Origin of the sequence: Devosia sp. (assembly GCF_028290435.1) — a bacterium.
GTDB lineage: Bacteria > Pseudomonadota > Alphaproteobacteria > Rhizobiales > Devosiaceae > Devosia.
Genome location: NZ_JAQGJV010000009.1, coordinates 113,829 through 225,968 on the forward strand (window position 1 = coordinate 113,829; position 112,140 = coordinate 225,968).

Below are 112,140 nucleotides of genomic sequence, written 5' to 3' on the forward strand. Positions count from 1 at the left end.
AAGTGGTCTGGGGCAGCGCGGTCTTGCCGGCGCGGTGAGCCTTGGTGATCGCGGCGCGGGCATTCACACCCTCGCCGCGCTGGATCACCATGTCGGAATAGCCACCGGCGTATTCAGTCCACACGCCCTCGCCTTCGGCGATGATGATCGAGGTCGCCACCCGATCGAGGAAGTCACGGTCATGACTGACGATGATGGCGGTGCCGGTATAATCGGACACCATCTCTTCGAGCAGGTCGAGGGTTTCCAGATCCAGGTCGTTGGTCGGCTCGTCCAGCACCAGGAAGTTGGATGGCAATGACAGCGCGCGGGCCAGGGCCACGCGGGCGCGTTCGCCGCCGGACAACTTGCCGATCGGCGTATTGGCCTGTTCGGGGGTGAACAGGAAGTCCTTCATATAGCCCACGACATGGCGCGGTTCGCCATTGATGTGGATGGTGTCGCTGCCGCCGCCCGTCAGGGCGTCCTTGAGACGGGTTTCGGGCAAGAGCTTAGCACGGCCCTGGTCGAGCATGGCCAGCTCCAGCGCCGAGCCGAGCTTGATCTTGCCGCTATCGGGCGCGAGCAGGCCGGTCAGCATCTTGATCAGCGTAGTCTTGCCAGCGCCGTTGGGGCCCACAATGCCGATCCGGTCGCCGCGCAGCACCCGCGTCGAAAAATCGCCGACGATGACGCGGTTGCCATAGGATTTGTGGATGTTCTCCGCTTCCACCACGAGGGCCCCAGAGGTGCGACCCTCGGAAACCTGCATATTGACTGAGCCGGTGACGCGGCGCTGTTCGCGGCGGTCCTGCCGCAAATCGCCCAGCCGTTCGAGGCGGCCGACGTTGCGCTTGCGGCGTGCGGTCACGCCATAGCGCAACCAATGCTCTTCACGCACAATCTGGCGGTCGAGCTTGTGGCGGTCGCGCTCTTCTTCTTCCAGCACGGTATCGCGCCAGGCTTCAAAGGCCGAAAAACCCTTGTCGAGGCGGCGGGTGAGGCCACGATCGAGCCAGACGGTGGCGCGAGTGAGATCGCTCAGGAAGCGCCGATCGTGGCTGATCAGCACCATGGCCGAGCGCATCGAGGAGAGTTCGGACTGCAGCCATTCGATAGCAGGCAGGTCGAGATGGTTGGTGGGCTCGTCAAGCAGCAGAATATCGGGCTGTGGCGCCAGCACCCGGGCCAAAGCGGCGCGGCGGTTCTCGCCACCGGACAGGCTCTTGGGGTTTTCCTCGCCGGTCAGGCCCAGCGAATTGAGCAGATATTGCGCACGATAAAGATCGTCGCCCGGCCCGAGGCCGCCTTCGACATATTCCAGCGTCGACTTGAACGCCGACAGGTCCGGCTCCTGCGGCAGGTAGCGCACGGTGGCGCTGGGCTCGAGGAAGCGCAGGCCGCCGTCGTGGCCGACCTCGCCCGAGGCGATCTTGAGCAGCGTGGACTTGCCCGAGCCGTTGCGGCCGACCAGCGCGATGCGCTGCCCGGGCGAGACGATCAGCTCGGCGCTTTCGAGCAGGCGGGTGCCGCCGAAGGTCAGCGAAATATTCTGGAGCGAGAGGAGGGGTGCAGCGGCCATAAGGTTTCCGGTGGTTTGGCCGGGATAGAGCATAGTGGGGAGTTCAGATCAATGCGCCCTGGCGATGGCCGGGCATGCAGCGGGTTTCCCACCGGCGCTCGGTGTCGGCTTAGCCAGCAAATGGGGAGATGGAAAAGGCTGGTCAAGGTGTTGAGGACCTTGACCAGCCCGGGGAGACGGCAGCAGCAAGCCCCGTCATTCCGCAATCGCCACCAGCGGAGGTCAGCCCGTCGCGATTTGTACGGCGAAATAATCATGATTTAACATGACTGTCAAACTCATATTTTTACCGAACGCCGGAAATTCGCGTCCATAGCTTGAGGCCCAAAACCCGACTTTTGACCGGCTCGGCCGCGCATGTCTGCCTTGAGCTGTGCGGGCAGCACAGCTTGCGGGGCGTAAAATCCATAGGAAATCCGGGGCTTACCGGGTCTCTTGGCGATCACGAAACCGCGAAATGAGATGGGCCGCTGCCCCATTGAGGGCATCATCTGCGTCGACCATTGTGGAGAGCACAGTAGCGAGGACACGCCATGCGAGACGATCCGATGCGAACGCAGCGATCAGTACGACAGTTTGGATGTCTTGCTGCCATCAGCCTGATCCTGGTGGGTAGCGCCGCCGCCAGCGAACCCTATCTGCTGTCCGTCTCCGACAAGCTGACGGTCAAGGTGGTGGAATGGAATGCCGGCCAGTCCACGTTCGAGGACCTGACGGCACTAGGCGGCGAATACGTCATTGGCGCCGATGGCCAGGCGTCGTTCCCCTTCGTGGGCGCGACCCCAAGCGCCGGCAAGAGCACCACCGAACTGGCCGCGACACTGGGCAGCGAGTTGCAGCAGGTGCTTGGCCTGACGGTTGCCCCCAACGTGACCATCGAAATCGCCACCTATGGGCCGGTCTATGTCAGCGGCGATGTCAGCACCCCCGGCGCCTATCCGTTTGCTCCCGGCCTGACGGTGATCAAGGCGCTGACCCTAGCGGGCGGCGAACGCCGCGCGGCCAGCGCCACCAGCCGCCCCGAACGCGAATTGCTGACCAATTCGGGCGCGCTCGACCTGCTGGTGGACGAACATATGCGCCTGCAAGTGCGGCTGGCGCGGCTCGATGCCGAACTGGCCGGGGCGCAGACCGTGACCCTGCCGCCGGAGCTGGCCAAGGTCGAGGGCACGCAGCCACTGGTCGCGGCCGAACAATCGATCCTGCTGGCCCGGCAACGCCAGATGACGGCGCAAACCACCTCGCTCGACGAAGAAGTGGCCTTGCTCAACCGCGAGATCGACACCTTCGAGCAAAAGCGCACTGCCATGGAGCAACAGCTCGAACAGGCCCGCGAGCAGCTCAACAAGATCAACGAATTGTCCGATAACGGGCTGGCTCTGGCCTCGCGCGTCACCGCGCTCCAGACCAGCGTGGCGGACCTGCAGAGCCGCCTGCTCGATCTCGATACATCGAGCCTGCAAGCCAAGCAGGATATCGGCACCGCCGAGCGCGAACGCGCCGAACTGGGCGATGCGCGGATTTCGGATCTGTCGCTGGAGCGCCAGACCGTGGATGGCCAGATCGCCGCCCTGGCGCTCAAAATAGGCAACCAGCAGGCGCTGTTGCAGGAAGCCGCGGTCTATTCGGGCACTGCCATCGCCGGCAATGCAGCGCTGCCGAGCTACGCCTATTCGATCGTTCGCGACGGTGCGGAAGTCGCCGCCGACATGAGTACCGCGGTTCACGCCGGCGACGTCATCGTCGCCCGGCTGACGCTGCCCCAAGGCACAACTACCGCTCCAGACGAGGCCACAGCCGCACCAACCAACTGACCAGCGTAAAGGCGTTTTTTCATGACCAAGACGATGCAGAACCGAATGCGGGCCCTTGTCCCCATGCTGATGATCCTGGCACCGACAGCCGCCATGGCGCAGGGCACCAGCTTTCACGACGACTTCGACACGCTCGATACCAAGCGCTGGTATGTTTCGGACGGCTGGGCCAATGGCGCGCACCAGAACTGCACCTGGTCAACCAGCCAGGTCAAAAGCGTTGATGGCATGCTCAATGTCGGGCTGGCGCCGCTGCCCAAGGGCGACCGCCAATACAGCTGCGGCGAGCTCCAGACCAAGCAAGCCTATGGCTATGGCACCTACGAGGCCCGCCTCAAGACACCCAAGGGCTCTGGCCTGAACGCGGCCTTCTTCACCTATATCGGCGCCGAGCAGAAACAGCCACATGACGAGATCGACTTCGAAATCCTGCTCAAGGACACGTCGAGCGTCCAGACCACAACCTTCGTCAACGGCAAGAGCGGCGATGGCAAAGTCGGCTCCGGGCAGACCCATGCCCTGCCCCATCCCTCCGACAGCGACTTCACCACCTTCGCCATGACCTGGGAGCCCGGCAAAATCCTCTACTACATCGATGGCAAGCTGGTCCGCACCATGGACGATCCCACCACCATCCCGGCCAATCCGCAGCGCGTGTTCTTCAGCCTGTGGGGCACCGATACGCTGACCGACTGGATGGGCAAGATGGACCCGCAGACCGAGCCGATCGCCATGCAGGTCGATTGGGTCGCCTTCACCGCGCAAGGCGAGACCTGCGCATTTCCCGAATCCGTGCTGTGCGCACAGTGAATCCGAACCAATCTGGGGGCTCGTAAATGAAGCTGGTATTTTTCCGGGGCACCGTGCCCAATTTCGGCGATGAGCTGAACCTGCATGTGTGGCCGGCTTTGCTGCCCAAGGGGTTCCTCGACGAGGACGAGAGCGAGCTGTTCGTCGGCATCGGCTCGATCATCGGCACGCAGATGGACGCCAAAGCGCGCAAATTCGTCATGGGGTCGGGTTATGCGGGCTATATGGGCCTGCCCGATGTGCATGACGGCACCTGGGACATCCGCTTCGTGCGTGGCCCGCAGACCGCCAGCAAGCTCAAGATTTCGCCGGAGCTCGCGATCTGCGACAGCGCCGTGCTGCTGCGCGCCATGGACCTGCCGGAGCCGGCCAAAAATGTCGGCGTGGCCTTCATGCCGCATTACGAGAGTCTGGAGCGCGGCAACTGGGCTGAGGCCTGCCGGCTGGCCGGGATCACGCTGATCGATGCCACCGACCCGGTGGACAAGGTGCTGAGCCAGTTGCGCGGCGCCAAGCTTTTGATCACCGAGGCCATGCACGGCGCCATCGTCGCCGATGCCCTGCGCACGCCCTGGATCGGCGCCAAGCCGATCTATGGCGGCCATCACATGAAATGGCTCGATTGGGCCGGCGCGCTCGATATCGACCTGCGCATGAACCTGCTCAAGCCCACCAGCGTGCTCGAATATTACATCGGGCGCACGGGTCGCGGCGGCAGCCATGGCAAGGTCGGCAAGCTCAGCCAATCCCCGCTGGCCGGCATTCCCAACACCATGCTCACCCACTCCGCCACCCGCCATTTGCAGACGATGGCCAAGCTCGAACCCCAGCTCAGCGCCGACAGCGCTATCGCCCGCGCCACCGAACGCGCGCAGGCGGCTGTAGCAGACTTCGTTCAGAGCCGTGGTTCGGTAAGCTAGTTCTTCACCTCTCCCTGCGGGGGAGAGGTCGACCCTCTTGGGTCGGGTGAGGGGGCCTTTACTGGGTGAAGTGCCTGGGAAAGGCCCCCTCACCCGTCGCTACGCGCCGACCTCTCCACCAAAAGGGAGAGGTGAAAAGTTACCGCCGCCGCCGCATCGTCGCCGTGATCTCCAGCATCTTGCGGCGGCCGAGCAATATCACCACCGCCCCATAGACCAGCCCGGACGCCCCAATGGTCGCGCCCAGCCGGATCAGCGGCGTGCTCCCCGCCAGCTCATGCTGCACCAGCATCCCTGCCCCCAGCATGACCAGCGTGGCGAACACCGGCAGGGCAAAGCTGCCCAGATACGCCCAAGGAGAAATCCGTAACAGCCGCACCACCATGTGCACGGTGGGCAGCCACATGATGAAGTTCTGGATTACCAGCGCATTGGTCAGCGCGCTGACGCCCCAGCCGCTGAACAGGAACACGTAAAGCACCGTGATCGCCATCTTGCTGGCCATGTAATAGAACCACAGATCGGCCTGGCCCTGGCTTTTCACGAGCGAGGCCTGCAACACACCGATGGCCGAGAGCAGGCCCAGCGCGCAGAAGGCCTGCACCACCGGCACGGCTTCCACCCATTGCGGCCCAAAGGCGAAGGGGATGAAATCGGGCGCGATTAGTGCCAGCCCGACAAAGACCGGAAAGGCGATGATCGAGGAGGCGAAGGTGCCGAACAGATAGGCCTCGCGCAGTTTGTCCTGCTCCTGCTGCATTGAGGACAGCAGCGAATAGGACACGAGGTTCAGTGCGCCAGTGATCAGGTCAGTCAAAATCTGGAAGATGCGCCGGGCAAAGCCGTAAATGCCCAGCCCCGCCGGCCCCAGCAGCACGCCGATCAGCAATTGATCGATGCTGACCGTGGTGATGAAATTATTGCCGGTGGCGAACAGCCCGAAGCTGCGCAATTCCTTGAGCGCCTTGAGATCGAAACTGAACCCCGGCCGCCAGCGCGACGCCACAAGCGCGCCGACGCAGGTGACGATCGAAGTCGCCAGCTGCGAGAAGGCCAGCGCCCACAGGCCAAAGCCCAGCCACAGCAGGACCAGGCACCCGATCGCCGCGACCAGCGAAGCCGCCGCCGTGCGCAAAGCCAGCTTCTTGAACGACATGCCCCGCACCAGCAGCCCATTGGGCACGGTGGCGGCCATGTCGAACACCACACGCAGGCCGATGAACGGGATCAGCAGCGCCAGTTCCGGCTCGCCATAGGCGGTGGCAATCGGATGCGCCGCGGCGACGATAACGCCATAGATCACCACGGCCGAAACGACGCTCAGCCAAAACACCGCATCGAGATGCCGCGCGGTGATGGTTGCCCGCTGGATCAGAGCATCGCGGAAACCCGCAGGCGCCACCGCCATGCCGAAGGTGGCGATGCTGGCGGCGAAGGCCACGATGCCGAATTCGGACGGACCCAGCACTCGCGAGGTGGCCATGAACACCACGATGCCAAAGGCCGCGGGCGCAAAGCTCGATAGCATGGACCACAGCGCGCCGCGCATCGCTGCGCCGGCCCGTCCGGTCTTGACGTGGTTGAGATCGGGGCCCGAGCCCAAAACGTCTATCGCCGCCATGGGCGCACCAAGTGGGGGAACTGGCTCAGGAATGGGACAACGGCACGGCGCCGCGCTCCCGCACAAACGTGTTGAACTCAGGCGTCACGCGACCCAGCAGCCGAATGGCCAGCCCCCGTCCGCGCAGCCGCCAAGCGTCCTTCGATAGCAGATAATCACCAATAGGCTGCGTGAGCAGCGCCTTGGCCATGCCCAGCGCCCGCCCCTTGGGCGAGGCAGCAAACCTTGGATTGGTCATGAAGCCAGCGCGTTGCGCCGGCGTCGCCTCATGCCACACCTGACGTTGCAGGGCCTGGATCGAGCGTTTGAGGTCCAGTTCGCGACGCATGTAGGATGCCTTCAACTCCGCATTGCGTGTGGTCTGCTCGGCATTCTCCGCCCACACAGCCAGTGGCGTCATCGCCACGTAGACCGGCTCGGCAATTGCGAAGGTTCGCAGATATTCCTGCAAGGTCGCGGTGCAGCCATACTGGATTTCCAACTGGCTGCGCGCATGGCGCGACCAGAACAGCCCGCCATTGGACACCCCGATCCCGATCAACAGCGACAGCCGGAAGTCCGGCGCATCGTAAAGCCCTTCGACGAACAGCTCATCAAGCACGCCGCCTTCGCTCAACTTGGCCGCGTCCGTGCCGCTGGCATGTTCGACAACCTGGTTTCGGAGGACAATCTCGACGCCCTGCTCCTGGCAGAGCGCGATGTTCTCGGCGCAGAAGGTGGGCAGGATGAAATTGTCGTCCTCGACCACGCAGAAATAATCGGCGCCGCGCGGATTGTCCGCCGTAAAGCACCCATCGATATTGCGCGAGGCAAAAAGCTGCGGGACGTTATGCGTGTAGTGAATTCGCGGATCGCCAAGGGACTCGCAAACGTCACGCCCGGAAGCCGCCGGATCATCATCATAAACATCGCAGACCCAGTTTTCCCAGGTCTGGGCAATCATCGACTCCAGCGCCCGCTTGAGCGCGGCAGGGCGCTTATAGGTGGGGGTCCGTATCTGGACCAGGCCGCCGGTGGCTTCACGCATCGATCAGTCCTTTTCGCTGGTAGGGATAGATACGGCCGGCCCGCTCGCGCGCCTTCGCTTCGGCACGCAGCGTCAGCAGGCCCTGGGCGGCATAGATAAAGGTGCAGACAGCCAGCATCGAGCGGATGGAAAACTCGAAGAACACCTCGACCTCGATGAAGCTGCGCAGGATCATCAACACCTGCATCCCCAGCAGCAGCGCATTGGCAGCGTTGGGCCGCGCCATCGCATAGGCCCCGATCATGGCGGCCCCGCCATACATGATCATCATTTGCAGCAGCAGCCCGATCAGGCCGATCTCCACCGCGTTGGAAATATAGGTGTTGTGGAAATTAAAGCCCGCGCCCGAGGGCACGAGGAACATGGCCCATAGCTCTTCGGCGGGGGCAAAGCCGCTCACCCAAAAAGCGCGATAGCCAAGCCCCTGCAATGGCCGCTCAGCGATGAAGCTGAACCCCGTCGCCCACAGTTCGGTGCGCCCGGTCAGCGTCGGGTCCTTGCCCGAGCCCTCCAGCGCATCGGCCAGAAGCGTATCGCCCATGGTGACGACGATCAGGGTCAATGCGGCCAGTACGATAGCCATGAAAATGCCGAGGAACAGTTTTTGCTGCGGGCTCAGCCGCCCGGTCAGCAGCACCAGAACGATGATGACGATGCAGGGCACCACCATCATGATCGCCCCGGCCGATTGCGCCAAAATGAGCAGCGGCCCCGAAATCAGCGCACCGCCAATGGCCCCGATCCGCAGCAGTGGGTGGGCGCCCTTGTCGGCGATCATGGCCACGGCAATGAGGGCAAAGACGGCGATGTGCGCCGCGAAGGCGTTCTTGCTGCCGAAAATGCCGAGCCAAGCCCCCCCGCCATTGCGCCCGATCACGAGGCTGAGAACCACGCCGATGGCATAAACCACGAACAGCCCGCGCATCAGCGTCGTCGTCGACATGCGCCCGGTAATGACCACCGCCACCACCAGCGTGAAGGTCAGTTGCAGCCCGTAGCGCAGCGTATTGTCGGGATATTGCGACCACAGCGCGCTGAGCAGGCAATAGGCCGGCAGCAGCAGCACGATCCACCAGCGCATGACGCTGTCCAGACTCTGCGGGATATTGGTGACGATCAGCAGCGCGCCGCAGACCATGAAGACCAGCGCCGCCATCGAGCCCAGCATGGCGTTGAGCACCAGAGCCGCGAGGGCCATAAAGGTCAGCACGGCGGCGAAATTGACCGTGAGATAGTGGCGTTGGCCGGGCTGGCGCAGCATCATTTGACCAGCTCCCGCTCAGCGTGCACGACCGCTTCGCGAATACGCGCCATGGGGATAAAGCCGGCGGCATAATGGGCCGATTGGTCCGGGCAGGTCACATCAATCGGCTGGCCACGGCCGAGATCGGCTAGTTCCAGCCAAGCCTGGCGCTGACGCGGAGCGGTCCAATCTTCGGCCTCTACCGGGATATAGTCGGGCACATGCCGCGCGGACGCTCCAAGCGTCACCGCCCCGGCCACTTGTTTTGCGCGCGGCGCCTGTGCCTTGCGGCGACGGCCTTCGCTGAATGACTGCCATAGTCGTCGGCCCAAGCGTGGTTCGCTCAGCAACAGTGACGCCACCTGCCCCAGCCGCCGGTCTTTGATGGCGGCCACCAGCTCTTCGAAGGCGAGGCCATTGGCCAATTGCTCCTGTCGGCAATCGAAGGCCTGCGCCAGTTCCGACGGCACAGCGCCCAGCCAGGCCCGCATGACGGTCTGGCTGATGATCATGGCCTCAAGATCCGCAACCGACAGGCGATGTGAGATCGAGCCGCTGTGGCGGCGATAGAGATAATAAGGCTCGGGGAGAATGCTCATGGCGGCGCCCGCCAGCAGCAGGCGCAGCACCAGGTCATAGTCTTCCCCGATGCGCAGGCTCTCGTCATAGCGCAAGTCGCCCAGCACCTCGGCGCGGATCATCGGTTTGAGATAGCCGAGTGGGGCCGAACCATCGAAACCCGCCCCGACCCACTGTGCAGCATCGACTGAAAACAGCGTGTCCTGCCGCGCGCCCAGCAGCAGGCTGGCGGGCGCGCCGTCCTCGTAAAAGTGCAACAAATCATCAGCGATGAGATCGGCGCCCGCATGGTTCACGGCGGCCAGCAGTCGCTCAAACCGTTCGGGATGGATGATGTCGTCGGAATCCACGATCGCGATCCATTGTCCGCGCGCCGCATCCAGCCCGCGATTGCGGCTGCGCGCTGGCCCGCCATTGGCGTCAGCCCGGATCAGGCTGATGCGCGGATCGTCGCGCATGAAGCGTTCGACAATGGCCACACTGTCATCGCCCGAAGCATCGTCGCAGACGATCAGTTCGAGATCGGCCACGCTTTGCCGCAATACCGACTGCATGGCCGGGACGAGCTTGTCGCCCGCCTGAAAATTGGCCATGACCACTGAAATCAATGGCGTGGCGATACGTGCCGCTTGCGGGCCGATCGATCGCATAGTCTCACCATTTTGTTTGTCGGCCCAGCGTCCGCTAAGCCGCGGTATCGCTCATGATGCGGTCGAACTCGATCAGCATAGTGCCGAGTTTGACGATCTGGGCGTCGATCTGGCCAATCCGGACAGTGGCGACGGCGGCCTGCGCCTCGGCGTCGCGGATCGACTGCTCGTCCTCCTGGCTGCGCTGGCCATAGTCGCCCGAATTGTCGAGCAGGTTGGTGGCCTGGGCGTAGTAGACGTCCACGCGGAGCTGCAGGCCCTGCCGTTCCTGCTCGGCATCCGCAATGGCGGCGGCGAAGGCTCGGCGCACAGTCATCAGCCGATCGAGGTCCGTATTGCTGTCACGGGCGGGATTGCGGGTGCGGAACAGCTTGGGTCTCAGTGAAAGCATGGATGCCATATTGGGCTCCTCAGCGGCTGCCTGTTCGTGCGATCACGACTTTGACGGTCTTGACCAGAATGAGCAGATCGCCGGCAAAAGTCCATTCCCGCACATATTGGCTGTCGAGCCGGACGCGATGGTCATAATCGACATCGCTGCGACCGCCGACTTGCCAGAGGCCGGTAATCCCCGGGCGCGTCGCCGTATAGTGCTCGATCTCGGCGGCGTAGCGAATGACTTCGTCCTGCACGATGGGGCGTGGCCCAACCAGGCTCATCTCGCCGCGGATGACGTTGATCAGCTGCGGCAGCTCATCAAGGCTGGTAACCCGCAGGAAATTGCCGATACCGGTGATGCGCGGATCGTCGCGCAGTTTCTGGCTGGCTTCCCACTCAGCGCGCGCCAGGGGAAACAATTCGAGATGCCGCGCCAGCGCTGCCTGGGAGTCCACCACCATGGAGCGGAATTTCAGGCAGCGGAAACGCTTGCCGTTGTGGCCGATGCGTTCGTGGCCGAACAGGATCGGACCGCGATCGGTGGAGAACATGATGACGGCGATGAAGAACATCGCCGGCAAGGCAAACAGGAGCATGGTCGATGCGACAAGCACATCGAAGACCCGTTTGGACACCCCCCCTTTGGGCACTTTCGTCTTGGATGACTGGCTCGATAGATCAAGTTCAGCATTTACGATCGACATGGCGCTATCTCGCTAAATGGAAGGTAGAGTGGCCGGCGGATTAGGCCTTCGAACCGTTCTTTCTTGGCGCTTCAGTACAGTTTACCGAGAATTTTACCTCTCGCGCACAACACCAGTAACAGACGCAATTGTTCGACGTATTTTGATCAATACGTCTTGACGAATACCGGGATTGGTCTTGCTCCAGTGCGCCGCAAGGCGAAGCAAAACGAGGTGGTGTTCCGTCATCACCCGAATGGGACCATGATTGCCGATGAGTGGCAACCCTTAGGCTGCATAGCTGCAATGCACTGTAGCTGCCGCAAAATTGGCCAAATTGGCACCGGCAGCGAACATGTGGCGCCTCGCTTACGGATCGCGACGGGCGAGAAACAGTCGATCTTCAATAGACCAAACGGGCTATGAGACTAAGGAGCCACAGTTGCAGTCAACCGGGCAAGACTGTAATTATTCTTTGCGAGAGCCAACTATAGCTGTGACAGGAACACAAAGCCGTTCCACAGCAGATAGACCCCCACCCAGGCCAGCGCGAGCACACCCAGGGCGATGATCCCCCAGGGCCAGCGTATGGCTGCGCGTTCGATCGGCAAAGGCTTGCTGGCCTTGTCCACGACCGGCTCGTCTGGCCCGTCCTTCTGCATGTCTGGCCTCCCCGGAGGCTTCTGCCTCGTTGCTGCAATAGGCGTAGACTGTCGTCCTAAAAGCTTAATTCGAGGTCACGCCAAAGGCGCGATTTTCAATCCGCTGCGGTCCCCAACGGAGATGCGCCCCATATAGTCACGAAACTGTGAAAACCATTCCGTCGATAAATTTCAAGTGTCCAAAGCGGACAAGCATTGCCTGTTGGAGCGTCAATACAGTGTTGAGGGCACTGGCACAATGCGCCAACTATCACGGTTTTTTGCGAACCGCCTCAATCGGCTAAAAGGCGAAGTAGAATTCGAAGATACACTCGACCATATGACCCCATGAAATTGAAGGACAAGCAAAGTAGAAATAAAAACCCTGGGCAATCGCGTCAATAGATAGCTTCAAATTGGGCGGGTTTATGACGGTTTTATAGGCCTTTAGCCTAATTAAAACTCTGCCCTGAGCGCAACATAGCCATGCGTTTCGTTTGGGCATTTTGGGTGGACTTGTGGGGCCTGCCTGTGTTGCCCTTTGGGTGTTTCCAATGCTCAATCAGGAGTTTGCCGTGGTTAAGCGCGTTAGAACAGCAGTGTTTCCGGTAGCGGGGCTCGGAACGAGGTTCCTGCCGGCAACCAAGGCCATGCCCAAGGAGATGCTGACGGTCGTGGACCGTCCTCTCATCCAATATGCGGTCGATGAGGCCCGCGAGGCGGGTATCGACCATTTCGTCTTCGTCACCGGACGCAACAAGGGTGTCATCGAAGACCATTTCGACCGTCAGTTCGAACTGGAGACGACGCTCGAGGCGCGAGGCAAGGACAAGGCCTTGTCCGAATTGCGCCGCGACCTGCCCTCAGCGGGCCGAACCAGCTTCACGCGCCAGCAGGAGCCGCTGGGGCTGGGGCACGCCGTATGGTGCGCCCGCGAGATCGTGGGCAACGAACCATTCGCCCTGTTGCTCCCCGATATGCTGTTCCAGGCCCGCCGCGGCGTGCTCAAGCAGATGATGGAGACCTATGAGGAGACCGGCGGCAATGTGATTGCCGTGGAGCAGGTGCCGCCTGCGGAGGTCTCCTCCTATGGGGTCATCGCGCGGGGCGAGGGCCCCGATGCGGGCTTCCGCGTCACCGGCATGGTGGAAAAGCCAAAGCGGGACGAAGCCCCCTCCAACCTGATCATTTCGGGCCGCTACATTCTGCAGCCGGAAATCTTCAATCTCCTGGCCGACCAGCCCAAGGGCGCAGGCGGGGAAATCCAGCTCACCGACGCCATGCAGACGCTGATGCACGAGCAGCCCTTCGTGGGCGTGCAATATGAGGGCCAGTCCTTCGATTGCGGCTCCAAGATCGGCTTCCTGACCGCCAACGTGGCCTATGCGCTCGACCGCGAGGACATTGCCGACGATTTCCTCGTCGCCCTGACCAAGCTGCAGCTTGATTCGGCGCTGTCGGAAGGTTTTCGCAACGCCGCCGAATAGGCACTAATCGCACCAACACAAACGGCGCGCTCCGATCCTGGAGCGCGCCGTTGTGCTGTCTGGGGTTTGGGGGCCGGCTGGTCTTGAACCGCGGGGTCCGCGTGTATCCAAACCCAAATCCACCGTCATTGCCGGGCTTGTCCCGGCAATCCACCTGCGGGTGGACAAGATGGACCACCGGGACAAGCCCGGTGGTGACGGCACGGAGGGAACTGGGTTCGGTTAGAACTCCGATGCTCTAACGCGTCGCCGGCTCCACCTCGGTCTCGACCTGATAATAGCGCTGATACACGTCGACGAACCGCTCGACGCCGCCCGCTTCGCTGTAGCGCGGCAGTTTCTTGAAATCGACCTTGTTGAGCACGACGCCCAGCAGTTCTCCCGATAGCTCGGGCTCCCGCCCAATAATGGCGCGCACCAGCCGGCGCGGGGTCTTGCCCCATTCGGTGACGAGGATGAAGCCGTCCGTCCAGGGCAGGACCGACATGGCATCGACCACCGGGCCGAGCGGCGGCAGGTCGATCACCACGTAGTCGAATTCGCGGCGCGCTTCGGCAAGGAAAGTCTGCATCGCCGGCGAAGACAGGAAGTCATTGGTACGCCCGACCACGCCCGACGTATTGGCCGGCACGCTGACGAGGCCGGTCTCGGCATCGGTTTGCGCAATCTGGCGCCAGCTCTTGCCTTCGGCCAGATCCATCAGGCCAAATTCGGCTTCACTGGAAATCAGGCGGCTAGCGCCGGGCTGGCGCAGATCGGCGTCGACCAGCAACACCTTGCTGCCACTGCCCACCAGCATTTCGGCAAACGCCACGGCGAACGTGGTCTTGCCCTCGCCCGGCAGGGCCGACACCACGCCGACCACGCCGCCGCCATCCTTGCGGGCTGAGCGCAGGGCCAGCTTGCCCGACTTCAGCGTTTCGAGGAACGGCGTCGTCGGCGTATTGCTGCCGCGACGGACCACCTGATTGCGCAGGAAGCGGTGAATGAGATTGGCCCGCTGCTTGGGATCGCGGCTGGCCTTGCCCAGTTCGAGCTGCGGCAGGTAGCCGAGGAACCGCACGCCCAGCTCGTTGCTGACCTGCGCTCCGGTGCGGAAGGCCCGCTCGCGCAACTCGTTGAACGTGCCAAAGGCCAGGCCCATGAACAGGCCGGCGATGAAGGCCGCCGCCAGCACAATCAGTGTCCGCGGGCTCGACGGGCTATCCGGCAGCAGCGCCTCGGTGATTACCCGGACGGCGGGGATCGGGAAGGATTGCTGCTGGATGGCCTCCTCATAGCGGCCAAGGAAGGTATTGTAGAGCAGGCCCAAAGCCGTCGAGCGCTGCTGCAGTTCGTTGAGCTGAATCTGCGCCTGGTTGGCGTCGTTATCCGCAGTGCCCTCAGTGTCGATATCCCGACGCAGGCCCACTTCCTGCTGTTCGGCGATCTGCAACTGGGTCAGGTATTGCTCGTTGAGGCCCTGGAGCTGGGCGAAAATCTGTCCGTTCAGCGCCGCCTTCTGCGCATTGAGCGCCACCAGTTGCGGATGATCGGGCCCAAAGGCGCTGGTCACCTCGGCAATCCGGCTGACCAGATTGGCATATTGGGTGCGCACGGTGGCGATTTGCGGATTGGTGGTTGTGTTCTCCGACTGCGCCAGCAGACCCACATTATTGGCAGCCGCCTCGGGGCCGGCGGCGATCACCGCCTGCACCTGATTGGACAGGGCGCGCATGCGGCCGGTTTCGGCCTGGGCGGTCGCCAACTGCTCCGACAGCGCCTCGACACGCTTGTCGCTCAGGGTGCGGTCCTGGTCCACCGACAGTCCACTATCCTGGCGGAACTTCTGGATCGCCAGATTGGCCTCGCGCTGGCTGGCGCCGATTTCGGTCAGGCGCTGCTGCATCCAGTCGCCCGCCGCCTTGGTGGCGTCGAGATCGGCATTGAGCTGGTCCTGCACCACCGCATTGCCATAGGCGCGGGCGATGCGTTGCGCCAATTCGGGGGAGGCGGCTTCATAGCTGACGCGAATGATGGCGCTGCGCCCCATGCGGTCGATCTGCACGTTGGAGCGCAACATGCCCGCCACATCGTCGATACTGGCCTGAGGGGGCGCCGCGTCAACCACCGCGCCATGACCCAGGAAGGGCGACAGCAGGCTGCTGAAAGCCCCGCGTATCCGGCCGGTAAAGGACGGCGGCGGGCTCAGGAATTTGCGGTCGGTAGTGAGGTGTTCGGCTTCGGCGACAGCCATGGCGATCCGGCTCGAGCGCAGCACTTCGATCTGGTTGAGCACCTGGGCTTCCAGATCGACAGCGCTGACGGACACCGTTGTGCCATCCGCCACCTGTTCGAGATTCTTGTCGATCAGGATTTGTCCCGCCGATACATAGCTGCGCGGGGCGAGCATCAGGTAGATCAATCCCAGCGCCAGCATGATGGCGACGCATAGTCCGATGACCCGCATTTGCCGCCGCAGGACGGAAAAGATCCGATCGAGGTCGATGAATTTCAAATCCATCGGCTGCGGCGCCAGGGTTTCTGGATAATTGCCTCGTTCAAGCATGTTTGCCTCCGGGGGCAGGTCTAGTGAGTGGGGTTGTGTGCGCTGGGCGCAGCGCCGTCGCCATAATGGACGGCAGGGCGAATGCCCAAAATGCCGCCGATCACCCCCATGTGGAGCACGGCGCGCAAAAAGTTCTTGCGCCGCGCAATGGGCGAAAATGCGGTCAAGCCGGTCATCGCGACGCAAAAGCTGGCTTTTGCGCTGGCCACGGCGGCGGCCGTAACTCGCGAGCCGCCGAGCAGCTTGCCATGGGTCTGGCCCATGCGCAGCCGCCGGCGGACCAGCCAAGCCATAGCGGCGCGATCGGCAGGAACCGGCTCATAGACCAGTGCCTCGGGGGCCTCGGCGATGGTGCCGCCCAAAGAGGTCAGGCGGTAAAAATAGTCGGTGTCCTCGCCGCCCGACTTGCCCAGCGACAGATCGAAACGCAAGGCCGCGAAGGGTTCGGCGCGCCGAATCAGGACGTTACAGGTGTAGCCCGTGCGAATGGCGCCGTTGACGGTGACGGGCAGTGTCGAATGGAAATCGCCCTGCACCATCCAGTCGGGTGTTTGGGGATCGTAGACGGCGCGGACGGGTCCGAGCACCGCATCGGCTTGGGTTTCCTGTGCGGTAGCCAGCAGCGCGCCGAGCCATTGTGGTGCGACGGTTTCGTCGTCGTCGATGAAGGCAACGTAGTCGGCCGAAGCCGCATCGAGGCAAGCATTGCGCGCGATGCAGATATTGGCCGAAGGCGCATGCACATAGGTGATGGCGTGGGGAAAGCCGTCCCGCAGGGCGTCAACGAGCCTTTGAGCGGACGGAACGGTGTCATTGTCGGCGATGATGACGCGTACATCGACGTTCTCGATCGCCAGTGCCGCAACCGAGGCCAGCGTTTCGGCCAGGAATGGGCGGCGGAACGTACAGATGCAGATATCAACGGAAACCATGGCGCCCTCCTATGCTGTGCCGGGACGCGCAGTGGCGGTGCGGACCAGATGCAGCCAAAAGCCCGACGACCAGGCAAAATGCATGATCATGGCCGCCACGCCGACCAGCGGCACCTGGACCAGGCGCAGCCCATATTCCTTCACATGCTGCCGCGCCGCCACGGCGCCCAGCGCGAAACAGGCCAGTCCCCAGGCCAGCAGCGGGATCAGAAAGCCCCAATGGACGATGGACAGCACCGCCAGCAGCACCGTCGGCAGGATCACCAACGGCACCATCTGGCGGATGCGCGGCTTCATGCGGTGTTTGACGATATTGCGCGCCCTGCCCCCACCATAGCCGAAATACTGCTTGAACAGGCCCGAGGCCGTGGAGCGTGGGAAATAAGTCATCGATGTCGCATCGGTCAGCCAGACGCGATAACCGGCCTGGCCCAGCCGATAGTCGAGTTCGGCATCCTCGTTGAAACGAAAACTCTCGTCATAGCCGCCAACCGCACGATAGGCAGGAATGCTCATCAGGGCATGATGGCCATGATCGACCTGTTGCGCGCTCTTGCCGGTGCGATGCGCCGAACCGCCGGTGCCGACCAGCGAATTCTGCGCCGTCGCCACCGCGCGCTGGAACGTGCTGCGCCCCACCGTAGTCATCGGCACCACGATGCTATCGACACCAAGCCGTTCAGCCTCCGCCAGCAGCTTGCGGCAATAGTCAGCCGGATATTTGCCATGCGCATCGATGCGGATGACGAAATCGGTATCGTCACCAAATTCCGCCACCGCCAGGTTCATCGCCGCGCTCTGGATGCGCTTGGGATTGTGGATCAGCGTTACCCGCTTCTGGGTCGCGGCTATGTCGGTCACGATGGCAGGCGTCCCATCGGTGCTGCCACCGTCGGCGACGACGATCCGCGCATCCATCGCTTCGGCTTCGACCAAAAGGTCATGCAACAGCGGTCCGATATGACGCGCTTCGTTGAGGGTGGGCACGACGATCAGGCAGGATTGGCTCATGCGGCCTCCGTCAGTCTGGTTGGAGCAGCAAGAAGTCCAGCAAGCTTGTTCACCAAGGCCACGCAATCGGTCGCGTTGACGGCAAAGCGGGCCGTGTCCTGCGCCGCCACCGCCGCCGCCAATTGCACCAACCGCTCCCGTGTCAGCCCACCAATCATAGTGCGCAAAGTCTGCGGCTCGATGTCCGGCAGGACGATGCCAATGCCGTTGCGCTCAAGAAAAGCCCCGGTTTCCGTGCCTTTCAGCGCCACCGGCACGGCGCCGTGCAGGCATCCCTCGTAAAGCCGGTTGGGCAGCAGCCACTTGGAATTCTGGCCCTCTTCGAAGAAGTCGATGGCCCATGCCAGGTGCACATCCGAGTAGATCGCCGCGAGATCATCCGGATTGCGATAGGGCCCGGCAAAGCGCAGATGCTCCTGACCGGCCACTATCGCATTGAAATCATTGAACTCCGTCAGCGCCGGCCGGCCGCGAAGCACCACTTCGACATCGCCATCCATGGCATCGGCAAGGCCGCTCAGAGCCTCAAGCGAGCGCGCACACCGCAGCGCGCCGAACCAGCCGATGCGCAGCGGACCATTGGTCTCGGCCGCAAGTGCCGGATTGCGCCCGCGCTCGCCGCCGTCCCAAATGACTTTGTTTTCAACGACTTCCGTCGGCAACGAACCGTGCACATCGAAATAATTGCGCGAAAACGCCGGCGAACTGGTCAGCAGCAACGCCGCCTGCTTGCTCCAATGCCGCTCGGCCCCCCGCATGGCGCGGCCAATCGCATCCTCGCGCAGCATCAGCCGATGAATGTCGAGGCACTCATAAACCACCGACGGCCGACTGGGCCAAAACCCTTGTAACCTATTGGCCAGCCCCAACATTTCCAGATTGCGCGCGATGATCAGATCAGGCTGCGGCAGGCCGCCCGCCCATTTCCTCGCGCCCGACATGGCCTTGGCGGTCGCCAGCAGCCGCTGGGCAAAGCGCGCATCGAAGGTTTGGTCGAGTTCCAGATAGGTGTCGACATCGAGACTAGGCACTGCGGTGCCGGCGCGGCGAAAGCCAGCGACGTGGATTTGCGCGCCGCCAAGGCGCAGCATATCCACGCGCCGCGCGACGGCCGGATCTGCAAGATTGGGGACGAGATAGAGAATCTTCAGCAACGACGCGTCTCCTGTCGCAAGCGGTGGCCGGGCTTGTGGCGGTGTGGGCGGTTGCTCGCAATTTCTCGCGAACAGAGGCAGCCAGCGGGCTGTTGAATATCGCGGCACTCCCATTCAGGAGCCCCGCTAGATCATTTGATGGAGTAGGAACCGATGCCGCCGCAGGGTCAATGAGGGCAGGCGGGCAACTGAAATGCGGTCAGCGCATGCCTGAAAAAGGGCTCATTCGTCTGCAGACCGGGGGTTACGGCAAGGCAAACAGCCGCCGTAATGAGGGCTTGAGGCGCGTCATGGAACGCGGCGCTGCCAGCGGGATGGTATTGGCAATGCTAGATAAAGTCGTCGCGCAGCGGGGCCGCGCGAGCATACTGGCGTCAGGCGAAGGATTGCGGCATCAATGAGCGACGGCGAGTTCCGGCTCGGGCAGGAGCAAGCCCAGGCGTTCGCGCAACGAGCGCTTTTTCTGCGCAAGGTCGGCAATGGTGTAGCCTTCGAGCACCGAGAAGAAGGCGCCGAGCGCCTCGCGCAGGGCCGAGTTCAGATCGCATTCGCCGATCAGCGGGCAATCAGCACCGCCATCCTCGAAGCACTCCGCCAGGGCAAAATTTTCTTCGGTCAGCATGATGGTTTCGAGCAGGGTGATCTCATTGGCCGGCTTGCCGAGGCGCACGCCGCCATGGCGGCCGCGCACGGTTTCCAGCAGGCCGTTTTCGACCAAAGGCTTGATCAGCTTGAACAGGAACAGTTCGGAAATGGCGTAAGCCTTGGCGATATCGGCCACGCGGCTCAGGCCGGGCTGGTTGACAGCGCAATAAACCAGGGCCCGAATTGCGTAATTGGACTGGCGCGTGAGTCTCACTGGGGACCTTTTCTCGGGGCTTGCCCGCCGATTCGTCTGCTTGAGCGGAGCCGACAGCTCCAGCAATTCCAGGGCTTTGGCCCTTGGAACGCCTTATAGAATGCTCGCCAGCTTATAACCATTCTAAAATATGTCAACTTAACTTGAACAGATTCGTCATGTTTTTAAAAGTGATCGGCGCGCCGATAGACACGTTTTTAAATTCCTCGTATGAACTTAACTGAATGAGGAGGTAAGATCGTGACTGAAACGATCACCAAGGCGATGTTGTGCGCAGCCGTCGCTCGGCGGACGGGCTTGCCCAAGGCCGATGTAGCGGCCATCAGCGACGCCATGTTCGCCGCCATGAGCACGGCTCTGACGGCGGGCGACTATGTGAAATTAAGTGCCTTCGGGACGCTTGCGGTACGGCCCCGTGCCGAGCGCGTGGGCCGCAATCCCCGCACCGGCGAACAACACCGGATCGCCCCGCGTCATACCGTGACGTTCATCCCCAGCGGGCAACTGCGCGAGGCCCTGTGCGAGCTGACCGAGACCAAAACGCTGGTTTCAGCGGAAGTCTAGGCGGCGTGGCGAGCAAGAGGATCGCCCGATCCAGCCTTTGCCGAGGCCACGGCGGCGGTGCCCTTTTTATGCCGGGCTGATTTTCCTCGAGGCGCGGGCGCGACGCCATCAATGGATGCCGAACTTGCGAGCTGTTCAGCTAAGCGTCGCGCCAGAGGTTAGTCCAGCGCCTTGACCAGTTCGGGAACCAGCGTGAACAGGTCCCCAACGAGGCCGAAATCGGCGACCTGGAAAATCGGCGCGTCGGCGTCCTTGTTGATGGCGACGACGATCCGGGAATCCTTCATGCCGGCCAGATGCTGGATGGCGCCGGAAATGCCGATGGCGATGTAAAGCTCGGGCGCGACCACCTTGCCGGTCTGGCCGACCTGCATGTCGTTGGCAGCGTAGCCGGCATCGACCGCGGCGCGCGAAGCGCCGATGGCAGCATTAAGCTTGTCGGCCAGCGGGGCCAATACAGCCTCGAATTGTTCGGCCGAGCCGAGAGCGCGGCCACCCGACACGACGACGCGCGCGCCGGCCAGTTCAGGACGGACCGAGGCCGAGAGCTCAGCACCGAGCCATTGCGACGTGCCCGGGTCGGCAGGAACGCTCACAGTTTCGACCTGGGCATTGGCGCCTTCGCCGGTGGCGGTGAAGGCCGAAATGCGGATGGTGAGCACCAGCTTGCCGGTTGCCTGTACGGTTTCGATGGCGTTTCCGGCGTAGATCGGGCGCTCGAAGGTGTCGGGCGCGAGGACCTTGCTGACTTCGGAAACCTGCATCACGTCAAGCAGCGCCGCAACACGCGGCAGCGTGTTCTTGCCGGTCGAGGTGGCGGCCGCGACAATGGCGTCATAGCCACCGGCCAGCGAGACCACCAGGGCAGCCAGCGGCTCGGCCAGTTGATGGGCCAGGCTTTCGGCGTCGGCGCTCAGCACCTTGGCGACGCCGTCCAGCCTGGTGGCGGCGGCAGCCACGGCACTGATACTGTGGCCGGCGACGAGGATATGCACCGGCGCGCCTAGCGCTTTGGCAGCGGTCAGGGCCTTGGCGGTGGCTTCGTTGAGGGTTTTGCCATCGTGTTCGGCCAGGATCAGGGTTGTCATGTCAGAGCACTCCCGCCTGCTTGAGCTTGGCCGCCAATTCTTCGGCGGAGGCGACGATGATGCCGGCGGTGCGACCGGCGGGCTCGGTGGTTTTGAGTACGGTCAGGCGCGGCGCGATGTCGACACCCAGGGTTTCGGGGCTGGTTTCGTCAAGCGGTTTCTTCTTGGCCTTCATGATATTGGGCAGGGAGGCATAGCGCGGCTCGTTGAGGCGCAGGTCGGCGGTGACGAGGGCCGGGAGCGCCAGGCGCAGGGTTTCGTGACCACCGTCCACTTCGCGGGTCACGTCGATAGTGCCGGCACCGATAACGATTTTGGAGGCAAACGTTGCCTGGGGCCAACCCAGAAGAGCGGAGAGCATCTGACCGGTCTGGTTGTTGTCGTCGTCGATGGCCTGCTTGCCCAGGATCACCAGGTCCGGCGCTTCGCTGGCGATCACGGCCTTGAGCACTTTGGCGACGGCCAGCGGCTCGATGCGCGGGGCCTCGGTCTTTACATGGATGGCGCGGTCGGCGCCCATGGCAAGGCCAGCGCGCAGGGTTTCGGCGGACTTTTCAGAGCCCACGGTGACGATGACAACCTCGGTGGCCGTGCCGGCTTCCCTGAGGCGCAAAGCCTCTTCTAGGGCGTTTTCATCGAAGGGATTCATCGACATTTTGACATTGGCGGTGTCGACGCCCGACCCGTCGGGTTTGACGCGAATCTTGACGTTGGCGTCGACGACCCGTTTGACGGGCACGAGAATCTTCATGTCGAAAAGTCCTCCGCAAGCGTTGCGCGCTTAAAGCAGGACGAGGCGGGGCGCGCAAGTTTTTGCGCCTTTTGCGCCGCTACATATTGATGTAGTTCGGCCCGCCACCGCCTTCGGGGGGGACCCAATCGATGTTCTGGTTAGGGTCCTTGATGTCGCAGGTCTTGCAGTGGACGCAATTTTGCGCGTTGATGACGTAGCTGCCGTCCACCCATTCGTAGACGCCGGCGGGGCAATAGCGGGTCGATGGACCGGCGAAAATGTCCAGCTCGCTGGATTTCTGCAAGGCCAGATCGGCGACATGCAGGTGGGGCGGCTGGTTTTCCTCGTGATTGGTGCCGGAGATGAACACCGAGGAGAGGCGATCGAAGGTGAGGACGCCATCGCGCTTGGGGTAGTCGATGGGTTGATGCTGGGCGGCGGGTTCGAGCGTGGCGTAATCGGGTTTGCCATGGCGGAGCGTACCGAAGAGCGAGGCGCCGAGCAGAGTGTTGCACCACATATCGAAGCCGGCGAGGCCCATGCCGAGCAGCGTGCCGAAGCGCGACAGCAGCGGCTTGACGTTGCGGACCTTGTGCAGGTCCTTGCCGATGGGGCCGGCGCGCAGGGCGGCGTCGAGATCGGCCAGGGTATCGCCGGAGCGACCGGCGGCGAGGGCCGCAGCGACGTGCTCGGCGGTGACGATGCCCGAGAGCACGGCGTTGTGGCTACCCTTGATGCGCGGCAGATTGACGAAGCCGGCTGCATCACCAACCAGCGCGCCACCGGGGAAGGCCAACTGGGGGATGGACTGGTAGCCGCCCTCGGAAATGGCGCGGGCACCGTAGGACAGGCGCTTGGCGCCTTCGAAGGTTCCCTTGATGGCGGGATGGGTCTTGAGGCGCTGAAATTCGTCGAAGGGGGAGAGGTAGGGATTTTTGTAGTTGAGGTGGACGACGAAGCCGATGGCGACCTGGTTGTCTTCGAGGTGGTAGATGTAGGAGCCGCCGCCCACTGAATCCTGCAAGGGCCAGCCGAGCGTATGCTGCACGAGGCCGGGCTTGTGGTTGGCGTCGGTGACCTGCCAGATTTCCTTGAAGCCGATGCCGTATTTCTGGAAATCGGACTCTTTGGCCAAGCCGAATTCGGCAATGGCGCGCTTGGTGAGCGAACCCCGCACGCCTTCGGCGAGGAGCACATATTTGCCCTTGAGGGCCATGCCGCGGGCGAAATTGGGGCCAGGCTCGCCGGATTTTTCGATGCCCATGTCGCCGGTGGCGACGCCGACGACCTTGCCGTCCTCGATCAACAGTTCGGCGCCGGCAAAGCCGGGATAAATGTCGACGCCCAAAGCCTCAGCCTCGGTGGCGAGCCATTTGCAGACGTTGGCGAGCGAGACGATGTAATTGCCGTGATTGCTCATCAGCGGCGGCATGATGAAGCCGGGCAACGGGAAGGCGGATTTTTCCGTTAGCCAGAGGAAGCGGTCATCGGTGACGGCAGTTTTGATAGGGGTTTCGCGCTCACGCCAGTCAGGGACAAGCGCATCGAGGCCGCTCGGATCGATGACGGCCCCGGAAATGACGTGCGAGCCGACTTCGGCGCCTTTTTCGACGATGAGGACGCTGAGGTCAGGTGAAATCTGTTTGAGGCGAATGGCGGCGGACAGGCCGGCCGGGCCGGCGCCGACGATGACGACGTCGAATTCCATCTCTTCGCGCGGTTCGGTCATGATCTGTCTCGCTGGGAACGCGAGGTGGCCTTAGCACCGGCGTTTCGGCCACCGCAAGCGCCCATTTGGTGCGGCGAAACACTTTTCGCCCTATGGGGCGGGCCAAAGGACGCCTGTGCTTGATTATCCGCGCACGAAGGCCAGCGGTACGGTGAAGGCCCAGCTGTTGCGATTGGCGCCTGCGGGGATCGGCGGAAACGGGGCGGCGCGGGTCACGGTATCGATGCCGGCCTGGTCGATGGCGGCGTTGCCCGACGACTGGACGACGCGGATGCCCGAGGGCTGGCCGCCGGCCGAGACTGTGAACTGCACATGCACCTCGCCCGCAGTGCCGCCACCCCCGCGGGGATAGCGCAAGGCGCGGCGCAGTTTTGAGACGACCTGGGTGGGATAGCGCGCCACCTCGGCATCGCCACCCGAACCGGAATTGCCCTGCTGGCCAGCCGAGGGCTTGGCGGCGACGGTGTCGGCTTGGTTCTGGCCGCCATTGCCGGCGGGAGCGGAGGGACGCGGCTGCGCCTGTTGCTGCACTGGCGGCTTGGGTGTAGCGCGGGGTGGCGGGGCAGCGGCCACCTGCTGGCGGGGCCGCTGCGCCGGCTCGGATGGACGGGGACGGCTGAGGGTGTGCGGAACCGGCGCGACCTTGAGGTCGGTGACCTCGATGGGCTGCAAGCTTTCCTGCTGTACCGGCTGGATCGGGGTTGCGGTTTCGGCTGGCGCTGCGGTCGGGATGACCGGCGCGACCGCTTCGGCTTCCAGCGGCTCGGGCGAGATGGCACTCAATAGGGCCACCTCCATGCGGTCGGGTTCGGCTTCGGTCACCTCGACCGGCTCCTCCGGGGTCACCGGGGTGGCGCTGGTGGCTTCGACCGGCTCGATCTCGGTGGGCTCAAGGGGCTTGGCCTCAGTGGGCTTGATCGGCTCGGGTGGTGGCGGTTCGGCGGATTCGTGCTCCACCGGCGGCTCAAGCGTTTCCCGCTCGATGGCCTCGATGGTCTCGGGCACGGTCGGCGGCAGCGCTTCCGCACCGGCGGATACCAGGGTTTCGGTGGCGTCGCTTTCGATGGTGATGGTCTGGTTGGCGGAGACCGAGGCGATGGAGATGACCTCGACCGACACCGACTGGGCGGCGGGCGCGTCGTCGGGCTCGGGCCAGGCGAACATCAGGAGGCCCATGCCCAGCACGGCCGCATGCACCAGCGCTGATCCGGGCAGAGCAAAGTGCATTTCAGGGCGCCTGCTGCTGTTCGGTGATGAGGCCGATCTTGTCGAAACCGGCGCCGGACAGCGCGCCCATGACCTGCATGATCATGCCGTATTGGGCGGTGGAATCGCCGCGCACGTAGAGGCGTTCGTCGGTGCCCTGGGTGGCCAGGGACTGCACCGTTGAGACAAGCGCGTCGATGGCGACCGGCTCGTTGTCGATGGAAATGGCGCCATCGGGGGTGACGGTGACGGTGATCGGCTTTGCATCGACCGGCATGGCCTTGGCGCGGGTCTGGGGCAGATCGACCGGCACGCCCATGGTCATCAGCGGGGCGGCCACCATGAAGACGATCAGCAACACCAGCATGACGTCGACCAATGGGGTAACGTTGATCTCGCTGATCGGGCTATTGCCACGACCGCGGCGGCCGCGCCGGCCGCCGGATTTGGCGCTGCCTGCCGACATGCCCATCAGAGAGCCCTGCCCGCATCGATCTGGCGCGACAGCAGCGCGACGAGGCGATCGGCGAAGCCTTCCAGCCGCGAGATCAGCTTGCCGGCATCGGCGCTGAGCTTGTTATAGGCAATGACGGCGGGGATGGCGGCGAGCAGGCCAAGGGCGGTGGCCAACAGGGCCTCGGCAATACCGGGCGCGACGACGGCGAGGCTCGTGTTCTCGGCATTGGCGATGGCGGTGAAGGCATTCATGATGCCCCAGACGGTGCCGAACAGGCCGACGAACGGACCGGCGCTGCCGATGGTGGCGAGGAAGCCGAGGCGCTGTTCGAGCTTGGCGCTTTGTTCGGTGACGGCCAGATCCAACGCGATTTCGAGGCGGCTTTGCAGGCCACCGGCAGCGGCCTGGGCGGCATGGCTTTTATCCCATTCATCCATAGCGGCGACGAATACGGCGGAGAGGCCGCTTTGGGTCTTGCCGGCATAATCCTGGCGCAGATCGGCCAGGGGGCGGCCGGCGGCAAAGGCCTTGTCGAAGGCGGCCATATCGCGGCGCGCCTTGGCATAGGCGGCGATGCGGTTGGCAATGATGGCCCAGCACCAGATGGAGGCGACCAGGAGGCCGATCATGACGCCCTTGACCACCCAATCGGCCTGCAGGAACAGGGCCAGCATGGAGAAATCATGGGCGGGGGCGGCGGCGGTTTCCATCAAAGCTATCCTTAGAGGCCGAAGGTGATGCTTGGTCTTGTCGTGGTCTTGAGATTGTCGAGGCAGGCGGCGGGTGCGAGCCCGGTGCCCTCGCAGGCCGAGACAGTGTTGATCAGCACGCGGCCGATACCGTCACAGGGCAGGTCGGCGAGTTCGAATTGCAGGACCTTGGTCTTGCCTTCGGTCAGGCCCTTGAAATCCAAGTTGACGATGCGGTCGATGGCGCCATCGGCATCGAAGAGAGCGGTCTCGATGGCGGCTCGATCAAGGGGAGCGCCCAGCTTATTGGTCGCGAGGAAGGTGACCTTGCACCCCTTCTCGGTGGGCTGGAGCGCGTTCAGTTCCAGATCGAGCGAGAGGGGCGCGCTCGCCTGTGCGAAGGCGGGAGCGGAGAAGGCGAGGACCAGCGCGATGGCTTTGAACAATGGGGACATCAGGCGACCTTGGTTTGAATTGCGTCGCGACGGGCGGCGGATTGGGGGAGGACGAAGGGCATGCCGGGGGCCGGGGTATGATTGACCTGCATGGGGCAATCGAAGACGTCAGCCAGGAGGCTATCGGTCAGCACTTCGGAGGGCGTGCCGAAGCCGGCGACGCGGCCCTGGCGCAGGGCCAGGATCTGGTCGGCATACATGGCGGCCAGGTTGAGATCGTGCAGGATGGCGATGACGCCACCGCCCGCATTGGCGAAGGAACGGGCCACATCCATGATCATCAACTGATGCTTGATATCGAGGCTGGAGACCGGCTCGTCGAGGAACAGGTAGCGCGGGACGCCATCGAGCACCGGAATCCAGACCTGGCAGAGCACGCGGGCGAGCTGGACGCGCTGCTGTTCGCCGCCGGAGAGTTCGCCATAGAAGCGACCGGCGAAACCATCGAGATCGACGCGGGCCAGAGCCAGTTCGGGCAGGCGCTTGCGGGCGGAAAGAGGCACGCCTGAGAGGCCGGCAGTCAGGCCGAGCGCAACCACTTCGCGCACGGTGAAGGGAAAGGGCAGAGCGCTTTGCTGCGGCAGCACGGCGCGCAGGGTGGCGGCTTCGATGGGGCGCAGCAATTGCAGGTCGCGACCATTGATCGAGATCAGGCCATCATAGGCGTAATCGCGGCAGAGCGCCTTCATCAGCGTGGTCTTGCCCGAGCCGTTGGGGCCGATGACGGCGGTCAGTTGGCCCGGTTTGGCGGTGAGGCTAACGCCTTCGAGGATGCGGCGGCCGGATATTGCCACGCTGACATCGTAAGCTTCGATCATGGCATCACCAGGCGATGGCATTGCGGCGGCGCAGCAATATCCAGAGGAAGAAGGGGCCGCCGACGGCCGCCGTTACGATGCCGATGGGCAGTTCGGCCGGGGCGACGACGAGGCGGCTGACGGCATCGGCCATCAAGAGGAACGAGGCGCCGAGCAGGGCCGAAGCCGGCAGCAGGTAGCGGTGATCGGGCCCGATGACGAGACGCAGCAGATGGGGCACGACGATGCCGACGAAACCGATGCCGCCCGAGACGGCAACAGAAGCGCCGGTTGCAGCAGCGACGGCCACGATGGCGGCGAGCTTGAAGCGCTGCACCGGTAGGCCGAGGTGACCGGCGGTCGCCTCGCCCAGGGTCAGGGCATTGAGGCCCTTGGCGAGGAAGGCCGAGGCGGTCAGCGCCACGACAATGATCGGGCCGGAGGCCATGATCTTGGTCCAGTTGGCGCCCGAGAGTGAGCCGAGGCCCCAGAACGTCAGGTCGCGGAGCTGGCTGTCAGTGGCGACATAGACCAGCACGCCGGTGATGGCGCCAGCCAGCGCGCCAATGGCGATGCCGGCGAGCAGCATCGTGGCGATGGCGGTCTGGCCGGCCTTGGTGGCGACGCGGTAAAGAATGAAGGTGGTGATCAGGCCGCCGATGAAGGAGGCGATCTGGAGGGCGTAGATGCCGAGGAAGGCGGTCAGCGGCGCCAGCATGGTGGTGCCCAGCACGATGATCCCGACGGCGCCAAGACCCGCGCCGGCCGAGACGCCGACGAGGCCCGGATCGGCCAGGGGATTGCGGAACAGGCCTTGCATGAGCAGGCCCGAGGTGGCGAGCGCGGCGCCGACCAGGACGCCCAGGATCATGCGTGGCAGGCGGATATTATAGATGACGGTCTGGTCGCGCAGCAGCGCGGCCGGATCGGCGGTGGTCCCGCCGAACCAGGAGCCGACCAGATTGAGCGCGGAAGCGCCCGAGGCGCCGGTGGTCATCGAGATGACCATGGTGACCAGAAGCAGGATGACCAGGACGGCGATGGCCAGCCGGCCGAGCGCTGAGCGGTCACCCGCCAGGCGCTCGGCGCGGCGGGGCGCGTCGGACATGGAGAGTGCCGCGGTCATGGTGCCTTGCCGTAAAGGGCATCGACAAGTTCACCCACAGCGCTGGCGGTGCGGGGGCCGAAGCCGAGCAAGTAGGCGCCGTCGAGACGGACGATGGCGTGGTTCTTGCCCGCATTGGTGAGGGCGATGGCGGGGTGGGCGAGCAGTTCGGCATCGGTGCCGCCATGGTCGCCGCCGCGGTCCATCATCAGGATGACGTCGGGATTGGCGTCGATGATTGCTTCTTCGGTCAGCGCCTTATAGCCGGAATAATCGGTGATGGCGTTGAGCGCGCCGGCCAGTTCGATGATGCCGTTTGCGGCTGTATCGGTGCCCGAAGCCTGGATCTTGCCGCCCTGTGTGGAGAGGATGAAGAGGATTTTCTTGCGCTCGGGAATGGCGGCGGTGCGGGCTTCGACGGCCTTGAGGGCGGCGTCCAACTCGGTGGCGAGCGCCTCGGCCTTCTCGGGCACGCCGAGAGCCTGACCGACCGCGCGGACCTTGGTGAGGATGCCTTCGTGGGAGAAGCCTTCGGGCACGGTCTGGTAGTCGACGCCAGCATGGGCAAGGACGTCGAGCGCTTCGGGCGGGCCGCTGCCGTCGATGACGAGGAGCGCGGTCGGGGTGACCGACAGCACGCCTTCGGGGGCGAGGGCGCGCATGTAGCCGACATCGGGGAGGGCCAGCGCCGCCTCGGGGAAAGTGGCGGTCTGGTCGCGGGCGACGAGGCGCTTTTCTTCGCCAAGGGCGTAGATGATCTCGGTCAGCGAACCGCCGATGGAGACGAGGCGCGAGGTATCGGCGAAGGGTTTGAGGTCCTGCGCAAACGAGGCCGTCGAGAGGGCCAGCGCAATGCTAATCGCGGCGATGACTTTAGGGACGAAACGCATCACAAATCCTCAGGCGGCGTTGGTCTGGGCGTAAAGCGGCAGGTTTTGCACCAGATCGCGCCAGGCGCTGCGCTCGTCGGAGCCTTCGATGCGCTTGCCGAAGAACTGGATGATCAGTTCGCGGTTTTCGTCATAGACCTCGACCGAGGTGACGTGGCCATCGGAAGTGGGCTTGCGCACGCCCCAGACGGACGCAATCTGATCGAGCCGCAGGTGCAGGTGGAAGGTGTCATCGAGCACGTTGAGCCAGGGGCCCATGGTCTTGATGTTCTGGATCGGGCCGGAATGGATCTGGATGCAGCCGTGATTGCCGACGAACGCCATGACAGGGAGGGTCTGATCGGCGGCGGCGGCGTTGAACAGGCCGGCGACGGCGCTGTGGTCGAGCTGCCAGGCGTAGTCCTCGCCAACCGTTTCGAGCGCGGTCAGGCGAGGGTAGTTGAGCTTCTTGAGCAGGCCGAAGAACTGGTGCGTATCGGTCAGGGCCGACCAGCCGGCGCGCAATTCGTCGAGCGGTGCGGGCGTGCCGAGCGGCTCGGGCGCCGGCTTGGGCTGGGTGGCGATGGGCGCCTGTTCGGGCGAGCGCAGATTGGCGACGAGGACAGCCCAGGCCTCCATATTGGTGGCCGGGCGGGCGTGGACCTTGAACACGGCGTCGCCCTGGGCATCGAAGAACTGCACCGAATGGCGGATGGTGCCGTCGTCATTGGCTTTTTCGACGGCGAAGCCGAACGCCCATTTGGACGGGAAAATGCGCAGGTCGATCTGCTCGCCCAGAACCATTGAGGCATGGGGGCCGATGACGACTTTTTCCACCGGGCCGATCTTTTCGTGCACGGCGCTTTCGTTGCGGGTCAGGGCCATGACTTCGCCGCAGGCGGTGAGGCCATTGAGCAGCAGGTCCAGATTGGGCTCGATGCGGGTGACGTTGAGGCCCACATAGGCGGCGACCAATTCGGCTTCGGAAATGGCGTGGATGCGGGCGAAATCGCGCTCGCGCATCTCGGGGTGCAGGGCGCGCAGGTCGCGGATTTCGACGGGGGTCTTGGTCTTGGAATTGGTCACTGGATCGGGCCCTATTTGGTCAGAATGAGTTTGTCCTGGCGCGTGATGCGCAGGCGGTACGGGCTGCCATTGTGAATGATGATCAATTCATTGCCGCCAGTGAACAAGGCGGCTGAATCGATCGAACGTGGCGCAATCTGGGCGCTCTGTGCGGTCTTGTCGCTGTCGTCCATCGCTGTTGCTTCCATCCACATAGGCACAAGAGTCTCGTCTTTTCAGGACGTTACCGCGTGGCGGATGGCTGGCGGGTCATGTCGTTATTAGTTGACTCTCATAATCAGCTTATTTACCAAGCGCAATAGGTGATTTTCTGGGTCATGTTTCATGACCCATCACAGCCAGCCAGCCTCCGCCAGCCAGCGCACACAAGAACAATCAGGAGTTTTGAATGGGGCTGGTAAAGTCGAGCGCGGCTGTGCTGATGTGCGGCGTGGCTTTGAGCGCGATCGGGTTGCAGGGGGCTGCTGGCCAATCAACGAAGCCGACGAATGTGAATACCACCAATATCACGCTGCTGGAGCGGCTGGTAATCGGCGCCGGCGCGCCCAAGGTGGCGATCAACACGCCGCAGGCCGTGACGGTGATCAACCAGGCCGATATCGACCAGGTGCAGGCATCAACGACGGGCGAACTGTTCGAAAGCGTGCCGGGCGTAACCATGGTGGGCAGCGAGCGCCAGTTTGGCGAGGCGTTCAACATTCGCGGTATCGGTACGACGGAAAATTCTTCGGACGGCTCCCGCGTCATCGTCAATATCGATGGCACGCCCAAGTTCAACGAACAGTACCGCATGGGCTCGTTCTTCTCCGACCCCGAACTCTACAAGCAGGTCGAAGTGCTGCGCGGGCCGGCCTCGTCGACGCTCTATGGCGCGGGCGCGCTGGGCGGCGTGATCAACTTCACCACCAAGGATGCTTCGGACTTCATCCAGGACGGCTATTCGGGCGCGGCGCGCCTCAAGACCAGCTTCTCCAGCAATGGCCTGCAGACGTTGACCTCGGCGCTGGTGGCCCAGCAAGTCACCGACAGTTTTGAAGTGCTGGCGACGGCGAATTGGCGCCGGTCGGAAAATCTGGACCTGGCTAAGGGCGCAGAACTGGCCGGTTCGGGCTTTGACACCCTGTCGGGCCTGGTCAAGGGCACCTACCACTTTGGCGACAACAATGAGCAGACGCTGCGCGCGTCCTATCAGCGCTGGTATAGCGACGCCAAGGACCAGCCTTATGCGCAGACCTCGACGCAGGCCGCGTTCGGCGTGACCGACCGCACCGTGGTCGACCAGACGGCGGTGCTGACCTGGGAAAATCCGGCGACGGACAATCCCTGGGTCGATCTGAAGGTGTCGCTGAGCTATTCGGACACCACCAACGAGCAGACCAACCATCGATATGCGTTGGGTGCGCCGCGCACGGTCGTCGGCCCGGTCTTGCCGGCTTTTCCGCAGAACGTGACGGCCGACAGCATCCTGCTCGACACCACCTATGGCTACAAGACCTGGCAGCTCAAGGCCGACAATACGGTCGAGTGGATCGGCGACGACTTCGAGAATTACTTCACCTTCGGTTTCCAGGGCAGCACGCTGGAGCGCACGGCAACGCGGCCGGGCGGCACGCCATTGCCGGCCCATCCGCAGGGCACCGAGGACAAGCTGGGGATTTTCGCCCAGAACGAATATATCTGGGATGAGAAGCTGACGCTGATCGCCGGCGCCCGCGCCGACTTCCATTGGGTCGATCCGACCACCACCGGCGTGCCGGATATCGATGGCGCGGCCGTCTCGCCCAAGCTGGCGGCGCTCTATGAAATCAACGACAATGTCGGCGTGTTCGGCTCGATTGCCCATACGGAACGGCTGCCTACGATCGACGAGCTTTATTCGGTGGCAGCGCCGGCACGCGGCGCGACCGCCAAGGTGGCGAGCCTCGACTTGCGCAAGGAGCAGGCCAATACAATCGAGGGCGGCTTCACCCTCAGCAATGACGACATCTTCCAGCCGGGCGACACTGCCAGCATCAAGACCACGGCGTTTTATAGCGACCTGACCGACCTGATCGCCTCCAACACGGCGCCGCGGCTGCCGGCGGCACCGGTGCCGTATTATGGCAATATCGGCAAGGCGCGGATCTACGGCCTGGAAGTGGAAGGCGCCTATGACAGCGAGGTCTTCTTTGCCAGCCTGGCCTATTCGATCACGGTGGGGGATAACCTCGTGACCAATACCCCGCTGACCACAGTGCCGCAGAGCCGGCTGGTAGCGACGCTGGGCGCCCATCAGTCCGAATGGGACCTGGATTACGGCGCGCGGGTGACGCTGGCGCAAGTGGGCCGCTATGTGGCTCCGGCGATCCAGCAGGGCCAGGTCGTCGCCGACGGCGAGGCCGAGGCCTTTGCCACGGTTGATCTGTTTGCCAGCTGGAAGCCCAAGCATGGGCAGTTCAAGGGGCTGGAACTCACAGGCGGCATCGATAATCTGTTCGATGCGGACTATCGCGAGAACCTGTCGGGCGACCGCTCGATCGGCCGCACCTTCAAGGTCACGCTGGCCAAGCAGTTCGACTACTAGATCAAGCTGGATCGTTTAGAGTGAGCGCGGTGGGGAAACCTGCCGCGCCGCTTGTTATCAAAGGCGATCTGTCTGGCATCGTACGAGGAACCGAAGCGCGCCTGGGCCGTTGTGCTGGGGCTACAGTTTTTTGACGCTAAAAGCTGGAGCTGCCCTGGTCCTCTCACGAGGGTCAGGGCTTTTTCGTCCTATGGCGAGGGCGCGACATGACCGATACGAGCCTCTTCACTAAATTTTCCCACCATGTGGCCCATGCGGCGGGACGGCCGCAGACATTTGCGTTGGCTTGCGCGGGGATCGTCGTCTGGGCGGTCAGCGGCCCGGTCTTCGGGTATTCCGAGACCTGGCAACTCGTGGTCAATACAGCGACGACGATCATCACCTTCCTGATGGTGTTCGTGGTGCAGAATACCCAGAACCGTGACGGCGAGGCGATTCAGGCCAAGCTGGACGAGCTGATTAGGGCCAGCCAAGCGGAAAACCGGTTTATCGGCGCCGAGCAGTTGACCGAAAAAGAACTGCATCAGTTGCGTGAGATCTGCGTCGATCATGCGAGCCGAAAGGCCGCTGCGAAACACTAGGCCCAGGACAGGTCCTCACCGTCCAGCTTGTCATCGTGGATGACAGGCCACCCGCCTGCCTCAGTTCTGTTCGAGCTCATCAGCCAAGGTTGCCGCCAGGAGCGGGCGGCGGGGGCGTTGACGGAAATCCTGGCCAAGCAGGCGGGCATATTCGACCTCGGCCAGGCCATAGGAGCCGTTGGCCGCCTGTTCCAGGCCCTCGCGGTCCAGAATGATGATGTGACCGCGATTGGAGCGTATCAGGCCCTTTCCCTCGATCAGATGAAGCGTGACGGTGACGCCAGGACGCCGGCAGGCCAGCATGGTGGCCAGCAATTCGTGGGTCACGTCGAGCCGGTCGCCGGTGAGGCGATCATGAGTCATCAGCAGCCAGCGGGCCAGACGCTCTTCGAGCTTGGCGCGGCCATTGGCCGAGGCGGTGGAGGCGGTCTGGATTTCGGCGGCGCGCACGAAGCGCAGCAGATGATCGTGCAGTCCTCGGCTGGTGCGTAGAGCCTGTTTCAGCACATCGGCCGGCAGGCGCTGGGCGTAGCCTGCGACCTGGACATTGGTGGCATAGGTGGACCGGCCGTCATTGAGCAGCAGGGGCGTGCCTGACATTCCCTCGCGGCCGATGACACCCACCTCGACATCGCGGCTGGTTTCGAAGCGGGAAATAACCGAGAGCATGCCTTCATCGGGGAAATAAACGAAATCGATGGGCTCGCCGGGGCGTTCGAGAACGGTTTTGGCTTCGAGTTGCACCGGCTCCAGCAGGGAGCCGATCAGCGCGAAGTCTTCAGGGTCCATACCGTTCAGGAGCAAGTTTCGCGATCGGTCGCCAAGTGATGCGGACACAGCTCTTCCCTTGGGCAAGAGCAATTATCTCCCAGCCGTCCGCGCCCGAAAAGACGTGCAGACGATGGGGTTAAGGGTATGCGCCATTCGGCTCAATAGACAGTAAAATATGTACATTTGGGTGAGATCGCCGAAACCAATTGTACAATTTGGACAATTGGTCTGATATTTCTATATTGAGCGATCTTCTTGGTTGCGGCGTCGGCTTGTGTCCAGTTGCATGGCGACGGCGGATGGGTTGCCAAGCGGGCGGGCTTGGGCGAGCTTGCGGCAAAGCTTGGAGGAGCGCGCATGAAGCATCTGATCACCACATTGGGACCCTACCGCAAGGATCAGCTCGGCATGATCCTGCCGCATGAGCATGTGTTCGTGGATTTGCGGACGCCCGACCAGCCAGGCTATGCGCAGGGGACTGCCGAAGACGTGGTGGCGTTGATGGCGCCGCAGATTTCCGCGATCCAGAAGCAGGGCATTACTGCGCTGGTGGAATGCACCACGGGCGGGGTCGGGCGGCGCGCCGATATCGACAAGGCGGTGTCGGTGGCGACAGGGCTGCCGATCGTAGTGCCAACGGGGAACTATCGCGAGCCGTGGATTCCCGATTGGGTGGGCAAGGCCAGCGGCGCCGAACTGGAAGACTGGATGGTGGGCGAACTCACCGGGCAGATCGAGGACAGCGGCGTCATGGCGGCGTGGATCAAGGTCAGTGCCGGCGACGATGGGATCACGCCAATGGAGGAACGGATTTTGCGCGCGGCGGCCCGGGCGGGGATACGGACCGACGCGGTGATTGGCTCGCATACGATCCGTGGGCGCGTGGTGATGGACCAGCTCGATATCATCGAAAACGAGGGCTATCGGGCCGAGCGGTTTATCTCGATCCACACGCAGGCTGAGCCGGATTTCGAGTTGCACAAGGCCGTGGCGGCGCGGGGGGCTTGGATCGAATACGACCATATCGGGCGCGAGCCGGACGACGAAGTCTGCGGGTTGATCCTGCGGGCGCTGGAGGCGGGGCTGGGGCCGCAATTGCTGCTGAGCCACGATCTTGGGTGGTTCGATCCCGCTTTGCCGGGTGGCGGCACCCCGCGGCCCTATACGCATCTGGTGGATGTGATGCTGCCGATGCTGCGGGCAGCGGGGGTGAGCGAGGAGACGATCGTGCGATTGACGCAAGACAATCCGTTTGAGGCGTTTGCGCGGTAGGGACAGCCCTACCGGTCCACGTCCGTCACATTGCCGCGCTCGGTGATGGCGAAGTTGTGCAGCGCCATGCTGGCCTCGATATCCTTGTCGGCGGCGGTGATCAGGGACGAGAAGGCGGCGCGGATGATGTCCTTCTTGGACGCCTTGGGGTGCAACTTCTTGGCCTGGCGCAGCATGTCCTTGGGGGAAATGTTGGGTGTCGCCAGCTTGAGCAGAGTGGTTTCGAGAGTGTCGGAATTTTCAAGATTGTGCATCATTCGCTCCTGACGTTTTGCGACAAAATGCACAGTCGACTGTCACAAACCAGAATAATCTCTGAGTCAGGACTGCTGCGGTTTGGCAATGTATCGGCTTTCAGTGCTGCGCCTTGCCGATCAGGCGAGTGCGTAGAGCGTTGGAAATATTATCGAAAATGAACACTACTGCCAAGATCAGCAGCACCATGTAGAACACGTTCGACCAGTTGGAATTGGTGCGCATGGATTCCCACAGCTTGAGGCCAATACCGCCGGCCCCGACCGCTCCGATAATGCTGGCGGAGCGGGTGTTGGACTCCCACTGATAGAGTGTCTGCGAGATCATTACCGGCAGCACCTGTGGCAACACGCCATAACGCTGGGTGGTGATGACGCCGGCACCGGTCGAGGCAATGCCCTCGCGCTGCTTGTCGTCGATATTTTCCAGGCCCTCGGAATAGAGCTTGCCCAAGGTGCCGGTTTCGGTGAGGGCGATGGCGCCGATGCCCGCGAGCGGGCCGGGGCCGAAAGCGCGGGTGAAGAACAGCGCCCAGATCAGCATATCCACCGAACGGAAGAAGTCGAACAGGCGCTTGATGACCTGGTTGACGGGCTTATTGGGCGTGATGTTGCGGGCGGCAAAGAAGGCCAGCGGGAACGACACCATGGCGCCGATCAGCGTGCCCGCAAATGCCATGACGATGGTCTGCAGCAACTTGGTCCAGACGTCGCCATGCTGCCATTGGGCGTTGAACCAGATATTGTCCCAGGCCAGGGCGTAGTTGGGCGTGTCCGCCACCAGATCCGGGCCGGAGACGATCAGCGACGTCACTTCGCCAGGCGATTTGCCAAAGAAGGGCGAATTGATGTCGAACAGGAAATTGGGCCAGCCAAAGGCACGCTTGCGGAACTTGACGCGATCGGTGCTGACCCGCACGTCGCCGACAAAGCCCATATCGGCAACGGCCTCGCCGCTCTTGACCACGAACCAGGACGGCGGGTCCTGGGTCAGCACGCGCACTTCGGGGCCGGTCAGATCGAGATCGACGCTCGCTCCGGCATTGGTCAGCGTGGCGGCGGTCTGGGTGAAGGTGACCGATTGGCCGGCGCCACCCAGTTCGATGGAATAGCCGCCCTCGCGGGGGATCAGCCAATCGGGATGCGGATCCTTGCCGAGGACCGAAAAGCGCGGATATTTGCCGACGATGGTGGGCCCATCGAGCCGGTATTCGGCATTGACGTCATAGGCGATCCACTGCTGCATGTAATCGCCGAGACGATCCCATTTGCCCTGGCTGATGACCGTGGGCAGCGCGAAAAACCAGATCGCGTAAAGCAGATAAAGCACAACCGCTATCAAGCCGAATAGCGGGGCGAAGCGCTTGAGCGCAGATTGCTTGAAAACCGCCGGGTAGCGCTGTTCGAGGGTGAGGGTCATATCGGTCATGGGAGCACCTCAGCCGTGGATCAGGAAGGCGGCGTCACCCACCAGCTTGCGGCGCACATAGGCGGAAATCTGGTCGACGATGATGATCGTGGTCAGCAGCAGGATGATCAGTGCGATGGTCTTGGCGCCAAAGCCGCGCGAAATGGAAAGCTTCAGCTCCTCCCCGATACCGCCGCCGCCGACGGCGCCGATAATGGTGGAGGCGCGCACGTTGATCTCCAGCCGCAGCATCGCATAGGAGACGAAATTGGGCATGACCTGCGGCAGCGCGCCGAAGCGCACGCGCTCGATCCAGTTGGCGCCGACGGCCTTGAGACCCTCATCGGGCTTCATGTCGATGTTTTCGATGACCTCGAAATAAAGCTTTCCGAGCGCGCCGATGGTGTGCAGGCCCACCGCGATAATGGCGGCGACAGGGCCAATGGAGAGCACGGCGGCGAACAAGCCGGCGATGACGATTTCGGGGAAGGCGCGCAGCACTTCCATGATGCGGCGAACGACCGAGCGCACGAGGAATGACGGCATCATGTTGCGTGCGGCGAGGAAACACAGAGCCAAGCCACCGGTGAAGCCCACAATGGTGGACACCATGGCGACGTTGATGGTGATCAGCATCAGGTAGAAATATTCGGGCAGGTAGAAGCCGGCGCCGAGATCGACCCGGCCCTCGGGGAAGTTGAATTCCTGGGTGCCGTTATCGGCGGGAGTGGGCAGATCGAACAGCGCACGGGGAACATCCATCCAGTCGTGCGGGATCAGCCAGGAGAGAAAATCGAACAGATGGGGCAGCCGCTCCATGAAGTGGCCGGCATTGCTTTCGTCAGCGAAAATCAGCGACCAGACCAGAGCCAGAGCCAGGCCGCCAAAGCCGAGGAGGGAATAGAGTCGTCGCTGCCGCGCCAGATGGCGCCAGGCTAAATCGACGGTGCGGACGGCCTCGGAGGCGGATGGAGCGAGCGCGGTCATGGAGCAATGTCCCGATAGACGAAGGGCACCAGCCAACCTGGCCGGTGCCCCTCAAGGCTAAATTAGCCGCCGATAGTGGCTTTGCGGATGTCGATGATGGGCTGGTAGAATTCAGCCTTGACCGGGACGTAACCCTTGAAGTCGCCGCCTTCGATAGCCGAGAAGCAAGCCGCGTCTTCGGTGGGCAGGTTCAGGTAGAAGTCGGTGATCTTCTTGATTGAGTCAGCGCCAAGGGCGTTGCGAACGACGGTCGGGCCGTTCGGGATCAGCGGCGAGCGCCAGACTTCGACGAAATCTGCGGGATCGACGGCGCCCTTGTCGACGAGCTTGCGGAAGGTGCCCGAGGTGTAGCCGTCTGCGAACTCGCCGATACCCGAGGAGTCGTCGACCGAGACGTCCGACTTGCCATCGAGCAGGGCCAGGACGTTGTTTTCGTGGCCGCCGTTGAAATCGGCCGACGCGAAGAATTCCTTGTTCGGGACGCCAGTGGTAACCGGGATCTGGGTCAGCGGGACGAGGTAGCCCGAGGTCGAGTCGGGATCAGCATAGCCGAGCTTCTTGCCCTTGGCAGACATGATGTCGGTGATGCCCGAGGACTTGAGGGCCAGGCCGATCGAGTAGTAACCGGTCGAACCGTCTTCCTGCTGGGTGGTCAGCACGGGGGTCACGGCATCGGGATTTTCAATGGCGATGGCCGCATAGCCCGAAGCGCCGAGGCCGGCAACGTCGAGGGTGCCGCCGAGGAGGCCCTGGATCACGCCATCATAGTCAGCAGCGGGGAACAGCGAGACCTTCTCGAAGCCTAGATCGGTCTTGAGGTGATCGGCGAGGCACGCGTAATTGCGCAGGCGGTCGGCTTCGTTTTCGCCGCCTAGGATGCCGATACGGAGTTCCTTTGGCATTTCCTGAGCAAAGGTAGCGACAGCGCCGTTACCGAGAGCGACGAGCGCGACAGCGCCCATGAGCATAGATTTCAGCATGGTTTTCTCCTGGGTCTGAGATCCGCCCCGCTTTTGCCGCGGGGTTGGATGGGGTGCGCACAACTTCAGTTGGCGAAGGCTTCGGCGCGCTGATCGAGGGCTTCGACGCGGGCACGAGGGCCGGGAATGGATGTGGAGGTGATGGCTTCCGAAAACGCTTCCTTGAGGCCATCGGCGCCGTAGATTTCGCGCGCTGCGGCTTCGGTGAGCTGGGCGGGCGAGCCGTCGAACACCACCTTGCCGGCGGCCATGCCGATGATGCGCTGGCAATAGACGCGCGCGGTGTCCAGCGTGTGCAGGTTGGTGATCACGGTGATGCCGTGATCACGATTGATATCGCGCAGGCTATCCATGACGATCTGGGCATTGCGCGGATCGAGCGAGGCGATCGGCTCATCGGCCAGGATCATCTTGGGGCTCTGCATCAGGGCGCGGGCGATGGCCACGCGCTGCTGCTGGCCACCCGACAGTGTGCCGGCGCGCTGCAATGCGGTCTGGGCGATATCGAGGCGGTCGAGCGCCTGGAGCGCATCGAAGCGCTCGGCATGGGTGAAGATATTGAGCAGGCTCGTGATGGTGGAGCGGCCATTGAGGCGGCCGAGCAGTACGTTGGTGAGCACGTCGAGGCGGGGGACCAGGTTGAACTGCTGGAAGATCATGGCGCAGTCGCGTTGCCAGTCGCGGAGGGCCTGACCCTTGTGCGTGGAGACCCTGGCGCCATCGAATTCAATATGACCGTCGGAGACATCGGCCAGGCGGTTGATCATACGCAGGAGAGTGGACTTGCCGGCGCCGGAGCGGCCGATAATGCCGACCATTTGCCCATTGGGGATTTCCAGATCGACGGTGTCGACGGCGGTCTTGTTGCCGAAGCGTCGCGTTACCTTGGAAATCTTGAGCATCCCTGCCCTCCGGTGTTGAGCCGGGGGATGCGTACGGGGTGCAGATAAACCTGCGATGTCGGTTGGGTGACAGAACGATGACGATGCACCGTCGGTTTCGTGAGCGCCTCCGAGGCAGCGGCCCCGTCGTCCCCTCCCCCTTGAGGGGAGGGCTAGGGTGGGGGGAAGCCGAAGCGGGAGTGAAGTCTGGTGGGGCGTGGTATGCGGAGAGCTCCCCCCACCCCTAACCCCTCCCCTCAAGGGGGAGGGGGACTGGCTCCGTGGTCGTTTTAGCCCTCGTACTTGTCGAGGAAAGCTTCGGTCGACAGCGACCGGAAATCCTGCAGCCCCAGCCGCAAGCGGTCATGATCCCAGTCCCACCATGCCAGCGCATCCAGCCGGCTGGCGATCAGATCGGTGAAACGCTGCTTGATGGCCTTGGCCGGCACGCCAACGGCAATGGCGAAGGCGGCAACATCTTTCGTCACCACGGCATTGGAGCCGATGATGGCGCCGTTGCCGATGGTGACGCCGGGCATGATCACCGCACCGTGGCCGATCCAGGTATCGTGGCCGATGGTGATGGGGGTGCTGGCGCGCCAGTCGAAGAAGGATTGGTCATCCTCGGCACCATCGAAATACCAGGACGAGCGATAGGTGAAGTGATGCAGGGACGCGCGTTCCATTGGATGCATGCTGGCATAGATGCGCACGTGGCTGGCGATATTGGCGAACTTGCCGATGGTGGAATAGGCGATCTGGGTGCCTTCGACGCAGTATGAATAGTCGCCGAGAGTCGAATGATTGATGTGGCTGCCGGCACCGACTTCGGTATAGCGGCCGAGCGTCGAGTTCTTGACGCTGGCCGTGGGATGGATGGTGGGCGTTTCGCAGAGCTTGGTCATGCGGCGATCCTCGGCGCAAAAGCGGTGACGTCGACGATGCGATCGGCGACTTGCGTGCGGACATCCTCATCGTGGAAGATGCCGAGCAGGGCGGTGCCGGCGGCTTTTTTCTCGGCGATCATGGAGACGACGACGGCGCGATTGGTGGCGTCGAGCGAGGCTGTGGGTTCGTCGAGCAGCAGCACCTTATGATCGGTGATGAAGCCGCGGGCGATGTTGACGCGCTGCTGCTCGCCGCCCGAGAAGGTGGCGGGTGGCAGGCTCCATAGCCGTTCGGGCAGGTTGAGCTGCGCCAGGAGCGTTCGGGCGCGATCCTGCGCCTCGGCCTTGTCGGCGCCGCGGATGACAAGTGGTTCGGCGACCACGTCGAGCGCCGAAACGCGGGGGACGGTGCGCAGGAACTGGCTCACATAGGCGATGGTGTCGCGGCGCAGCGTCAGTACCAGGCGGGGATCGGCGGTAGCGAGATCGATGTCGGCCCCGTCATGAGTGAGCCAGATATGGCCTGCATCGACGCCGTAATTGCCATAGACCATCTTGAGGATGGAGCTTTTGCCGGCGCCCGAGGGGCCACCTAGCACGACGCATTCGCCGGCGGCGACCTCGAAATCGACGTTGTCGACGACAGGGAGGACGACGCCATCGCGCAGGTGCATGGTGAAGGTCTTGGCGAGAGATTGGACGCGGAGAGGGGTCACATCACACCTGCAGGATCGAGGAAACGAGAAGCTGGGTATAGGGCTCGCGGGGATCGTCGAGGACGCGATCGGTGAGGCCGGATTCGATGACGCGGCCGTCCTTCATCACCATCATGCGGTGGGAAAGGAGACGCGCCACCGCCAGATCGTGGGTGACGATGACGGCGGCGAGGCCGAGTTCACCGACGAGGCCCCGCAGCAGATCGAGGAGGCGCGCCTGCACCGAAACGTCGAGGCCACCGGTCGGCTCGTCCATGAAGACGAGGCGCGGGGAGGTGACGAGATTGCGGGCGATCTGCAGGCGTTGGCGCATGCCGCCCGAGAAGGAGCGCGGCTGGTCGTCGACGCGGTCTTCGTTGATCTCGACGCGGCCGAGCCAATCGACGGCGCTGGCGCGGATATTGCCGTAGTGGCGATCGCCGATGGCCATCAGGCGTTCGCCCACATTGGCGCCGGCCGAGACGGTCATGCGCAGTCCGTCGGCGGGGTTCTGGTGCACAAAACCCCAATCGGTGCGCATAAGGAAGCGGCGCTCGGCTTCGCTGAGGTCATAGATATTGCGCCACACATCGTCGCGCATGCGGTATTCGGCGCGGCCCGAAGTGGGTTCGAGATTGGTCGAGAGGCAATTGAGCAAAGTGGTTTTGCCCGAGCCGCTTTCGCCCACCACGGCGAGGACTTCGCCGGGGTAGAGCTCGAAATTGACATCGGTGCAGCCGAGGCGAGCGCCGTAATACTTGGAGAGATTGGAAACGCGCAGCAGGGGGCTATCGGTCATTCGGCGGCCTCCAAAACTTCGCCGCTGAGGGCACCACGATGGCCAGCGGCGCGGCGGTCTTCGCAATTGTCGGTGTCGGAACAGACGAACATGTGGCCGCCGTGGTCATCGAGAATAACCTCGTCGAGATAGACGCCAGTGGCGGCGCAGAGCGCACAGGGCTCGCTGAAGTGCTGAATTTCGAAGGGATGATCTTCGAAGTCGAGGCTGACGACCTTGGTGAAGGGCGGCACGGCATAGATGCGCATTTCGCGGCCGGCGCCGAAGAGTTGCAGCGCGGCGGACATGTGCATCTTGGGATTGTCGAATTTCGGCGTCGGCGAGGGGGACATGACGTAGCGGTCTTCGACCATGACAGGGTAGCCATAGGTGGTGGCGATGCGGCCGTGGGTGGCGATGTCCTCGTAGAGCTTGACGTGCATCAGGCCGTATTCCTTGAGCGCGTGCATGACGCGAGTCTCGGTTTCGCGCGGCTCCAGCAGGCGCAGGGGTTCGGGGATCGGCACTTGATAGACCAGGGTCTGGCCGGCCTGAAGCTGCTTTTCGGGAATGCGATGGCGGGTCTGGATGATGGTCGCATCGCCCGTATGCGTCGTCGTCTTCACATTGGCGACCTTGGCGAAGAAGGCGCGGATGGAGACTGCGTTGGTGGTGTCGTCGGCGCCCTGGTCGATGACCTTGAGCACGTCAGTGGGGCCGACGATGGCCGCCGTCACCTGCACGCCGCCGGTGCCCCAGCCATAAGGCATGGGCATTTCGCGGCTGGCGAAAGGCACCTGATAGCCGGGGATGGCGATGGCCTTGAGGATGGCGCGGCGGATCATCCGCTTGGTCTGTTCGTCGAGATAGGCGAAGTTATAGCTGGGGGTGGCGCTCATTCGGCGGCCTCCTGGACAGAATTTTCGGCGGCGTGCTTGGCGTGCATGGTGCGGATCATGTCGAGTTCGGCCTGGAAATCGACATAGTGCGGCAGCTTCAAATGCTCGACGAAGCCGGTGGACTGCACGTTGTCGAGGTGGGAGATGACGAATTCCTCGTCCTGCGCCGGGGCGGTGATGTCCTCGCCCAGCTCGCGGGCGCGGAGAGCCCGGTCGCAGAGGGACATCGACATGGCCTTGCGTTCGGACTGGCCGAAAACCAGGCCATAGCCGCGGGTGAACTGGGGCGGCACTTTGGACGAGCCCTTGAACTGGTTGACCATCTGGCACTCGGTGACGCGGACGCGGCCGAGGCTGACGGGGAAACCAAGCTCGGGAATATCGAGTTCGACCTCGACTTCGCCGATGCGGATTTCGCCCACGAAGGGGTGCGAGCGGGCGTAGCCGCGCTGGGTGGAATAGCCGAGCGCGAGGAGAAAGCCTTCGTCGCCACGGGCGAGCGCTTGCAGGCGCAGATCGCGGTCGAGCGGGTATTGCAGCGGCTCGCGGGTGAGGTCGCCGACCTCATCCTGGGGGACATGGTTGAAGCCGAGATCGGGCTCCATCAGGCCCTGATGGCCGAGCATGTCGGTGACGCGCGGGGCGCGATCATGATCGGCCTCGGCGGTCAGTGGCTCGGCGACGTCGTTACCTTGCGCAATCGAGGGATCGAGCAGGCGATGGGTGTAGTCGAAGGTGGGGCCAAGCAATTGGCCGCCAGGAAGGTCCTTGAAGGTCGCGGAAATGCGGCGCTCGATCAGCATATCGGCAGTATCGATGGGGCGTGAATAGCCGAAGCGGGGCAAGGTGGTGCGATAGGCGCGGACGAGGAAGATGGCCTCGATCAGGTCGCCGCGCGATTGCAGGATGGCGAGGGCGGCCAGTTCACGGTCGTAGAGCGAGCCCTCGGCCATGCAGCGATCGACGGCGAGGCCGAGCTGTTCGATGATCTGTTCGGTGCGCAAAGCCGGCACCGAGCGGTCGCCACGGCGGCGGTCGGCGAGCAGAGCGTGGGCATTGGCGATGGCAGCTTCCCCGCCTTTGACGGCAACGTACATGGGTCAGGCCTCCTTGATACGAGTGGTACGGGGCAGGCCGATCAACTGGCCATCGGCAACGAGCAGCAGGTCGACGCCACGCGGGAACTGCGCCCCGTTCTCGGCCCATTGGGCGAGGAAATCTTCGGGCAGGCCCTGGGGCGCGATGGTGATTGAACCCTCGATACCGGGGCCGGTCAGCGTCAGGGTTTTGCCGCCGGAGACCGATTGGATGGCCAGGGCCACGGTGGTGGAGCGGTCCGGATAGAGGTCGGTGCCCTGGTCGAAATCGGCCAGCAGGACGGCCGGATCGCGGGTGAGGGCGAATTGGGCCTGGGCGCGCTCGGAGGTGATCGGGGCGCTGGTGTGGAAGCGCAACCAGCCGAGAACGGCGTCAGTGGCGAGATCGCGATCCAGCCAGAGGGTGGTGTCGTGATCGCACAGGGTCAGCGCGATGGCGGCGAGTTCGGGCGACAGCGACGACGGCGGGGTGAGACCGAGGGTCAGTGCCTGCACGGTGCCTGGATTGGCAAGGCTATCCATGACGGCACGGAATGCGGTCTGGGATTGCATGACGGGATCGGCGAAGCCGCCGTCCAGGGTATTGGTGTCCATCAATTATCTCCCCGGACCATGGTGAAGAAGTTGACCTTGGTGGCGGCGGTTTCCTGTTTGCGCTTGAGGTCGGCGGCGGTGGCGCCGGCGCGCAGCGGGGTCAGGATTTGGGCTTCGACCGTGGCCGGATCGCGCTGGAACAGGGCGTCGAACACGGCGATCAGGCGCGCCTTGTCGAGATCGCGGCCAAGGCAATAGCCATGGCCGATCTCGCCGCTGTCGAGCCGCACGGTAGCGCGGCTGACGCTGGCTTCGCCGAGGTTGAACGGGGCACCGCCACCCCCTGCCCTGCCGCGCACCATGACGAGGCCGGTTTCGGGACCACGGACGGGTTTGAAGTCGGGCTTGTCGGCCCAGTTGGACCAGGCGGCGGCGAGAGCTTCGGCGTCAGCGGCGGCCAGGGCATTGAGCGCCAGGCGGCGCGGATCGGTATCGGAAACGGGTTGCACGGTCATTTTGCTTGCCTCAACTTGTCTAATGAACTAGACAACTTAGAACGTAATTTCGGTCTTAGGCCTCTCGTGTGAATTTGCAATGACAAAAGTGACGGCGACTTCAGATTCCCATTTGAGTGGGGTCGCGATCTGGCGGCGGATCGCCGACGCGGTCCGGCTGGACATTGTCGGCGGCAAGCTGGCGCGGGGCGACAAGCTGGCTGGGGAGATGGAGCTGGCCGAACGGTTCGGGGCCAACCGGCACACAGTGCGGCGGGCCTTGCAGGCGCTGGCGGCGGAGGGGGTGATCCGCACCGAGCAGGGGCGGGGCAGCTTTGTGGATTCCGCCAAGCGGCTGAGCTATCCCATCGGCCGGCGGACGCGGTTTTCCGAAGGGCTGGCCGGACAGGCGAGCGAATTGCGCCGACAGGTATTGGGGACGCGGCTGGAGAATGCCAGCGCCAGCGTGGCGGCGGCACTCGGGCTGGTCAGCGGCGCCAAGGTGACGCGGCTCGATACGGTGTCGCTGGCCGATGGGCGGCCGATATCGCGGGCCACGAGCTGGGTGGTGTATCGCGATTTTCCAGATTTTGCGGCGCGGTTTGCGGGGGAGCAATCGACCACGGCGGTGTTCGCGGGGCTGGGCGTTTCCGACTATGTGCGGGCGAGTACGCGGATTTCGGCGCGGCATGCCGATGCCGAGGAGACGGCGCTGTTGAAGCTGGCGCCGGGGGCGATATTGCTGGTGTCCGAAGGGGTGGACGCCGATGTGAACGGGCGGCCGATATTGTATGGGCTGAGCCGGTTTCCGGCGGATTTGATGGAGCTGGTGGTTTGAGGAACTTCACCTCTCCCTAGGGGGAGGTGCAGGGAGGCCCACCTATCAGACCCTTGCGGGCCAGACCTGGCGCTGGGCGGCTTCTGTGAGGATATCCACCAGGCGTTCGCCTGCCAGCACCAGCGGGCCGGAATTGTCGAGGCGCACTGTGGTCGGGCCAAGCGCGTCCGCGTCGACCATGCGGGCGAGGCGGGCGGTGATGGCGGTTGCGTCTTCGCGGCCGCGGGCGGCGAGGCGGCTGGCGATGATGTCGGGGGTGGCGGAGAGCGCGACCACGGTGGTGCGCGCATAGCGGCGCTCGATTTCGGCGACGATCTGGCGCGAGACATTGGCGATGACCACGCGGCCCGCATCGATATCGGCATCGATGGAGGCAGGCAGGCCATAGCGCAGGCCGTGGGCGGGCCAGGCCAGCGCAAAGCCGCCGGAGCGTTCCAGCGTGGCGAATTCGGCTTCGCCCAGGCTGTCATGGTCCTCGCTCTTGCGATCGGCGGGGCGGGTGACGACGCGGCGGACGAAGACGAATTCGGCCCGGTCGGCAAGCCGCTCGCGGGCGAAATTGATCAGCGTGTCCTTGCCGGAACCGCTGGGGCCGACAATGGCGACGAAAACCCCACTCATATGACGCGCTGGCCTTCGCGCCAGACGGTGCGCACGATCGGGATGCCGTCGCTGAGCCGGACGCGCACAAGGTCGGCGCGCTTGCCGGCGGCAATCTCGCCGCGATCGTCGAGACCGCCAGCGGTCGCCGGGTGCTTGGTGACGAGGCGGACGGCGTGGGGCAGCGAGATGGAATCCACCGAGTCGCCCAGCGTGAAGGCGGCCTGGATCAGGCTGAAGGGGATGTAATCGGAGGACAGGATATCGAGAATGCCTGCTTCGGCCAGGGTGCGGGCGGAGACATTGCCGGAATGGGAGGAGCCGCGCACAACGTTTGGCGCCCCCATCAGCACGGCGAGGCCGGCATCGTGGGAGGCGCGAGCGGCTTCGATGGTGGTGGGGAACTCGGCGACGTCGATGCCCTGGGCGATGGCTTCATCGACATGGCCCAAAGTGGCGTCGTCGTGGCTAGCCAGCACGATGCCGTTGTCGCGGCAGAAGGCGGCGATGGCGGCGCGGTGGGGACCCGCATAGGTTTCGGAATCGTGGGTGCGGCGGGCGGAGAATTCGGCCAGCGCGGCGTCGCTCATCTTGAGCTTGCCTTGATAGTAGATCTTGTAGGCGTCGAAGCTGGCGAACTGGCGCTGGTTGGGCGCGTGGTCCATCAGCGAGGCCAGGCGCACCAGCGGATCGTGCTGCAGGGCGGTGAAGTTTTCGAGGCAATCGGGCGCCGAGACTTCGCAGCGCAGGTGGATGAAATGATCAGCGCGCAGCCGGTTGGCGGCCTTGCCCGCGGTGATCGCCTCGGCCAGCACCCGCATTTCGGCGCTGCCCATATCGGCCTGCTCATCGGTGCCAACGCGCAGGGCATCGAACACCGTGGTGATACCGGAGGCGGCGACCTGAGCGTCATGCGCCTGCACCGAAGCGATGGGGTTCCAGCGCACGCGGGGGCGCGGCGCATAGTGGTTTTCCAGATGATCGGTATGCAGTTCGACGAGGCCCGGAATGATGTAATCGCCATCCATGTCCTCCCCGGTGGCGGAGCTGTCGCCGATTTCGACGATTTTTCCGTCCCGCAGGACGATGGAGCCGGTGATGACGTCGTCGGCTAGGACAATGCGGGCATTGGTGAGGACGGTTTCGGCGGTATGGGTCATGGGATCAGGCAGTCTTGCGTTGGTGTTGGGCGGTGAAGCGGTGGATGGAATCGATCAGGAAGGGCGCATTAGGCTCCGGTTCGACGAACAGCGCTACCTGGGAAATGCAGAGCGGCTCATCCGCAAGGGGGCCAAAATGGCGGTGCAGCATTTGGGCGACATAGTCGCGCTCCAGCTCGTCGATAGGACCGGTCAGGGTCATGTGGAAGCGGAACTGGTCCAGCACATAGGGATGGCCCCAGGCCATCAGGTTGGCAAACTGGCGGCCATTGAGGCGGCCGATATCCCCGCGCGCCAGATCGAGATCGGAGGTGGGGCTGCGGTATTGGTCGAAGACGGTGACGAAATCGGTCGCGAGTTCATGCAGTTCGGGGTTCGGCTCGGTGGGAACCAGCGCAAAAAAGTTTTCGATCAGGACGATGCGCATGGCGTCAACCGTGATGGGCGGGACGCGGCGGCAGAACTTGGCGAGCGCTGCCTGCACATCGCTCAGCCCATGCTCGGTGGCGATGCGGAACGGCGCCTTGAGCGAGCCGTGAAAGCCAATGCGGCGGGGCGCGGCGGTGAGGAAAGCATGGTCGGTTTCCACCAGGCCCTCGACCGGCCAGGCGATGCGCGCGCCCGTATAGGGGTCGCGCCGCAGCCACCGCGCGGCCGCGATCGTCAAGGCATCGTCGGCCGGCGGGGTGAAACAGATGGCGCAGCGCATGGGGGCGTCCGTTGAGTCGATCCGCAGGCGCTAGTTGATTTATGTGACAGTAGAGCGAATTGGCCGTCTCTCCTGCCACCCGGCAGATGAAAGGGCGATGAACGCGGCGCTCAGGCAACATGAAGGCTGCCCCCATTAGCAAGGCGGCCAAGCGGTGATCACGCCGCATTCATGGAGAATTCAAATGAAACTGTCCCGTCGCGTCGCCCTCGGCGCCACTCTTGCCGCAATGGTTCTGACCGGTGCTTCGAGCGCTTTCGCCGCCGATAGCGATATGGTGCTGTTCAAGGTCGTCACCACCGACAAAGACGATGTCATCATCGGGCTGACCGAGAGCCAGTTGGCGGCAGCGGGCGGTCTCGATGCCGGCACCGTTGGCAAGATGCTGGTGGCGAGCGGCGAACTGGCGGCCTGGCAGTATGTCGTGGCACACAATGATGCCGGGGACCTCGTGGAAGCTCCGACCAACAAGATCAGCATCATTGCCAATGCGGCCGTGCGCATCGAGCCCTACCAGGCCGAATGGCCGGTGACGCTGCCGACCGCCGAATAGCCGATCGGGACGGGAGCGCTGTCACATGACAGTGCTCCCGCTTGCGCCGAACCTTGGGAGATTTTCATGCGCCTGCCCGTTCTCGCCAGCCTGATCGTCGTGCTTGGCGCCGCGCCGGCCTTTGCGAGCGGCGGCGTGTCCTGCAATTCTGGGGCGGGCCCGGCGCGGTTCGACCTGTCCGTCAGCATGGGACGCGATTTCGGAGCCGGAATATTGGACATCGCCGGCGAGCTGGTGGCACAGCTTCCGAACGTCGCCCCCGACCTGCGGCAATTGCATTTTGCGCGGGAGAATCCCAACCAGATATGGATCGACCGCGACGTGGTGTATTTCGAAATCTCGGTGCCGCACCGGGGCGACGGGCCTTACGGCTATGCCGACCTGACGATCAAGACCCAGGCGGTCGACGAAGGCAGCTATGTGGGCACTTATATCTTGGACATTTACGACGTCGGCGTGGAAGTGAACGGCGTGCCGCAGAGCATCACGGTGAATGGCGTCGTCAGTTGCACGACGGATTAGCCAAGCGGTTTCGGCCAATCGGGGCGGAAAGCCTTGCCACCGAGGTAATCGATAAGAGACCGGCGGGCTGATCCCCGCCGGCCCGATTGTCAGGCGGCCTGTTCGGTCACGACCATACGGCGTTCTTCGGCGACTTCCTGCTTGCGGGTCGAACCGCCCCACCACGAAGCCCAGGCCGCGGCAAGGTACAGCACCAGCGAGATCGAGAAGGCGATCTTGATGCCCACCATGAACGGGCCCGACAGCAATTCGGGGAAGAAATGCTGGCCGGTGATGACCGCCACCTGATCGGCCGACAGCGCGTGGAGTGCGGCGGCGGGGATCAGTTCGCCCATCGGATTATAGCCCAGGAACGCCGCGAATAGGCTGGCGACTGGAGGCGCCGAGGCGACCTGTGCAGCGACATCGGCGGGCAGACCCTGGGCGATCAGCCGGGCTTCCATCACCCCGGGCAGGCTCCAGGCCAGACCGATAATCATCAGGGTGAAGAACACGCCGATGGAGAGCACCTGCCCCGCATTCATGGTGGTGGCGCGCACCCCAGAAGCTTGGCCACGCTCGGAAGCGGGAACCGCATTCATGATCTGGGTGCCGTTGGGCGCGCTGAACAGGCCCGAGGCGACGCCGTTGACGAAGAGCAATGCGGCGAACACCGGGTAGGGGAAATCGGCGCCCAGCAGCATCAGGCCGAGAAAAGTGGCGGCGCCCAGCACCATGCCGCCGGCGGCGAAACGGTGCGAGCCGTAGCGGTCCGACAGAATGCCGGCGGCGGGACCCGACAGCAGCACGCCAACGGTCAGCGGCAGCATGAAGATGCCGGCCCAGAGCGGCGTGGATTCAAAGCTATAGCCATGCAGCGGCAGCCAAATGCCCTGCAGCCAAATAATCAGCATGAACTGCAGCCCGCCGCGGGCGATGGAGGTGAGCAGGCTCGCCGAAATGCCGGCGGCGAAGGGGCGGATGCGTAAGAGGTTCAGATCGAACATGGGCAGCTTGACACGGCGCTCGATGATGTAGAACGCCACCAAAAAGGCGATGCCGATGAGCAATTCGGCCAGCACTTTGGGGCTGCCCCAAGCCATCAGATCGCTGCCATGCGGCTGGATGCCGTCATTGACGCCGACCAGGACCAGCACGAGGCCGATGGCGAAGGTGATATTGCCCCACCAGTCCAAGCCGCCGCGCTTTTGCGGTGCGGCTTTGTCGCGCAGGCTGAGGAAGCCCCAGATGGTGCCGATGACGCCAACGGGGACATTGACCCAGAAGATCAGCCGCCAGTTGATATCGGCCAAAAGGCCCCCGGCGATCAGGCCGATGAACTGGCCCCCGATGATGGCCATGGTGTTGATGCCCAGCGCCAGACCCCGCTGATGGGGCGGAAAGGCATCGACCAGGATGGCGGTGGAGGTGGCGGTGAGCATGGCGCCGCCAATGCCCTGGATGATGCGCATCCAGACGAGATAACTGGCGGCGAAATCGCCGGTGGGCATGAAGCTCAGCGCGACCGAGGCCAGGGTGAAAATCAGGAAGCCCAGATTGTAAATCTTGGCGCGGCCGAAGATGTCGCCGAGCCGCCCGAAGGTGACGACCAGCACGGCAGTGGCCACCATATAGCCCATGATGGTCCAGAGCAGGGTATTGGTATTGCCAGGATCGAGCGGCTGCAGGCCAATGCCGCGGAAGATCGCCGGCAGGCTGATCAGGATGATCGATCCGGTGACCGAAGCGGCAAAAACGCCGAGTGTGGTATTGCTCAGCACGATCCACTTGTGGCGATCGCCATGGGCGGCACTTGTATCTGGGTTCGACATGATTTCAACATGGATGGCGTGTCGCGTCCGGTCGGGCCGTTCTATCCTTATGATGGCAGCCGCGGACGTGCGTCGGTATGATAACGTGACACCGTATATAGCTAGGATGCTAACTAATTAACATGAGCGATTTTGCAGAGCTGCTGCGCATTTTTACCGCCGACATGGTCGTGGCTGCCCGACTGTGGCGCAAGCTGGCCCGGGAACAGGTTGCCCGCTATGGGGTGGCCGAGGCGGGCGCCGGGCCGCTGCTGTGGATCGGGCGGCTGGGCGGCAAGGTGCGCCAGAACGTGCTGGCGGAATATTGCGGCATGGAAGGCGCCTCGCTGGTGCGCATTCTGGATGAATTGCAGGCCGCAGGGCTGGTGGTGCGGGTGCCCGATCCGACGGACAGGCGGGCCAATCTGCTGGACCTGACGGAGGCGGGCGCGATCAAGCTCAAGGAAATCGAGGTCGAGCTGGCTGCGTTCCGGCTGCAGACTTTCGAGGGGCTCAGCACGGCGGAGATCGAGGCGGCGCTCAAGGTGTTTGCGGCCGTCAAGGCGGCAGCGGCGCGGGACGATGAGGGCAAAGAGCCAGGCTAACTTGGGTCTTCCAGGTCTTCGGGATCGTCGGGCTGGCGCTCGATATGGCCCTGTTCGGTGAGCCATTCGCGCAGGATGGCATTGATGGCGTCATTGCGGCTCAGATGGCCAGCCCCGTCCTGGGCGCGATGGGCAATGAAGCGATCGAGGCCATTGATGAGGTCTTCGTCGAGATCGGGTATCGGGCTGAGATCGCTCACGATGGGCTCCGGGTTATCGCCGGAGCAACACTAGCCCGCGCCGTTGGTTCCCAGAAGGGCAAATGCAAACGGCGCCCGAAGGCGCCGTTCTTGTTCAATGTGCCGGCGCTGAAAAGCGCGGCGTCTCGTATTTACTGAACGAGGGTCAGGTTGGTTGCCGAGATCTTGCCGTCGCGGCCGGTCTCGAGTTCGTAGGTGACCTTGTCGCCTTCATACAGGCCCTGCAGGCCCGAACGCTCGACAGCGGAGATGTGGACGAATGCGTCCTTGTCGCCGCCTTCAGGCGAAATAAAGCCGAAGCCCTTGGTGGTGTTGAAGAACTTGACGGTACCGTTGATGGTGGCCATGATTTTAATCCTGATAGCCCGAAGCAGAAGCGAACGAGCGAATGCCCAATGGCAACATGCCAAAGGGGTCTAAACGTTCGCAAAATAAGAAGGGAGCCGGGGGCCGGCGAACCGGCGATCAGGCAGCCGACGATGGCTGAAAACGTGAGAATGCTTATCTGCCCCTTTTGCGGCGAAGTAAAGGCGTTTGCGAAAACGGGCTATGACGGTGATGCAACGGGGCGCAACATTGCCTCTTGCCTCGGACCACCGATGCGCTGAAATGGCGGGGTCAACAGGGGAGACGGCAATGGGCGCTTTGACGGTCGGTATCGATCACGTGGGGCTGACGGTCTCGGATTTGCAGGCTTCGGTAGCGTTCTTCACCGGCTGCCTGGGCTGGAATGTGATCGGGGGCAAGCCCGACTATCCGGCGGCCTTCGTCAGCGACGGAACCAGCAGGATCACGCTGTGGCAGGTTGCCGATGGCGACAGATACGTCACGTTCGACCGGCAACATAATGTCGGGCTGCACCACTTGGCGCTGAAACTGGCGAGCGAGGCGGAGTTGGAGAGGCTGTTCGCGCTCGTATCGGACTGGGACGGTGTCGTGGTGGAATTTTCGCCCGAGCCATCCGGCGGGGGGCCCAAGATCCATTGCATGATCCGCGAGCCCGGCGGATGCCGGATCGAGTTCGCCTGGGACCCACGCTAGGTCGTGTGGACAGTTGGTGATGCCGGGCTGCAAATGGCAGTTTTCTGCGCTTCCGGTGCTCACGTACAAACGTACGCTGCGCTCCGGTTCTCGAAAACCACCATTTTCGCTCCGGCCTGACGCAACTGTCCACACAACCTACGTCTTGCTGTGCGATGTGGGCATGCGCCGGCAGACGGAATAGTTTTCCGCCATTGTCCACCGACCGGGCAAAAGCGAACCCTGTCTGTATATTGAGTAAGTTGGTAGACTAACTAACTTGATGCGTCCGACGCGGCGCAGGCCGCTCCTTCGCCAAATCAGCCAAGAGCGTGCCATGACCCATCAGCGTAGCCTCAACCTCAATGTTGGCATCAACACCACCGGCTATCTGGGCAATGCCTGGCGCTACCGCAGCGGCAGCCGGGCGGACATCAACGACCCGGCATATTACACGCGGCTGACGCAACTCGCCCATCGCGGCCGGTTCGACGCGGTGTTCTTCTCGGACCACCCCGCCCTGATGACCGACCCCAAGGCGCGCCCGTTCCACACGCTCGATCCGCTGATCCTCTCGGCGGTGTTGACCGCGCAGGTGCCCGATATCGGCGTCGTGGTGACGGCTTCCTCGACCTACAATTCGCCCTACAATTTCGCGCGCCGCACCCAGAGCGTCGACATCACCTCCGGCGGTCGGCTGATCATCAATATCGTGTCGTCGTTCAATCCGGCCGTCGCCGCCAATTTCGGCAATGCACCGCTGCCGCCGCGCCACGAGCGCTATGCCAAGGCGCAGGAATTCCTCGATGTGTGCAAGGCGCTGTGGAACAGCTGGGACGAGGAGCGCGACGGCGAGGTGCCGCCCGAGCTGTTCTGGGACGCTTCGAGCGCCCATGCGATCGACCATGAAGGCGCGTTCTATTCGGTCAAGGGACCGCTCAATGTGCCGCGCGGACCGCAGGGCCACCCGGTGATCGCCCAGGCCGGCGCCTCGGAGGGCGGCATCGACCTCGCCGGCCGGCATGGCGAGATCATCTATTGCAACGTGCTGTCGCGCTCGGCCGGCCAGGCCTTCGGCAAGAAGGTGCGCGACCGGGCAGCGACCTATGGGCGCGACCCGAACAGCATCAAGATCGTACCGGGGCTGGTGCCGATCATCGCCGATAGCCGCGAGGAAGCGCTGCGCAAGCATGAGTTGTTCAGCGGCGCCGGCTCGGAGGATGGGCTGCTCAAGCGGTTCGCTACCGACCACGGTTTTGATCTGACGACATTCGATCCCGACGCAGTGCTCGATGCCGAACGGTTCGTGCCCGATCCGAACCGGGTGTTGGCCGTGGGCATGGGCCTTGGCCTGTCGGACCTGCTCGGCCACGAAAAGCTGACGGCGCGCGAGGCGGTGCGGCGCTCGGAAGGGGCGCACCGGCTGCTGCTCGGCACGCCGGAGGAGATTGCCGACGGGCTGATCGACCTGTGGGCCGATGGCACGGTGGACGGCTATACGATCCAGCCACCGCGGGCGCCGGACGATATCGAGCTGTTCGTCGACAAGGTGGTGCCGATCCTGCAGGACCGCGGCGTCTATCGCCGGGACTATGCCGGCGACACCGTGCGCGAGCGCTACGGCCTGCCCTTGCCGCCCGCGGAGGCGGCGCCGTCAGGCCTGAAGCGCGGCGCCGCTTGAGGCGTCGAACAGGCGAACCTGCTCGGGATCGACCGCCAGCGTCAGCGTCTCGCCTGGCCGGGGCGCGACGCGCTCGCGGAACAGGCAGGTGAGATCCTTGCTGCCGAGGCGCACGACAATCTGGGTTTCCGAACCCATCGGCTCGACCACCTGCACCCGTACGGCAAAGCCGTTGGGATCGACACGGAAATGTTCGGGCCGGATACCGTAGGTGACGGCAGTGCCCTCGGCGAGCTTGGCCGATCCGGGTAGCGGCAGGTTGGTGCCATCGGCGGTCAGGAACAGGCCATTGGTCACCTTGCCATCGATGAAGTTCATCGCTGGACTGCCGATGAAGCCGGCGACGAACTTGTTGGCCGGATTGTCATAGAGATCGAGCGGACGACCGATCTGCTCGACCCGCCCGTCGCGCATGACGACGATGCGATCGGCCATGGTCATGGCCTCGACCTGATCGTGGGTGACATAGATGATGGTGGTCTGCAGCCGCTGATGCAGTTCCTTGATTTCGGCGCGCATCTGTACGCGCAGCTTAGCATCGAGGTTGGATAGCGGCTCGTCGAACAGAAACACTTTTGGATCGCGCACGATGGCGCGCCCCATGGCAACGCGTTGGCGCTGGCCGCCGGAGAGCTGCTTGGGAAAGCGCTGCAGCAGCGGCTCGAGATCGAGGATGCGGGCGGCTTCCTGCACCGCCTTGGCGGTCTCCTCCTTGCTGGCGCGACGCAGTTTCATCGAGTAGCCCATGTTCTGGGCCACGGTCATGTGCGGATAGAGCGCGTAGTTCTGGAACACCATGGCGATATCGCGCGCCTTGGGCGGCAGTTCGTTGACGGTCTGGTCGCCGATGCTGATCTCGCCGCTGGTAATGTCCTCAAGGCCGGCGATCATGCGCAACAGCGTGGACTTGCCGCAGCCCGAGGGGCCGACCAGGGTGACGAACTCGCCATCGGCGACATCGATGTTGATGCCGTGCAGCACCTGGGCGGTGCCATAGGCTTTGCGCACGTCCGCGATTGTTACCGAAGCCATTGTGCGGTCTCTCCTTGCGAGAACTTGCGAGCGCTCATCCCTTCACCGCGCCAGCCGTCATGCCCGCCACGATCTGGCGGTTGAAGAACAGGAAGACGATCAGCGGCGGAATGGTGATGAGCAGGATATTGGTGAACAGCAGGTTGTAGGACGTGTTGTACTGGCTCTGGAAATTGTAGAGCGTCAGCTGCACCGTCACGTTCTTGGTGCCCGGCAGGTAGTAGAGCGGATTGGTGAAATCGTTGAAGATCGCCACCGATTGGACGAGGATCACCGTGATCACCACCGGCCGGAGCAGCGGCAGCACGATCTCGAAGAACAGCCGCAGCGGGCTGGCCCCATCGATGATTGCCGCCTCATCCAGTTCGCGCGGAATGGTGACGACGAAGGCCTTGAACAGCAGCACGCAGAAGCTGAGCCCATAGGCCACTTCGATGAAGATCAGGCCATGCAGCGTCTTGAACAGACCCAGCCCCTGCAGCACCCAGATGGTGGGCACTACGGCAGGCGGAATGATCAGCCCGGCGAGGACGAGAAAATTGACGAGGCCCGTCCATGCCGATGGCTTGCGCTGCAGCACGAAGCCCACCATGGCGGCGAAGATCACCAGCAGCGTGACGCTGGCGACGGTGAGGATGGCGCTGTTCACGAAGGCGGTCAGCACCATGTAATTGCGGGTCTGGATCACCTCGACCAGATTATCCCAGAGGTGAAAGCCGTTCGGCAGCGAGAACTCACGTAAGGACGATTGCCGTTTGTCCTTGAGCGCGGTCAGCACGATGAAGGCGAAAGGGACGAGGAAAACCACGGTGGAGACGAGGATGGCGAGGAGGCCGATCCAGTTGCGGCGCAGATAGGTCACTGGCCGTCCCCCTGGCGATTGAGGAAGCCCGAAAGCGGGATGATGATGATGGCGACCATGATGAACAGCACCACATTGCCGGCGGTGGAGAGCCCATAGAAACCGGCTTGGTATTGCTTGTAGATCACCGAGGCGATGACGTCGGAGGTGAAGCCGGGCCCGCCCTTGGTCATGGCCCAGATCAGATCGAAACTACGCAACCCGCCGATCAGGCTGAGGATGATGACGGTGACCGTGGCAGGCTTGGCCAGCGGCAGGGTGATGTTCCAGAAATTGTCCCAGGCACTGGCGCCGTCGATCAGCGAGGCCTCGTAATATTCCTGCGGAATGGAGACGATGCCCGCGATGTAGATGACGGTGGCGAGGCCGACGCCCTTCCACACATCCACCAGGGCCACCGAGAACAGCGCCAGGTTGGGATCGGTCAGCCAGCCCGGCCCCTTGATGCCGAACAGGCCCAGCGTCTCGTTGATGACGCCAGTCGTCGGATGCATCATCACCGTGAAGGTGATGCCGACGCCCACGGTCGACACCAGTACCGGGAAGAACAGCACGGATCGCAGGTAGCCGCGCGCCATGATCTGGCTGGTCAGCAGCACGGCGAGCAGGAAGCCCAGCACGACCTTGAGGCCGGAGGTCATCACCGCATAGATCAGCGTGTTGATCAGGCCCTTGACCAGGAACGGCTCGCGGAAAAACTGCGCGAAATTGTCGAAGCCGATGAAGGTGGCGTCGAACAGCGTCCAGCGGGTCAGGCTGAAGAACAGCGAGGCCACGGTGGGGAACAGGAACAAAGCTGCATAAACCAAGGCAGCCGGCAGGTAGAACCAACTCGGATAGGCCGAATTGGCGCGCCGCTTGGCTCGCGGCGCGGCGACTGTCGCCTCACTCATGCATCACTCCTCCCGGTCGCCGAAGCTCGGCCCCATATCACCATGGGGTCGAGCCTCGATCTGCATCAAGTCAATGTTCTGGTGGCTTACCAGCCGGCCAGACCAAGCTGCTGGGCCTGCTTCTTGACGTCTTCGTCGTAGAGCGCGGCGCCGTCGGCGGCGGAGCGGATGCCCGAGCCCACTTCAACGGTGATCTGCTCGAGCGCCGGCCCCTTGATCGGGGAGAGGAATTCAAGAGCGGGCGCGGTGCCCCCGTCGCGCTGGAAGTAGGGCAAGAGGTCGGCCACCACGGCCGGAACGTCGGCCGGCAGGGTGCAGTCCTTGATCAGGTATGGGCCGGTGACGCCCACGGCCTTGGTCTGCACGTCGCAGCCTTCGGTGGAAGCGACGAAGGCAAGGAATGCCTTGGCCTGGTCGGCATGCTCGGTGGTCTTGGGGATATAGAGGCTCGACGGCATCCAGGCGGTCAGGCCGTTCTTGGTAGCATCGTCGCCCGGAAGGGCAAAGAAGCCGACATCGGCCTGGTTTTCGGGATAGTTGGACACCACGCTACCGGCCGCGAAGCTCAGCATCGGGTAATGCGCGCCTTCGCCGGTGGCGAGCATGCGGATGGCGTCGTCGAACTTGGCGGCGGCAAAATCTTCGTTGAGATAGCCGGCCTTGAACACGGCCTCCTGGCGCTCGAAGCCCTTGATGGCGGCTGGATCGGTCGCATACTTGGCCTGGTTGCCGGTATACTTCTCGGCAAAGTCGGGCTCGGCGGTGACGACGTTGTAGAAATCGCCCAGCACGAAGAGCTGGCTGGTCCAGGTATCGGCAAAGCTCTGGATCACGGCGACCTTGCCGGCAGCCTTGATCTTTTCGTTATTGGCCATGAACTCGTCCCAGGTCTTGGGAACGGAAAGGCCCAGATCGGCATAGATCTTCTTGTTGTACATGACGCCGCCGCCCATGGCGGTAGCGAAGGGCACGCCAAAGACTTCGCCGCCGGCAGTGACGGTTTTCTGGAAGGTGTCGATGACATTGGCCTCGAAGGGCTCGGCGGTCAGCGGCATCAGGTTCTGCTGCGGATTGATCGCCTGGAACAGCGAGCCGGCATTGTAGAGGAATACGTCGGCCATTTCGCCGGTGGCGAGGCGGGTCTTGACGATATTGTCGCCTTCGCCGCCGCCCGGACGGGTTTCCAGCTCGATGGCGATGTCGGGGTTCTTTTCCATGAACGCATCGGCCAGTGCCTGAGCGACCGTGACGGTCGAGGCATCGGTATTGTCGACCAGGAACGACAGGGTGACGTCCTGCGCCATGGCGGCGCCGACGAAGCTTGCCGAGAGCATCAGGCCAGCCGCAAGGCCGCCAAGCAGAGTGCCGGTGAATTTAGAGCGCATAAAGTTTCCTCCCATTTGGCCCGCTTTTTTTTTGCGGGCAACTTCGATTGTGCCGCCGTTATGGCGTGCGTGAGTGACCCATCGGGCCGCCGTGAACCTCCCGCGGCGGCACCGAATATGTGAAATCGACGATATGTTCGCCGGCCGTGGCGCGGACATCCTCGCCCGAGCCAACCGCCGTGCCGTCGAGCACCGCGTCGCGGTATTCGGGGCGCAGGCGCAGCGTAGCCGTAGCGCCGGCCGGCACCACGAAGCGGTAGCGGATGCGGTCGCCATCGACGGTCCAGCCCGCCTCAATCCGCCCGTTGGGGCTATCGTGATGTGCCGCCACGGGCGACAGTCCATCGAGGATAGTCGGCTCGAACACGATATGGGCAAAGCCCGGCATTGCGGGATCGGGACGGAACCCGGCCACGCCTTCGAGCAGCCACTGGCAGACCGCGCCATAGGCGTAGTGATTGTAGGAATTCATCTGCGGATTGTAGATCGAGCCGTCTTCCTGGATGGCGTCCCAGCGCTCCCAGATCGTGGTCGCGCCCTTGCGCACCTGATAGAGCCAGCCCGGCACGTTTTCCTGCAGGAACACCTCGGACGCGAGCCCGATCTCGCCGATCTGCACCAAAGCCGGCAGCAGCGCCGGGGTGCCGATGAAACCGGTGCCGATCCGCCCGTCGGTGCGGTCGATGGCGTTCCTGAAATAGGCCTTGGCGGCGTCCTGGCTCTCCTGTGGGATCAGCCCGTGCACAAAGGCCAGCGCATAGGAGGTCTGGTCGTCGCCGGCCACGCGCCCCTTGGGGGTAATGAACTCGCCGGCAAACGCGGCCTTCACCTGGCCGGCGATATCGGCCATGCGGGACGCCGTCGCCTCGTCGCCCACGATGCCGGCAATCTGGGCGACCATGCTGGAGGTCTTGAACAAATATATGGTCGCCGCAGCATCGTCGCTGATGGTGGGCAGCGGCTTGGCCGAGGGTCCACTGGGCTGCAGCCAGTCGCCGAAGGTGAAACCGCGACCGCCCCAGGCCCGCGGCGGCTTGACGATGGGGCCATTGCTGATCGACCAGACAAAGTCGACCCACTTGACCATGGCGGGCAGGGTTTCGGCCAGGAACTCGGTGTCGCCATAATGCAGGTAGACCTGCCACGGCACCATGGCGATGGCATCGCCCCAGCCGGTCGAGCCGTAAAAGCCCGGATAATCCTTGGGCTTGAGCCTTGTGGGATCGGGCACCACATGGGGCACCGCGCCGTCTTCGCGCTGGTCGGCCATGACGTCGCGGACCCACTTGCGGAAGAAGCCCTGCACTTCGCCCAGATAGCACGCCGTGCCGGCAAACACCTGCGCGTCGCCGGTCCAGCCCAGGCGCTCGTCGCGCTGCGGGCAATCGGTGGGCACTTCGATGAAGTTGGCGCGCTGCGACCAGACGGTATTGAGGAACAGCCGGTTCACCAGCGCATTGCCGGAGGTGAACCCGGCCTTGAGCTCATGCACCGAACTGATCGGCACCGAGACGATATCGACCAGTTCGGCCTGCCCTTCGATGGTTACGCGAGCGTAGCGGAAACCCTGGAAGGTGAAGGTGGGGCGATAGCTCTCTTCGCCCTTGCCGCTCAGCGTGTATTCGATGCGCGCGGCGGCGGTGCGCAGGTTGCCGTTATAAAACTGGCCGTCCTTGTCGAGAATTTCGGCGTGCTCGACGATGATGCGCGCACCGGCCTGGCCGCGCACCGTGAAGGCCACATAGCCACCGCTGTTCTGGCCGAAATCGTAGACCCGGCGGCCGGCATCGTCGGTATGGTTGGCGACCGGCTCCAGCACAGCGAGCTCGCGCACCGGGGGCGCCTCATAGGCCACCAGCCGCACCTGGTCGAACGGCACGACTTCGCTGCCGGCGGTCACCGTGGGGGTGAAACCGGCATCGTAGATTTCGCCGAAATAGATGCCCGACTTGCGGATCGGCAGCGCGCCGCTCTGCCAGCTCGCATCGGTGCTCAGCAGCAGCTTGCCGTCGCCGCCGCGCAATTCGGCAATCGCCGCAATCGTATCGCCCCAGGTATTATAGATCGGCGCCTCGCCCCACATCATCTGCGAGCGGAACCAGCCATCGGCCAGCCAGATCTCGATGACATTATCACCAGCCTGCAGTAGCGCGCCGACATCATAGGTCTGGTAGGACAGGCGCTGGTCATAGGCGGTCCAGCCGGGCGTCAGCAGGTCATGGCCCACGCGCTGGCCATTGATGAAGGCGCGATAGAGCCCCTGCGCGCTGATGCGCAGCACGGCATCGCCGGCGCCATCCACGATAAAGCTCTTGCGCAGGAACGATGCCGGCGTCTCGACACCCCCATCGGACAGCGGTCGGACCATCTGCGCCGTCCAGTTAACCTGCGGACGTGCGGACAAGGCGGCTGCAGCCCGGACGGGCGTCGCGTCGTTCATCGGTAATCCTCCCTGGCAGACGAGCCGTAAGCCGGCTTCTCCTGCGGCACCCGGCGAGCCGGAATGCTTATCATTGCGTGTGCATCGTTCTACGTATATCGTTCTACACAATCTAAGCACGACGTCAAATTCGCCACAAGAGAAAAAATGCGGAGGGCGAAGTGTTGGAATCGACCATGGGGATAGGCCCTGCTAGTTGTGGCGGCGCAAGGATGGACGGGACATGGCGCCGAGACAGAAAAGCGAGCGGGTAACGATCAGGACCGTGGCCGAGGATGCCGGGGTGTCGGTCGCCGCGGTGTCCAAAGTGCTGCGCGACGCCTATGGGGTCAGCGACGCGATGCGCCTCAAGGTGCGCCAGTCGATGGACAAGCTCAGCTACCGCCCACATTCGGCCGCTCGCGGCATGCGCGGGCAGACCTACACGGTCGGTGTGCTGATGGCCGATATCAAGAACCCGTTCTTCCCCGATATCATCGACGGCATCGATGATGGTCTGGCGGGGACGCAATATTTGCCGCTGTTCGGTATTGGCCGGGGATCGTCATCGGTGGAACGCGCCATCGTCCACGCAATGGTGGATCGGCAGATCGACGGCCTGATCATGATCGGCCAGCGCATGGCCACCGCCGATCTCGACGCCATCGCCAGCGAAGTTCCGATCGTGGTCATCGGCCACCATGCGCCCGAGGCGCAGTCGTTCGACTCCGCCAATAATGACGACGTGCGGGGCGGTGCCATCGTGGCCGAACACATGCTGGCGCAGGGCTACCGGCGCCCCGCCATGATCACGCTGGGGCGCAACGACCTGATGTCGGCGGACGTGTCGCAAAAGCGCGAACGCGGCTTTGCCGATGCCCTGCGGGGAGCCGGCTTTGCCGAGCACGACATACGCATCGCCTCGGCCGATGACGGGCTGGACGATGTGACGGCGACGGTCCGCGCCCTGCTCGAAAGCCCGGAGCCGCCCGACGCCATCTTCGGCTGGGCCGATTATTATGCGCTCGAAGTGCTCAGTGCCGTACGCGCGCTGGGCTTCCGGGTGCCCGACGATATCGGCATTATCGGCTACGATAATGCAGCGCCCTGCGCCTTCACCCAGAACAACCTGACCAGCGTCGACCAGTTTGGCCGCGAAATCGGCCGCCAGGCGACGCGGCTTTTGATCGAGCGCATCAAAGGCCGCACCCAGGCCGAGCATTTTGTGGTTACGCCCCGCCTCGTGGCGCGCGGCAGTTCGATGGCGCCGCGCGTCAAGGCGGGTGACACCCTGCCATCGCCTAGCGCTCAACCCGATGTGGCGCATAAATAAAGTAGCTGAAGTCAGCGGGCGTGATCGCGCCGTTGAGATCATTGGCGGCGACCCCGACGAAAGCGCCCGTAAAGCTGCCGTCGACGCCATATGCGCCACCTCGTCGGACAGGAGCGAGGCGTCGAGCTGGGGCCCCACCGGAACGAGATCGCCATCGAGCCCAAGGCCGTAGGAGAATTGCAACCTTCCATTGCGGATCGACAGCGCCAGACGAACAAAACCCGCCTGGGGCAGCCGGACTGGTTCGGCGGGAAAGCGAAGATTGCCATCGGGGAAACTGCTTTCCGAGCTCATGACCAGCAGTTCGCGATGGCCGTCGGCATCGGCGGTGACCGCGAGATAGTGAAGGTTGTAGCGCTGGTAATAGGCCACGAGGCCCGCCATCACCTCCTCGTCGGTCGGCGACACATCGACCAAGGTTTCCGCGTCTGGCGCCGGGCGACCAGGGCCTGCTCGAACCATGAGCCGATCGATTCACGCGGCCCAGCACGCAACGCCGTTTCTGGGTGATGGGCCGTCCGGCCAGATGGACAATGGAGTGACGGTCATCGGGGGTCTCGACCCAATCGCCATGCCCGGTGCGCTGCAGGGGATGAAGCGGCGCGTCCTTGGCGGTGAAGATATGCTGCTGTGGATGGGTTTCGTAGGGACCCTCGATCTGGCGCGACCGCGCCAGCAACACCGCATGATCGTAGCCGGTGCCGCCTTCGGCGGTCAGCAGTTAGTACCAGCCGTTGCGCTTGTAGAGATGGGGCCCTCGGTCAGTCCCAGCTCGGTGCCGTGCCAGATCGTCTTCATCGGTCCTACGAGGACCTGCGCTGTCGGATCGTATTCCTGCAGGCGGATGCCGGCGAACATGTTGGGCCGGCTGCGGTGATCCCACAGCATGTTGACGAACCATTTGCGGCCGTCATCGTCGTGGAACAGGCTGGGATCGAAGCCGGAGGAATTGATGTGGACCGGATCGGACCACGCCCCGTCGATCTCGTCGGCCCAGACAATATAGTTATGCGTGTCCTTGAACGAGCCGTCCTTGCGCTTGACGTCGGTATAGACCAGCCAGAACTTTCCCCCGTCATGGCTGAGGCAGGGCGCCCATACGCCGCAACTGTCCGGGTTGCCCCGCATGTCGAGCTGGCTCTTGCGGCTGAGGGGCCGCGTCAGCAGCGTCCAGTTCGCCAGGTCCCGGCTGTGATGGATCTGCACGCCCGATACCATTCGAAGGTGGAGGTGGCGATGTAATAGTCATTATCCACCCGCAGGATGGATGGATCCGGATTGAAGCCCGGCAGGATGGGATTGGCGACCAGTGGCATGGGGACCCTCAGGCTGTCACGAGGCGATTGGGGCGAGACTACGCGTCGACATCGGGTCCCGAGTCATGGCTCGACCTGGACCTTGATGACGCCATCCTTGCCGATGGCGCGATCCATGGCGCCGGCCATTTCGGCCAGAGGCATCACCAGATTGACCAGCGGGGCGACATTGACGCGGCCCGAGGCCATCAAATCCAGAGCGATCCCGAAGACATTGGCGAAGCGGAACGAGCCCAGGTAGCTCAGTTCACGCGCCATGATGGTGTTGAGCGGGGCGGTGACCTCGGCCGGGAGCGTGCCGATCTGCACGATGGTTGCGCCACGCCGCGCCAGCGCGATGGCGAGCGACACGGCCTGCGGCGCGCCGGAGGCTTCGAGCACCACGTGGAAGCCGCTGGGCACCAGGGCCAAGCCCTGTTCGACCACGCCGGGGTCAGCCGCGTTGAGACTAGCGTCGGCGCCGAGCTGGACCGCCAGGTCCCGCGGAAAGGCTGCGATATCGGCCAGCACCACCGTGGAGGCGCCGAATGCCCGTGCCGCCAGGGCCGTCAACTGCCCTATGGCGCCGCCGCCGGTGACGAGCACGCTTTTGCCAGCCACGCCGCCGGAGCGCATCACCGCATGGACGGCGACCGAGAGGGGCTCGGTCATTGCGGCTTCCGCCCAGCCGAGCCCATCGGGCAGGACATGACAGTTGGCGGCCGGGGCAAGCACATATTCGGCAAAGCCGCCGTCGACATGGGGATCGGCGCTGGCCGAGCCGTAGAAGCGCATGTTGATACAGAGGTTGTAGCGCCCCTCGCGGCAGAACGCGCAGGCGCCGCAGGGGATCGATGGATCAACCGCTACGCGCTTGCCGCCAAGCGCCGGATCGACGCCCGGGCCGAGTTCGGCCACCTCGCCGGCAATCTCATGGCCCAGGATGAAGGGGCGCTTGGGCACGAAGCTGCCAACGCGGCCATGCACGAAATAGTGGATGTCCGAGCCGCAGATACCTGCCCGTCTTACCCGCACGAGAACCTCGCCGGGGCCCGGTATCGGGGTGGGGACCAGTTCGGCGCGAAGGTCCCGCTGGCCGTGAAGGACGAAGGCTTTCATAGGTCTACTTTCGGTTCAGATTGCTGCCTGCGCGCTGGCGGGACGCAGAGTATTGCCATCAGCGCCAAAAAGATGCAGCCGGCTTTGCGGCGCGGAGAGCGCCACAGTATCGCCCTGCCGCAAGGCGCTGTCGCCCGGCAATTTGACGATGAGCGGTTCGGCTCCACCGACATCCACATAGGCGATGGCTAGTTCACCCAGGTTTTCGATTATGGATGCCGTACACCGCACCAGTGCGGGGCCGGTGGTCAGCACCAGATCCTCGGGTCGGACGCCGAGCATGAGGGACCCGGAGGCCTGGAAGGCAAATGGAAGGGCCACCGGATCGCCCGAGCCCGCAGGCTATCGAGGCGTTCCTGCAGAAGGAGCCGGAAGCCACGGTCCACAACAATATCGAGAACTTGCTGGCCGCGCCGGCGCTGCCCGACGACATCGTGGTGGTTGCCACGCCCCCGCGGACCCACGCCGAACTGGCCATCCGCGCCTTCGCGTCGGGCCGCCATGTCCTGTCGGAAAAGCCGCTCGGCATCAGCAGTGACGAAGCCGAGCAGATGCTGGCGGCCGCACGCAGGGCTGGAAAGCATCTGGGCGATTGCAGCATGCGGTTTCTTGGCTAAGAGGCGGAAACCTTCATCCGGCAGACATTGGCGGCCGGTGCGCTGGGCGAGTTGTACCATGTCACCTGCCGTCATCGCACGCAGCGCGGTCGCAGCGGCATCGAATACCAGCCGGAAGGTCGCTGGTTTCTCGACCGAGCGAAAAGCGGCGGCGGCGTGCTGATGGATTGGAGCGTTTATGACCTGGCGACGCTGTTCGAGCCCACCCGCGTCGAAATTCGTGACGCCTGGACCGCGCAACCGCGCACCGGCGCCGATCCGGCCGATCCATATTCGACGTCGAAACCCATGCGGGTGCCGCCATGCGGCTGACCTTGGCCCGTGGCGCCACGGTGGCGCTGAGCTACGAGCGGGCGAGTTGCACGCATGGCGAGGCCAATGCGAGCCTTGAAATCGAGGGGCGAGACGGCGCCGTGAGCTGGCAAGGGCTACCCTATCTCGACAACAGCACCGCCGCGATCATGCGCACGGACGTGGCCGGCTCGGTCGTTGAGCAGATGAGCCGCTTCGGCATCGAAGGCGCGCTCAACACCGCTCGCTGATCTTTTTCCACACAATGGTGCGCAATGCCCCGGCTCCGATTGTCGCCAACGCCCGCGCAGTGTTCAACTTTGCCGTTCTTTAGGCATCTACGAGGCGGCAGCAACCGGGGCTGCCCAGACGGTGACGCTCGCCGATTTCGGCTGACGGCTCCGAGGACGGGGACGGCGCTCAGTCCTCGGGAATGTTCTCGCGGCAGATGATCTGGATGCGGAGCGGGTGGGAGTTCCACTCCTGTCCGTTCACGCCGCGGAACAATTGCTGATAGGCCTCGCGCACCTGAACCCGGGGATTCTGGTCGATAATGATGTCGACGGTGCCCTGTAGCAGCGCTTCCTTGGTATGATCGGTCAAGTCGTGTCCGACGAAAACGATCGAACCGGCCTTGCCCGAGTCGGGCACTGCCCGGACAATCTCGCGATTGCCACTGGACATATTGTAGATCACCGCAAGGTCGGGATGGCGGGTCAGCAGGTCACGGCGTCATGGCCAGCTTCGGGCCGCCGGCCCGCCATTCAACCGCGGCACGATAGGGCCTTCAGAAAGCGCGTGATGCGCGACCGGCCGAGGCCGGAACGTCAATGAACTCCCCGTCAGGATTGATATGCGCCGCCCGCGTCATTCGCCATTACGGTCGCTCGTTTGCGTGGGCTGGCTCCTGCTCGGTGGCGCGACCATCGCGGCCGAATGCCCGCTCGATCACGGCATCTATACCGAGGCCAGTTCCGGGGCGGTCCTGGCATTCCATCCCAAGACCGCCCAGCATGGCATCATGACCTCCGGCGTGTTCGAGCTGACACTCCCCAACCTCAAGCAGGGCCTTGCCGGCGAGATCACCTGGACCGCCGGGCGAAATTCACGGCCCTATGGTTCATTGACAAGACATGTGCGGAGAAGGCGACCGCTGAGAACCCCGGGGCCCGCCGGCTGTGGTACGGCAATGTCTATTCCGTGGGCAATGGCACTGTCGGCCTGATCGAGGACGATGAGATGATGGCCCCACGGGCGCTTCTGCTGGCCGATTTCGGCCACGCGCTGCTTTGGGACCAGGCGTTTCTTGCAGCCAATCCGGGGGCTCTGGCCATTGACCTCTTTACGCTGAGCGGTTGCTCGCCGGGCCAGCCCTAGGCCCCAAAGGCATTGCGGACAGTCACATCGTCGGCAGGTTCCGGCCGGCGGTCATGACCCGCGGCATCGGCTGCATCGGCTGCCTGCTGTTCGGTCCATCGGGCGCCTTCTTCCAACAAGCCGCGCAGGCGATCGACCGAAAGGCGCCGCTTGAGCTCCGCGGTCAAACGCTGGTTGACGATCTGCTCCGTCAGCTCCCGGCTTGCGGTGCCTCTCGCGTAAAACGCGTCCACAAAACCCAGAAGGCGGGCGGCCAGATCGGGATCGTTACCCAGGGCCGCCACCAGCGCCATGTCTTCGGCGGCACGCACGATTGCGGCGGACCAGCCCAGGGCCCTGGCTCCCGTCAGGCTCTCACGCGCTGCCTGACAAGCCTGCTCAATGTTACCGGCAACCAGCAGGTAAGCCGCCAGATTGCCGAAGCCCAGGGTTGCCTGACGACGGTTGTGGCCCCGACCGCCCAACATGCGCCGAATACCATCGATGGCGTTTTCGACGTCGCCGGCACCGAAATCCAGTTCCGCCAACGCTATCTGCGCGCTGGCGGCGCCTCTGGTGTCGCCAACGCTGCCGCACACCGCCATGGACCGGCCAATCAAGGTGCGCGCCGTGGCGAAATCACCGCCCAGATAGGCGGCCACGCCGGTGGAGCGCAGGCAGTTGGCCAGGGGTTTGGTCGGTCCAAGCGGCTCCAGGATCGCCAGTGCATCCTGGAGGTAGGGGATCGACTTGCCGATTGTCTCCAGCGTCAGCAGCGTAGCGCCGGCCCGCACCAAGGCTTCCCCCAGGTCAAGCGGACGGTTGGCCGAGCGGAACAGCTGGACCGCTTGATCGGCAAACGAAAAGCCGGAATTGTCGCCATGGGCGCTGTTGGAGGTTCTGGTCAGGCAGAGGCGTGCGGCAATCACCGGAGGGGTATTTTCATCCTGATTGGCCATGGCGGTTTCGCTCCAGCGACCGCGCTCGCGGAACAGCGAGAGTTCATCCCAAAGGCGAATGCTGTAGCTGGCGAGTTCCACGCCGAGCACGACATCTCCTCCGGGACCGAAGGACCATTCAAGCGAGGCCCGCAGATTGTCCACTTCGGGTTCATAGCGGGCCAGCCACGTCACCGTTGGCATGGCGGGCCAGCTCTCGCCCGCCTCGCTCAGGCGGCGAATGAGGTACTCGGCGAGTTCTCGCTGCCGACCCGGTTCACCGATTTCGCGCAGCTTGTCCATCGCGTAGCCGCGCGTCGTTTCCAAGAGCCGGTAGCGCGGCTCGGCCTCGGAAATGTCCGCGGTCAGCAGCGACTTCTCCACGAGCGACGACAGCAGGTCGAACACGTCATGTTCGGACACCGGATCGCCACTCGTCACCTGTGTGGCTGACGCCAGCGTGCACCCGCCGGCGAAAACCGAAAGTCGGCGCAGAAGCGTCTGCTCGTCCGCGCCGAGCAGGTTATAGCTCCAGTCGAGCATGGTTCGCAGGGTCTGGTGATGCGGCGGCGCCGCCCGGGCCCCGCCGCGCAGGGTCAGAAACGACTCGCTGAGGTTGGCGGCCAGCCAATCGGCGCGCATCATCTTGAGACGGCCGACCGCCAGCTCGATGGCCAGCGGGATGCCGTCGACCTGCTTGCAGATGCTTGCGACAGCCGGCGCTGTTACCTCATCAAGCGCAAAGCCCTCGACAATGGCAGCGGCGCGCTCCACGAACAGTTGAACAGCCGCGTAGGCGAGCGCCGCAGCCGGCGTTATGGCCTCGGTGCGGGACGGAAAAGCCAGGCTTGGCACGCGATAGAGGCTTTCGCCGACAACCGACAGGCTCTCACGGCTGGTGGCAAGGATCGAGATCGACGGGCAAGCCCGCAGCAGCGCCTCCGCCAGATGGGCGGACGCGGTTACCAGATGTTCGCAGTTGTCCAGGATCAGCAGCGCCTCTTTCTGGCTGAGATAGGCGATAGCGCTTTCGAGGGCCGGCCGATCCGCCGCGAGGGGCACTCCCAATGCTGCGCACAGGGCCTCCCCAACCAGTTGGGGATCGGTAATCGAGGCCAGTTCGACCAGCCAGACCCCGTCCGCATAGGTGCCAATGAGCCGAAGGCCCGCGTCAAGGGCAATGCGCGTCTTGCCGGCGCCGCCCGATCCGGTAAGCGTGACCAACTTGTATCGGCGCAGGCGGGACAGGACTTCGCTGGATTCACCGTCCCGTCCCACGAGAGAGGTCATTTGCCGCGGAAGGTTGTGCGCCCGGTGCGGCCGGCCGAGGAATTGATCCTGCAGGAAGGGCGATAAATTGTTCAGGTCGTTGGGGGCCGGCTCCGCGGCGATCCGCATCAGCGCCTTCGTCTCGGCCGCCGGTTCGACCGACAGGTCGCGCGCCAGTATGTCCCGGCACCGTCGGTACTGCCGCAGCGCCATGGCGCGCTTGCCGGCCGCCAGATAGGCCCGCATCAGCGCACGGTGGCCCTCCTCGGCAAGCGGATCGATAGCAATCAGGCGGGTCGCAATGGGCTCGGCGCCCGCGTGGTTTCCGGAGCGCGCATGGGCGCCAAGCAACCATTCGAAGCGCTTGATCGTAATACCGCGAAGTTCGGCGCGACCGCTATGTATCCATTCCTCGGTGATGGGATCGCGGACGCTCATTCCCTCAAGGAACTCGCCGCCATATTGGGCGACCGAGGCCTCCAACTCTTCAATGGGGCTATCGGCGTCAAGACGCAGCAGCGTTGCGACATCGGACTGCACCGCGTCGGGGGCAAATGCCACCTTCTCCCGATCGATCTTGAGGATTTCTCCGGCCTGGTCATCCAACGCCCGCCGAATGATGGCCAGGGTCTGCCGAAGGCTTTGGTGAGCCTGCGCCTCGCTGCGCTCGCTCCACAGCAAGGCGGCGATCTCCTCGCGGCTGCCACTTTGCCTGGGTCGCAACGCCAGCCAGGCCAGCAGCAAACGGGCTCTTTTGAGATCAAACTCAACCAAGCGACCATCGCGGTGTCGCGCCTCAAATGGTCCTAGAAGCCTAAGATTAAGTTGGGGCGAACCCATGGCCCGTGGTCGTTTCCTTGTCTAACGACCATGAGGCTAGCAGAAACAAAAAAAAATCACGAGCAAATCACGACACAAATCGGCCCGCGTGACGGCATCGTGACGCGTGGGCCCTACGGTGATGAACAATCGCAGCGTCGAACCTCCACGGCGCCAAACTATCGAGGAAGCGGCCTGTTCGCCGCAAACAGCAGCCGCTTCCTCGACTACTTACGATTGGCGTGCACGCGCCGCGCTGCGACGCCAGTCACTTGCCTGCTGCAAGAGCCATCAGAAGGGCTCTGGAAGGCCGCAAAATACGGGCCTGCCTGGACCAATCCGATCTCGCCGCAAGCATAGAGCTGCGCCTCATCGGCAAGCATGCGGGCCTGACAAGATTACACACCAGATAGATCGTTCGCGTCCGAGGATATGAATGGCCGATCTCTTTTATACTTTTTTTGTGGCGCGTTACGTCGGCGCCGGTGGCGGGATCGGTTTCGAGAAACCGGTCAGGACCATCGCTGCCCATCCCATCGCCGCCGCCGAACGCGTTCTGCGCACCAAGCTCTACCTCTTGGGGGAACCGCAGAACATTTTTGCCGAGGTTTCGTACACGGAACGCGACGGCCAGGAGGGGCGCGTGCTCCTTTACCGCGCCCCGATGCGACAAACGCCATCGGCGCTCCGCCAGTAAGTCGGGGGGATCGAAAGGGGAGACCGCAAACGGCCTCCCCTTCAGAGTCTATTGGGCGGCTGGCTTTAGTTTGGCGGCGATGAACTTGAAATTGCTCCACCACCACCACGGCCCCTCATAGTAATTTTCGGCCGAGGGATAGTTGGTCCAATAGGTCTCGTTTACCGGCACGAACTTGGAGGTGCCGAACATTTCGATCGCCGGCAGGCCCTGCACCAGTTCCTTGAGGATGTCGGTGCCCAGTGGCACGATCTGCGGATCGTCGGCCGGAATGGCGCGCAGCTTGTCGATCAGGGCGCTGAGTTCATCATCGACATAGCGGGCCTGATTGGACGACGATGGCGTGCCGTTATCGCGCACATAGTCCTTGTGCCACCCTTCCATGCGCACGAAGAGATCCGGCGTGATGGCGCAGGACGAGCCCCAATAGGAGCCAACTTCATAATCCCCGGTATTTTCGGCGGTGAAGAAGGCACCGGCCTGCATCTGCTGCACCTGCGTGGGGACGCCGAACTGGGTCCATTCATTGGCCACGGCAAAGGCCAGACGCTGGGATTCCACTTCGAAATCGGCTGGCGCGAGGATGTTGATGGTGAACGGCGTCCCATCGGGTTTCAGCCAGGGGCCGCCGTCATTGGTGAAACCGGCCGCCTTGAGCAGCTTGGTGGCCTCTTCGGGATCGTGCTTCCACCAGCCGACGCCGAGCAGGTTGCGCAACGCCTCGGCGTCCTCTGGAATGCCCGCGACGCCCTCCGAGCGCAGGCGCTCCCCAAGGCGCACCGCATAGTCGGGATCGAACGGCTTGTAGCCATCTTCGAGCGCAAACTCCGCCAGCCATTGGGCCATCGGCTTGTGATAGGTGTCCATCAGCACCGTGGTGGGCGGGATGGCCAGCGGGGAGGCGCGCAACATGCCCGAGAACGTGGCGATGCTGGCCTGTTCGGCATTGATGGCCAGAGCCAGGGCCCACCGCGTCTTGGCGTCGTCATAGGGCGCCTTGGACGTGTTGAAATGCATGCCGCGCTCGCACGGATCATCCAGGTTGGCATAGGGGAAGTCGTTGAACCAGGCGTGGATTTTCGGGTTCTGGTTGCGCAGGATATCGAGGCTTTCCGGCGAGATGTCGGTCAGGATATCGATGTCGTTGGCGGCCATGGCCAGCACGCGGCGCTCTTCGGTGCCATAGCTGCGGAACAACACATATTTGGCCGCGGGCTCGCCGACGATCTGGCCGACATCGGAATTCTGCCAGTCCTGGCGCTTCTCCCACAGGAACCAGGTGCCGTTGGGATCGCTGTCCTTGTACTTGTAGGCGCTGATGGTGACCGGCGGGAAATTGGTGAAGGTCGCCGGATCTTCCTTTTCCCAGACGTGCTTGGGCACGACGTGGAATGGATTGCCGTAGATGACCGAACCCAAAACGATGGCAAGACGTGGCGTTGGCTTGGTGGTGGTGATCTCGACGGTATTGGCGTCCACCTTGGTCACCGAGGCGATCTGGGCGGCATAGGCCGAACTGTAGGACAGTGCCGGCGTATTGCGGATCATCTGGTCGGTGAACACCACGTCGTCGGCGCTGAACGGCTGCCCGTCGCTCCACGTCAGGCCCTGGCGCAACGCCACCTTGAAGACGGTGAAATCGGCATTAGCGACCGGCATTTCGGCGGCGAGATCGGGAATCTGGCTCCCCTTGGCGGTATCGATGTCATAGAGCAGCGCACCCGCCATCTGGTGGTAACCCTGATTGATGGTCACCCCCTGCTGGTACATGTTCATGTTGGTGGGATTGCCGACGCGGGCGTTAAGCATATCGACGATGAGCGTTTCGGCACGCGGGGTGCCGACATCGGTCATCTGCTGGGCGAAGCTGGGCATGGTGGCGGTGGTCAGCATGGTGCCGCCGAGCGTGATCGCCAGTGCCATGGCCATCAGCGTGCTGCGGCCGCGCCGTTTCGGGAATTGGGTCGTCGTCATGGTTTCCTCCTGTCGCATTGAGCGTTGTGATTGATGGTCTGGTGCGTTGACGCACTCTTTTGCCGCGTGTCGGCGTAGCCGAACTTGCGGTCGATTTCGGCAAGTTCGCCCCAGCGTTGGCCGACGGTGGGGATCGCCGCCATCAGCTCGCGCGTGTAGGCCTGGGTCGGATTGTCGAGGATGCGGGTGGGCGCGCCGCTTTCCACGACGCGGCCGGTATTCATGATCGAGACCTGGTCGGACAGGTAATAGGCCGTGGACAGGTCATGGGTGATGTAGATGAACGACACCCCCTGCTCTTCCACGATCTGGCGGAACAGGTTGACGATTGACATGCGCAGCGAAGCGTCGACCATCGACACGGGCTCGTCGGCAACGATCAGCTTCGGCTTGGGGATCAGGGCCCGCGCCACGCTGATGCGCTGCAATTCGCCGCCCGAAAACTGGCGGATATATTTGCCGCGGATGCGCTCATAGCTGAGGCCTACCGATTTCAGCGCCAAGTCGGTCGCCTCAACGGCCTGTGCGTCAGTGCGCGCGATCTTCAAGTTCAGCGCGGTGCGGCGGAGATAGAACTCCACCGGCAGATAGGCGCTAAACGCCTCGAACGGGTTCTGGAAAATGGGCTGCACCAACCGCCGGAATTCGGTGTTGTCGATGCGATCGCTGGATTTGCCCGAAAGCGGCCGCCCGAGAAGGCGAATGCTGCCTTCGCTGGGCTCGACCAGACGCAGGATCATGCGGGCAATCGTGGTCTTGCCCGAGCCGGATTCGCCCACGATGGAAAACACCTGCGGCTCGGCTGGCAGGGTGAACGAGACATCGTCCACGGCCTTGAACGAGCTGCCCCCGAACAGGCCGCCCTTGCGATAGGCACGCGTGAGGTTCTGCACTTCGAGGATGGGAGCGCCGGTCATGCGGGCGCTCCCACCACTTCGACCGCCCGCTTGCCGTGGAGGCGCGGCAGCGAGGCGATCAGGTTTTTGGTGTAATCGTGCTGGGGATTGGCGAAGACTTCGGCGGTCGGCCCCTGCTCGACGATCCGGCCCTGGTACATGATCACCAGCCGGTCGGTGATCTGGTAGTGCACACCCAGATCGTGGGAGACGAGCACCAGCGAATTGCGCTGGCGGCGCTGGATTTCGACCATCATCAAGAGGATCTTTTTCTGAACCACGACGTCCAGCGCCGTGGTGGGTTCATCGGCAAGGATGAGCCGTGGATTGACGAAAGCCGCGATGGCCACCAGCACGCGCTGGCGCATGCCGCCCGATAGCTGGTGCGGATAGGCGTCGAGCACGGTTTCCTCGAGGCCGAAGCCGGCAAGGAACTCGGCGATACGCTGACGCAGAGCCCGGCTGCCGCCCTGCCTCTCGCGCGCCGGTAGGCCATCGACGACCTGGGCCTCGATTTTCATCAGCGGGTTGAGCACGCTCATCGAGCCTTGCGGAATGTAGCTGAGCTGGTCCCACCAGAGCGGGGCGAACTGGCTGGACGGTGCCTCGATGACCTTGCCGGTCCTCGCATCCTCGAAACGCCCGGTGACGGTGCCGCTCTGGATGCGCAGGCCGGTGGAGAAATCGCCATAGACCGCGCGCATCAGCGTCGACTTGCCGGACCCAGACTCCCCGGCAATGCCGAGGATTTCGTTGTCGTTGATGGTCAGGCTGACCTCATCGACGGCCTTGATGAAGCCCGTGGTCCCGTATCCGACGGTGACTTTGTCGACCGTGATCATATGCTCATCCTCCGCGCCGAGGACCGCATCGAAACGCCGGAGGACACGAGGAACAGGCCGATGAACAGCAGCACGATGGCCACTACCGGCGAGCCGATCCAGATGTATTTGCCCCCGAGCAGGGCCTGATAATTGATGGCCCAATAGATCATGGTGCCGAGCGTCGCCTGCTGGGCGCTGGAGAGCCCGATGACGGCCAGCGCGCTCTCGGTGGAAATGCCCACCAGCACGGTGTTGATGAAATTGGCTGCCGACCAGCCGGCGATATAGGGGAAGATGTGGCGCACGAGGATGCGCACGCTGGATTCCCCGGAAAACCAGGCGACGTTGACGAATTCGCGCTCGCGCATGGTGAGCGCCACGGCGCGGACCTGGCGGGCCGGATAGGGCCAGTTGAACAGCACCAGCGCGAAGCCGATGATTGGGAGGGCCAATTGGCCGCCAAACAATGCGGCCATGAGAATCAGGATCGGGAGTGTCGGGATGCAGAGCAGTGCATCCATGAAGAACGACAGCACCCGATCGAGCCAGCCACCGGCATAGCCGGCAGCAAGACCGAGAAACACCCCTATCACCGTCGAGAAGCCGGCGACGATCAGGCCGAGGATCAACGAATTGCGCAGCGCGTAAGTCAGCAGCCAGAACACATCCTGGCCAAGACTTGTCGTACCCAGCCAATGGGCGGCGCTGGGATTCTGGTTGCGCGGGGCGGTGTACCAGACTAGCGGATCGCCGGGCGCGAACCACGGCAGGATACCGCCGAAAATGATGAAGACGATGACCAGGACCACGCCGAGATAGAGGCGGAACGGGGCATCAGCGAGAAACTTTGCCATGATGCTACCTGTGCCGGATGCGGGGATCGAGAAGCGGGTAGATCAGATCGATGATCATGGTGGCGGTGGCCACGGCGATGACCGACAGGCTGATTGTCCCCATGAGCAGGTTGAAATCGCCCTGCAGCACGGCGGTGTAGATCAAGAGGCCAAGTCCAGGATAATCGAAGAGGATTTCGGTGATCAGCGAGCCGTTGAACATCAGCCCGATCTGCAGCGCGAGGAAGGTGATCTGCGGCAGGATGGCGTTGGGCAGCACGTAGCGCGACAGGATGCGCCCGTCGCTCAAGCCCTTGAGCCGGGCATAGCGCACGAACTCTTCTTCCTTGAGCGCGGTGGTCTGCGCCTTGACGCTGATGACCCACCAGCCGAACACCACGATGACGATGGACATGGCCGGCAGGAATGAGTTCCACACCACGCTGGTGATCAGCTCCCAACTCCACGGCGCGCCACGGATCGTGGTGGTCAGCGGGAAGATTTTCCAGATGTAGGAGAACAGGATCGAGAGCAGCAGCGCCAGGATGTAATAGGGGATCGGATAGAGGCAGATGGCGATGCCTTCCATGACGCGCGAGCTGGTGCTGTTGGGCTTCCAGCCCGACAGCAGGCCAACGAAATTGCCCAGCACCCAGGCGATCAGCGTCGAACTCAGCAGCAGCCCGAAGGTCCATGGCAGGGCGTTGCGGATCAGCTCCATCACCGGGGTGGGATACATTGACAGCGACGGCCCGAAATCGGCGGTCAGCACGATGCGCTTGATGAAAGCGCCGTATTGATCCCAGAGCGAGCCATCGAGCCCAAACGTGTCGGCCAGCGACTGGCGCAGCGCATCGACTTGTGCGGCATCCATATAGGCGCCCTGGGAGGCGACCTTGGCCAACATGGCCTCGACCGGGTCCGTGGGACCCAGTCGCGGCACAAAGAAAAGCACCGTCAGCGCGAAGATGACCACGAGGACATAGACCACCAGCCGCCCAGCGATATAGCGGAGCAGGTTCATCAGATGACTTCGAGATAATCTGCCGGCGCCAGCTCGGGGAATGGCGCAGTCGGCAAGGTCTGATACCAGAAGGCGACCGAGGCGATGTCGTCCTGCAACGGCAGGTAGCGCCGGTCCTTCTTTTCGGTACGCCAGCCGATGGCCTGGATGGTTACGCGCAGGTCATCGTCGAAGCGGATCGGGTCAGTGATGTGCCAGCGATACATGCCGAAGCGCGTCTGGCTCTGGTAGACGCCATCGGGGCGCAGCACTTGCGGCAGGCCCGCATAGGGGGTGGTGTATTCGCGATAGGCGCTGGTCATGTTGGGATCGATGACGCCACCGTCGAAATTATAGGCGCCGCAGAAATAGTCCTCCGTCCCGGTGCCACAGATGGTGGGGAACTGGGCGTCCCCATCCATGAAGAACTTGATCTCGCCTTCGCCCCACCAGCCGGCATTATTGGTGCCCCAGGCCATGTAGGTGCCCACATAGTGCCCCTTGCCCTTCACGCCTTCGAGGATGGTGTAATCCTCTTTAAACGGCAGCGGATTGGTGCGGCGGAACTGGGCGTGGAAATAGGCGGCATCCTCCGGCACGTCGGAGAGTGCGTAGTTGATCTGGTAGTAGAGGATCACCGCTTCATCGGGATCGCGGTTTTCCAGCGTGATGCGGGCGTGCTTCTTGAACGGCATCTGCCAGTAGCAGTTGAAGGCTCGCCCCGGATTGACACAGACGGCAAGGGAGGAGATTTGCGCGAACCTGTTCCAACCCGAGGCGAAGAAGTCGCCCAGCGGGCATTCGACGGACGGAGTTTCCTGGTCGTCCCAATAGATGCGCAGGATCAGGTTGCGCCAGCGCACATTGGACACCACGCACCAGATCTGCTGGATGGCGCCGGGCCCGTCGATATCGGCCAATAGCCGATTTTCGCCCGCGGCGATCTCGATTGACGGCGACACCTTCCAGCCCTGCCCGAGGCCTCGAGCGGGGCTTTTGCCGGTGCCCTCGGTCGCCATGCCGCCTTTACCCTTGGCGCCGGTAAAGTTCTCCGGCGATATTGAGCGGGTCTTGGCGTCCGAGAGTCGGTAGAGATTGCCGAGATTGAGGTCGAGACCGGAAAAGGGGGCGTTCATCTGATGTTCCGTATGAAGCGGGCAAAGTGCAGCCGATCGCGAACACGGCGCGCACCAGGCCACGGCATGGGCAAAACTGGACCGTCCCCGGCACTTGGTGCGCGGGCGCGGCGTCGCGTGATTTTGGCTGAGAATTGGCGAGCCGCGCGGCTACGCGCTATCGTCGATTGTTGGCAATTGCTCTCTCCCGAATGGCCTGCGCGCCGCCGGCTTGACTACCGATTCAAGCGCGCTGCAACCCATTACGTACGAACGGAACCCGTTCGGCACAGTCACCATAGCAAGCAAATTTGGTTTTGCAAATGCATTCACAAATCAATTTGCAAACCGATTTTCTCAGTGGTAGCGATCCAGTCATGACGACGATTTCAAAAGTTGCCGAGCTTGCCGGCGTGTCGCGCACCACGGTTTCGCATGTGCTCAACCACGCCGATCGCGTGTCCCCGCACCTGCGCGCGCGCGTGCTCGCGGCCGTGGAGGAGCTCGGCTATTCGCCCAACCCGCAAGCACAAAGTCTGCGCACGGGACGCACCAATATCGTGGCGCTGCTGATCCCCGACATCCTCAATCCGTTCTACACCGAGCTGGTCAAGACGGCGCAAACCGATCTCGAGGCCATCGGGCTCGACACCATGATCTTCAACTCGGACGTGCCCGGCGGGCATCCCCAGGAGCACAATCGCGAATATCTGCGCCAGATCCGCAACAAGCGCGTCGATGGCCTGATCGTGGGCAATTTCGCGCTCCACCGCATGCACGACGTCTTGCTCAAGCTCGACATGCCAACCGTGTTTATTGGCGACCTGCCGAACCAGGCGGTCGACAACGTCAAGGCCGACGATTTCGGCGGTGGCGCGGCCATGGGCCGATACCTGGTCGGCCAGGGACACAGCCGCATCGCCCATGTCACCGGGCCATCCTATTTCTCGGAGGCCATGGCGCGTGCGGATGGCTTCGAGCAGGGGATAACCGAGGCCGGAGCCGTGGTCGATCCAGGCCTTCGGTACGAGGGGACCTATCTGGCGCCCTCGGGCGAGGCGGCGGTCGACTGGCTGGTGGCGAACCATCGCGATGCCATGCCCACCGCGATATTTTTCGCCAACTACCTGATGGCCATTGCGGGGCTGGCGCGCCTCTATGACCATGGTCTGGTTGTGCCCAAGGATATCGCGGTCGCGGTATTCGGTAACCAACCCGAAATGCGCTACGCCCGCCCGACCTTGACCAGGGTTGGCGTCGCCCCTTCGGCCCTGGCACATCGCGCCAGCACCATGTTGATCGAGCGGTTGAACGGGACTTACAGCGGTGGGCCTCGCTCGGAGGTCCTGCAATGTGAGCTGCAACAGCATGACAGTGCGTGACCACCTGCGGCACCCGTAGCCCGCTCGCCTATATGGCGCATGGGCGATGCGGAATGATTTTCTCCGCGCCCGCGTTTCGACGCGCATCGGTTCCTCGACACCTCCAGCCAATACACTACTAAGTAGATCGAGTAAGTGATCTGATGTAAGTAGGGTGGGCGAGTACGCGTGGGGCAAGTGGCGGCTAGGACGGTCCTGAACCAGGATCAGCTATTGGAAAATCGCCCGGTCCAGGATGCTGCCATTGGGGCAAAGCGCCTCGTTCTGGATGGGAGTGTCTGGATCGCCGCCTTGGCCCTCGCCCTCTATGTGGCCTGGGGCGTCGGCACCAATTCCGCCATGCGCTGGGATTCGATCGCCAGGTTCTTTACTGCACCGATCATCCTGCAGGGCCTCGTCACCACCATTGTCATCACCTTCTGCGCCGCCCTGATTGGTCTCGTAGGTGGGCTCGTGGTTGCGCTGATGCGCATGTCGCCCAATCCGCTGATCCGCACGGTCGCCATCGGCTATCTCGGCCTGTTCCGCGCCGTGCCGCTGTTGGTGCAAATCCTGATCTGGTACAATCTGGGCACCTTCCTGCCGCAGCTCGGGCTGGGCATTCCCTTCACCTCCATCGGCGTTTATGGCGACACCAATGCGCTGCTGAGCCCGTTCGTGGCGTGCCTTGTCGCCCTGGGCCTGAACCAGGCCGCCTATATGGGCGAGATCATTCGCGGCGGTATCCTGTCGGTGCAAGCAGGACAGGTGGAAGCCGCCATCGCCCTGGGAATGACCAAGGCCAAGGCGTTTCGCCGTGTGGTGGCGCCTCTTGCCGCCAAGTCGATCATTCCGCCGCTCGGCAATGACATGATCAACCTGCTCAAGGCGACCTCTCTGGTCTCGGTCGTGGGGGTGGGCGACCTGATGACCCGTGCCCAGGGCATCTATGCCAGCAATTACCAGGTTATCCCGCTGCTGATCGTGGCCAGCCTCTGGTACCTCGCCCTGACGGTGCTGTTCACGCTGGTGCAGGCCGTTCTGGAGCGCCGGTTCTCGGCCGGGGTGGCGCGATGAACTACATTCCCCCGCAGCAGCCCGCCGTCCCCGCGCTGATCCGCATCCGCAACCTCACCAAGAATTTCGGCACCAATCGCGTGCTCGACAATGTCAGCCTGGACATCGCCCAAGGCGAGGTGCGCTGCATTATCGGACCATCCGGCTCCGGCAAGAGCACGTTGCTGCGGTGCCTGAATGCGTTGACCGGGTTCGACAGCGGCGCCCTGGTGCTCGACGATACCAGGGTCGGCTATGCCGAGCGCCGCGGCGTGCTCAAGCCGTGGACGGCGCGAGAAGCGGCCAGCTTCCGCCAGCGCGTGGGCCTGGTGTCGCAGCACGTCAACCTGTTCTCCCATCGTACCGTCATCGAAAATGTCATCGAAGGCCCAGTGCAGGTGCTCGGCACATCCAAAGCCGTGGCGATCCGCGCGGCAACCGATCTGCTGGCTCGCGTCGGGCTAGCCGACAAACACGACAGCTATCCCAGCCAGTTGTCGGGCGGGCAGCAACAGCGCGCCGCCATCGCGCGGGCGCTGGCCATGGAGCCCAGGGTGATGCTGTTCGACGAGGCGACCAGCGCGCTCGACCCGGAGCTGGTCAGCGAAGTGCTGGGCGTCATGCAGGCCCTGGCCAGCGATGGCATGACGATGGTGGTCGTCACCCACGAAATGCGCTTCGCCCAGGAAGCCGGCGACCGCGTCGCGGTCATGGACGGCGGGCGCATCATCGAGGACGGAACGGCGAGCGAGGTGTTCTTGCGCCCGCGCGAGCCCCGCACCGCCCAATTTCTCAAAGACCATTTTCGGACCGCCGCGGCCTAGCTCCGGCTCCGCCTACACACTCTTCAACACCAGGAAAGCGCCTTACCGTGACCAGACCTCAACCGTTTCTGACCAAGTCCCTGCATGCAGCCGGCCTGGCCTTCGCTCTGACCGCCACGCTGCTGTCTGCCCCCGCTTTCGCCCAGGACGCAGCGGCCGAAGCCGCCCGGGCTCTGCTGCCCGCCGCGATCCGCGATGCCGGAACGATCAATGTGGGCGCCTCGACCGTCTATGCGCCGCACTCCTTCTTCAAGGAAGGCACCACTGAATTCACCGGGTACGAGATCGACCTGTTCAACGAGGTCTCCGCTATCCTGGGCCTCACCCCGGTTTATACCGAAGCGCCGTTCCAGCAGTTGATCGCCGGCGTCAAATCGGGCCGCTCCGATGTCTCGCTGGGCGACCTGGGCGATAATGACCTGCGCCGCGAGGAGGTCGATTTCATCGATCACACCAGGCTGACGTTCCAGCTGCTGATCGACGAGTCGGAAAAGGACAATATCAAGACCGTGTTCGACCTGTGCGGGCGCGAACTCGGCCTCGTGCAGGGGACCACCAATATCATTTCCAAGGCGCTGTCGCAGTGCGAGGCCAAGGGCCTCAAGCCGGTGACCTTCGTGGAATTCCCCGACGCGAGCGCCAAGGACCAGGCCATCCAGTCGGGCCGCCTGCCGCGGGCCGATATTTCTGCCACCGCCGTCGGCCGCTACCGCGAGGCCGCCGGCCTCAATCCGGGCCAGATCCTGATCCCGGCGCCCGAAATCGGCGATCTCTATATCGGCTTCATCGTCGACAAGGGCGATACCGAACTGGCCAACGCCATCGAGGCCGCATTGAAAATCCTGTTCGCCAATGGCCGCTATGCGGAGATCCTGGCCGCCTACAATATCTCGGACCTCAACCTGGATGCGCCTGGCGTCAATATCGGCCAGAACGCCTCCAACTGGGTGCAGCCCAAGCCCAAGAGCTGATCCGGCTCCCCCACACGATCAACGGGCGTCGGCCGCGGCCGGCGCCCTCACTGTTTCTCCTTGGTAATTGCCCATGACCAAAGCTCGCCCCTCCGCCTCCGATCAGATGAACATTGCCGTGCTGGTTTCGGGTGGCGGCAATCACCAGGGTGCCTGGCGCCGCTCGGCCAGCAATATCGAGGCCGCCAATACGCCGGGCTTTTATGTGGCCTTTGCACAAGCCGCCGAGGCGGCCAAGATCGACGCGATCTTTTTTGCCGATATTCCGTCGCTGGCACCCAACGCACTATCGAGCGGGCCGGTGCTCAACGCCTTCGAGCCGCTGGTGCTGACATCCTATCTGGCGGCCGTCACCAGCCGCATCGGACTGGTCTCCAGCGTCTCCACCAGCTTCTCGGAGCCCTATACAATTGCGCGGCAGTTCGCCTCGTTGGACCGGGCGTCAGGCGGACGCGCCGGATGGAACATCGTCACCTCAGCGACCGGCGAAAAAAATTATGGCGCGGCGCCCCTGCCCGACCAGGACGTGCGCTATGCGCAGGCGGCCGAGTTCGTCGAGATCGCCAAGCGACTGTGGGATAGCTGGGACGAGCAGACGCTCAAGATCGACCGCGCCAGCGGCGTGTTCGCCGACAGCGCCGATGTCCGCCCCACCGATTTCCATGGCACGTATTTCGACGTCAGCGGGCCGCTCAATATCCAGCGCCCGCCGCAAGGCTGGCCGGTGCTGTTCCAGGCGGGCGCTTCGCCGATCGGCCGAGGCTTCGCGGCAGATACCGCCGAAGGTGTCTTCACCGCCCAACAGTCGCTCGAAGACAGTCTCGAATTCGCCCGTGACATGCGCGCGCGCGTGGCCGCAGCGGGACGCGATCCGCGGCGGGTGAAAATCCTGTTGGGGATCACCCCGATCATCGGAGCCACCGAGGCCGAAGCCAAAGCGCTGGAGCGCGAACTGGGTGAGTTCATCGATATCGGCGCTTCGCTGCGCAAGCTCAACAGCTATATGCCGGGCGTCGACCTCAGCGTGCTCGACCTCGACAAGCCTATTCCGCGCGACGCGCTGCCCGAGCTCTCGGCCGTGCAGGGACGGCAGAGCCGTTACAAGATTTTCGCAGACCTCACCCTCAATGACGGCTGGACGCTGCGCGAACTGGTCAAGCTCACCGGCCGTTCGGATGGTCACTGGACCCTGACCGGCAGCCCGGAACAGATCGCCGACCAGATGGCCGCGCGTTTCCTCGCGGATGCCTGCGACGGTTACGTGGTCATGCCCACCTTCCATCCCGAAGGCTCGGGCCTGTTCTTCAGCGAGGTGGTGCCGATCCTGCAGCAGCGTGGCCTGTTCCGCAAAGACTATGGGGGAACCACGCTGCGCTCCCATCTTGGGCTGGACGTTCCGGCACGCAGCGCGAGGCAATCCTAAGCCGGCGCCGCTTCGTCGCTATGCGCCCGCCTGTGCGGAAGTCATCAAGGGTCGTGGCTGACGCGGGCAAGATCATCGCCGGTCAATGGAAGTTGCGGCCGACGAGCAAGGCCAGAGCTGCCTTACGGGCCTGTAGTTCAGCATACTGATCGCGCTCTCGCGTGCGGCTGCCATGCGGGCCGGTTTTACCCTCGTCGGCACGGGCAATCACCGCCTCGCCGATATCGTGTCGGTCCGAAAATGGATTGTCAGATATCCATAAAATCCCACATTAGGGGCGTCTCGCTAAGGCCGGAACCATCATACTTCACGCCCTAAGCTATTGAAGGGCAGACGTCATGTTTGGACATTCTTGAACCATGTCCCTGTAGGCCTCCGTAAATCCAAATAGCGAGTATGTGTCTGCGATATGCTGCCCACCGTCACCAACGAATTTAATCGTGACCACCTTTCCCTTCACCATGGCCATGACCATCTCGGCATTGTGCCCGCCAAAAGTCATCCGACCTTCTTTAGCGTCGCTCACTGCTCCTGACAGCGTGTTGTCGATGTCCCATTCAGCTTCGATTGCCCCTTCAGGATCCAATCCCATGTTTGCGTTATACTGCAGAAGCCCAACTTTTGGTGCCTCGCCAAACGTATAAACGATCAGGTTTGGCTTGCGATCTGGAGAGCCGCTAAGTCTTAAGGGCTCTTGACTAGTAACATAGCAGTTCATCCCGCGAACTTCGTCCTGAAATCGAACGAACTGCCAATTTTCGTGCTCCTGGCCGGAAATTCGCTCTTCAGAAAGAGGCACCTCAAATCCCCGCTTTTCAAGCCAGAGAGCCGCCCCCGAATGTCCCTTCTTTACCGCAGCCTCGAAAAACGGACGTAAATCCTCAACAGAAAAGCTGACCTCGTCGAAACCATTTTCATGATTTAGAACGAAATCAGTGATTGTCGCATAGGCCTTATATGTGTCGCCACTACCCGACGGGTTCGGCGGGAACTGGCCATCATTCTGTATGGCCTTGCGCATTGCTCGGGCAAGCTCCTGAGCGAGAAAACCATCGCTATACCGAACGAAAACATCCACAATTTCCGCGCAGTTGGAATATGTGCAATCCAGCTCCTTTATGGCTTCTTCAACCAGCGAATGAAGATCAGCATCCCAGCCTAATGCCGCGCCCACACGTAGCAGATTTGCAATTCGGCTTTCGGCAGCCTCACTGGAGATTTTGTACCGCTCTAGAGCCTCTCTGAGATTGCCTTCCGCTTCGAAAAAGCGACCATAGACCTCAGAATAAAACGACTGATCGAAACCGGACTCGGTAATAAGTTGGGTTAACTCTGCCAAACGTGAGGCGGCTAAATCAAGTCTAGGAGGCGCAATGGAGACAAAAAGGTCGCTTTGCGCGGCCAGTTGATCAATTCGCCGTGGCTGTTCCTGGTCGATTAAGAAAAAATCGTCGGCAGAAATGGGGTTTTTTGATTGATCCTCAGGTTGATCAATCACCCTATCTCCAAGCTCAATCAGACGATCATCCGTCAAGCCCGGGAAAGGGGCATTTGATTGACTTCGCCAACGTGTCAGAAGGTAAACGGCATTGCGGTACCCGTCGGCGGCCGCCTCCGCCAGCAGAGCTAGCTCACGATGTGGTAGCGACTCTGGGCGTGGAATATCATGATCCCAAGGCGAACTTACATCGATCCCGAGTTGAAGTAGAGCTAGACGGGACTTGGCCGGTGCATATCCCAGTGCTGCCGCTTTTCTTAGCCATTCTGAAACTTGCTCTTCGGGTGGAGACCTATCGGTTTCACCATCATCGGAAATGGAGTCATAAAACTCCTGCAACTGTTGCTTGTGTTCGCTGTGATGCAAAATCATCATTGAAAATGGATCTCCTGCATCGGCAAGTTTCTCTATTTCCACGTCCGCTAACCCAGCCAATTCTTGATCAAGCTGGGTGAGCTCTGCTATAAGATCGTCTGCGTAGAACCCTGACGGATCGTCTTCTGAAATCAAGTCTCCCATCATATCAATTTTTGAGTCCCTAGATAATCTTATGATTCCAATAATTCTCTGCGCATCGATTTGCCCAAGCATTGCTGCTTTAGCGATATACGGGAGAACCTTCTTTTCCGGCATTCCACGGGCCGACTCCAGTGCTGCCATTGCCAGAGCTCCATCTGGACTACTACTATCTAAAAATGGTTGGATATTCCTCTCGGCGGTTTCGTATCGCTGAGCGACAATAGCTTCGAAAGCGACCTCAAGCGAAGGCCGAAGTAGCCCGACTGAAGAACCCGATTTTATGAACGGGCTGAAATTATTGGGGTCATAGGGTCCAAAAATAAAGTCACCATTGGACTGGCCCGGATACCGGCGGTATTCCGGCCCTCTAGTATATAGGCCGTCTTTGTCAAATTTCGGAATGGTACCCGCGACATAAGCGGCAGCTTCGGTGCCAGTGATGTAGTTGTCCCCGTTGCTGTCGGCCTGCTTAGAAGATAACGCGCCTACTAAGGCCGCGCTAAATGCCGCATCTGCTGGAATGTCCTCAAGCTCAGTACCTGCAGTCAAGTACTGTCTGGCCACAGTCCGCGATGCGTTACTAACCAAATAACCAGCCTCATTCTCACCGAGGCTGCCTAATGAGTTCATTATGCCACCTGATCGACAGGCCTCAAATGCAAAGAACCCGTGCTTCACGCCGAGCGCGTCGAAGTACGCGACCAAGGTGCTCCCGGACACCGCTTTGCTGACAAACGACTTCTCATCTAAGGAAGGGGCATCGACAGGAACCAGAAAAAAACTCGGCTGACCAGTACCTATGCTGGTTCGCGTGACGCCGTGCCCAAAATAGTAAAAGAACAATCGAGCATTTGGAGACTCACTGTAATTCGCAGCAACATCTTTTACTACGGCGTCTAAATCATCGCTATCAAGGTCCTTCCATACCAAAACGTGAAATTTACGCTCCTCCAAAGCCTTGACCAACAGCCTTTGGCTGGTCTCGGCACCTTCGAGCGCGGGACTCCAGCTCCCCCGGTAAGCCCCTTGAATTATTAGAACAGCGTGGCTCTCGGAGTATAGAGTTACCTTGTCGCCCTCGGAATTATTAAAAGACAGGTCAGTTTCGGTTGGTTCTATCTTTGTTTCATAAGCAGGATTGACTGACCATACCGCGTCTTCTTGGGCACAAACACCAGTGAGCAAGATAGCGAAAAGGCAGAGTACCACATACGCCCGAAGGACTGACATTGCGTCTCTAACCCTGCCTAATTGAATGAAGCTCAAGATCGCCGTCGAGACGATAGCGCGATACCCCGATTGTATCGCTCTGATTTCCACCTAATACTGAAATGTCTTTTTCCGAGCTTAGGTCGGCTCCTAGATAGAATGCGACGTGGCCGTGGCTAGGATTGGATAGGCTTCGAAAAACGGCAATGCTACCTGCTGGCAAATCCGTGGGAAAAGCGCCCCCCTTTTCCCACAAGGCTGGTCCAAACGAGCGGTAGGCTTTGGAAGCCGCGCTGTGAGCACTGGAAAGGCCGACACGCTCGATGCACCAACTCATGAACGCCGCGCACCACGCAGTTGTGTCTCCGGCTGGTTTGGTACCGGTGGCGGCGAATAGCAGTACAATCAGAGGGTTCGCAAAAGGACTGTCCCACTCCTCGCGGAGTACGGTCGGCAAGAAGGTGTCGAGGTGTTTGGCGACGTCGTAGGGCCTGCCATATGTTGGTGAAGTTTCGAGATATTCAATAGCCATAGCCCAATGCGGATCATCTGGTGGAAGAGGGTTCACGCCCAAAAATATTGGGTCACTTGTGTTTGCGGTAATCCCCCTTAAAACGGCTTCCCAATCATTCTCCGCTGCAAGACTCGTTGTAATCACCGGCAATGACAACAGAGATGCAAGCAAATTTCTCCGTGTTAACATCACTTACCCCTGAAATTAATTCTGAAGAACATATCGCGAAGAAATAGGCGATGCAATACGAACGCCTCTGAACTCTAGTTACTAAAACCCTTGCACTTCTGCCGGGCTGACCGAGTACATCTAAAGAACCACTCTCGGTAGGCTGAATTAATATATAGGTAGACAGTTCTTAGCTAATTCATTGTTCGTTAGAGCTATGTGTCGACTCCCGTATACATTGACTCTAATAGCAATACTAATTCTGTCTACGCAAGCTATCAGATCCTTTGGCCGTTCGGGCAAATCAGCAAAGATCCTTGCATCAGCAGGGCATACCCGATCGTTACGTCACTTGCACCGTGCTAGTAACGGTAACTTCACGGTCAAACGCAGGTAGAAGTGACACTTTCGCAGTGACCCTAAACCCTGACGTGACACCTCAAACGTGGCCCGCGGCCCGGCTGAGCGAATTCCGCAGCGACCGACAGACGTGTGCAGTAAGGGAACTCAGCCACCGGCTCCCTTAATTTCCAGCAATGGACGCATCGCTTCTCGGTGTCCCTACGCCGCCGGAGGCGGTCGGATCGCCTTCGCCAATAGCCGACCGACACTTAATCAGGCTTGCTCCCGCAACTTGAGGCGGGCATCGTCTGCGGAGAACTTTTGCTGAAGGGGAACAGCGTGAAGCACAAGTCGATCGATCTGGCATCGGAAGTGAAGCGGGCGACATTGCCGGAAGGGCTTAACGGCTTCCTCTTCCCTCTGTACGAAGCGGTCTCTAACTCATTTCACTCGATCGAGGAGCGATGGGACAGCGAAGTAGAAAACAGGGGCTTTATCGAGATCGAATTCGATTCCGCGGCGAGGCAAATCTCGATCGCCGATAATGGAGTGGGCTTTGACGAAAAGAATCTCAGCGCGTTCCTTACCCCGCTGACCGGCAACAAGTACGAACGCGGAGGAAAAGGTTTTGGGAGGTTTATCGCCTTTAAGATTTTCAAAGAAGTCTCTTACTCTTCTCGGCAGACGAACGCAGAAGGTTGGTCGTCCGGAGGGTCCTACAGGTACGACCCTTTCTCTTCTGAGGACAACCTTGTTGAAGTGGCATCAGGCGCAGGGCTGGACGCGCACCGCTTCGACACCGGTTTGACTGCCGTCATGAAATCGCCGCTGGAAACGTCTCCGGATTTTTTCGATTTTACCAGTGAACCGTACCAGGATGGTAAAGCACAGGACGCCATCGCCGTTGCGTTGGTCGATCACTTCCTGATTGAATTTGTCCAGAAGAAGGTGCCGCACGCCTTCTTCCTGACCTTACAAGGCCAGCGCATAAACCTACATACGTACTTCCAAGAGTCGCTTTCGATCGGTGGCACAAGGGTGGAGCACCTGAAAATTGGCGAGGGCGAGCGGCGGTTTGAATTCAACTATTTTAAGGTGGCAGAGACGCAGGCGAGGAAGCACCGTCTGTACTTCTACGCCAACAATCGAGCCGCTAGTGACCTTGAGAACATTTCCTCAGGTGTTAACGATAAGCCGTTTTATGAGACGCGAGACGGCCGCGTGCAGAGATATTTCTATCTAGTGGCAGTCTCGAGTGATTTCTTCGTATCCTCCCAGTCTCGCGACCGGATCACCAACCTGCACGCTAAGATCGAATACGATGGCAAGAAAAAGTCCATCAAGGACCACCTGATCGGCTTGGCGAAGCAACACATTCTGGAGATCGAGTCCAGCTATACCGCCGAGAGACGGGCGAAGATGGTTGCCGAGGTTGAACACCTCATTGCCATTGACCCTCTACTGCGCCGCGGTCTAGGCGATAGATCTGCCGCAGATTTCGTGGAGAAACGTTCGATCACCGAGTCCCGCGAGCAACTCGCGCAAGACTTATTCGTAGAACGCTTCCGCCGAAAGTTCGATTTCACAAAGCTCGATCAACACACCAGTGTCGATCAATTAGTCCATCTAGTCAAAACTCAGATTCCAGAAGACGCGAAGGAAGCTCTAGCGGTCTATGTGGCTTATCGAAACCACGTTATCCGCATATTCCGCGAGCTCCTCAAAAAGCATGACGGCGATCTTGCCACAGAGGACAAGGTCCATCAGCTTGTCTATCCGCGGTATAGAGACAGCGATGAAATAGACTATAGCGCGCACAATCTCTGGCTTCTGGACGATGACCTCGCCTACGCCCAATACATCTCCAGCGACCGCACACCTGAGGGCACTCACAGGAGCAAAGGGCAGTATGCGCACGATCTGCTGATAAACAACGATAATGAGTTGATGGTCGTAGAGATGAAGCGGCCGCAGAAGAAAGGTTACTCCTCCGACGGCGACATTGTTACGAACGACCCGGTCGACCAACTCAAAAAGCAAATCTCCGAAATCCGCAAAAAGGGCAAGGTCACGACTTCAGCGGGGCGCGAGATCGCCATCCCGCCCGACACGATGGTGCGTGGATATGTCTTGGCAGACTGGAACGATAGCTTGCAAAATTATCTAGCGGAAGAAGACTTCGTGATTACCAACTATGGGGGGCGGATGGCTTATCGTTACTACACGACCTTAAACCTCATGCTCGAAGTTGTTGCATTTGACCGCCTCGTCGACCGTGCGAGCAATCGAAACGAAGCTTTCGTACAGATGCTTGAGGGGCGGTCGACTTTTGACCGGCACGCTAAAGGTCCGCTGTCGAGTCCGCCTCGGTCGGAAGGCGAGACCGCATGCTGATATCGATTGCACTGCAACCACGTCGCCCGATCTACACGCTAGCTTCTTCTTGACGCGCTGAACACCAACGCCGCCTGTCCCCTAACGTGTTGCAGCCGTTATGCGATAGCGAAAGGGAGAGCATATCGGCTGCTTGTGTCGCTAGTTGGTCCGGTTGACACCGACTATTCAGCGTATGCGAACCTCAGGCTGCAAAGTATCAGGTGACACATGGCCCGCATCGGGTATGCCCGCGTTAGCAGCATCGACCAAGACTTGGATATCCAACTTGCTAAGCTGAAAGCCGAAGGGTGTGAAATCATCCGGTCAGAAAAAGTATCGGGCGGTAGCCGTGAAGGTCGAGTTGAACTTGCGACGGTTATCCAGTTCCTGAGACCCGGCGATGAATTGATGGTCACTCGGCTCGACAGGCTCGGCCGCGATACACGCGACGTCCTAAATTTGAGTAGCCTTTGGCGTGCCGATCATCGAGAGAGATGACAACGACTTCTTCTGCTCCGAGGCCTCCGTCTATAAATCTCTTCACATTCCTCGCAACCCACTCGGCCTCAGAATCTAGAGAAGTCGCGGTATGCCAAGCAATTAGCGGAAACTCGGGCGTTTCCATGATCTGGACGGGACTGTTCCGCTCGGGCCGAACTACTTCCACGACTTCGCCAGTCTTGAGAGGGCCAGTAACCACGTCGTATCCCACGTCTCTCCAGTGATCTGCACTTTCAAGCAATTGCACTACGTTGCCATAAACACCGAACCCCAACGCATGAGCGGACACCAAAACGTCTCGCTGGTTCCGATAACATTTACTTAGTACGGCATCATTCGACGCACCCGGAGGCATACGTGCAGAGGACCGGTCGAGGTTTACCCTAGGCTTGCCATCATCATCCAAACCGAAGAGTTCATCTGGCTGCCTTATTTTGACGTTCATGATGTCTTGAAGCTCGTCATAGGCCCACACGATACTTTTACGATCACGCTCGCCTTTGGTTAGGTCATAGGCCAGCTTATAAAAACTGATTGGAAAATCCTGTCCTTCGTCAATAAGGACGTGATCATAATAAGCCGTTATTGGCCCCTTGCTGAGCAGGTCGTTGCAAGCTGCTTCGAAAGCACCGTCGCGACGTTTCGCCAGTGCCCTTGCCTCGGTGAAGTTCAAAGGAGACACATACTGCCGCTTGCAGGCGTCGGAGTACACGCCCGGCAAATTTGAGCCTCCCCAACCATGTCGAATGTGAATGACCTTCCAGTCAGGATCATTCTCGGAGTAGTGCCGGTAGAACTTGGTCACTAACGTTTTGATCGTGGCGCGCAGACTTTTGGTCAAAAAGGTAATCAGAATACGTGCGTGAGGATTATTTAAGTGAAGGTGCGCCACCTTCATTGCGAGGATGACTGTTTTACCTGAGCCAGCCAATCCCCGAATGCGGGCCGGACCGCCAACATCGACGAGGGCAATGTGACGTTGCTTTTGGTCAAAGTTTGCGATTTCCGCTTCTAAGGCCGAGAGCGCTACCGCAAGAGGCTGCTTTACTGGATCGTCGATTTGCCGTTTTGTCGGTCGCGATAGAGCCTTTGCCCCTTCAACGACCGAGCGAGCCTCAGCGACCAGAGGCGCAGCTATCGCGTCAACCTGCCACTCGTGGAGGTAATCCGTGAGTTGCTCGTAGCTTGTACATACGACGCTTTCGAACTCATCATTGCCCGCCGTGGCTTTGTGACCAGTAGAAGCGTCAAAAATGATCGGATGGACCTCCAAAACCGCCTTGGTTCTGCTAGTGCGCAGTTCACGGCTCTTGAGCAGTCGGGCGTATAGATTGCTGCAAAAGTCGTTCAACCCGAGGTCAACTTCGCTAGAAGTCTCCGTTGATCGCACAAAAATAGTGTCGTCAACAAAACGGACCGCCACAAACCCGTGAGAAGGCGAGAACAGCAGAACATCGGGGCGTATCGTTTCGGTTTCGTAGTCCACGTATGCAGGGAAATCGTAATAGAGGACGCTGCTGTCGATGGCCAACTCACCCTGATTTTCTCGCAGGTAGTCGATCAAGCTCCTTGAGTTCGGGTCGCTGTGGTACCTATCGGTTGTGACCACGATGTCTATTGCCATACTTCCCTCTAGAACGCTTGGTCGGCCACTCGGAGCCGCTAAGCTCCCGTTCACAGCATGCATCAACGCTGTCGGTATCGCTAGGGCTTGCCCCAGTGGTATTTCACCGGCTTGAGCTCTTCGGTGTCACTGAACGTGTCGTTGGACTTTCCGGACCGGTTTTCGATTATTTCGTAGATGTCAGTGGGTTAACAGGAGATGGCAACGCTGGTCGGATAGCGTGGGCCAGAACACTGCCGCTTCACAGCACAGAATATCGGATTCTGACAATCGAGTGTCGAATGGCAAGCGAATAAATCGGACCGTCCGCCTTCAATTTTAAGACGCCGTTCCTCTACCAAATCATTGCTTGCAGATACAACTTCGGCTCGGTGCTTCGGAGATCGCAACGCAGGAGGGCTTTTGACGGTAGAACTTGCACAGAATGATAGCGGAGCTGAACCGAACCGCGATGAACAACTGTGCTAGCAGCTCGGGTCGCTTGTTGGAGCTCACATAGGCGGAAATTTGTCGAACCGGATTGAACAGGACTTGACGGCATGTTCAATCCGGTTCAAACAGGTCAGGTGACACGATCACACCGGAAACCACCTGATCGAACGTTAGAGCGTTCGTCAGCAACAAAAGGATACCACCATATGCGTGGCGATGCACTGATCCGTAGAGCGAGGCGGTCCGCAAAAAGTATCGTGGGCGGCGATGAGTTGCTGCACTTGCTTCTCACACCCAATTTCATCACGATGATGAAAGCAGCCGTCCCCTTAGAAATTCCACCCGTCGCTAATATCAGCCGAGCCCTCAAGGCATTTGATTTTGGGGAGAAGGTAGATCTACATGCGTTGTCGGTCCGGCAGTTTATTGGCACTGCGGTCAAAGCAATAATGGTTACCCAAGGCTTTGAATTGATGGAGACCGGTGTGAAGATCGCCGGGGACCCCGTGTTTAGGTCTGGTGCAACCTATCAAAAGGCTGATGCTCTTCTTGACGCAGAGGACGACGACGATTTGCTCTCTCGCTTCGTCGCGGCCCTGAATGCAAGCGAGCTAGTTCGCCTCAAAGATTTGGTCGACGCAGCGCTCTAACCGAACGCGGCGGCACGATACGTGCCGCCGCGCCTCATACTAATTCTCGGTTCGAAGCTCTGGCCACGCCCGCTGGTGGCCGTGCTGCGAGCTGGTCTTTGCATTTCAACCGCAGTCCTCCGCGTGGCAGGCAAGACATCATACGAGGCGACCGCGACCGCCAGAAGCGTGCCGCTGTCGGGAAACGTCCAGGCGTCTAGTATAGACTGCAAGCATTGACAGCACAGAATGCTTGCAAGGTCGTGCGGTCTGTGTCATTTTTGCAAGCATTCTGGATAGAAGGATGCTTGCATGTCTGACCTTTTTGGGCGATCTCCCGTGGGCAGCGCTGGTGGAAAAGCCCGTAAGGAGAAGCTTAGCCCCGAGGAGCGTTCGGCAATTGCGGCCGAGGCGGCGAAGGCCCGTTGGACAAATCGACCAGAGCCCACCCCAGATATGCCACGCGTCCTTGAAGGCTATTCCAATGTGCTGACGCTGGACGGAACCAAGTTGCCTTGCGCAGTGGTCGAGGGGCCCAATGGCATTCAACGTGTTTTAAGCGAAAACGGAATTACGCAAGCGATTCTAGGCACCCGCAGCGGGGCATCAAAGCGCCTCAAGAAAGCCGCGGAAGGGGAAGGGGCCCTTTTGCCGCTCTTTGTGGCTCCAAGTCAGTTAAAGGAATTTATTACGGAAGACTTGCTGGAGGGCCCTCTCCGGCCGATCGATTATGTCGACGGAGACAGGGTCGTTAGAGGCTATGACTCTTCGATTCTAGTCGCGGTATGCGGCGTCTGGCTCAGGGCCCGCGCTCAGGGCAAACTGCAAAAGCAACAGCTCGCCAAAGCGCAGCAGGCGGAGGCGTTGACGCTTGCCTTGGCCGATTTGGGCATTGTGGCACTTATTGATGAGGCCACTGGATACCAGGATGACCGTGCTCGCGACGCTCTGGTGAAGATATTTGCAACGTTTCTAGCAAAGGAGCGGCAAAAATGGGCACTCACCTTCCCACTCGACTTTTACAAGGAGATTTATCGCCTCAGAGGTTGGAAGTTCGAGCCGTGGAACACCAAACGCCCAAGCGTTGTCGCGAACTGGACAGATGACTTTGTTTATGACCGCCTTGCACCGGGACTAACTGAGGAACTTCGAACCAAAAACCCCGTTGCCGAAACAGGGCGGCGTTCACATAAGCACCACCAATGGTTCAATACAGACAAAGGGCACCCCAAGTTGAAAGAACATATCTCGGGCGTTATCGCGCTACTGAGAGCGGCCGATGATTGGGAATCATTTAAGAGGGGATTGGATAGGGCATATCCAAAATTTGGAGAAACCATGCAGATGTCGTTGTCAGGCGGTAAAGACCGACGCCAGACCAATGTCGAGCACAGTGGCGAGTAGCAGTGGACAGCCGCCCCTCGGTGAGAATTACACTGCAACCACTACAACAATTTTGTGGGGCAAAATGGCGGGGCATTTATAGCTAAAAGCCAAAACCAACGCAATAACAGCGGGATAGGCTGGTTTAGTGGCGGAGAGAAAGGGATTCGAACCCTTGAGACGGTTCCCCGCCTACACACTTTCCAGGCGTGCGCCTTCGACCACTCGGCCATCTCTCCGCTTCGCTCTGGCGGCCGGTGGAAGGGTCCGGCGCGTGGCCAATGGCCGGGGCGAGCGGGCGCAATATACGCATCGACGCCCAGGATGCAAGCGATCACAGCTGCGACAAGAGGATTGTTTTGTACAGCCCAGCTCCCATCTTGTAGCCTGGACCCACACCATGGCACAAAGAACCGCGGCAGGGGCCGGAATGACCAGTCACCTCACGATGTCCCGGGCGCACAGGAAGTTGTGATGCGGCTTGTCTTGAGAATTCTTGGAACCTGGCTGGTGGGCCTGGCTCTGGTGCTTGCCGTCATCGATGGCACCAAATCGCTGGGCGCCAGCCAACTGGTGCTGACGAGCCTGGCCGAGACCTGGACCAGCGTTAATCCAGCGAGCCTCTCGGCAGTCCAGGCGTTTTTCAATAGCCGGTATTTTGCCGATCTGCTGGATGGCACAATGGCGGCGCTGTTGAGCTACCCCGCGTTTGCGGTGATCGCGGTACCGGGAATTCTGTTGGCCCTGCTGGGCCGGAGGCCGCGGCGCGAGCGGTATATCCAGCAGGACCAGATCTGACGCCGTTCCACTGCGCCCCAGAAAGGAAGACCGATGTTTTTCAAAAGCAAACCAAGCTCCATTCCCAGCCCAGATCAGGCGCTGCCCGGCCGAGCCGCCGAAATGAGCGTGGCCGAGAATCACTTCGTCAATGAACACAATCTCAAGGGCCCCTATCCCGCTGGCGCTGAGACCATCTATTTCGGGCTCGGATGCTTCTGGGGAGCGGAACGGTTGTTCTGGAAGCTGTCGGGGGTCTATGTGACCGCGGTTGGCTACCAGGGTGGCTCGACCCCCAATCCGACCTACGAAGAGGTTTGCTCGGGCCAGACCGGGCATACCGAGGCCGTCAAGGTGGTCTACGATCCCGCGCAGGTGAGCCTCGATACCCTGCTCAAGACCTTCTGGGAGGAGCACAATCCGACCGAAGGCATGCGTTCGGGCAATGATGTGGGCACGCAATATCGCTCGGCCATCTATACGACGACGCCCGAACAGGCGGACATCGTGGCGCGCAGCCGCGTCGCCTATCAGGGCGCGCTCAAGGCCAAGGGCCTGGGCACTATCACCACGGAAATCGCCCCGGCGGGTCCGTTCTATTATGCCGAGACCTATCACCAGCAGTACCTCGCCAAGAACCCGCGCGGCTATTGCGGGCTGCAGGGCACTGGTGTCTCGTGCCCGATCGGCACCGGCGTCGCCGCCTAGCATGATCGGCCGGGCAGAGTATCAGCACTTTGCTGCCACCCTGCCCGGCGCCACGTTTGTCGAGCAATGGGGCGGGCTGATCGCCAAGGTTGGCGGCAAGGTTTTCGCCATGTGGGGCGAGCGGCATGACGAGCCGGGACACATCGTCTTCAAGGTGCCCGAAACCAGCTTTGAAATTCTCACCGCGCTGGATGGCGTGGATCAGGCACCGTATTTTGCCAAGGGCAAATGGGTCGTGGTGGCTCCCGGCGCGCTGCCCAAGGGCGATGTCGAGCACTATATTGCCGGATCGCATGCAGTGGTGGCGGCCGGCCTGACCAAGAAGCTGCAGCGCGAGCTTGGACTGCTGCCACCCCAATGAGCGCGCCGATCTTTACCCGCGCGGGGTTCGAACCCTTCGTGCTGGCGCAGCCGGCGGCGACGCTGGTGCATCAATGGCGCGACGATAGCGTCGCCAAGGTCGGCGGCAAGATTTTTGCCCTGCTCGACAACGATCCGGGCGAGGTCTGGCTCAAGGTGTCGGAGCTGGCCTTCGACATGCTGACCGAATTGCCCGGCATAAGGCCGGCGCCTTATTTCGCGCGAGCATCATGGGTGGCAATCGGCCTCGAAGCACCCCTCCGCGAAGATGAGGTGCGGGCCTATATCGTGGAGGCGCACCGGCTGATCGCGACGCGCCTGACGCGCAGGATCCGGGCAGAACTGGCGCTGGACGGACTTATTGCGGCAGGACCGCGTAGATCCTGAGCGGGCCGTCGTGCTTGACCTCGGAAAACCATGGCGGCAGCGCATTGGCGCGGGCCAGATGCACGAAGGCATCCGGCGCCGCGTCGGGAAGACCGCTCATTTCGGGCAGGGCGTCGCAGGTGACGACGAGGCTGATGCCGCGTGCATCAAGGATGGCTCGGGCCTCGCCGATCGGGCCATTGAAGAAGTGGAAGGTATCGAGCAGGCCCTGGTTGTTGCGATGGTAGGGCGCAGCGACGACAGCGTGATCGGTATAGAGCAGCACATAGGCGCCCAGATCGATCGGGGTCATGATGCGTTCGGGCGGCATGCCCTTGAGGTCGACATAGGCGCCGGGCGCCAGGCACGCGTCGCTGTCGACTTCGGCTGAGGTGACGACCCGCGCGCCAGTTTGCGCTGGCAGATGAAGCACGACCTGTTGCACCAGCACCGCCCAGAGCAGCCCGGCGAAACCGAGCCAGCTGCCAATCAATCCCAGCACGCTTAACGCCGTCGTTCGGCGCAAATATCGGGCGCGTGCGGCGATCACCAGATAGCCGCAGGCCGGCGACAGCACGGCTGCCGAAAGGCGGATGCCGCGCACCTGCAACAACGCGACCGCCGCGATGACTGCAAGAAATGTCAGCATGACCAGCCAGCCGCCGCGCTCGACGCCGCGCGTGCGCCAGGCCGCATAGGCATAGACAAAGAGGGCCAGCGTCGTCGGAATGGCCGCCGCCACCACGTAGCTGGGCTGTTCGCTCAGCACCGCCAGCAAGGGCTTCGCCTCGCCGACACCCGCCAGCCAATGCTGCACCAGCCACGGATCGACCGACGCATAGGGACCGGCCAGGCATTGGGGGAACAGCACGAGGACCAGAGCGGAGGCAGCGCTGCCAGCGATGACGGCGGCGCCCAGCCGCCAGGACCAGGGTCGGGTGCCAAGCGGCAGTAGGCTCAGGCCAGACAGACCCAGCCCCACCGCCAGGGCGGCGGTGACGTAGACGATGGAAATAGCGTCGCACGCCGGTACGAACCAGAGCGAGGGCGGCAGGGCGATGCCGAGATGCAGCAGCGTGCCGAGGCCGAACGACAGGCCGAAATTGCGTACGGCCCGCGCATGGATGGGCGATGCCACATAGACGAGGCCGTAAATGGCCACGGCGGCGATCACCACCGGCAAGGTTTCGATGCCGATCGCCAGCGACGTGGCCACGGCGACGCCCGCGCCGATCGCCGCGCCCGGCTGGCGCAGCGCCGTGATGGTGGCGATTGCGGCGACCTGCGTCAGAATGATCTGGACGGAATGATGATCGACCCGCCCGAAGTTGAATTCGCTGAAGGTGATGATGGAGAAGGCCGACAGCAGCATGCCGGGCAGGACGCCCTCGGCGCCGACCAGCAGGCGGGCCAGCCGGCCGCTGAGCCAGATGAAGACCGCCAGCAGAATGGACGGCCATACATAGCCGGCGACGATTTCCGCCTGCGCCGCGCCAACCAGTGGACGGGCCAGCAGTTCGACAATGGCGATCGGCAGATCGACCAGTCGCGACCAGTGCATAGCGGCGCCGAACGGCGTGTTCATGCGGTATTGGGCGTGGTCGAACCAGTTTTGCCCGGACAGGAAATCGCGCACCACGACCATGCGCATGGCATCGTCATTATCGGCGAAAAACACCTGATCAAAGCCGTGATAGCTGGCGCGGACCGCAATGAACGCCAAAGCCGCCAGGAACACGAAGGCCAGCGGCAACAGGTCATGCTTTTGCCGGTCAAGCATCGGGGTGCTCCGGAGGGACCGGCATCGTTCTAGCGCGGCGGCCTTAAAGTGCGTTGAAAACGGCACAAAAGAAAGGGCGGCAGATCGATCTGCCGCCCAGTTGTCAGGGAGAAAACGAATGCGGCCGATCAGCCGCGTGGCTGGGGAACAATTCGCAGATAGGGCTTGGGTTCCTTCCAGCCTTCTGGGTATTTGAGCTTGGCGGCTTCATTGTTGACCGAACCCGCGATGATGACATCCTCGCCGTTCTTCCAGTTCACCGGGGTGGCGACCTGATGCTTGGCGGTCAGCTGCAGGCTGTCGATGACGCGGATCACTTCGTCGAAGTTGCGGCCAGTGGACGCCGGATATTCGATCTTGAGCTTGACCTTCTTGTCCGGCCCGATAACGAACACGCTCCGCACGGTCAGCGTATTGTCGGCATTGGGGTGGATCATGTCGTACTTGCGCGCGACTTCCCCCTTCGTGTCGGCCAATAACGGGAAGTTCAGCGCCGTGCCCTGCGTCTCGGCAATGTCGCTGGCCCAGGCGGCATGATCCTCAAGCTTGTCGACCGACAGGCCCAGCACCTTGACGTCGCGCTTGTCGAATTCGGGCTTCAGCTTGGCGGTGTAACCCAGCTCAGTGGTGCAGACCGGGGTGAAATTCTTGGGGTGCGAAAACAGCACCGCCCAGTGGCCCTCGATGTAATCGTAGAAATGAATCGGGCCTTCGGTGGAGTCCAGCTCGAAATCGGGCGCAGTATCGCCAATCAGTATCGCCATGCTCGTTGCTTCCTTATCTCGTCCGGCCGGGACGCGGCTTGTTGATGTTAGAATATCGTACCCATAGCCTGCGGAAGAAGCGCCCGGGAGCGAAATCTTTTGTGTTTTGAGCGGCTAAGACGCCATGGCGTTCCAAGGGCCGTTGCCGCAACAGCATCAGTGCTTAATCCCGCCGCAACCGTCCGCCCCGGCACGACAGGTTTAGGCTTTTGGCCACCCTCACGGCTTCGTGACCAATCGCCGTGCCACTAAAGGGAAAAGCGGTGCGTTGCCACCGCAGTACTTCGACCCATAAGTCCATTTCATCAATCGACTGGAGACCGAAATGAAATCCTCCCTTTTGGCCCTTCTTGCCGCCGCAACCCTGTCCCTTGCCCCGATAGGCGCTGTCCATGCCCAGGATGCAACCACCCCTGATGCCACGCAAAGTACAGCATGCGGGGAAACGGCCGGGAATATGGGCGCCCCTGAATCGCTGATGGACAATGACTCGGATGACGACTCGATGAACGCCAGCAGCGACGACAGCACCAACGATGACTCCGCCGGCACCTGCTGCATCGGCAAGGATGGCTCGCCCACCGTTCAGGGCGTCGACTCCGATTGCCCGGCTAAGGACGAGGCTACGGGTAATTAGTTGATTGCTCGGATCGACAGGGAGGCCCGGCGCAAGGCGGGCCTTTTTATTGCGCCGCGGGACGCGCCGGCGCGCCATTGGTCCATGTCACCTGCTCGGTCGACAGGGGGATGACCGAGAGCGACATCTTGCCACTTCCCTGCTGGATTTCGCGGGCGTGGGCCAGATAGATCAGCGCATTGTTGGCGGCGTCATAGACGCGGGTGACGCGCAGCGACTTCCAGATCAGCGAGCGATTTTCGCGGAAGATTTCCTCGCCGCCGGGCTTGGTGGCGATATCGCCGATGGTGATGGGCCCAACCACCGAGCAATCCAGCGCCGAATAGGACGGGTCCTCGAACCAGTTCCCCTGGCTGACGCGATCGATGAAGCTGCGGTTGAAATAGGCCAGATGGCAGACCACCCCCGCCACTTCCGGATCGGCCACAGCGTCGATCGAAATATCGTTGCCGGTCCAGTCGACGCCGACATTGCCGACCTGGCGATTATCCCCACAGGCGGCGAGCGTCAGAAGCAAGGCGGCAGGCAGGGCGATGCGGGCGATGAGGTTCATGGCGGCAGGGTCCTCCAATGGATGCGAACGATAGATGGGCAATCGCGGGCGCGACGCAAGGGATCACCGCTGCCGGCCGCGCAAATGGCGTTCCAGCAGCCGCACCAGCAGCGACAGCGAAATGGTCATGGTGAGGTAGAGGAAGGCCACCACATTATAGGTTTCGAAGAACTTGAACGTGCCCGAGGAATAGACCTTGCCCAATTGGGTAATGTCCTGGACGCCCAGAGCCGAAACCAGCGCCGAATCCTTGATCATTGAGACGAAGTCATTGGCCAGCGGCGGCAGGATGGTGCGCAGGGCTTGTGGCGCTACGACGAAGCGAAACGTGTTCCAGCGCGACAGGCCAAGCGCGCGCGCCGCTTCCACCTGCCCGCGATCGACTGCCTCGATGCCGGCGCGAAAGATTTCGGCGATGAACGCCGAATAGCACACGGTCAGCGCCAAAATCGCGCGCCAGACGAAATCGAAATCGCGGATGGTCATGACCTCGAGCCAACCGATCTGGACCAGGGGAGACATCAGCACATTGATGGCGGAGACGAACCAGGGCGCGCCCACGAAGGCGACGTAGAACAGGAAGACCAGCACCGGAATGCCGCGGATGATCTCAACGTAAAACGTCGCCACCTCGCGCAGTACGCGGCTCTGGGATGTGCGTGCCAGCGCCACCAGCAGGCCGAGCACGATGGCGGCCACGAAGGCGAAGAAAGCCACCCAGAGCGTGGTCACTACGCCGCCGGCCAGCGCCCGGAAAATCTGCGAATAGCCCGCATCGGCCGTGATGGCCCAGAGGCCGACCACGAACAGCAGCGCGATGGCCAGGAGCCACCACGGGATATTGGCGAAGCGGGAAGGTTTAATGGGTGAGGCAGCCATCAGGGTGAGGCCGCGGTCGAAGCGCCGCGGCCTGCAGTCATCCTACTGGGCAGCGTTGTAGTCGTAGAACCACTTCTTCTGCAGGCTATCCATGGTGCCATCGGCCTTGATGGATGCCAGCGCCGCATTAATCGGGGCGATCAGGTCTGACCCCTTGGTCAGGATGAAGCCAAAATCCTCGCTGCCCAGCGGGCCGCCGACGACTTTGAACGCACCCGGATTGGCGCCGATATAGCCGTTGGCCGAGGTCTTATCCATCAGCACGGTATCGACATCGCCCGACTGCAGCGCCGAAACCGACGCACCAAACGTGTCGAACAGCTTGATGCGCGGATTGGCCTCATCGCCATCAAGCACCGAATAGACCGCGGTGTAGAAATTGGTGGTGCCGGCCTGCGCGCCAACCAGGAATTCGGCATTGGCGGCAAAGGTGACATTATCGGTGAACCGCGTTTCGTCGGCGCGCACCAGCATGAGCTGTTCCGACGTCAGGTATGGCTCGGAGAAATCGATCTGAGCCTTGCGCTCGTCATTGATGGTGATGCCGTCCATGCCGATATCGAACTGGCCGTCGCGCACCGCCTGGATCATCACGTCCCAGCTCGAGAGCTGCCAATCGACCTTGGCGTTGAGGCGCTTGGCGATCTCGTTGACGAGGTCATATTCCAGCCCCACGCCCTGCCCGGTTTTGGGATCGGCAAAATTCAGCGGCACATAGGCATTTTCGGTGACCGCCACGATGGTGCGGCCTGCCAGATCGGGCAGGGCCTGCGCCTGGGCGGAAATAGTGCCGAGCAGGATAGCGGCGGCGGCAATGAACTTCGACTTCATGAGATGGCAGGCTCCGGGACGCTCTTTGGCCAGACAATAGACAGGCCAGGCCGGCTTTGGGAATGGGATTGTTGCAAAATCCCACGCGTCTGCGCTCGCATTGTTCCCGCGCATGCTTTGGGGCCGCGCCACAAACCCGCTTGACAAGCAATATTAGTGTGCTACAAAACCACCACACTACAAGAGCAAGCCACATGGATGACTTTCACACCAGCCAGCCGATCTTCGTGCAGATCCGGCAGCGGCTTATCGAAATGATCCTGCGCGGAGCGGTGGGCGAGGGCGATGCCCTGCCGTCGGTCCGCCAGATCGCCGGGGAGCTCTCGGTCAACCCGCTGACCGTCACCAAGGCGTTCGAAGCCCTGGTGGACATCGGCATCGTCGAAAAACGCAGGGGCCTGGGCATGTTCGTCAAAACCGGAGCGCGAGGCGAACTTCTCGCGCATGAACGCGAAAAATTCCTCACCGAAGACTGGCCCCGGATCGCCGCGCAGATTGCCGCGCTCGAACTCGACGCCACCACGCTGCTGGCCAAGGTGCCAGCCAAACAGGGTCCAAAGCCATGACCGACATGTCCACTACCATCCTGCCGCCGATCGTTTCCGCCCACGGCCTCAAGAAATCCTTCGGTCGCAAGGAAGTTCTGCATGGCCTGGATTTCGAGATCCCCCCCGGCCGCATCTATGGCGTCATCGGCCATAACGGGGCCGGCAAGACCACCATGCTCAATGCCATGTTGGGCCTGACCAATTGCGAGGGCACCATCCGCGTGCTCGGCGAAGATCCCTTCGCCCGTCGCGCCCACCTGATGGAAAACGTCGCCTTCATTTCCGACGTGGCGAGCCTCCCCCGGTTCCTGCGGGTGCGCGAGCTGTTCGCACTACTCTCCAATATCCATCCGAACTTTTCCCAGGCCAAGGCGCAGAGCTTCCTCGAGGGCACCGACCTCAAGCCGGACCTCAAGATCAAGCATCTCAGCAAGGGCATGATCGCCCAGCTCCACCTCGCCGTGGTCATGGCCATCGATGCCAAGCTGCTGGTGCTCGATGAGCCGACGCTGGGCCTCGACATCACCTATCGCAAGCGCTTCTACCGGCGCTTGCTCGAGGACTACATGACCGAGGAGCGCACCCTGATCATCACCACCCATCAGGTGGACGAGATCGAATTCATGCTCTCCGACATCATGTTCATCCGCGATGGCAGCATGATCCTGCACATGCAGATGGAGACGGTGAACGACAAATTCACCCAGCTCGTGGTCAACGATCCAGCCAAGCAGGAGCCCGCGCGCGGGCTGGGCCCGGTCTACGAGGAAACCCGGTTCGGCCAGACCGTGATGATTTTCGACGGCGTCCCCCGCAGCCAGTTCGAGGGGCTGGGCAATATCTCGACCCCCACCCTCAGTGACCTGTTCGTCGCGCTGATGCAGCGCCCGACCGCCAATCCGGAGACCGCCAAATGAAGGCCTTCGTTGCCCTCGTCCATCGCGAGCTGATCGAGCATCGTGGCGCCTTTCTCATGGCGCCGCTGATCCTGGTCGCGGTCATGTTTGTGCCGACGCTGATTTCGTTTGCTACCGGGCGCGTCGATGGCCGCTTCACCGGCTACCTGTTCGCCGCCGCGCCGACGCGCATCTACGAATTCGGTTTCCTCGCCTTCGGCGCCGCCTGGTGCGTCTACCTTATTGGCGTGCTGTTCTTTTATGCCGCCGATGGCTTTTCGGCCGACAAGCGCAACAATGCCATGTTGTTCTGGAAGTCGATGCCGGTTTCCGATTTCAAGATGCTGCTGGCCAAGCTGACCGCGACGCTGACCATTCTTCCGGCCACGATCTACGCCACCGCTTTGCTCAGCGCCCTGCTGCTGTTCGCCATCGCCTTCGTCTCCTCCACCCTTGGCGGCGTTGGTGGCATGGCGTTGCTGGGCAATATCGCCCTGGTCTACGTGCAGATCGCGCTCAGTCTGGCTTTGGTGCTGGTCATCGGCCTGCTCTGGTATCTGCCCTTTACGGCCCTGGTCGGCGCCATGGCGACCGTGGTCGGCCGCTGGGCCATCCCGCTCTCGCTGCTGCTGCCGGGCCTCGTCGCGGTGGGTGAATGGGTCGTGCTCGGCGGCCTCAGCCCGGTCCACACTCATACTTGGCGATACCTGTCCTATCGCGCCGATTTCCAGGTCAGCCAGGGCTATATCGAGAACTGGTTCACCACGGAGGCACCGTTCAGCTTTCCCACCTTCGCCACCGACCTGATCGCCCGCACCGATTGGCTGCAGATTGGCTTGGGTGCCGTGTTTGCTATCGTGGTGATGTACCTCGCCAGCGAATATCGCCGCCGGGTGAATGATAACTGATCTTGCTCACCTCTCCCTTCGGGTGAGGGGGTCTTTTCTCGGCCCCACCTTGGCAAACACCGTCATCCGGCGCTGCGCGCCACCTTCTCCCCGATGGGGAGAAGAAAGGAGGCCACGGAGCTTGCAAAATTCCTCTCCCCATCGGGGAGAGGTGGCCGAGCGAAGCGGAGGCCGGGTGAGGGGGCTTGCCGCCGCAAGCTCTTGAACTTGTGCCGCCCGCAGCGTCGAGAAACTACTTCCCCCGCCCCGCCAACGCCCTTCCCGTCAGCCCCCTATCCCTGCTCAACCCCTCCGGCGTCCCCTCGAACACGACCGTGCCGCCATCCTGCCCGGCACCCGGACCCATATCGATCACCCAATCGGCCCGCGATACCACGTCCAGATTGTGCTCAATCACGATCACCGTGCTCCCCGCATCCACCAGCCGGTCGAACAGCCCGATCAGCGTATCCACGTCATGCATGTGCAAGCCCGTGGTCGGCTCGTCCAGCACATAGATGTTGCCCTTCTTGCCCAGCTCCGCCGCCAGCTTCAGCCGCTGCCGCTCGCCGCCCGACAGCGTCGATAGCGGCTGCCCGAGCGTCAGATAGCCCAACCCCACATCGTCCAGCCCCTTCAAAATCTTGGCGATCGCCGGCTCGATGAAAAACGCCACCGCCTCATCGATCGCAAAGTTATAGACATCGCTGATCGTCTTGCCGCGCAGCTGATATTGCAGCACTTCCTCGGTGAAGCGCTTGCCCTCGCAGGTCTCGCAAACGCTCACCACCGGGTCCATATGCGCCAGATCGGTGTAGATCACCCCCAGCCCCTTGCAGTCCGGACACGCGCCCTTGGAATTGGCCGAAAACAGCGCCGCCTCGACGCCATTCTCCTTGGCGAAGGCCTTGCGCACGGTGTCGAGAATCCCCGTATAAGTTGCCGTATTCGAGCGCGTCGAGCCGCGGCTGAGGTTCTGGTCGATGATCACCGTATCCGGATAGGCCTTGGGCAAACACCCCTGGATCAGCGACGATTTCCCCGATCCCGCCACCCCGGTCACCGCCGTCAGCACCCCGCGCGGAATCTTAACCGACACGTCCTTGAGGTTGTTCAGCTTGGCATGTTTGATCTCCAGCACGCCATCGCTCTTGCGCAGCTTGGTCTTGATCGGCTGGTACTTTTTCATGTGGTTGCCGGTCAGCGTGCCGGAGGTGAGCAATCCGGCATAATCGCCCTGATAGACGATCTCGCCGCCCTTGCTGCCGGCGAACGGACCCATATCCACTACGTGGTCGGCAATGGCGATCATGTCGGGTTTGTGCTCGACGAGCAGCACCGTATTGCCCTTGTCGCGCAGCTGTTGCATCAGCCCGGCCAGTCGTCCAACATCATGCGGATGCAGGCCCACGCTGGGCTCATCAAAAACATACGTGATGTCTGTCAGCGACGATCCGAGATGCCGCACCATCTTGACCCGCTGGCTCTCCCCGCCGGATAGCGTCGAGCTCTCCCGATCCAGGCTCAGATAACCCAGCCCGATGGTGACCAGGTTCTCCAGCCGCAGCGCCAGCGCATTCAGCATCGGCCCTACGCTCTTGGCATCGATCTGCCGCACCCACACCGCCAGGTCCGAGACCTGCATGGCCGAGCATTCGGCGATATTTCTGCCATTAACCGTGCTGCCCAGCACCGCCGCATTCAGCCGCGCGCCACGACAGGTCGGACACGTGGCCCGGGTGAAAATCCGCTCGTACTCCACCCGCACATGCGGCTGCAGGCTCTCCGGGTCCTTGCTCCCGAGACCCTTCTTGAGCTTGGTGACGATGCCCTCATAAGTCAGCCCGATCTTGCCGACCTTGATCTTGCGGCCATCATCGAGGGCAAACAAGTTCTCGCGCTCCTCGGCGCTGAACTCGCCGATCGGCTTGTCCATATCGAACAGGCCGGAGTTCTTGTAGATCTCCCAATACCAGGTATCGACGGCATAATCCTTGGGCAGCAGCGCGCCGGCATTGAGCGATTTGCTCTCGTCGATCACCGCGCTCATATCCATCGCGGCGACTTGCCCGATACCTTCGCAATCGGGGCACATGCCGCGCGGATCGTTATAGGAGTAGAGCCCCGGCGAGCCGAGCCGCGGTTCCCCCAGCCGCGAGAACACCACCCGCAGCATCTGCGCCGCGTCCGTCACCGTGGCGACCGTCGAGCGCGAATTGCCGCCCAGCCGCTGCTGATCGACGATGATCGCCGCCGAGATGTTTTCCAGCAGGTCCGCATCCGGCTGGCCATAATGCGGCATGAATTGCTGCACGAAAGCCGGATAGGTCTCGTTGATCAGCCGCTGGCTTTCCGCCGCGATAGTGCCGAACACCAGCGAACTTTTGCCCGATCCCGAAACCCCGGTGAACACCGTGATTGCCCGCTTGGGAATATCCAGCGACACGTTCTTGAGGTTGTTCTCCCGCGCCCCGCGGATCAGAATCGAACCATACATGCCGTGTCCCCTGTGCTGCTCAAGACGCAATGATGCTGGCCCTGCCGCCCATTGGCAATTGCCTACCCTGATGACGACGGACGGCACGCAGTTTCGACATGCAGCGCGAATTTATTCACGGTGTCAGGCTTATGCGTCCACCCGGGCCGCTGCCATCAGGTTACTCCGCAGATTGCTGATGCCCTTTTGCAGGATGGCGAATTCGTCCCGGTTCAGCCCGGTGGCCTTGGCGGTCACATCCGCGAGGGGAATGCCCTTTTCGCGCGCCAGCCGCCCCGCCTCGGTCAGGCTGATGCGCACGATCCGCTCATCTTCCACGCCACGCGTCCGCGTCACATATCCCATCGCCTCCAACCGCTTGAGCATCGGCGTCATCGTGCTCGGCTCGAGGAACAGCCGATCGCTTAGGCCCTTGACGCTCTGCTCGTCCTCCTCCCACAGCGCAATCAGCGTAATGTATTGCGGATAGGTCAGCCCCAGCGCCTCGAGCACCGGCTTATAGACGCGCGAGAAGGCCAGGTTGGCCGAATAGATCGAAAAGCACAGGAAATCGGAGAGCGGGCTGGCTTCCCCAAGGCTGGTTCGGACGGCACTCATGGCTGGCTCCTGTCGAAATAATTATCGCAATAAGCATTTTCTCGCTTGTAAGCCCGGCGAGGCTGTGACACAAGCTGCATCACAATAATGATTATCACGATAATAAATAGTCAACCAAACCCGAAGGACAATGCCATGACCATCACCGCGATCGAAAAAGTCATCTATACCGCCAAGACGCACACCACCGGTGGTCGTGACGGCGCCTCGGCCAGCTCCGATGGTCGCCTCGATATCAAGTTGTCCACCCCCGGCGGCAACGGCGCCGGCACCAATCCGGAGCAGCTCTTCGCGGCCGGCTGGTCGGCCTGCTATATCGGCGCGCTTGGCGGCGCTGCCCGCGCCCTCAAGGTGACGCTGCCGCCCGACCTGAGCGTCGATACTGAGGTTGATCTGGGCACCAATGCCAATGGCTACCAGCTCCAGGCCCGCCTCAACGTCAGCCTGCCCGGCCTCGATCCCGCTACCGCGCGCCAATTGGTCGATGCCGCGCACGAGGGTTGCCCCTATTCCAAGGCCACCCGCGGCAATATCGATGTGACCATCAACCTGGTCTGAGCCGACCTATGATCAAAGCCCTGCCCGGATATCGGGCAGGGACAGGCGCTAGCCGGCGTCCTGCGCGCTCAATGCCGCCCCAGGCACGTACAGCATGACCGGCCTGATCTCATAGACCGCCGTCGGATTCGCGCCCCGCAACTCGCGCGCCGCCGCAATTGCGTCCTCGATTGTGGGAAACTCCACGATATAAAACCCGAGCAACTGCTCTTTCGTCTCGGCAAACGGTCCATCGATGACCATCCCGGCGCCCTTGCCGCGCAGGGTCACGGCGCCCTGCGTCGGTCCAAGCCGGGCGGCGGGGCCCAGCTTCTTCTCGGCCACCAGGCGATCATTGACCTCGAGCAGGTCCGCCATCAGCGCCTTGTCTTCGTCCTCGGTCCAGGATTGGACCACGCCCTCTTCGTGATAGGCCAGAATGGCGTAGTGCATTTATGTCCCCTCTACGGCTTACGCGCCCGTTGGGACGATCCTAAAATCATTGCCCTCGGGCAGCAACTGCCCGCCATCCACCACGATCGTGGTGCCAGTGATGTAGCTGGCCTCGTCCGACGCCAGGAACAGGAAGGCATTGGCGACATCGCGCACGCTGCCCAGCCGGCCCAGCGGAATCGCCGCCACCATCGAGGCGATATGCGCGTCGCCGCGATGCTCCTGCATGCCTTCGGTCATGATATTGCCCGGCTCGACGCCATTGACGGTTATGCCGAACCCCGAAAATTCCAGCGCCGCCGAGCGAATAAACCCATTGATCCCCGCCTTGGTCGCCGAATAATGCCCATGGCCCGGACTGGTCACATGCGGGCCGGTGATCGACGAGGTGAACAATATCCGCCCATACCCCTGCTCACGCATCGGCTTGAGCGCCGCCTTGGCGGCATGAAAACTGCCGCGCAGGTTCACCCCCATCACCCGGTCCCAATCGTCGGTGGTGGTGTCCTCGATCAACTGCCACGGATAGATACCGGCATTCTGTACGATAATATCGAGCCGGCCAAACGCCGACAGCGCCAGCGCCACTGCCGCCTCGGCATCCGCCATTTTGGAGATATCGGTGCGGATGAACTGCGCGCCCAATTCGTCGGCGGTCTTGCGGCCGCCGGCCTCGTCCCAATCGGCCAGCACCAGATTGGCGCCTTCCTCGGCAAAGCGCACGGCCGTGCCCTTGCCGATCCCCTGTGCCATGCCGATGATGAGCGCGGTCTTTCCCGCCAGCCGTCCAGTCATGCCAGTCTCTTTCGTATCGTCTGTTTGAGCGTATCGAGCAGCACCGCCGCCAGCACCAGCAGCCCATGGATGACCTGCGTATAATGTGCCGGCAGGCCCATCAGGTTGATCGCCGTATTGATCGAGGACAGCAGCAGCACGCCGGCATAAACCCCCGGCAGCGCCCCAACGCCGCCCTTGAGGCTGACTCCGCCGATCACCACCGCCGCAAAGGCGTTGAACAACAGGCCGGTGCCCAGATTGGCCGTCGCCCCTGACGTGCGGATCGCCAGAATCCACCCCGCCAGCGCCGCGATGGCGCCCGACAACACGAAGGCTATCATCAACACCTTGTCGACCTTGATGCCGGCGCGGAACGCCGCCGCCTCATTGCCGCCGATCATGATCAGATGCCGTCCGAACCGGGTCTTGGCCATCATGAACGAGAAGCCGATGAAGCACGCGATGGCGATATAAGCCGTCAGTGGAATGCCCAAAAATCGTTGAATGCCCAGAAACCGCAGGTCCGGCGCCAGGTTCTGCGCCGAGCGCCCGCCCGAAGCGGCCACGACCAGCCCGCGCACCCAGATGTAGCTCGACAGCGTCACGATGAACGCATTCATCTTGATCTTGATGACGAGGTACCCGTTGAGTGCCCCGATTAGGCCGCCCACCGCCAGCCCGATCACCAACGACACCGGCACCACGAGCCAGCCCGGCGTCAGCGTAATGCCCATGCCGATGCCCGACGAGGCGAACAGGATGCCCGTCGCCATGGCGCTGAGGGCCGCCACCGACTCCACCGACAGGTCCATGTGCCCGGCGATGATCACCAGCGCCAGCCCGATCGACATCACCCCCAAAACGGAGGATTGCTCGATGACATTGGCGAAAATGCCCGGCTGGAAATAATTGGGAATGGTGGCCGAAAAGATCGCCAGCACGACCAGCAGCATGAACCAGACGAGATTATCGAGGACGAATTCGAGCACTTTGCGTTGGCGTGGCGGCATCGCGGACTCATCTAATTGAGAAGGGAAGCTCCTCCCGCGAACGGGAGGAGCGGATGGCGATTACGGGACCGAGGTCACCGGCGTTGCGGGCGGCTTGAGATTGCCCCAGAACGAGGGATCATCGACATTGTCCTTGGTGATCGCGGCGCCCGGGATCTTGATCGTCGGTCCCCAGGCTTCGTCGGTAACCGTCGACTTCAAGCCGAGCACGTCGTATTCGCCCGGTTCGATCTTGGTCTTGGCCACGATCTTGTCCATGAACATCGCGATGGCGGCGGCCTGAGCGTAGAGCGGCTGCTCCACTTCCACCTGCATCCAGCCTTGGCGGATTAGGTCGAGCGCCACCGGCGCCCCGTTCGAGCTCATCACATAGACCTCGCCCGGCTTCTTGCCGGCCGCTTCCAGCGAGGCGACGGCCGCCACCGAGAGATGGGCGGCATGGCTGAAGACGATGTCGATATCGGGATTGGCCAGCAGCTGATCCGACACGATGGTGCCGGCATTGCTGGCTTCCCACTGCATCGCAGGCTGGCTGATGATCGTCACTTCGGGGAACTTGGCCATGCGTTCCTCAAAACCCTTCTGGATATCGAGGGTGTAAGGATCGCCCGGGTCGCCCAGCACCTGCAGCACCTTGCCTTTGACCGAACCGTTCTTCTCGGTCAGCAGGCGCTGCACCTGTTCGGCGGCCACATAGCCGATCTCCACCGTGCCTGCCACCGAGGTGAAATCCGACATGGTCGAGGAAATCTGCCGATCGAATTCAACCACCGGAATGCCGGCAGCGCGGGCGGCCTCAACCGATGGTGCCAGCGCGTTGAAGTCCACGGCGGCCAAAATGATCGCCTTGGGCTTGAGCGCGATGACGTCGTTCATCTGGCTCTGCTGCAGGTCGGTCTTGTTGTCGGCATTCAGCGTGGTCACGCTATAGCCAACCTGCTTGAGGAACATTTCGATCGCGCTGACCGAGCCGGTCTGGAACTCATCGATCAGGGTGGGGACCATGTAGTAGACTTTGCCCTTATCCT

Annotated in this window: 111 protein-coding genes, 1 tRNA gene and 2 pseudogenes (2 of these 114 running past the window's edge); 39 read left to right on the forward strand and 75 right to left on the reverse strand. The window is 62.2% G+C overall.

The window, feature by feature from the left end; genetic code table 11:
- Window positions 1-1,561 carry the 5' portion of an ABC-F family ATP-binding cassette domain-containing protein gene (locus JWP26_RS02325; protein ID WP_299722874.1) on the reverse strand. The gene continues 251 nt to the left of window position 1, outside the view, so 1,561 of the gene's 1,812 nt are visible here — the first part of the coding sequence; its start codon is at window positions 1,559-1,561; its stop codon lies off the left edge, out of view.
- 533 nt (window positions 1,562-2,094) lie between these two features.
- On the opposite strand from JWP26_RS02325, the gene JWP26_RS02330 reads away from it, so the two are divergent.
- From JWP26_RS02330 to JWP26_RS02340, 3 genes are read left to right on the forward strand one after another with little or no spacing between them, the layout of a single operon-like run.
- Window positions 2,095-3,375, forward strand: coding sequence for a polysaccharide biosynthesis/export family protein (locus JWP26_RS02330; RefSeq protein WP_299722877.1), 1,281 nt, complete (start codon window positions 2,095-2,097; stop codon window positions 3,373-3,375).
- A 21-nt stretch (window positions 3,376-3,396) separates the two neighbouring features.
- On the forward strand, window positions 3,397-4,185 hold the full coding sequence (locus tag JWP26_RS02335) for a family 16 glycosylhydrolase (protein WP_299722880.1): 789 nt from the start codon (window positions 3,397-3,399) through the stop codon (window positions 4,183-4,185).
- Between the two features lie 26 nt (window positions 4,186-4,211).
- The gene (locus JWP26_RS02340) at window positions 4,212-5,105 is read left to right on the forward strand and encodes a polysaccharide pyruvyl transferase family protein (protein WP_299722883.1); all 894 of its coding nucleotides are present in this window, start codon (window positions 4,212-4,214) and stop codon (window positions 5,103-5,105) included.
- A gap of 139 nt (window positions 5,106-5,244) precedes the next feature.
- On the opposite strand, the gene JWP26_RS02345 is transcribed toward JWP26_RS02340, so the two are convergent.
- The 7 genes from JWP26_RS02345 to JWP26_RS02375 all read right to left on the reverse strand — a co-directional run bounded on the left by JWP26_RS02345 (window position 5,245) and on the right by JWP26_RS02375 (window position 11,948).
- Entirely contained in the window at window positions 5,245-6,726 is a 1,482-nt protein-coding gene (locus JWP26_RS02345; protein WP_299722886.1) for a lipopolysaccharide biosynthesis protein, read from the reverse strand.
- Between the two features lie 25 nt (window positions 6,727-6,751).
- Window positions 6,752-7,753: a glycosyltransferase gene (locus JWP26_RS02350; protein WP_299722889.1), complete on the reverse strand. Its 1,002-nt coding sequence runs from the start codon at window positions 7,751-7,753 to the stop codon at window positions 6,752-6,754.
- Window positions 7,746-9,017, reverse strand: coding sequence for an O-antigen ligase (locus JWP26_RS02355; protein WP_299722892.1), 1,272 nt, complete (start codon window positions 9,015-9,017; stop codon window positions 7,746-7,748). Before JWP26_RS02355 ends, JWP26_RS02350 begins: the two co-directional genes overlap by 8 nt.
- Window positions 9,014-10,225 (reverse strand): glycosyltransferase family 2 protein, encoded by a 1,212-nt coding sequence (locus JWP26_RS02360; RefSeq protein ID WP_299722894.1) that lies wholly within the window; start codon window positions 10,223-10,225, stop codon window positions 9,014-9,016. The genes JWP26_RS02355 and JWP26_RS02360 overlap by 4 nt, the downstream gene beginning before the upstream one ends.
- 34 nt (window positions 10,226-10,259) lie before the next feature.
- Window positions 10,260-10,625, reverse strand: coding sequence for a hypothetical protein (locus JWP26_RS02365; RefSeq protein ID WP_299722897.1), 366 nt, complete (start codon window positions 10,623-10,625; stop codon window positions 10,260-10,262).
- A gap of 10 nt (window positions 10,626-10,635) precedes the next feature.
- Complete coding sequence (locus tag JWP26_RS02370; protein ID WP_299722900.1) at window positions 10,636-11,307, reverse strand: sugar transferase; 672 nt, start codon at window positions 11,305-11,307, stop codon at window positions 10,636-10,638.
- Window positions 11,308-11,774: 467 nt separating this feature from the next.
- Window positions 11,775-11,948: a hypothetical protein gene (locus JWP26_RS02375; RefSeq protein ID WP_299722903.1), complete on the reverse strand. Its 174-nt coding sequence runs from the start codon at window positions 11,946-11,948 to the stop codon at window positions 11,775-11,777.
- Window positions 11,949-12,502: 554 nt separating this feature from the next.
- Between JWP26_RS02375 and galU the strand changes: the two genes are divergently transcribed.
- A complete protein-coding gene (gene galU, locus JWP26_RS02380) occupies window positions 12,503-13,414 on the forward strand; it encodes a UTP--glucose-1-phosphate uridylyltransferase GalU (RefSeq protein WP_299722906.1) in 912 nt (303 codons plus the stop codon).
- A gap of 238 nt (window positions 13,415-13,652) precedes the next feature.
- On the opposite strand, the gene JWP26_RS02385 is transcribed toward galU, so the two are convergent.
- The 5 genes from JWP26_RS02385 to rirA form a co-directional block, all read right to left on the reverse strand.
- Entirely contained in the window at window positions 13,653-15,962 is a 2,310-nt protein-coding gene (locus JWP26_RS02385; RefSeq protein WP_299722908.1) for a Wzz/FepE/Etk N-terminal domain-containing protein, read from the reverse strand.
- A gap of 20 nt (window positions 15,963-15,982) precedes the next feature.
- Window positions 15,983-16,894, reverse strand: a complete 912-nt coding sequence (locus tag JWP26_RS02390) for a glycosyltransferase family 2 protein (protein ID WP_299722912.1) — start codon at window positions 16,892-16,894, stop codon at window positions 15,983-15,985.
- 9 nt (window positions 16,895-16,903) lie between these two features.
- Window positions 16,904-17,905 carry a glycosyltransferase family 2 protein gene (locus JWP26_RS02395; protein ID WP_299722915.1) on the reverse strand — a complete coding sequence of 334 codons (1,002 nt, stop codon included), beginning with the start codon at window positions 17,903-17,905 and terminating at the stop codon, window positions 16,904-16,906.
- Window positions 17,902-19,059: a glycosyl transferase family 1 gene (locus JWP26_RS02400; RefSeq protein ID WP_299722918.1), complete on the reverse strand. Its 1,158-nt coding sequence runs from the start codon at window positions 19,057-19,059 to the stop codon at window positions 17,902-17,904. The genes JWP26_RS02395 and JWP26_RS02400 overlap by 4 nt, the downstream gene beginning before the upstream one ends.
- A gap of 394 nt (window positions 19,060-19,453) precedes the next feature.
- Window positions 19,454-19,918 (reverse strand): iron-responsive transcriptional regulator RirA, encoded by a 465-nt coding sequence (rirA, locus tag JWP26_RS02405; protein WP_299722921.1) that lies wholly within the window; start codon window positions 19,916-19,918, stop codon window positions 19,454-19,456.
- 240 nt (window positions 19,919-20,158) lie between these two features.
- Here rirA and JWP26_RS02410 point away from each other — a divergent pair, with 240 nt between their 5' ends.
- Complete coding sequence (locus tag JWP26_RS02410; RefSeq protein ID WP_299722924.1) at window positions 20,159-20,482, forward strand: HU family DNA-binding protein; 324 nt, start codon at window positions 20,159-20,161, stop codon at window positions 20,480-20,482.
- Between the two features lie 158 nt (window positions 20,483-20,640).
- Here the strand turns inward: JWP26_RS02410 and JWP26_RS02415 are convergent, their stop codons facing one another.
- The 12 genes from JWP26_RS02415 to hemP form a co-directional block, all read right to left on the reverse strand.
- The gene (locus tag JWP26_RS02415) at window positions 20,641-21,570 is read right to left on the reverse strand and encodes an FAD-binding protein (protein ID WP_299722927.1); all 930 of its coding nucleotides are present in this window, start codon (window positions 21,568-21,570) and stop codon (window positions 20,641-20,643) included.
- A gap of 1 nt (window position 21,571) precedes the next feature.
- Entirely contained in the window at window positions 21,572-22,321 is a 750-nt protein-coding gene (locus tag JWP26_RS02420) for an electron transfer flavoprotein subunit beta/FixA family protein (RefSeq protein WP_299722930.1), read from the reverse strand.
- A 79-nt stretch (window positions 22,322-22,400) separates the two neighbouring features.
- Entirely contained in the window at window positions 22,401-24,032 is a 1,632-nt protein-coding gene (locus JWP26_RS02425; protein WP_299722933.1) for an electron transfer flavoprotein-ubiquinone oxidoreductase, read from the reverse strand.
- Between the two features lie 123 nt (window positions 24,033-24,155).
- On the reverse strand, window positions 24,156-25,259 hold the full coding sequence (locus JWP26_RS02430) for an energy transducer TonB (protein WP_299722936.1): 1,104 nt from the start codon (window positions 25,257-25,259) through the stop codon (window positions 24,156-24,158).
- 1 nt (window position 25,260) lies between these two features.
- Window positions 25,261-25,710, reverse strand: a complete 450-nt coding sequence (tolR, locus tag JWP26_RS02435) for a protein TolR (RefSeq protein WP_299722939.1) — start codon at window positions 25,708-25,710, stop codon at window positions 25,261-25,263.
- Complete coding sequence (gene tolQ, locus JWP26_RS02440; RefSeq protein WP_299722942.1) at window positions 25,710-26,405, reverse strand: protein TolQ; 696 nt, start codon at window positions 26,403-26,405, stop codon at window positions 25,710-25,712. Before tolQ ends, tolR begins: the two co-directional genes overlap by 1 nt.
- Before the next feature lie 11 nt (window positions 26,406-26,416).
- On the reverse strand, window positions 26,417-26,839 hold the full coding sequence (locus tag JWP26_RS02445) for a hypothetical protein (protein ID WP_299722945.1): 423 nt from the start codon (window positions 26,837-26,839) through the stop codon (window positions 26,417-26,419).
- Entirely contained in the window at window positions 26,839-27,657 is an 819-nt protein-coding gene (locus tag JWP26_RS02450; protein ID WP_299722948.1) for a heme ABC transporter ATP-binding protein, read from the reverse strand. The genes JWP26_RS02445 and JWP26_RS02450 overlap by 1 nt, the downstream gene beginning before the upstream one ends.
- Before the next feature lie 4 nt (window positions 27,658-27,661).
- Entirely contained in the window at window positions 27,662-28,762 is a 1,101-nt protein-coding gene (locus tag JWP26_RS02455) for an iron ABC transporter permease (RefSeq protein WP_299722951.1), read from the reverse strand.
- Entirely contained in the window at window positions 28,759-29,631 is an 873-nt protein-coding gene (locus tag JWP26_RS02460) for a hemin ABC transporter substrate-binding protein (protein ID WP_299722954.1), read from the reverse strand. Before JWP26_RS02460 ends, JWP26_RS02455 begins: the two co-directional genes overlap by 4 nt.
- Before the next feature lie 9 nt (window positions 29,632-29,640).
- Window positions 29,641-30,633 (reverse strand): ChuX/HutX family heme-like substrate-binding protein, encoded by a 993-nt coding sequence (locus JWP26_RS02465; protein ID WP_299723248.1) that lies wholly within the window; start codon window positions 30,631-30,633, stop codon window positions 29,641-29,643.
- 74 nt (window positions 30,634-30,707) lie between these two features.
- Window positions 30,708-30,869 (reverse strand): hemin uptake protein HemP, encoded by a 162-nt coding sequence (gene hemP, locus JWP26_RS02470; RefSeq protein WP_299722957.1) that lies wholly within the window; start codon window positions 30,867-30,869, stop codon window positions 30,708-30,710.
- 215 nt (window positions 30,870-31,084) lie between these two features.
- On the opposite strand from hemP, the gene JWP26_RS02475 reads away from it, so the two are divergent.
- Together JWP26_RS02475 and JWP26_RS02480 are read left to right on the forward strand one after the other, a co-directional pair.
- Entirely contained in the window at window positions 31,085-33,259 is a 2,175-nt protein-coding gene (locus tag JWP26_RS02475; protein WP_299722959.1) for a TonB-dependent receptor, read from the forward strand.
- A gap of 206 nt (window positions 33,260-33,465) precedes the next feature.
- A complete protein-coding gene (locus JWP26_RS02480) occupies window positions 33,466-33,840 on the forward strand; it encodes a low affinity iron permease family protein (RefSeq protein ID WP_299722962.1) in 375 nt (124 codons plus the stop codon).
- A 60-nt stretch (window positions 33,841-33,900) separates the two neighbouring features.
- Here JWP26_RS02480 and JWP26_RS02485 read toward each other — a convergent pair whose 3' ends face one another.
- Complete coding sequence (locus tag JWP26_RS02485) at window positions 33,901-34,629, reverse strand: Crp/Fnr family transcriptional regulator (protein ID WP_299722965.1); 729 nt, start codon at window positions 34,627-34,629, stop codon at window positions 33,901-33,903.
- A gap of 339 nt (window positions 34,630-34,968) precedes the next feature.
- Between JWP26_RS02485 and JWP26_RS02490 the strand changes: the two genes are divergently transcribed.
- Complete coding sequence (locus JWP26_RS02490) at window positions 34,969-35,883, forward strand: esterase (protein WP_299722968.1); 915 nt, start codon at window positions 34,969-34,971, stop codon at window positions 35,881-35,883.
- 8 nt (window positions 35,884-35,891) lie between these two features.
- On the opposite strand, the gene JWP26_RS02495 is transcribed toward JWP26_RS02490, so the two are convergent.
- The 12 genes from JWP26_RS02495 to phnG form a co-directional block, all read right to left on the reverse strand.
- Window positions 35,892-36,137: a hypothetical protein gene (locus tag JWP26_RS02495; RefSeq protein ID WP_299722971.1), complete on the reverse strand. Its 246-nt coding sequence runs from the start codon at window positions 36,135-36,137 to the stop codon at window positions 35,892-35,894.
- A gap of 100 nt (window positions 36,138-36,237) precedes the next feature.
- A complete protein-coding gene (phnE, locus tag JWP26_RS02500; RefSeq protein WP_299722974.1) occupies window positions 36,238-37,566 on the reverse strand; it encodes a phosphonate ABC transporter, permease protein PhnE in 1,329 nt (442 codons plus the stop codon).
- Window positions 37,567-37,575: 9 nt separating this feature from the next.
- Complete coding sequence (phnE, locus tag JWP26_RS02505; protein WP_299722977.1) at window positions 37,576-38,532, reverse strand: phosphonate ABC transporter, permease protein PhnE; 957 nt, start codon at window positions 38,530-38,532, stop codon at window positions 37,576-37,578.
- 62 nt (window positions 38,533-38,594) lie between these two features.
- Window positions 38,595-39,512, reverse strand: a complete 918-nt coding sequence (phnD, locus tag JWP26_RS02510) for a phosphonate ABC transporter substrate-binding protein (protein WP_299722979.1) — start codon at window positions 39,510-39,512, stop codon at window positions 38,595-38,597.
- A 65-nt stretch (window positions 39,513-39,577) separates the two neighbouring features.
- Window positions 39,578-40,414, reverse strand: a complete 837-nt coding sequence (gene phnC / locus JWP26_RS02515) for a phosphonate ABC transporter ATP-binding protein (protein WP_299722982.1) — start codon at window positions 40,412-40,414, stop codon at window positions 39,578-39,580.
- A gap of 269 nt (window positions 40,415-40,683) precedes the next feature.
- Window positions 40,684-41,298 (reverse strand): DapH/DapD/GlmU-related protein, encoded by a 615-nt coding sequence (locus tag JWP26_RS02520; RefSeq protein WP_299722985.1) that lies wholly within the window; start codon window positions 41,296-41,298, stop codon window positions 40,684-40,686.
- Window positions 41,295-41,996 (reverse strand): phosphonate C-P lyase system protein PhnL, encoded by a 702-nt coding sequence (gene phnL, locus JWP26_RS02525; RefSeq protein ID WP_299722988.1) that lies wholly within the window; start codon window positions 41,994-41,996, stop codon window positions 41,295-41,297. Before phnL ends, JWP26_RS02520 begins: the two co-directional genes overlap by 4 nt.
- Before the next feature lies 1 nt (window position 41,997).
- On the reverse strand, window positions 41,998-42,774 hold the full coding sequence (gene phnK, locus JWP26_RS02530) for a phosphonate C-P lyase system protein PhnK (RefSeq protein ID WP_299722991.1): 777 nt from the start codon (window positions 42,772-42,774) through the stop codon (window positions 41,998-42,000).
- The gene (locus JWP26_RS02535) at window positions 42,771-43,652 is read right to left on the reverse strand and encodes an alpha-D-ribose 1-methylphosphonate 5-phosphate C-P-lyase PhnJ (RefSeq protein WP_299722994.1); all 882 of its coding nucleotides are present in this window, start codon (window positions 43,650-43,652) and stop codon (window positions 42,771-42,773) included. Before JWP26_RS02535 ends, phnK begins: the two co-directional genes overlap by 4 nt.
- Entirely contained in the window at window positions 43,649-44,749 is a 1,101-nt protein-coding gene (locus JWP26_RS02540) for a carbon-phosphorus lyase complex subunit PhnI (RefSeq protein ID WP_299722997.1), read from the reverse strand. The genes JWP26_RS02535 and JWP26_RS02540 overlap by 4 nt, the downstream gene beginning before the upstream one ends.
- 3 nt (window positions 44,750-44,752) lie before the next feature.
- Entirely contained in the window at window positions 44,753-45,343 is a 591-nt protein-coding gene (gene phnH, locus JWP26_RS02545; protein ID WP_299723000.1) for a phosphonate C-P lyase system protein PhnH, read from the reverse strand.
- A complete protein-coding gene (phnG, locus tag JWP26_RS02550; protein ID WP_299723003.1) occupies window positions 45,343-45,798 on the reverse strand; it encodes a phosphonate C-P lyase system protein PhnG in 456 nt (151 codons plus the stop codon). Before phnG ends, phnH begins: the two co-directional genes overlap by 1 nt.
- A gap of 79 nt (window positions 45,799-45,877) precedes the next feature.
- On the opposite strand from phnG, the gene phnF reads away from it, so the two are divergent.
- Entirely contained in the window at window positions 45,878-46,615 is a 738-nt protein-coding gene (gene phnF, locus JWP26_RS02555) for a phosphonate metabolism transcriptional regulator PhnF (protein ID WP_299723006.1), read from the forward strand.
- Window positions 46,616-46,660: 45 nt separating this feature from the next.
- Here the strand turns inward: phnF and phnN are convergent, their stop codons facing one another.
- The 3 genes from phnN to JWP26_RS02570 are packed head-to-tail and all read right to left on the reverse strand — an operon-like array spanning window position 46,661 to window position 49,084.
- The gene (phnN, locus tag JWP26_RS02560) at window positions 46,661-47,236 is read right to left on the reverse strand and encodes a phosphonate metabolism protein/1,5-bisphosphokinase (PRPP-forming) PhnN (RefSeq protein WP_299723009.1); all 576 of its coding nucleotides are present in this window, start codon (window positions 47,234-47,236) and stop codon (window positions 46,661-46,663) included.
- Entirely contained in the window at window positions 47,233-48,375 is a 1,143-nt protein-coding gene (locus JWP26_RS02565) for an alpha-D-ribose 1-methylphosphonate 5-triphosphate diphosphatase (protein ID WP_299723012.1), read from the reverse strand. The genes phnN and JWP26_RS02565 overlap by 4 nt, the downstream gene beginning before the upstream one ends.
- A 4-nt stretch (window positions 48,376-48,379) precedes the next feature.
- Window positions 48,380-49,084: a DUF1045 domain-containing protein gene (locus JWP26_RS02570; protein WP_299723015.1), complete on the reverse strand. Its 705-nt coding sequence runs from the start codon at window positions 49,082-49,084 to the stop codon at window positions 48,380-48,382.
- Between the two features lie 184 nt (window positions 49,085-49,268).
- Here JWP26_RS02570 and JWP26_RS02575 point away from each other — a divergent pair, with 184 nt between their 5' ends.
- A complete protein-coding gene (locus tag JWP26_RS02575; protein WP_299723017.1) occupies window positions 49,269-49,637 on the forward strand; it encodes a hypothetical protein in 369 nt (122 codons plus the stop codon).
- A gap of 66 nt (window positions 49,638-49,703) precedes the next feature.
- Window positions 49,704-50,159, forward strand: a complete 456-nt coding sequence (locus JWP26_RS02580) for a hypothetical protein (RefSeq protein WP_299723020.1) — start codon at window positions 49,704-49,706, stop codon at window positions 50,157-50,159.
- A gap of 89 nt (window positions 50,160-50,248) precedes the next feature.
- Here JWP26_RS02580 and JWP26_RS02585 read toward each other — a convergent pair whose 3' ends face one another.
- Window positions 50,249-51,970: an MFS transporter gene (locus tag JWP26_RS02585; RefSeq protein ID WP_299723023.1), complete on the reverse strand. Its 1,722-nt coding sequence runs from the start codon at window positions 51,968-51,970 to the stop codon at window positions 50,249-50,251.
- Window positions 51,971-52,092: 122 nt separating this feature from the next.
- Between JWP26_RS02585 and JWP26_RS02590 the strand changes: the two genes are divergently transcribed.
- The gene (locus JWP26_RS02590; RefSeq protein ID WP_299723026.1) at window positions 52,093-52,554 is read left to right on the forward strand and encodes a MarR family transcriptional regulator; all 462 of its coding nucleotides are present in this window, start codon (window positions 52,093-52,095) and stop codon (window positions 52,552-52,554) included.
- Here JWP26_RS02590 and JWP26_RS02595 read toward each other — a convergent pair.
- Entirely contained in the window at window positions 52,551-52,754 is a 204-nt protein-coding gene (locus JWP26_RS02595; protein ID WP_299723029.1) for a hypothetical protein, read from the reverse strand. The two genes, JWP26_RS02590 and JWP26_RS02595, sit on opposite strands and share 4 nt — an antisense overlap.
- 131 nt (window positions 52,755-52,885) lie before the next feature.
- Window positions 52,886-53,101: a cold-shock protein gene (locus JWP26_RS02600; protein ID WP_299723032.1), complete on the reverse strand. Its 216-nt coding sequence runs from the start codon at window positions 53,099-53,101 to the stop codon at window positions 52,886-52,888.
- A 289-nt stretch (window positions 53,102-53,390) separates the two neighbouring features.
- On the opposite strand from JWP26_RS02600, the gene JWP26_RS02605 reads away from it, so the two are divergent.
- Together JWP26_RS02605 and JWP26_RS02610 are read left to right on the forward strand one after the other, a co-directional pair.
- On the forward strand, window positions 53,391-53,795 hold the full coding sequence (locus JWP26_RS02605) for a VOC family protein (protein WP_299723035.1): 405 nt from the start codon (window positions 53,391-53,393) through the stop codon (window positions 53,793-53,795).
- Window positions 53,796-54,111: 316 nt separating this feature from the next.
- Window positions 54,112-55,455 carry an NtaA/DmoA family FMN-dependent monooxygenase gene (locus JWP26_RS02610; RefSeq protein WP_299723038.1) on the forward strand — a complete coding sequence of 448 codons (1,344 nt, stop codon included), beginning with the start codon at window positions 54,112-54,114 and terminating at the stop codon, window positions 55,453-55,455.
- On the opposite strand, the gene JWP26_RS02615 is transcribed toward JWP26_RS02610, so the two are convergent.
- The 5 genes from JWP26_RS02615 to JWP26_RS02635 all read right to left on the reverse strand — a co-directional run bounded on the left by JWP26_RS02615 (window position 55,429) and on the right by JWP26_RS02635 (window position 62,067).
- Window positions 55,429-56,487, reverse strand: a complete 1,059-nt coding sequence (locus JWP26_RS02615) for an ABC transporter ATP-binding protein (protein ID WP_299723041.1) — start codon at window positions 56,485-56,487, stop codon at window positions 55,429-55,431. The two genes, JWP26_RS02610 and JWP26_RS02615, sit on opposite strands and share 27 nt — an antisense overlap.
- A gap of 34 nt (window positions 56,488-56,521) precedes the next feature.
- Window positions 56,522-57,349: a carbohydrate ABC transporter permease gene (locus JWP26_RS02620; protein ID WP_299723044.1), complete on the reverse strand. Its 828-nt coding sequence runs from the start codon at window positions 57,347-57,349 to the stop codon at window positions 56,522-56,524.
- Window positions 57,346-58,242: a carbohydrate ABC transporter permease gene (locus JWP26_RS02625; protein WP_299723046.1), complete on the reverse strand. Its 897-nt coding sequence runs from the start codon at window positions 58,240-58,242 to the stop codon at window positions 57,346-57,348. Before JWP26_RS02625 ends, JWP26_RS02620 begins: the two co-directional genes overlap by 4 nt.
- An 86-nt stretch (window positions 58,243-58,328) precedes the next feature.
- Entirely contained in the window at window positions 58,329-59,627 is a 1,299-nt protein-coding gene (locus JWP26_RS02630) for an ABC transporter substrate-binding protein (RefSeq protein ID WP_299723049.1), read from the reverse strand.
- A 58-nt stretch (window positions 59,628-59,685) separates the two neighbouring features.
- The gene (locus tag JWP26_RS02635) at window positions 59,686-62,067 is read right to left on the reverse strand and encodes an alpha-L-rhamnosidase (protein ID WP_299723051.1); all 2,382 of its coding nucleotides are present in this window, start codon (window positions 62,065-62,067) and stop codon (window positions 59,686-59,688) included.
- A gap of 223 nt (window positions 62,068-62,290) precedes the next feature.
- Here JWP26_RS02635 and JWP26_RS02640 point away from each other — a divergent pair, with 223 nt between their 5' ends.
- A complete protein-coding gene (locus JWP26_RS02640) occupies window positions 62,291-63,379 on the forward strand; it encodes a LacI family DNA-binding transcriptional regulator (RefSeq protein ID WP_299723054.1) in 1,089 nt (362 codons plus the stop codon).
- Here the strand turns inward: JWP26_RS02640 and JWP26_RS02645 are convergent.
- The 3 genes and pseudogenes from JWP26_RS02645 to JWP26_RS02655 form a co-directional block, all read right to left on the reverse strand.
- Window positions 63,348-64,689: pseudogene (locus JWP26_RS02645) on the reverse strand (glycoside hydrolase family 43 protein). The gene JWP26_RS02640 and the pseudogene JWP26_RS02645 overlap by 32 nt on opposite strands.
- Window positions 64,690-64,758: 69 nt before the next feature.
- Window positions 64,759-65,793 (reverse strand): L-idonate 5-dehydrogenase, encoded by a 1,035-nt coding sequence (locus tag JWP26_RS02650; protein ID WP_299723057.1) that lies wholly within the window; start codon window positions 65,791-65,793, stop codon window positions 64,759-64,761.
- 15 nt (window positions 65,794-65,808) lie between these two features.
- Window positions 65,809-66,075, reverse strand: coding sequence for a TOBE domain-containing protein (locus tag JWP26_RS02655; RefSeq protein WP_299723060.1), 267 nt, complete (start codon window positions 66,073-66,075; stop codon window positions 65,809-65,811).
- A gap of 26 nt (window positions 66,076-66,101) precedes the next feature.
- Between JWP26_RS02655 and JWP26_RS02660 the strand changes: the two genes are divergently transcribed.
- Genes JWP26_RS02660 through JWP26_RS02670 form a run of 3 tightly spaced genes read left to right on the forward strand, consistent with a single transcriptional unit; the run spans window position 66,102 to window position 66,952 of the window.
- Window positions 66,102-66,410, forward strand: coding sequence for a Gfo/Idh/MocA family oxidoreductase (locus JWP26_RS02660; RefSeq protein WP_299723063.1), 309 nt, complete (start codon window positions 66,102-66,104; stop codon window positions 66,408-66,410).
- A gap of 27 nt (window positions 66,411-66,437) precedes the next feature.
- Complete coding sequence (locus tag JWP26_RS02665) at window positions 66,438-66,722, forward strand: hypothetical protein (RefSeq protein ID WP_299723066.1); 285 nt, start codon at window positions 66,438-66,440, stop codon at window positions 66,720-66,722.
- On the forward strand, window positions 66,713-66,952 hold the full coding sequence (locus JWP26_RS02670; RefSeq protein WP_299723069.1) for a hypothetical protein: 240 nt from the start codon (window positions 66,713-66,715) through the stop codon (window positions 66,950-66,952). Before JWP26_RS02665 ends, JWP26_RS02670 begins: the two co-directional genes overlap by 10 nt.
- A 169-nt stretch (window positions 66,953-67,121) precedes the next feature.
- Here the strand turns inward: JWP26_RS02670 and JWP26_RS02675 are convergent, their stop codons facing one another.
- Complete coding sequence (locus tag JWP26_RS02675) at window positions 67,122-67,424, reverse strand: substrate-binding domain-containing protein (protein ID WP_367184054.1); 303 nt, start codon at window positions 67,422-67,424, stop codon at window positions 67,122-67,124.
- A 172-nt stretch (window positions 67,425-67,596) separates the two neighbouring features.
- Here JWP26_RS02675 and JWP26_RS02680 point away from each other — a divergent pair, with 172 nt between their 5' ends.
- Together JWP26_RS02680 and JWP26_RS02685 are read left to right on the forward strand one after the other, a co-directional pair.
- The gene (locus tag JWP26_RS02680; protein ID WP_299723071.1) at window positions 67,597-67,926 is read left to right on the forward strand and encodes a hypothetical protein; all 330 of its coding nucleotides are present in this window, start codon (window positions 67,597-67,599) and stop codon (window positions 67,924-67,926) included.
- 14 nt (window positions 67,927-67,940) lie between these two features.
- Window positions 67,941-68,078: a hypothetical protein gene (locus tag JWP26_RS02685; protein WP_299723074.1), complete on the forward strand. Its 138-nt coding sequence runs from the start codon at window positions 67,941-67,943 to the stop codon at window positions 68,076-68,078.
- Here JWP26_RS02685 and JWP26_RS02690 read toward each other — a convergent pair.
- Window positions 68,075-71,038: a BTAD domain-containing putative transcriptional regulator gene (locus tag JWP26_RS02690; RefSeq protein WP_299723077.1), complete on the reverse strand. Its 2,964-nt coding sequence runs from the start codon at window positions 71,036-71,038 to the stop codon at window positions 68,075-68,077. The two genes, JWP26_RS02685 and JWP26_RS02690, sit on opposite strands and share 4 nt — an antisense overlap.
- A 481-nt stretch (window positions 71,039-71,519) precedes the next feature.
- Here JWP26_RS02690 and JWP26_RS02695 point away from each other — a divergent pair, with 481 nt between their 5' ends.
- On the forward strand, window positions 71,520-71,780 hold the full coding sequence (locus JWP26_RS02695) for a hypothetical protein (RefSeq protein ID WP_299723080.1): 261 nt from the start codon (window positions 71,520-71,522) through the stop codon (window positions 71,778-71,780).
- Between the two features lie 48 nt (window positions 71,781-71,828).
- On the opposite strand, the gene JWP26_RS02700 is transcribed toward JWP26_RS02695, so the two are convergent.
- Genes JWP26_RS02700 through JWP26_RS02725 form a run of 6 tightly spaced genes read right to left on the reverse strand, consistent with a single transcriptional unit; the run spans window position 71,829 to window position 78,446 of the window.
- Window positions 71,829-73,754: an ABC transporter substrate-binding protein gene (locus JWP26_RS02700; RefSeq protein ID WP_299723082.1), complete on the reverse strand. Its 1,926-nt coding sequence runs from the start codon at window positions 73,752-73,754 to the stop codon at window positions 71,829-71,831.
- Window positions 73,751-74,671, reverse strand: coding sequence for an ABC transporter ATP-binding protein (locus tag JWP26_RS02705; protein ID WP_299723085.1), 921 nt, complete (start codon window positions 74,669-74,671; stop codon window positions 73,751-73,753). Before JWP26_RS02705 ends, JWP26_RS02700 begins: the two co-directional genes overlap by 4 nt.
- Entirely contained in the window at window positions 74,668-75,492 is an 825-nt protein-coding gene (locus tag JWP26_RS02710; protein WP_299723089.1) for an ABC transporter ATP-binding protein, read from the reverse strand. Before JWP26_RS02710 ends, JWP26_RS02705 begins: the two co-directional genes overlap by 4 nt.
- Window positions 75,489-76,328, reverse strand: a complete 840-nt coding sequence (locus JWP26_RS02715; RefSeq protein WP_299723091.1) for an ABC transporter permease — start codon at window positions 76,326-76,328, stop codon at window positions 75,489-75,491. Before JWP26_RS02715 ends, JWP26_RS02710 begins: the two co-directional genes overlap by 4 nt.
- A gap of 4 nt (window positions 76,329-76,332) precedes the next feature.
- Window positions 76,333-77,331 carry an ABC transporter permease gene (locus tag JWP26_RS02720; RefSeq protein WP_299723094.1) on the reverse strand — a complete coding sequence of 333 codons (999 nt, stop codon included), beginning with the start codon at window positions 77,329-77,331 and terminating at the stop codon, window positions 76,333-76,335.
- Window positions 77,331-78,446, reverse strand: coding sequence for a glycoside hydrolase family 172 protein (locus tag JWP26_RS02725; RefSeq protein ID WP_299723097.1), 1,116 nt, complete (start codon window positions 78,444-78,446; stop codon window positions 77,331-77,333). Before JWP26_RS02725 ends, JWP26_RS02720 begins: the two co-directional genes overlap by 1 nt.
- Window positions 78,447-78,802: 356 nt before the next feature.
- On the opposite strand from JWP26_RS02725, the gene JWP26_RS02730 reads away from it, so the two are divergent.
- The 5 genes from JWP26_RS02730 (at window position 78,803) to JWP26_RS02750 (ending at window position 84,060) form a co-directional block, all read left to right on the forward strand.
- Window positions 78,803-79,807 (forward strand): LacI family DNA-binding transcriptional regulator, encoded by a 1,005-nt coding sequence (locus JWP26_RS02730; protein WP_299723100.1) that lies wholly within the window; start codon window positions 78,803-78,805, stop codon window positions 79,805-79,807.
- A 213-nt stretch (window positions 79,808-80,020) separates the two neighbouring features.
- Window positions 80,021-80,863 carry an amino acid ABC transporter permease gene (locus tag JWP26_RS02735; protein WP_299723103.1) on the forward strand — a complete coding sequence of 281 codons (843 nt, stop codon included), beginning with the start codon at window positions 80,021-80,023 and terminating at the stop codon, window positions 80,861-80,863.
- Window positions 80,860-81,666 carry an amino acid ABC transporter ATP-binding protein gene (locus tag JWP26_RS02740; protein ID WP_299723106.1) on the forward strand — a complete coding sequence of 269 codons (807 nt, stop codon included), beginning with the start codon at window positions 80,860-80,862 and terminating at the stop codon, window positions 81,664-81,666. Before JWP26_RS02735 ends, JWP26_RS02740 begins: the two co-directional genes overlap by 4 nt.
- A gap of 47 nt (window positions 81,667-81,713) precedes the next feature.
- On the forward strand, window positions 81,714-82,637 hold the full coding sequence (locus JWP26_RS02745) for a transporter substrate-binding domain-containing protein (RefSeq protein WP_299723108.1): 924 nt from the start codon (window positions 81,714-81,716) through the stop codon (window positions 82,635-82,637).
- Window positions 82,638-82,710: 73 nt separating this feature from the next.
- Window positions 82,711-84,060: an NtaA/DmoA family FMN-dependent monooxygenase gene (locus JWP26_RS02750; protein ID WP_299723110.1), complete on the forward strand. Its 1,350-nt coding sequence runs from the start codon at window positions 82,711-82,713 to the stop codon at window positions 84,058-84,060.
- A 319-nt stretch (window positions 84,061-84,379) separates the two neighbouring features.
- Here the strand turns inward: JWP26_RS02750 and JWP26_RS02755 are convergent, their stop codons facing one another.
- Together JWP26_RS02755 and JWP26_RS02760 are read right to left on the reverse strand one after the other, a co-directional pair.
- Window positions 84,380-87,343: a caspase family protein gene (locus tag JWP26_RS02755; protein ID WP_299723113.1), complete on the reverse strand. Its 2,964-nt coding sequence runs from the start codon at window positions 87,341-87,343 to the stop codon at window positions 84,380-84,382.
- Entirely contained in the window at window positions 87,315-87,971 is a 657-nt protein-coding gene (locus tag JWP26_RS02760) for a CHAP domain-containing protein (protein WP_299723116.1), read from the reverse strand. Before JWP26_RS02760 ends, JWP26_RS02755 begins: the two co-directional genes overlap by 29 nt.
- Before the next feature lie 678 nt (window positions 87,972-88,649).
- On the opposite strand from JWP26_RS02760, the gene JWP26_RS02765 reads away from it, so the two are divergent.
- Window positions 88,650-90,704 carry an ATP-binding protein gene (locus JWP26_RS02765; protein ID WP_299723119.1) on the forward strand — a complete coding sequence of 685 codons (2,055 nt, stop codon included), beginning with the start codon at window positions 88,650-88,652 and terminating at the stop codon, window positions 90,702-90,704.
- 210 nt (window positions 90,705-90,914) lie between these two features.
- Window positions 90,915-91,148, forward strand: a pseudogene (locus tag JWP26_RS02770) (recombinase family protein); the annotation flags it as partial.
- On the opposite strand, the gene JWP26_RS02775 reads toward JWP26_RS02770, so the two are convergent.
- Window positions 91,099-92,811 (reverse strand): hypothetical protein, encoded by a 1,713-nt coding sequence (locus JWP26_RS02775; protein ID WP_299723122.1) that lies wholly within the window; start codon window positions 92,809-92,811, stop codon window positions 91,099-91,101. The pseudogene JWP26_RS02770 and the gene JWP26_RS02775 overlap by 50 nt on opposite strands.
- A 539-nt stretch (window positions 92,812-93,350) precedes the next feature.
- Here JWP26_RS02775 and JWP26_RS02780 point away from each other — a divergent pair.
- Together JWP26_RS02780 and JWP26_RS02785 are read left to right on the forward strand one after the other, a co-directional pair.
- The gene (locus JWP26_RS02780) at window positions 93,351-93,893 is read left to right on the forward strand and encodes a hypothetical protein (protein ID WP_299723125.1); all 543 of its coding nucleotides are present in this window, start codon (window positions 93,351-93,353) and stop codon (window positions 93,891-93,893) included.
- A gap of 291 nt (window positions 93,894-94,184) precedes the next feature.
- Window positions 94,185-95,276: a P63C domain-containing protein gene (locus JWP26_RS02785; protein WP_299723128.1), complete on the forward strand. Its 1,092-nt coding sequence runs from the start codon at window positions 94,185-94,187 to the stop codon at window positions 95,274-95,276.
- A 128-nt stretch (window positions 95,277-95,404) separates the two neighbouring features.
- Here the strand turns inward: JWP26_RS02785 and JWP26_RS02790 are convergent.
- A tRNA-Ser gene (locus tag JWP26_RS02790) sits at window positions 95,405-95,494 on the reverse strand.
- A 235-nt stretch (window positions 95,495-95,729) separates the two neighbouring features.
- Between JWP26_RS02790 and JWP26_RS02795 the strand changes: the two genes are divergently transcribed.
- From JWP26_RS02795 to JWP26_RS02810, 4 genes are read left to right on the forward strand one after another with little or no spacing between them, the layout of a single operon-like run.
- Window positions 95,730-96,053: a hypothetical protein gene (locus JWP26_RS02795; RefSeq protein ID WP_299723130.1), complete on the forward strand. Its 324-nt coding sequence runs from the start codon at window positions 95,730-95,732 to the stop codon at window positions 96,051-96,053.
- Window positions 96,054-96,086: 33 nt separating this feature from the next.
- Window positions 96,087-96,740: a peptide-methionine (S)-S-oxide reductase MsrA gene (gene msrA / locus JWP26_RS02800; RefSeq protein ID WP_299723132.1), complete on the forward strand. Its 654-nt coding sequence runs from the start codon at window positions 96,087-96,089 to the stop codon at window positions 96,738-96,740.
- 1 nt (window position 96,741) lies between these two features.
- Window positions 96,742-97,101, forward strand: a complete 360-nt coding sequence (locus JWP26_RS02805) for an MmcQ/YjbR family DNA-binding protein (RefSeq protein WP_299723134.1) — start codon at window positions 96,742-96,744, stop codon at window positions 97,099-97,101.
- Window positions 97,098-97,487 (forward strand): MmcQ/YjbR family DNA-binding protein, encoded by a 390-nt coding sequence (locus JWP26_RS02810; protein WP_299723136.1) that lies wholly within the window; start codon window positions 97,098-97,100, stop codon window positions 97,485-97,487. Before JWP26_RS02805 ends, JWP26_RS02810 begins: the two co-directional genes overlap by 4 nt.
- Here the strand turns inward: JWP26_RS02810 and JWP26_RS02815 are convergent.
- Both JWP26_RS02815 and JWP26_RS02820 read right to left on the reverse strand, forming a co-directional pair.
- A complete protein-coding gene (locus JWP26_RS02815; protein ID WP_299723138.1) occupies window positions 97,459-99,246 on the reverse strand; it encodes a hypothetical protein in 1,788 nt (595 codons plus the stop codon). The genes JWP26_RS02810 and JWP26_RS02815 overlap by 29 nt on opposite strands.
- A 128-nt stretch (window positions 99,247-99,374) precedes the next feature.
- Window positions 99,375-100,010 carry a peroxiredoxin gene (locus JWP26_RS02820; protein WP_299723141.1) on the reverse strand — a complete coding sequence of 212 codons (636 nt, stop codon included), beginning with the start codon at window positions 100,008-100,010 and terminating at the stop codon, window positions 99,375-99,377.
- 457 nt (window positions 100,011-100,467) lie between these two features.
- On the opposite strand from JWP26_RS02820, the gene JWP26_RS02825 reads away from it, so the two are divergent.
- A complete protein-coding gene (locus JWP26_RS02825; RefSeq protein WP_299723143.1) occupies window positions 100,468-100,647 on the forward strand; it encodes a hypothetical protein in 180 nt (59 codons plus the stop codon).
- A 46-nt stretch (window positions 100,648-100,693) separates the two neighbouring features.
- Here JWP26_RS02825 and JWP26_RS02830 read toward each other — a convergent pair whose 3' ends face one another.
- From JWP26_RS02830 to JWP26_RS02840, 3 genes are all read right to left on the reverse strand, one after another.
- Window positions 100,694-101,200, reverse strand: coding sequence for a CreA family protein (locus tag JWP26_RS02830; RefSeq protein WP_299723145.1), 507 nt, complete (start codon window positions 101,198-101,200; stop codon window positions 100,694-100,696).
- A gap of 63 nt (window positions 101,201-101,263) precedes the next feature.
- Window positions 101,264-102,079, reverse strand: coding sequence for an amino acid ABC transporter permease (locus tag JWP26_RS02835; protein WP_299723147.1), 816 nt, complete (start codon window positions 102,077-102,079; stop codon window positions 101,264-101,266).
- Window positions 102,080-102,121: 42 nt separating this feature from the next.
- Complete coding sequence (locus tag JWP26_RS02840; protein ID WP_299723150.1) at window positions 102,122-102,910, reverse strand: transporter substrate-binding domain-containing protein; 789 nt, start codon at window positions 102,908-102,910, stop codon at window positions 102,122-102,124.
- A 194-nt stretch (window positions 102,911-103,104) separates the two neighbouring features.
- On the opposite strand from JWP26_RS02840, the gene JWP26_RS02845 reads away from it, so the two are divergent.
- Genes JWP26_RS02845 through JWP26_RS02855 form a run of 3 tightly spaced genes read left to right on the forward strand, consistent with a single transcriptional unit; the run spans window position 103,105 to window position 105,262 of the window.
- On the forward strand, window positions 103,105-103,476 hold the full coding sequence (locus tag JWP26_RS02845; RefSeq protein ID WP_299723152.1) for a GntR family transcriptional regulator: 372 nt from the start codon (window positions 103,105-103,107) through the stop codon (window positions 103,474-103,476).
- Complete coding sequence (locus tag JWP26_RS02850; RefSeq protein ID WP_299723155.1) at window positions 103,473-104,375, forward strand: ABC transporter ATP-binding protein; 903 nt, start codon at window positions 103,473-103,475, stop codon at window positions 104,373-104,375. Before JWP26_RS02845 ends, JWP26_RS02850 begins: the two co-directional genes overlap by 4 nt.
- Window positions 104,372-105,262 (forward strand): hypothetical protein, encoded by an 891-nt coding sequence (locus JWP26_RS02855; RefSeq protein WP_299723158.1) that lies wholly within the window; start codon window positions 104,372-104,374, stop codon window positions 105,260-105,262. Before JWP26_RS02850 ends, JWP26_RS02855 begins: the two co-directional genes overlap by 4 nt.
- Before the next feature lie 232 nt (window positions 105,263-105,494).
- Here JWP26_RS02855 and JWP26_RS02860 read toward each other — a convergent pair whose 3' ends face one another.
- Together JWP26_RS02860 and JWP26_RS02865 are read right to left on the reverse strand one after the other, a co-directional pair.
- A complete protein-coding gene (locus JWP26_RS02860) occupies window positions 105,495-107,738 on the reverse strand; it encodes an excinuclease ABC subunit UvrA (RefSeq protein WP_299723161.1) in 2,244 nt (747 codons plus the stop codon).
- Window positions 107,739-107,867: 129 nt separating this feature from the next.
- The gene (locus tag JWP26_RS02865; RefSeq protein ID WP_299723164.1) at window positions 107,868-108,335 is read right to left on the reverse strand and encodes a MarR family winged helix-turn-helix transcriptional regulator; all 468 of its coding nucleotides are present in this window, start codon (window positions 108,333-108,335) and stop codon (window positions 107,868-107,870) included.
- Between the two features lie 141 nt (window positions 108,336-108,476).
- On the opposite strand from JWP26_RS02865, the gene JWP26_RS02870 reads away from it, so the two are divergent.
- Window positions 108,477-108,893, forward strand: a complete 417-nt coding sequence (locus JWP26_RS02870; RefSeq protein ID WP_299723254.1) for an organic hydroperoxide resistance protein — start codon at window positions 108,477-108,479, stop codon at window positions 108,891-108,893.
- Window positions 108,894-108,941: 48 nt separating this feature from the next.
- On the opposite strand, the gene JWP26_RS02875 is transcribed toward JWP26_RS02870, so the two are convergent.
- The 4 genes in view from JWP26_RS02875 to JWP26_RS02890 are tightly spaced (at most 60 nt apart) and all read right to left on the reverse strand, a layout consistent with a single transcriptional unit that may run on beyond the window.
- A complete protein-coding gene (locus tag JWP26_RS02875) occupies window positions 108,942-109,325 on the reverse strand; it encodes a YciI family protein (RefSeq protein ID WP_299723166.1) in 384 nt (127 codons plus the stop codon).
- Window positions 109,326-109,343: 18 nt separating this feature from the next.
- Complete coding sequence (locus JWP26_RS02880) at window positions 109,344-110,120, reverse strand: SDR family oxidoreductase (protein ID WP_299723168.1); 777 nt, start codon at window positions 110,118-110,120, stop codon at window positions 109,344-109,346.
- Window positions 110,117-111,112: an ABC transporter permease gene (locus JWP26_RS02885; protein WP_299723170.1), complete on the reverse strand. Its 996-nt coding sequence runs from the start codon at window positions 111,110-111,112 to the stop codon at window positions 110,117-110,119. Before JWP26_RS02885 ends, JWP26_RS02880 begins: the two co-directional genes overlap by 4 nt.
- A 60-nt stretch (window positions 111,113-111,172) precedes the next feature.
- Window positions 111,173-112,140: the 3' portion of a sugar ABC transporter substrate-binding protein gene (locus tag JWP26_RS02890; protein ID WP_299723257.1), read on the reverse strand. It continues 49 nt past the right edge of the window; 968 of the gene's 1,017 nt are visible here — the last part of the coding sequence; the start codon falls outside the window, past its right edge; it ends in the stop codon at window positions 111,173-111,175.

Bases quoted from the DNA above. Each gene is read 5' to 3' on its own strand.
- JWP26_RS02330 (WP_299722877.1), top strand. From the start codon at position 2,095: ATGCGAGACGATCCGATGCGAACGCAGCGATCAGTACGACAGTTTGGA.
- JWP26_RS02335 (WP_299722880.1), top strand. From the start codon at position 3,397: ATGACCAAGACGATGCAGAACCGAATGCGGGCCCTTGTCCCCATGCTG.
- JWP26_RS02340 (WP_299722883.1), top strand. From the start codon at position 4,212: ATGAAGCTGGTATTTTTCCGGGGCACCGTGCCCAATTTCGGCGATGAG.
- JWP26_RS02345 (WP_299722886.1), bottom strand. From the start codon at position 6,726: ATGGCGGCGATAGACGTTTTGGGCTCGGGCCCCGATCTCAACCACGTC.
- JWP26_RS02350 (WP_299722889.1), bottom strand. From the start codon at position 7,753: ATGCGTGAAGCCACCGGCGGCCTGGTCCAGATACGGACCCCCACCTAT.
- JWP26_RS02355 (WP_299722892.1), bottom strand. From the start codon at position 9,017: ATGATGCTGCGCCAGCCCGGCCAACGCCACTATCTCACGGTCAATTTC.
- JWP26_RS02360 (WP_299722894.1), bottom strand. From the start codon at position 10,225: ATGCGATCGATCGGCCCGCAAGCGGCACGTATCGCCACGCCATTGATT.
- JWP26_RS02365 (WP_299722897.1), bottom strand. From the start codon at position 10,625: ATGGCATCCATGCTTTCACTGAGACCCAAGCTGTTCCGCACCCGCAAT.
- JWP26_RS02370 (WP_299722900.1), bottom strand. From the start codon at position 11,307: ATGTCGATCGTAAATGCTGAACTTGATCTATCGAGCCAGTCATCCAAG.
- JWP26_RS02375 (WP_299722903.1), bottom strand. From the start codon at position 11,948: ATGCAGAAGGACGGGCCAGACGAGCCGGTCGTGGACAAGGCCAGCAAG.
- JWP26_RS02385 (WP_299722908.1), bottom strand. From the start codon at position 15,962: ATGCTTGAACGAGGCAATTATCCAGAAACCCTGGCGCCGCAGCCGATG.
- JWP26_RS02390 (WP_299722912.1), bottom strand. From the start codon at position 16,894: ATGGTTTCCGTTGATATCTGCATCTGTACGTTCCGCCGCCCATTCCTG.
- JWP26_RS02395 (WP_299722915.1), bottom strand. From the start codon at position 17,905: ATGAGCCAATCCTGCCTGATCGTCGTGCCCACCCTCAACGAAGCGCGT.
- JWP26_RS02415 (WP_299722927.1), bottom strand. From the start codon at position 21,570: ATGACAACCCTGATCCTGGCCGAACACGATGGCAAAACCCTCAACGAA.
- JWP26_RS02420 (WP_299722930.1), bottom strand. From the start codon at position 22,321: ATGAAGATTCTCGTGCCCGTCAAACGGGTCGTCGACGCCAACGTCAAG.
- JWP26_RS02425 (WP_299722933.1), bottom strand. From the start codon at position 24,032: ATGACCGAACCGCGCGAAGAGATGGAATTCGACGTCGTCATCGTCGGC.
- JWP26_RS02430 (WP_299722936.1), bottom strand. From the start codon at position 25,259: ATGCACTTTGCTCTGCCCGGATCAGCGCTGGTGCATGCGGCCGTGCTG.
- tolR (WP_299722939.1), bottom strand. From the start codon at position 25,710: ATGGGCATGTCGGCAGGCAGCGCCAAATCCGGCGGCCGGCGCGGCCGC.
- tolQ (WP_299722942.1), bottom strand. From the start codon at position 26,405: ATGGAAACCGCCGCCGCCCCCGCCCATGATTTCTCCATGCTGGCCCTG.
- JWP26_RS02445 (WP_299722945.1), bottom strand. From the start codon at position 26,839: ATGTCCCCATTGTTCAAAGCCATCGCGCTGGTCCTCGCCTTCTCCGCT.
- JWP26_RS02450 (WP_299722948.1), bottom strand. From the start codon at position 27,657: ATGATCGAAGCTTACGATGTCAGCGTGGCAATATCCGGCCGCCGCATC.
- JWP26_RS02455 (WP_299722951.1), bottom strand. From the start codon at position 28,762: ATGACCGCGGCACTCTCCATGTCCGACGCGCCCCGCCGCGCCGAGCGC.
- JWP26_RS02460 (WP_299722954.1), bottom strand. From the start codon at position 29,631: ATGCGTTTCGTCCCTAAAGTCATCGCCGCGATTAGCATTGCGCTGGCC.
- JWP26_RS02465 (WP_299723248.1), bottom strand. From the start codon at position 30,633: ATGCGCGAGCGCGATTTCGCCCGCATCCACGCCATTTCCGAAGCCGAA.
- hemP (WP_299722957.1), bottom strand. From the start codon at position 30,869: ATGGACGACAGCGACAAGACCGCACAGAGCGCCCAGATTGCGCCACGT.
- JWP26_RS02475 (WP_299722959.1), top strand. From the start codon at position 31,085: ATGGGGCTGGTAAAGTCGAGCGCGGCTGTGCTGATGTGCGGCGTGGCT.
- JWP26_RS02480 (WP_299722962.1), top strand. From the start codon at position 33,466: ATGACCGATACGAGCCTCTTCACTAAATTTTCCCACCATGTGGCCCAT.
- JWP26_RS02485 (WP_299722965.1), bottom strand. From the start codon at position 34,629: ATGGACCCTGAAGACTTCGCGCTGATCGGCTCCCTGCTGGAGCCGGTG.
- JWP26_RS02490 (WP_299722968.1), top strand. From the start codon at position 34,969: ATGAAGCATCTGATCACCACATTGGGACCCTACCGCAAGGATCAGCTC.
- JWP26_RS02495 (WP_299722971.1), bottom strand. From the start codon at position 36,137: ATGCACAATCTTGAAAATTCCGACACTCTCGAAACCACTCTGCTCAAG.
- phnE (WP_299722974.1), bottom strand. From the start codon at position 37,566: ATGACCGATATGACCCTCACCCTCGAACAGCGCTACCCGGCGGTTTTC.
- phnE (WP_299722977.1), bottom strand. From the start codon at position 38,532: ATGACCGCGCTCGCTCCATCCGCCTCCGAGGCCGTCCGCACCGTCGAT.
- phnD (WP_299722979.1), bottom strand. From the start codon at position 39,512: ATGCTGAAATCTATGCTCATGGGCGCTGTCGCGCTCGTCGCTCTCGGT.
- phnC (WP_299722982.1), bottom strand. From the start codon at position 40,414: ATGCTCAAGATTTCCAAGGTAACGCGACGCTTCGGCAACAAGACCGCC.
- JWP26_RS02520 (WP_299722985.1), bottom strand. From the start codon at position 41,298: ATGACCAAGCTCTGCGAAACGCCCACCATCCATCCCACGGCCAGCGTC.
- phnK (WP_299722991.1), bottom strand. From the start codon at position 42,774: ATGACCGATAGCCCCCTGCTGCGCGTTTCCAATCTCTCCAAGTATTAC.
- JWP26_RS02535 (WP_299722994.1), bottom strand. From the start codon at position 43,652: ATGAGCGCCACCCCCAGCTATAACTTCGCCTATCTCGACGAACAGACC.
- JWP26_RS02540 (WP_299722997.1), bottom strand. From the start codon at position 44,749: ATGTACGTTGCCGTCAAAGGCGGGGAAGCTGCCATCGCCAATGCCCAC.
- phnH (WP_299723000.1), bottom strand. From the start codon at position 45,343: ATGGACACCAATACCCTGGACGGCGGCTTCGCCGATCCCGTCATGCAA.
- phnG (WP_299723003.1), bottom strand. From the start codon at position 45,798: ATGACCGTGCAACCCGTTTCCGATACCGATCCGCGCCGCCTGGCGCTC.
- phnF (WP_299723006.1), top strand. From the start codon at position 45,878: ATGACAAAAGTGACGGCGACTTCAGATTCCCATTTGAGTGGGGTCGCG.
- phnN (WP_299723009.1), bottom strand. From the start codon at position 47,236: ATGAGTGGGGTTTTCGTCGCCATTGTCGGCCCCAGCGGTTCCGGCAAG.
- JWP26_RS02565 (WP_299723012.1), bottom strand. From the start codon at position 48,375: ATGACCCATACCGCCGAAACCGTCCTCACCAATGCCCGCATTGTCCTA.
- JWP26_RS02570 (WP_299723015.1), bottom strand. From the start codon at position 49,084: ATGCGCTGCGCCATCTGTTTCACCCCGCCGGCCGACGATGCCTTGACG.
- JWP26_RS02575 (WP_299723017.1), top strand. From the start codon at position 49,269: ATGAAACTGTCCCGTCGCGTCGCCCTCGGCGCCACTCTTGCCGCAATG.
- JWP26_RS02580 (WP_299723020.1), top strand. From the start codon at position 49,704: ATGCGCCTGCCCGTTCTCGCCAGCCTGATCGTCGTGCTTGGCGCCGCG.
- JWP26_RS02585 (WP_299723023.1), bottom strand. From the start codon at position 51,970: ATGTCGAACCCAGATACAAGTGCCGCCCATGGCGATCGCCACAAGTGG.
- JWP26_RS02590 (WP_299723026.1), top strand. From the start codon at position 52,093: ATGAGCGATTTTGCAGAGCTGCTGCGCATTTTTACCGCCGACATGGTC.
- JWP26_RS02600 (WP_299723032.1), bottom strand. From the start codon at position 53,101: ATGGCCACCATCAACGGTACCGTCAAGTTCTTCAACACCACCAAGGGC.
- JWP26_RS02605 (WP_299723035.1), top strand. From the start codon at position 53,391: ATGGGCGCTTTGACGGTCGGTATCGATCACGTGGGGCTGACGGTCTCG.
- JWP26_RS02610 (WP_299723038.1), top strand. From the start codon at position 54,112: ATGACCCATCAGCGTAGCCTCAACCTCAATGTTGGCATCAACACCACC.
- JWP26_RS02615 (WP_299723041.1), bottom strand. From the start codon at position 56,487: ATGGCTTCGGTAACAATCGCGGACGTGCGCAAAGCCTATGGCACCGCC.
- JWP26_RS02625 (WP_299723046.1), bottom strand. From the start codon at position 58,242: ATGAGTGAGGCGACAGTCGCCGCGCCGCGAGCCAAGCGGCGCGCCAAT.
- JWP26_RS02630 (WP_299723049.1), bottom strand. From the start codon at position 59,627: ATGCGCTCTAAATTCACCGGCACTCTGCTTGGCGGCCTTGCGGCTGGC.
- JWP26_RS02635 (WP_299723051.1), bottom strand. From the start codon at position 62,067: ATGAACGACGCGACGCCCGTCCGGGCTGCAGCCGCCTTGTCCGCACGT.
- JWP26_RS02640 (WP_299723054.1), top strand. From the start codon at position 62,291: ATGGCGCCGAGACAGAAAAGCGAGCGGGTAACGATCAGGACCGTGGCC.
- JWP26_RS02650 (WP_299723057.1), bottom strand. From the start codon at position 65,793: ATGAAAGCCTTCGTCCTTCACGGCCAGCGGGACCTTCGCGCCGAACTG.
- JWP26_RS02655 (WP_299723060.1), bottom strand. From the start codon at position 66,075: ATGCTCGGCGTCCGACCCGAGGATCTGGTGCTGACCACCGGCCCCGCA.
- JWP26_RS02660 (WP_299723063.1), top strand. From the start codon at position 66,102: ATGGAAGGGCCACCGGATCGCCCGAGCCCGCAGGCTATCGAGGCGTTC.
- JWP26_RS02670 (WP_299723069.1), top strand. From the start codon at position 66,713: ATGCGGCTGACCTTGGCCCGTGGCGCCACGGTGGCGCTGAGCTACGAG.
- JWP26_RS02685 (WP_299723074.1), top strand. From the start codon at position 67,941: ATGATGGCCCCACGGGCGCTTCTGCTGGCCGATTTCGGCCACGCGCTG.
- JWP26_RS02695 (WP_299723080.1), top strand. From the start codon at position 71,520: ATGGCCGATCTCTTTTATACTTTTTTTGTGGCGCGTTACGTCGGCGCC.
- JWP26_RS02700 (WP_299723082.1), bottom strand. From the start codon at position 73,754: ATGACGACGACCCAATTCCCGAAACGGCGCGGCCGCAGCACGCTGATG.
- JWP26_RS02705 (WP_299723085.1), bottom strand. From the start codon at position 74,671: ATGACCGGCGCTCCCATCCTCGAAGTGCAGAACCTCACGCGTGCCTAT.
- JWP26_RS02710 (WP_299723089.1), bottom strand. From the start codon at position 75,492: ATGATCACGGTCGACAAAGTCACCGTCGGATACGGGACCACGGGCTTC.
- JWP26_RS02715 (WP_299723091.1), bottom strand. From the start codon at position 76,328: ATGGCAAAGTTTCTCGCTGATGCCCCGTTCCGCCTCTATCTCGGCGTG.
- JWP26_RS02720 (WP_299723094.1), bottom strand. From the start codon at position 77,331: ATGAACCTGCTCCGCTATATCGCTGGGCGGCTGGTGGTCTATGTCCTC.
- JWP26_RS02725 (WP_299723097.1), bottom strand. From the start codon at position 78,446: ATGAACGCCCCCTTTTCCGGTCTCGACCTCAATCTCGGCAATCTCTAC.
- JWP26_RS02730 (WP_299723100.1), top strand. From the start codon at position 78,803: ATGACGACGATTTCAAAAGTTGCCGAGCTTGCCGGCGTGTCGCGCACC.
- JWP26_RS02740 (WP_299723106.1), top strand. From the start codon at position 80,860: ATGAACTACATTCCCCCGCAGCAGCCCGCCGTCCCCGCGCTGATCCGC.
- JWP26_RS02750 (WP_299723110.1), top strand. From the start codon at position 82,711: ATGACCAAAGCTCGCCCCTCCGCCTCCGATCAGATGAACATTGCCGTG.
- JWP26_RS02775 (WP_299723122.1), bottom strand. From the start codon at position 92,811: ATGGCAATAGACATCGTGGTCACAACCGATAGGTACCACAGCGACCCG.
- JWP26_RS02780 (WP_299723125.1), top strand. From the start codon at position 93,351: ATGTTCAATCCGGTTCAAACAGGTCAGGTGACACGATCACACCGGAAA.
- JWP26_RS02785 (WP_299723128.1), top strand. From the start codon at position 94,185: ATGTCTGACCTTTTTGGGCGATCTCCCGTGGGCAGCGCTGGTGGAAAA.
- JWP26_RS02795 (WP_299723130.1), top strand. From the start codon at position 95,730: ATGCGGCTTGTCTTGAGAATTCTTGGAACCTGGCTGGTGGGCCTGGCT.
- msrA (WP_299723132.1), top strand. From the start codon at position 96,087: ATGTTTTTCAAAAGCAAACCAAGCTCCATTCCCAGCCCAGATCAGGCG.
- JWP26_RS02805 (WP_299723134.1), top strand. From the start codon at position 96,742: ATGATCGGCCGGGCAGAGTATCAGCACTTTGCTGCCACCCTGCCCGGC.
- JWP26_RS02810 (WP_299723136.1), top strand. From the start codon at position 97,098: ATGAGCGCGCCGATCTTTACCCGCGCGGGGTTCGAACCCTTCGTGCTG.
- JWP26_RS02815 (WP_299723138.1), bottom strand. From the start codon at position 99,246: ATGCTTGACCGGCAAAAGCATGACCTGTTGCCGCTGGCCTTCGTGTTC.
- JWP26_RS02820 (WP_299723141.1), bottom strand. From the start codon at position 100,010: ATGGCGATACTGATTGGCGATACTGCGCCCGATTTCGAGCTGGACTCC.
- JWP26_RS02825 (WP_299723143.1), top strand. From the start codon at position 100,468: ATGGGCGCCCCTGAATCGCTGATGGACAATGACTCGGATGACGACTCG.
- JWP26_RS02830 (WP_299723145.1), bottom strand. From the start codon at position 101,200: ATGAACCTCATCGCCCGCATCGCCCTGCCTGCCGCCTTGCTTCTGACG.
- JWP26_RS02835 (WP_299723147.1), bottom strand. From the start codon at position 102,079: ATGGCTGCCTCACCCATTAAACCTTCCCGCTTCGCCAATATCCCGTGG.
- JWP26_RS02840 (WP_299723150.1), bottom strand. From the start codon at position 102,910: ATGAAGTCGAAGTTCATTGCCGCCGCCGCTATCCTGCTCGGCACTATT.
- JWP26_RS02845 (WP_299723152.1), top strand. From the start codon at position 103,105: ATGGATGACTTTCACACCAGCCAGCCGATCTTCGTGCAGATCCGGCAG.
- JWP26_RS02850 (WP_299723155.1), top strand. From the start codon at position 103,473: ATGACCGACATGTCCACTACCATCCTGCCGCCGATCGTTTCCGCCCAC.
- JWP26_RS02855 (WP_299723158.1), top strand. From the start codon at position 104,372: ATGAAGGCCTTCGTTGCCCTCGTCCATCGCGAGCTGATCGAGCATCGT.
- JWP26_RS02860 (WP_299723161.1), bottom strand. From the start codon at position 107,738: ATGTATGGTTCGATTCTGATCCGCGGGGCGCGGGAGAACAACCTCAAG.
- JWP26_RS02865 (WP_299723164.1), bottom strand. From the start codon at position 108,335: ATGAGTGCCGTCCGAACCAGCCTTGGGGAAGCCAGCCCGCTCTCCGAT.
- JWP26_RS02875 (WP_299723166.1), bottom strand. From the start codon at position 109,325: ATGCACTACGCCATTCTGGCCTATCACGAAGAGGGCGTGGTCCAATCC.
- JWP26_RS02880 (WP_299723168.1), bottom strand. From the start codon at position 110,120: ATGACTGGACGGCTGGCGGGAAAGACCGCGCTCATCATCGGCATGGCA.
- JWP26_RS02885 (WP_299723170.1), bottom strand. From the start codon at position 111,112: ATGCCGCCACGCCAACGCAAAGTGCTCGAATTCGTCCTCGATAATCTC.